The sequence below is a fragment of the Acinetobacter pittii ANC 4050 genome (genome assembly GCF_000399685.1).
Taxonomy (GTDB): Bacteria; Pseudomonadota; Gammaproteobacteria; order Pseudomonadales; family Moraxellaceae; genus Acinetobacter; species Acinetobacter pittii_E.
In genome coordinates, this window is record NZ_KB976987.1 from 3,719,080 (window position 1) to 3,834,422 (window position 115,343).

Genomic DNA, 115,343 nt, shown 5'->3' on the forward strand with positions numbered 1-115,343 from the left:
ATTTTAAAGTATTGTAGTGCAGCGGTAGTTCAGTTGGTTAGAATACCGGCCTGTCACGCCGGGGGTCGCGGGTTCGAGCCCCGTCCGCTGCGCCATTCTCTTGATTCCCTTGTCTAGAGAATGTAGAGTATAGAGATACATTCGTTATCTTTTCTTATTAAGGGCGCTTAGCTCAGTTGGTAGAGCGTCTGCCTTACAAGCAGAATGTCGGCGGTTCGATCCCGTCAGCGCCCACCATTATTTCTTTCAGAAAATTTAATTTCCTAAATTAATTATTTCGTAAATATCTTATGCTTGCATGTAAATTTACTTACTATGTGACTAAGTATCGATTCAACTTTTCTATTTTAAAATTAAAGTCTTTATTTCATTGTTAAGTTATTCTTTTAATGATCGTTAGTTTTTAAGGTTTCACTTGGTACCTCTATATATACTCATACGTTTACGGGGGCTTTATTCTCATTAAATTACGCTATGAGTGATTAAAAATAAGAACCTAATCTGTAATTTATTAGCGTCAACGTATCTCAATTTTATATTTGCACTGATTACTCATTTCTCAAAATAAAAAAACTGCTACTTTTGAATAGCAGTTTTTTTATTACATTATTTTTTAATATTCGTTTAGAAGCCATCCACTCGCGTATGCGAAGTATTCACGTAACCATGCATTGTAGCGAGTAGCCAATGGTGTCTCGGCAGCGACTCCATAAACTTGGGTATAGCCCTGTTTTTTTGCGATTGCTATTGCTCGAGGTATATGAAAATCACTTGTTACGATAGCGATTGGCTGGTCTAAGGTAATCTGATGTTGTTCTAATAAGGGTTTACTATTTTTTAAATTAAGCTCAGTACTAGTACTCTTATCTTCAAGGATCATTTGATCTTTTGCGATATGATACTTTTGTTCAAGATAACGAGACATAACCAATGCTTCGCTTTCTTTTTCTGAAAAATCTAGACCACCTGTTAAAACAACCTGTGCTTGCTGCTGTTTTAGGGCTAAAGGGGCGGCCGTATCTAAACGTTTTGCAAGAATTGTAGATGGTTTACCATTTTCGACACCACTTCCTAAGACTATAATTGCTTTTACTAGAGGTATATTATCTGAAGTATCTTTATTTTCTTTAATAAAGCTAAAGAAATAGCCTAAGCCAATCAACCATATCCAGAAGCATAACCATCCAAAACGCCAAAGTGTGTGTAAGCGATAGTGATAAAAGAAAAAGCGTTCTAAGTGATAATAAAATAAAGAATAAAGGCAGAAAAAAGCACCTAAAATTAAAGGAATAATTGTGCCTACATTAATTTTATTGAGACAAATTAGAACTAATCCATCTAGAAATAAAATCGAACCAATGATTGCTAGGAAAATACGGATCCACTTACTGACTTGCATTGTGCTTAGAGTTGCAATTTAAATTGCAGACAGTGTATGCAAAATCAATCTGAATGCAATAAAAAACCGAGTAAAGCATTTAAGCTATTACTCGGTTTTTGTTTTTATTGATCTTTAATACACATCACGACGGTAACGGCCTTGTTGTCTTAACTCATCTACCTGTTCTTCACCTAGAATTTCAATAAGGGCTTGATCGACTCCACTTGCCATACCATCAATACTACCGCATACATAAAGAACAGCACCGCGTTCTATCCAGCTTACTAAGTCTGCTGCATTCTGACGAATTACATCTTGAACATACACGCGTTGTTCTTGATCTCTTGAAAATGCTAAATCAAGGCGTTTTAACATTCCTGTGGTTTGCCATGCTTCAATAGTTGATGCATAGAAGAAATCACATGCTCTTTGACGTTCACCGAAAATTAACCAATTTTCAGTGTAATCATGACGCGTACGGGTGTGTAATAAGCTCATTAAGCCAGCAATACCTGTTCCGTTACCAATACAAATAATAGGGCGGTTGTCATCAATTAGATGGAATGATTCATTGGTACGAATACGTAAAGCAATTTCATTCTTAACTTGCGTATGTTGAGTGAGCCAACCCGAACCTAAACCTAAATTACCAGACGCATCATATTGTTGACGAACAACTAAACGAAGGACTTGTTGAGAAGGAATACTCGCAATCGAATACTCTCGTGTTGGTAAGTTAGGAAGCTGTTCTAATAAATGGTCCAGATTAGCAAACGGTTCAATTTCTCCCGTTAAGTCTTTGTTCCAAAGTGCTTTTTCAATTGAAATCTGTAATGAATCAACTTTTGAATTTTTAACAATATGGTGGTGCTGCAAAAACTCATTAATACGTTCAGCGCTATTGCCCGGTTGTATTTCTGCAATATCACCTGCTTGCCAAATAGCCTCATGACTTGCTTTAAGTTCAATATTATAAGCAGGTTGGCCTAAGCTATTTGGGTTGAGTAAGTCACGTTGCTGCAATATCCATGTATCAAAGACTTTTTCTAAATTTACAGCATGCAAATCTAATTTAGTTGCTTTCGCGAGAGATTGATTCCAGTTTTGGATATCCGATAGGTTTGCATTATCAACTTCAATTGTATTGAAGAGGGCATGAGCACCATTCGCTTTGAGCCAAGCGTCCACCGCATGACCAAAACTACAATAAGTGTCTGGATATTCTTTAGAACCTAGAGCCAAAACAGCATAGTTGATGTGCTTAAGATCTAAATTTGATTTTAAAAGTTTCTTAGCAAAGCTTGTGGCGAGATCAGGAGCATCACCAGTACCATAAGTACTGATTACAAATAGAACTTGCTCATGCTGCTCTAAATCAGCTTGTGTTAGCTGCTGTACAGGTTTTACCTGAACAGGTTGATGAGCCTCCTGTAAACTTGTTGCCGTACTCCAAGCGAGTTGTTCGGCTACACCAGTCTGAGTTGCATAGGTAATAAGCCAAGATTTTGCATTTGGATCAATGTATTGTCCCGCTAAAGACTGGCGAGCCGCCTGTGTTAATTTTTTCTGTTTACGGCGTTTAAGATAAAGCATCCATCCTGTAACCAAGAACAAAGGCATTGCTAGAGAAGCAAGCATCGCAACAAATTGATAAATTGGTCCAAAGAAGCTACCGCGGTGTACAGGTAACATACTGCTCATAATCTTCTGATTAAGCTTTTTATCTTTGTAAAGCTCCATCTTTTCGATGTTGCCAGTTTGATAATTATAGGTGGCTTGGTTACGTGCACGTTCATGTTGTGGGGTAGCATCAACAAAGCTTAACTCAATTTTTCCATCATCTTTTTTCGGTAAGTTCAATGTTAGTGTCGAATAATCACGTCCGACCTGACTATTGAAACCGCTCCACGTTTGATTGAGTGCTGTAATAAGCTGAGTATTATCTAATTGTGGTTGATCATTATTGCGGCCAGTTTGTTTGCCTTGTTGCATTCCACGATTTTGAGGAGTAGCGCCATGACCTTGTGACTTAGGTTGCTCAACGCCCATCACTTTGAACATGCCACTACGCCACCAATCATAAGACCAATATAGACCTGTACATGCGAAAAGAAGATAAAAAACAATAACCCATGTGCCGACAACAGCATGTAGATCCCAAATAAAATTTCGGCCTTTAAGTTTCGGTTTTACCGCAAGCCATTGACGAGCAGAATGTTTTTTGGGCCAACGTAAATACAATCCACTGAGTACAAAGTAAATTAACATGAGTGCACAAGCACCAGTAATTTGTTTACCAACTTCACCAGCGGTTAAATTACGATGAATTTGTTGTATGAGTAATAACAACTTTCGGCCTTTAACATCTGGAAGAACTTCAGCGTTATAAGGGTTCACCATCATATTGTAGCCACGGCGTTCACCTTCTTTTTCAATATTTACAATAGAAGAAGAGGTGGGGTCCTTGGCAATTGTAATGCTATTAATTTTGATTTCAGGCTGAGTTGTATTGAAATGCTGATAAAGCTGAGCAGGAGTTAGTTTTGGACTATTTTCAGCTTGAACAACATAACTATCAGAATTCACCCATTTTAAAATTTGTTGGTCATAAGAATAAATTGCCCCTGTAACACCCATAATGGATAAGATGAGGCCAGCAGTAATACCCAGAAACCAATGAATTTGAAATAAAATTTTTTTAAACATGGTCGAAAATGTAAATATGATGGAGATCTTGTAACGAAGTATAGCCGAAGATTGGGGAGATAATATGGATTTTGGAGATAATATTAATTTTCATTATCATTTATTTTTAGCTTATTAAAAAACCTCCCTGAGGAGGCTTTTTATGGAATAGAGAATTACAAGGTTTTTGGCTCGCCAACAGATTCTTTTAAGTGCGTGCGAATGGTGTTGAACGAGAAGTTCTTAGAATCCATGCGCTTAGGTAGAATATAAGCACCTTGTTGTTCTTGACCTTTTGGATCTTTTACTTTGAAATTGACCAAAATAAAATCAGGTGTATTGTACCATTCGTAGATATTTTTCCATCCAATAGTACCAACGCCTTCTTGTAGACCCATTTGTTGACGCATCACAATACCGTGAGGCTGCACACCTAAACGAATCCCTTTGATTTCCTGTACCGGAAACTCATTCATTTTGCGTTTAACGTACCATTCTAATCCGTATTTACGACCTAGGTAATAAAGTACTACAGCGACAATAGCAACCCAGCAAAAAACAGTAGAGTAGTTCTTAATAAAAATAAGACCTAATATAGCTAGGGCTAAAACGACACCCATAATTGCCCAAATTTTTGTGCTGATTTTATTGGTGCTGCGCCAGATAAGAAGCTGTGCATTACGTTGTTCAGCTTCTGACACATCATATGGAACAGGCTGAAGCGTATAAGCGTATAAAGTTTTCGCGGTCATAGTGCAAATAACAAATTGTAAACTGTTTTAAGTTTAGCATTAATTGGCATAAGTCAGGAAAGGATATTATGCCAATTTCATACTAATTTCCGACTCAAATTTATAACGATGCGAGCTCACTAGCATCATTATCAAGATCATGACTTAGCCGTTGTTTTAACATACTAAATCGGTTCAATACTCCAAGCATGAGCGAGAGCTGCTGTAAAATAATGAGTGATTTTTGGTCTTCCTCATTATTTTGACTTAAACGTTGGCGTATCGTTTGGAGCATATTTTGTGCTGTAAGATCAGGCATCTCATCTCTTAATAAAGCACCTTCAATGTCATCTAGTGCTTGGTCTAAAAGTTTAAGAACAGCTTGATCTTGGATGTTTTCTCGATGTGCCCCAAGTGCTGCGATATAACTTAAAAATGTATGGTTTAAACATAAAAATTCAAAGATATCAGATTTACGGGTAGGGTCAAAGTCTGGCTCGGTCGCTAAAGTTGAAATAAGCGAAGCAACCTCGGCATCAGTATTATGAGCAGCACGTCTTACAATACGGTAATTCAGCGCATGATTACGGCCTTCATGATATTGTTTAATGACTTCAGCTAAATATTTACATTGAGCTTGTAATGAACGTCTGATGTTACGAGGTAAACGTCGGAATTTCCAGTCAGGCCAAATAAATGTCACGCCAAACCAAGCTAGCGCACATCCGATTAAAGTATCTACAAATCGAGGAATGGCAGCAGCCATCGCTGAACCGTCTAGATTAAAGTTAATTAATGCAAGAATAGTGATAAAGGCTGTTGCCTGTGCATATTGCTTACTACGTAACTCAAAAAATAGGACTCCACTTAATATCAACATGAATAGTTGTCCTTCGGTCGAAGGAATTAAGAAGATAATTGCAAGTCCAACAACAATACCAATTAAAGTTCCGACAATTCGTAAGCGTAAGCGACGTTTGGTTGCGTTGAAGTTGGGTTGGCTTACAAACAGAGCCGTAAGCATAATCCAATAGCCATACTCAATACGAGTCATTTGGATAAAGACATAACCAATGAAAAGTACAATCGAAACACGAATTGCATGGCGGAAGAGTACAGATTCGGGAGTTAAATTCTGTTTTATTCGGATGATAATATCATTCCATCCTTGTAAATCATCATCTTTCAGCTGATTTTCGGCTTGTTTTACTTTATCAGATTGAATGTGTTGTTCAGTTTCCAAGTTGAGCAACTGAGAATCGATAGACTTTAAATTTTGATATAAAGCGAAAAGAGCATTTACCCATAAAAGGTCATAATGCTGATCACGTCTTAGCTTCTCTAAAGATAATCTTAGATTTTCAAAACTCTGTTTAAAGCGTTTATTATGATTGTAAGGTTTACGTTGTAAAATACATTCATTTAGCTCTTGGCAAGCTTTACCTTGAACTGCCAAAATTCGTTGAAATCTAAATAAAATATCGCTGTGCTGAAAAATTTTGGCTAGTTTTTGATAGTCGATATGGGCTGAGTCAGCACGCTCATGAATATCTTGAGCAACAAAATAATAATGTAGGCTTCGGCGTGTATCTTTTTGTCCACGGTCACCTTTTAAACGAGTCAATAACGCTGTTTTTAAATCATTAAAAATCGTAATTAATTTACCATTTTCTAATGACAGCTCAATCATACTTTGCTGATAGCTGGCAGGCGTCATATCAACATCAAACAAATTTGACTTTGCGAATAAAAAGTCGCCTAGAGATGCATAAGACGCTGCGAGTTTGTCTTGCAGTTGGCGAACCGGAAACAGTAAAAAGCTAATAGTGGCAATCAGGCCATACCATGCAGCACCTGCGACTAAAAGGGCCGGTTGAATATACCAATGATCAAAAAGGTGAACACCCAACATGGTATAGACCGAAACAACCAAACAGCCATAAGAAATAGTGGCATAACGACGTCCCAGCGAACCTAATAAAATCCAGCCAATACATGAAGCAATCAACCCTAAGGCAAAAGCCATTGGGTAGGGGAAAAGTAGTTGTACGGATGCTGCGGTAACGAAGAAACCAATATAAGTATAAATCAGGTTCATGATTCGCACGGAAAAGCGATCATCAATATCACTTAAACCTGCTGCGACCACACCTAAAGTAAGGGGAATGGTTGCTAATTGATAGCCCAAAAAATAAGGCACGAAAGCAGTTCCTGAAAAGGCTATCAGCATTCGCACGTTATACATAAATGTTGTGTTATAAGTCGCTCTTTTTAGGCGTTTTAACCAAGATTTCAAAGGAAGTCCTTGCTGATCAACCTGAGTGATAAAGGATTTGCGTATTTCTACACCAATGTTGCACAAATCATACGATAGACAGTGTAAGCTTGTCTGTATGCAAATGATTGAAAAATGAAATATCGTTATGTCTGAACAAACAGCCCAGCGTCAATACTCTATTGGCTGGATTATGTTGCTCGCTTTGCTCACGGCGTTAGGGCCGTTATCCATTGATATGTACTTACCTGCATTGCCACAAATGGCTCATGATTTTGGGGTAAGTACACAAATGGTGGCAAATACACTACCAGCTTATTTTTTTGGTTTAGCCATTGGACAACTGGTATATGGTCCTCTAAGTGATCGTATTGGTAGAAAAAAACCACTTTACTTTGGCCTCGCACTTTATGCAGTCGCAAGCTTATTTTGTGTAATGGCTACTAGTGAATGGAGCTTGATTGCCGCTCGTATTTTGCAAGCATTAGGCGGTTGTGTGGGTGTAGTCATGGCTCGTGCGGCAATACGCGATAAACTGGATGTTCAAGGCTCGGCCCAAGCTTTCTCAAGCATGATGATTGTCATGGGACTTGCACCAATTTTGGCCCCAATGATCGGAGCATGGATTTTAATTTGGTTTCCTTGGCAGGCTATCTTTATCGCGCTTTCAATTGTGGGCGCAATCTGTTGGTTATGCGTACATTTCTTTTTTAAAGAAACTTTGGCAAATGATAAAAGGCTTAAGCTATCGCTCTATCAAGTGGTGACCTTATATGGAGCTATTTTTAAAGATGCAAGTTTCCGCCTAGCTATGTTTGCAGGGTGTTTAACAGGGGCTGCGTTATTTTGTTATATCAGCTCAGCGCCTGCGGTTTTTATGGATCAGTACGGACTTAATCAGCAAGAGTTTGCTTACGTATTTGGACTAAATGCTTTTGGCATTATGTTAATGTCCTCTTTAAATAAGCACCTAACAACACGTGTTGAGATCACTAAACGGTTAAAGGCAGGTTCATTTGTGCAAGTGACTGGAGCCATCATTGTCTTTATTGCTGGTTTAGTTCCTGCGGCACCTTTATGGCTGGTTATGTTAGGGTTATTTTTAGCTATTTCAGGCATTGGTTTAACAGGACCAAATGCGATGGCGTTGGCAATGTCCAAACAAGGTGCTCGTGCAGGAACAGCGAGTGCAATTATGGGAAGTATGCAATTCGCTTGTGGCCTTTTAGGTGGAGTGCTTCTTAACTTTTTGATTTGGTCTGCATCACTCAATATGGGCGTGATGATGGTGTTATTTACACTGAGCGGTTTTATTGTCGTATTAAAAGCGACAAAACAGGTAAAAACTAAGCCATTCTCATAAATTTTTAGAGAATGGCCACTTATATATTATTCGTCTAGAAAAACTGCGAAATTTTCAACAGGCTCTCGAGGTGTAATAAAGGTATTTACAATATGCTGAGGGTCAGCATGACCTAATGCAATTGCACATACTAATTCTTCCTCACCTGATGCACCCAAGATATCTAAAACAATAGGATGAAAATGGTTCCAAGCTGCTTGCGGGCATGTATCTAGACCACGTGCCTTGGCAGCGACCATCACATTTTGGATCATCATTGCAATATCCATTTTAGATCCGATTCCCATGGTTTTATTTACGGTAAAGAAAAGACCGACTGGTGCATCAAACAGTTTAAAATTACGTAACTGCTGTTCAGCCATTTTTTCTTTTTCACCCTTTTGGATTTTGAGTAAACCATAAAGCCCCCAACCATTCTCGCGGCGGCGATCAATAAAAGGGGATATCCATTTTTCAGGATAATAGGCAAAAGTTTCTTTATATTGTTCTGCAAGTTGCGGGTTTTTTGAAACTTCAATTTGTGCAGCACAGACACGTTCAACAATTTCATCACGTTTTTTGCCTGTTACCACATAGACTTTCCACGGTTGAGTATTGGTTCCAGAAGGTGCCCGACTTGCGACTTTTAATATATCTTTAATCACTTCTGGTTCAATGGGAGTATTTAAAAAAGCGCGGACAGAATGTCGAGAAGTGATAGCCTCATCAACGAGACGAACTTGTTCCAAATTCATGAGTACTCCTATATCTTTTCTTAACTACTTCATGCTTTTTTGAAGTCTAATCTAATGCTTTGAAAGTACTTCATTTATAAGAAAAAAGTATTAGAAAGAGATATCCTTACAGATGTGATAATTTAATTAGTTTGGACATAATGTCTGGTTAATTATAATGCGGAAATGCCACTTTAGATTTAAATTAGACAAAAAAGCATCGTCTTATTGGCTATAAAAAGTAAATCCATAACACCAAATGGATTAAAAAATATTCAATTGAAAAAAAGGTATAATATGTTTAAAAACAGAGCGGAATAGATTTCTTTGAATAAAAAACAATCATAAATTACATAAAATTTTAATGAAAAATATACACAAAATTTTAAATTTCTGCATAATACCGACTTTTTTACGCAGGTATGATTTCTCCATACTCAGGTTAGGAAAGAAATGGCTGCATACGAAATCCCTTTACAAAAAGGATTTTGGTGTAGAAATGGAGAAATACACGAGGAATAAGGAGCTTTAAATGAGTCTACCACTCATCAACAAGCAGTTCATGAAACAAGGATTGGCGATTACCATTGCAACCATGAAAATGAACATGACTCACGCAACTACTGGGCTACAAGAAAAACAACAGCTTAGTACAGATCTAAACGCACTCTTCTTCAATCAAAGGGAAAGGGCCGCAGATAGTCACATTATGGCGATGGCTTGCTACAGTCTTTGAAATTTATATCCAGTTTAGACATTCGCTCTCAAGTATATGTAAATATGCTTATTGGCTTAAATCCAGATTTTGTATAACTCGATTAATTGATGGGAATCATTAGACGAGATTATTTAGCGGTGGTCATTTGTTAGTTTCCAAGTTTGTAGCTGAGTCGATCCATACTACTTTTCCGAAAAGGGAAATGTTCAGTAGTGCGATGATATTATTTTTTTTGAAGGTCGCTTTCTCTCATGCAACTTTCAAAGGCTTAGTGTTGGGCATGATGTTGCTTAAACTTGTGACGATAATTGCTATTCAATTGACATTAAAAGTTTTTTCTTAAATGTACTGAAGGAGTCCCAATTTTTAGGGGCTTTTTTGTTTATTGCAGTATTTTGGCTTGTGCTAATAGCACATTAGCAAGAACGTAAGCGGACCGAGTATGAATGAACAACTCAATGCCACACTGATGTCGTGGGTACAATTTTTTAATGATCCTTTATGGGATTTTCTGGTTATTTTCTTGCTGGCTGTCGGTATTTTTTATACGGTCTTAACAGGGGCAGTGCAAATTCGCATGTTCTTGCAAAGTATTCGTGTTATGAAAAGTAGCCGTACAGAAGGCGCAGATGAGCATGGCCTTACGCCTTTCCAGGCGTTTGTAACTGGCCTTGCGAGCCGTGTTGGGGTAGGTAACATTGCCGGTGTGGCAATCGCGATTGCAATTGGTGGTCCTGGTGCGGTGTTCTGGATGTGGGTAACTGCTGTACTCGGTATGAGTTCTGCTTTTATTGAATCTACACTTGCTCAGCTCTTTAAAGTTAGAGATAGCAAGACTAAGCAATTTCGCGGTGGACCAGCTTACTATATTACTCAAGGTTTACGCAGTAAAACCTTTGGTGTGGTTTTCGCACTAGCACTCATCTTTACTTATGGTTTCGTATTCAACTCGGTACAAATTAATGCGATTGCTAATGCTTCTTCACATGCTTGGGGTTGGGACAAAGCCAACCTTATTGCACATTTAGGTAGCGTTGACTTTGAAATCTCTTGGGTTGGTCTTGCTCTTGTAGTTATGGTTGCATTGGCAATTTTTGGTGGTATTAAACGTATTGCTAAATTTGCAGAGATGTTTGTACCTTTAAAAGCAGGTCTTTACCTAGCCGTTGCTCTCTATATCGCATTAAGCAACTATGCAATTTTGCCTGATATTTTAAAGCTGATTGTGACTGAAGCTTTCCATTTCAATGCTGCAGCAGGTGGTTTCTTTGGTGCTGCTGTGTCAATGGCAATGATGCAAGGGATTAAGCGTGGCTTATTCTCTAACGAAGCAGGTATGGGTTCAGCACCAAACGCAGCAGCTGCGTCTGATGTAAAGCATCCTGTAAACCAAGGTTTGGTTCAAATGCTTGGTGTATTCGTAGATACGTTCATTGTGTGTACAAGTACCGCAATCATCATTTTAGTTTCTGGCGTTTATCAAGATGCAGGTTTTGTTGGTGTTGAATTAACTCAACGTGCATTAGAAACTCAAGTTGGACACTGGGGTTCAGACTTCCTTGCTGTTCTATTATTCTTGTTCTGTTATTCAGCTGTACTAGGTAACTATGCCTATGCTGAAAGTAACGTACAGTTTATTAATAACAACCCGAAAGTCATGTTCATCTTCCGTATTTTCGTATTGGTGATGGTGTACTTCGGTGCAATCGGTAGTGTTCCACTTGTTTGGTCAATGGCTGATTTGTTTATGGGTATCATGGCAACCATTAACTTGATTGCAATTTTACTATTAACGCCAATGGCACGTACTTTGTTAAAAGATTACCGCGAGCAATTGAAACGAGGCATTAAAGAGCCAAAGTTTAAAATTGATAAATATCCAGAATTGAAGAAAAAAGTCGATTCAGATATCTGGTAAGTTTCAAAAGGCCTCTTATACATAAGAGGCCTTTTTCATATGGAGGGTAAATAAAATACTTGAGTCTAAATTTTAAACATGACAAATTAAATAAATTCACTACAGCTTTTCACGAAAGTAGTCACTAAAATTGCAATCCGAACTTAAACCTCATAGTGCGAAGATGGGCCATGAAACAGCTTAAATTGTGGGTTCTCGGACTCTCTTTGGTGTTGGCGGGATGCCAGACCACCACACACTTGTCTGCTGCTTTAAAACCACAAACGACAGAAGCTTATGCTCGTCCTGTCGATCAGCCATTTGCACGAATTAAAAAAATGCAAAAACGCCCTGTTGTCGCGCTTGTATTGGGGAGCGGTGGAGCCCGTGGTTACGCTCATATCGGAGTTATTGAAGTTTTAGAACAACACGGTATTCGACCAGATTTTATTGTAGGTACCAGTGCGGGAAGTATCGTTGGAGCAATTTATGCAAGTGGTAAAACACCTGCTGAACTGCGTGATACTGCTTTAAAAATGAAAGCTGGTGATGTCCGTGACATTAGTATTGGTCTAAAAGGTTTTTTTGATGGCAAAAAAGTAGAGAACTACGTTAACGAGCAGGTAAACAATATGCCACTCGAAAAAATGAAAATCCCTATGTATGTGGTTGCAACCGAATTAAAGCATGGTACCAAAACCGTATTTAACTACGGCAACACTGGGCAAGCCGTAAGAGCCTCTGCTTCTATTCCGAGTATGTTTGTGCCGACTAAAATTGGTAAATCTGAATATGTCGATGGTGGGTTGGTGAGTCCTGTGCCGGTTGAAGTTGCACGAGATTTAGGTGCGGATGTTATTATTGCCGTTGATATTCTAGCTCAACCCATTTACACAGAAACATCGAATGTCTGGGGGCTATTTAACCAGAATATTAATATTATGCAAGGACGTCTGGCGGCGGAAGAGTTGCAATATGCGGACGTAGTTATTCAGCCAGATTTAAGAGAAAAAGCACATATTTTTGATGTCAAAGGCCGTGAAGCCACTATGAAATCTGGTATAGACGCAGCCAATGCTAAGCTTTCCGATATTCAGTTTGCTATTGATGAAAAAATAGCTGAACAAAATATGTCTACGGAAGGACTGAGTGCCCAAACCCAATAAATAAACGTTAATATTCTGAAAATTAAATAAAAGCCTAAAAAGGGCTTTTTTTATGGAAGTTTAAAACTTCAATTTTTGGAATAAAATTTTTTGTATATTAGAGACATGTTGGATATGCTGAAAATACTAATGGCCGATATCAAATATTGTTGCCATTTTTAAAAAATAATTGATTTGTAGTGTATTGAGGCTGACTGGATAAATGATACAGCAACAGGTTAAAAATGGGTTTCCAACATTAGATGATGTTCATGCTGCCGCAGAGCGTTTGGAAGGTTTAGTTGTAAAAACTCCCTTTGTTTTCTCAGAAACCATTTCTAAAACCTTAGGGGCTGAGATGTGGCTGAAATTTGAAAACTTACAATTTACAGCCTCGTTTAAAGAGCGGGGTGCTCTCAACAAACTATTATGTTTATCTGAGCAAGAAAAGCAGCATGGTGTTATTGCTGCTTCGGCAGGTAACCATGCACAAGGTGTTGCATATCATGCTCAGCGTACAGGGGTGACGGCAACTATTGTAATGCCGAAATCTACGCCTAATGTAAAAGTACAGCGAGTGCGTGAATATGGCGCACGAGTTATTTTGCATGGTCAAGATTTTTCAGAGGCAGCGGCTGAAATGCATCGTGTTGCACAAGAAGAATCTTTAACAATTATCCACCCATTTGATGATGCTGAAATTATTGCTGGTCAAGGAACCATTGCGCTTGAAATGCTTGCCGCTGTACCTGATCTGGACATTTTAGTTGTGCCAATTGGTGGCGGTGGCTTAATTTCTGGTATTGCAATTGCTGCTAAAGCGATCAACCCGAAAATTAAAATTATTGGGGTGCAATCAGTCGTATACCCAAGTATGGCAAAATTACTGTGCAATTATCAGCATGCAGTTTCAATGGGTTCGACAGTTGCTGAAGGTATTGCGGTAAAAACGCCGGGTGAGCTTACGACCCAAGTTGCTAAAGAATATGTTGATGACATTGTCGTTGTCACTGAAGATATGATTGAAGAAGCGATTGCGCTATTACTCAATATTGAAAAAACCGTGTGTGAAGGGGCAGGCGCGACAGGTATTGCTGCCATTATGTCTCGCCCCGATCTGTTTTTAGGTCATAAATTGGGCGTGGTGTTGTCTGGTGGCAATATTGATACACGCGTTATGGTCTCTGTATTACAACGTCATTTAACTCGTACAGGGCGTATGGTTCGCATACGTGTTGAATTACCAGACAATCCAGGTGCATTAGCGCGTTTAACGGCCATTATTGCTGAGCAGGGCGGTAATATTTATGAGCTGCGTCATGAACGCTTTGCGGCAACAAGTCGTGCTAAAGAAAGTGCCGTGAGCGTCGATGTCGAATTAAAAAGCGCCTCTGACCTAGATTTGCTCATTCAAGCAATGCAATTGGAAGGCTATATTGTTCGTAAAGAAGAGATTTAATCTCTGATATCACTGTGTTATAAAAGCTGTATATGGCTCTATCGAGAGTCATATACAAGGTAATTTAAATGGATTAAATTGCCAAAAAAGGGATTAATTTACAAAAAAACGATCAAATCCTTCAATGAAACAGGAAAAACTGACAATTCTCTAAACTTTACCCTTCACAATTTTAAGGTTTAGGTTTTAGTATTCCTTTCATTGTAAATTTGAAGAAATATAGGGATATCCACGCTCAATGTTCAAATCATTTTTTCCATCACCACGGTATTTTTTCATATCTGCGGTTGTTTGGATCGCACTCAATATGGTGCTTTGGTACTCAGGTGGAAACACGTGGGGAACTTTTGTCGGGTTTGCTCAAGGCTACCATAATACTCAACTACCAGTGGGTGTGAGCCGTTTTTGGTCTCCAACTTTTTTATGGTTTTATATCTGGTTTTTAGTCTCCACTGCGCTTTTTGCTGGCTTCTGGAAAATTATTTCTAATAATCCATGGCAGGGTTGGTCCATCTGGGGTTCGGCTTTTATTTTATTCAATATTTGGTTTGGTGTTCAGGTCAGTGTTGCGATTAATGCATGGTATGTGCCTTTTTGGGATTTAATCCAAAAAATGCTTTCAGATGGTGGTGGAGACCTCTCGGCACTATATAGCGAGACAATGGTCTTTCTTTATATTGCTATGGTCGCTGTGACTCTGGCTGTGATTAATGCCTTTTTCACAAGCCATTATGTATTCCGCTGGCGTACAGCAATGAATGAATATTATACAGAGCATTGGGATAAGCTACGTCATGTAGAAGGTGCTTCACAGCGTGTGCAAGAAGACACTATGCGCTTTGCAACCATTATGGAAGACTTAGGTGTTGAACTGGTAAAAGCTGTGATGATTTTAATTGCCTTTCTACCTATTTTATTTCAACTGTCTAAACATGTTCCTGTTTTACCAATTGTTGGTGAACTAGAACATTCGTTAGTATGGGCAGCAATTGTATGGGCTGCTTTTGGTACCGTTCTTTTAATGGTTGTCGGTATTAAATTGCCTGGACTGCAATTTAATAATCAAAAAGTAGAAGCAGCTTATCGTAAAGAATTAGTTTACGGTGAAGATCATGCAGAGCGTGCAAGACCCGCTACTTTAAAAGAGCTATTTAGCAGAGTTCGTAAAAATTACTTTCGACTGTATTTCCATTATGCTTACTTTAACTTAGTCGCAACTTGGTATAAGCAGTTAGACATTTTATATAGTCTAGTTGTTTTATTTCCTGCAATTGCAAGTGGAAAGATGACATTAGGCTTGATTAACCAAATTGGTGGTGTATTCGATAAGGTTCGTGAATCTTTTCAATATTTAATTAGTTCATGGAAAACAATTATTGAACTGCTTTCAATTTATAAGCGTTTAAAAGCCTTTGAATCGATACTACACAAGTAAAAGAAAACCCGCGAAAGCGGGTTTTTTTATAAGCATTGGATTAATGTGTTGCGTTATAAAAATTAAGAATAGGTCCAACTAAAGACTGCTGCGATTTATCTAAGGTGACTTGAATTTCTTTATAGTTAAAAGTGTCTTCATCATCATATTTTGCAATGCCGTGGGTTTGATTGTTCACTTGCGGAATTTGATAACTAAAAAAAGCGACTTTTTTAGAAGGGTGAACAATATTGATGAGTTTTTTTGAGTCTTTATAACCGCCAAACTCATTTTCAAGACTTTCTTTTAACAGTTCGGGAAAATAAAGCGTTGCATTTGGTAAGCCACACCCAACACAAAATGAAGAGTCATAAAGCTTTATTGCTTGTTTGTGGTCTGGACTCATGACTAGAGCAAAGCCAGTCCCGTTAGCACCTGCATTGGCTTGCACATCTTGCCAGTTTCTGGGAACGAGCACTAAACCTATTTCAGGTAATGCAAGAAGCTTGAGCTGCTTGGCATGTTCAGCATCGAGTTTAAAATTAAAACGGCAGCTTTTAGGCGTACAGGTTTCAAAATCTTTAAGTAAACCATTTTCTGTTGGGCTTTGCGCCGTAACACCATAAAACGGAACTGTAACGCCGTTTAAAAACTTTGCCTCTCCTAGAGTGTAGAACTGATTATCTGTTTTGCGGGTCTCAGCAGAGCTATAAAATTTGGGGAAATGAGGAGTAAAGCTTTTTACTTCTGCATAAGCAGTTGAAGTTAGACTGACCAATGCTGTGCATAATAAAAAATTTAGTTTTTTCATTTTTAGAAAGTAATCAATTTAAATCTTATATAAATCTAACATATTCTTTTAAACTATAAGGCAATTCAAAATTGAAAACTGTTTTTAACTTCATAATAAAAACAGACCAGCAGAGACATGAAAAAATGAAAAAAATCCTTTCAATTTGCTGTTTGGCAGCCCTGAGTTCTTATAGTTTTGCTCAAGACATAAAAGGTATTTCATTTTCACATCAAGAGTGGGAAATCTCTTGTAGTAATACGGGTACATGTAAAGCCGCAGGATATCAAAACGAGGAAAATGGCGATAAACCAGCTTCAATTTTATTAACGCGTAAAGCAGGTCCAAAACAACCCGTACAAATTGAATTTGCTTTATCAGACTACGAACAAAGCTTGCCGGCTAACCAGCTTAAAAATATTCATTTTTATATAAATGGTAAAGATTTAGGCGTTGTGGTTGTAGATGGTGCTGAGTTGCCACTTATGGGTAAATTGAATAGCTCACAAGTCAACACTCTACTACAGCAGTCCAAACAGAAAACTGAAATTGTATTTAAAAATGCGCAGCATAAATGGAAAATTTCCGATGCTGGAATGACTGCTGTGTTATTAAAAATGGATGATTTTCAGAAGCGTATCGGAACTGTTGGTGCTCTAGTTAAAAAGGGCAGCGCCAATGAAACTAAAGTGCTTATGCCTGAGTCAAAACTACTTGTTAAGCGGATTAAGACTTCAAACAAACCTTATTTAACTTTACAGCCTAAAAGTAAACAGTACCAAGTAATACATCGTAGTTTAATGGCAGCTAATCCAAATCCTAAAGAAGACTTTTGTGAAGGAATTTATGGCGGTAATAGTGATGGAACTGAACCACAGAAAATCGAGCTATATAAACTAACCAATAAGAAAGTTTTGGCGACTACATTGTGTTGGAGAGGCGCTTATAACGAAGGGTATGGAGCTTGGGTGTTAGATGAGTCTTTAAATGGTAAGGCAACATTTGTGACTGAGTCCGCTTCAGATTTCGATAGCGGTATTATTAGTAGTGCTCAAAAGGGAAGAGGCATTGGAGACTGTTGGGCAAGTGAAGAATGGGTATGGGATGGCAAGAGTTTTGTACACACTAAAGATATGTGGACAGGTATGTGCAAAGGCTTGGCAGCAGGTGGGGTGTGGGAGCTTGATCGAATAGAGTCTGTGGTCAAATAAGTATTTTGCGGTTACAGAGTCATAACAGGTAACTTTAGTGACTCTATGATAAAAAGAACAGATTGTTTATTGGAGCTAGACCTATGTCACGTCATTTTTACGCTATTGCTCGCCGTAAGTTTTCACATCTGAGCCGTTCAATATGTGTAGCGGTTGCTGTACTGGGTACAGCACAAGTTGCGATGGCGGGTCCAACTGTCGATCAACTCAGCGACTGTCTGGTGAAAGCGACAACAGCATCAGATAAAACAACTGTGCTTCAATGGACATTTACGGCTTTAGCTGCCCATCCCGATTTAAAAGCATTTAGTAATGTCACGCCTGAGCAAAAAGATCAGTTAGACCAAAAACTGGCACAGGTTTTACAACGTGTGATTGTTGAGCAATGTTCTGCTCAGACCAAAGCTGTAATTCAGGCTGAAGGTGTGAAGGCAGTTGGGGAAGCTTTTCAACAGTTAGGCCAAAGTGCGGGTGAAGATATTGTTAAAGACCCAGCCGTTAAACAACAGTTGCAAGGTACATTACGTTATATCGATTTAAATAAATTAGTGACAACGTTTTTAACACCAGAAATTTGGAATAAGTTGGGAATTACGAGATAAAAAATCTAGCTTTCTGTGTTAGTAATAAAGCCTGCTATCTAAGAGCAGGCTTTATTGTATTTGGGATAAAGAAATCTCTTTAGATCGTAATCGTAGCCCCTAAAACTTTCACAAATTGAGCTAACCAAGCTGGATGTGCAGGCCAAGCAGGTGCAGTCACCAAATGTCCATCTGTAACAGCTTCGGTAACAGCAATATCTGCATATTGCCCACCTGCCAGTTTTACTTCGGCAGCACATGCTGGGTAAGCTGAGCAGAGGCGACCTTGTAATACATCTGCTGCAGCGAGTAACTGAGCGCCATGACATACAGCTGCTATCGGTTTTTTCACTCTATCGAACTCACGTACAATTTCGATAACACGATCATTCATGCGTAAATACTCTGGTGCACGACCACCTGGAATAACTAGACCTACATAGTCTTCGGTATTAACAGCATCAAAATCATAGTTAATCGCAAAGTTGTGGCCACGTTTTTCGCTATAAGTTTGCTCACCTTCAAAATCATGAATAGCCGTTGCAATATGCTCACCATTCTTTTTATTTGGACAAACAGCATGCACGGTATAACCTAAACCAGTTAAAAATTGAAAAGGAACCATAGTTTCATAATCTTCAGCATAGTCACCGACTAACATTAAAACCTTTTTAGACATGATTTATCCCTCTTTTTAAAATATAAGTGATTTCAATTTTTAATTTAAATTAGCACAGCCGCTATGTGATTTTTTAGAAAAAAGAATATTCTTTAGTCGAAGGGTTTTTTATCAGTGATATAAAAAAGCCCCGATAAATCGAGGCTTTTTCTTGAGTTGGCTAGTCAAATTAACCAATCAATTTTTTCATTAATTCGTTTACTTGAGCAGGGTTGGCTTTACCCTTAGATGCTTTCATGACTTGACCAACAAGACCGTTAAAAGCTTTTTCTTTACCAGACTTGTATTCTTCAACCATTTTTTCATTGGCTGCAAGCACTTCTTTAATGATTGCTTCAATTGCACCTGTGTCAGTTTCTTGCTTTAAGCCTTTCTCGCTAATGATGTCATCGGCAGATTTACCTTCCGATTCCCACATAAAGCCAAAGACTTGTTTAGCAATCTTACCGCTAATGGTGTTGTCAACAATACGGGCAATCATGCCGCCAAGCTGTTCCGCAGAAACAGGTGAGTCAGCCAAATCTAGGCCTGCTTTGTTTAAAGCACCTGAGAATTCACCCATTACCCAGTTTGCCGATACTTTACCTTGCTTGGCTCCACCAGCAGCAGCCACAACAGCTTCATAGAAGTCAGCCATTTCGCGTGAGAGCGTAAGTACATGAGCATCGTATTCAGTTACACCAAAGTCTGCAATAAAACGTGCACGGCGAGCAGCAGGTAACTCTGGAAGTGCAGCGCGAGCAGCTTCGATTTGCTCATCTGCAATAATCACTGGTAACAAATCTGGATCTGGGAAGTAGCGATAGTCATTTGCTTCTTCTTTAGAACGCATTGAACGCGTTTCCATTTTGTTTGGATCGAACAAACGAGTTTCTTGGTCGATACTTCCGCCGTATTCCAAAATTTCCATTTGGCGTTCAATTTCAACGTTGATCGCTTGCTCAATGAAACGGAATGAGTTGAGGTTTTTAAGCTCACAGCGCGTACCAAAAGGTTGGCCCGGACGGCGTAAAGACACATTACAGTCGGCACGGAATGAACCTTCAGCCATGTTACCGTCAGAGATACCTAACCAGCGTACCAGTGTATGAATCGCTTTAATGTAAGCAACCGCTTCTTCAACCGAACGCATGTCAGGTTCAGAAACGATTTCAAGCAAAGGTGTACCAGCACGGTTTAAGTCAATGCCAGACATACCTTCAAATTGGTCATGAACAGATTTACCCGCATCTTCTTCAAGGTGAGCACGAGTTACGCCAATGCGTTTAGTCGTACCATCTTCAAGTTGAATGTCGATGTGGCCCAAGCCCACAATTGGGTTGTCCATTTGGCTAATTTGATAGCCTTTTGGTGAGTCAGGGTAGAAGTAGTTTTTACGTGCAAACACAGATGCTTGGTCGATGTAAGCATCGATTCCTAAACCAAAGCGAATTGCAAGATCAACCACTTTTTCATTTAAAACAGGCAATACACCCGGCATCGCCAAGTCTACAAGGCTCGCTTGTGTGTTTGGGTCTTGACCAAATTCAGTCGATGAACCAGAGAAAATTTTAGAATTGGTTGCAAGCTGAGTGTGAATCTCGATACCAATAACGACTTCCCAACCGTCAATCAATTTCAACTTTTGAGCTTCAGCCATTATGCATTCTCCTCAGCAATTGCCGCACGTTGAGTATGGAAATCGGTGTTTTGTTGGTATTGATGAATAATCGATAACAATTGCGATTCTGACCAATAGTTACCAATCAACTGTAAGCCGACAGGCAAGCTGTCTTTATCGAAACCAACTGGAGCATTAATTGCTGGTAAGCCTGCTAAGTTCACTGCAAGTGTATAGATATCGCCTAAATACATTTCAGTTGGACTTAAGTTCGCACCAATTTTATAAGCAGTTGTTGGTGCAGAAGGAGCCGCAATCACATCTACATTTTCAAATGCTTTTAAGAAGTCTTGTTGAATTAGACGACGTACTTTTTGAGCTTTTACATAGTAGGCATCGTAATAACCCGCAGAAAGCGCGTATGTACCAATAAGGATACGGCGCTGAACTTCTGGACCAAAACCTTCTGAACGCGAACGTTTGTAAAGATCCATCAAGTCAGCTGGATTTTCACAGCGGTAACCGTAACGAACGCCATCGTAGCGAGACAAATTAGATGATGCTTCCGCAGGTGCGATGAGGTAATAGGTTGGCACATAAGCTTCGGTCATGTTGAGATCGATCTCAACAAGAGTCGCACCCATTTCTTCAAGCTTTTTCAAAGACTCTTCAACAAGTGCTTTAACGTCTGCATCTAAACCTGCAACGTTAAAGTACTGTTTAGGAATACCAATACGTAAGCCTTTTACAGATGTGCCATTTAAGTTCGCAACGTAGTCATCAACTTCTTTTTTAACTGAAGTCGAGTCTTTTGCATCGTGACCTGCAATTACATTCATTAAGTAAGCACAGTCTTCAGCAGAGCGTGCCATTGGCCCCGCTTGGTCTAAAGACGATGCATAAGCAATGATCCCGAAACGAGATACACGACCATAGGTTGGTTTTAAGCCCGTTAAACCACAGAAAGAAGCCGGTTGACGAATTGAGCCACCTGTATCAGTACCTGTAGCAAATGGTGCTAAATCAGCCGCTACAGCCGCAGCAGAACCACCTGATGAGCCACCAGGAACGTGGTCAAGCGCCCATGGGTTGCTTGTTGCGCCAACATATGAGCTTTCAGAAGTTGAACCCATTGCAAACTCGTCCATGTTCACTTTACCTAAAGTGACAAGACCAGCTGCTTTAGTTTTTTCAACAACAGTTGCATCGTAAGGAGAGATGAAGTTGTCTAGTATTTTTGAACCGGCAGTTGTTTTAATGCCTTTGGTACAAAAGATATCTTTATGCGCAAGAGGAATACCCGTTAAAGCTGTTGCATTACCTGCTTTTAATGCTGCATCGGCAGCGTCGGCTTCAGCAAGCGCTTGTTCAGGCGTAATCGTCACGTAGCTTTTTACCAGTGGGTCAATTTTAGCAATACGTTGCAAATAATGTTCAGTCAGTTCGCGAGATGAAAACTTCGCTTGGCTTAAGCCCTCAGCAAGTTCACGAATTGATAAGCGATGTAAATCAGTCATGAGTAAAATTTCTTTACATTCAAAATAGGGAAGATGGGTTAATTGAGTAAAAGTTATTCAATCACGCGAGGAACAAGATACAAACCATCTTGAGTTGCAGGCGCAACTGCTTGGTATTCATCTCGATGATTGCTTTCAGTTACCACATCAGCACGTAAAGGTTGAGGATTGTCAAAAGGACTTTTCAAAGGTTCTACGCCTTCCGTATCAATGCCTTTTAAGGTTTCCATCATGCCTAAAATTTTATTTAGACTTTGAGCATATTCAGCAGATTGCGTATCATTGAGCGACAATCGAGCAAGATTGGCGATTGCTGAAACTGTTTGTGCATTTAAATCTGCTGAATGCTGTGCATCCGATGTAGACATAACATCACCTAATCAGTATTAAAAATTTTCAAAATATCGTGCGTTATAATAAGCGATTGACTTGTTCAAATCATCACATTTAGTTTAAAGTTGCCACCTTGCATCCACATGAAAGTTTAACTGAGAACGAACCGTGATTCTAAAACGACTAATTGGCTTGTTTTCGCCGGATCTAGCCATTGATTTAGGTACAGCAAATACACTTATTTATGCACCAGGCCGCGGCATTATATTAAATGAACCAACAGTTGTGGCAATTCGTCACAGTGGTTCACAAAAAATTGTTGCTGCTGTAGGTCTAGATGCTAAGCAAATGCTGGGCCGTACGCCTGCGAATATTTCTGCAATTCGTCCAATGAAAGACGGTGTAATTGCGGATTTTGAAGTGACTGAAACCATGTTGAATCAGTTTATTGGTAAAGTTCACGAAAAACGTTTGTTCCCACCTGCACCTCGTGTAGTTGTATGTGTACCATGTAAATCAACTTTGGTCGAGCGTCGTGCGATTCGCGAAGCAGTATTTAATGCTGGTGCCCGTGATGTTCGTTTGATTGAAGAGCCTATGGCTGCTGCAATTGGCGCAGGTATGCCAGTTGAACAAGCGTGTGGTTCTATGGTTGTGGATGTTGGTGGCGGTACGACTGAAATTGCAATTATTTCATTGCAAGGTTGTGTTTATGCTGACTCTTTACGCATCGGCGGCGATGTTTTTGATGAGCAAATCATCAATTATGTTCGTAAAGCTCACGGTTGTGTAATTGGTGAAACTACTGCTGAAATTATTAAAAAAGAAGTCGGTATGGCCGTTTCTGATGGCACAACATTAGAAATTGAAGTTCGTGGTCGTAACCTTGCAGAAGGTGTACCTCGTGCAATTACTGTAACTTCTGACGAAATTACTCAAGCAATCTCTGATCCATTACAAAGTATTGTAAGCGCTGTTAAATCGGCACTTGAGCAAACTCCTCCTGAACTTTCTTCTGATATTGCTGAGCGCGGTATTGTGTTGACAGGTGGTGGTGCGTTACTTCGTAACCTTGATAAATTATTAGCTCAAGAAACTGGTTTACCGGTTGTTGTTGCTGAAGATCCTCTTACTTGTGTAACCCGTGGTGGTGGTAAAGTATTGGAATTCTTCGACAATCCGAACCATGATATGCTTTTCGTCGGTTAAGTTTAAGGATTAGGCGGTGCAACCGAATATTTTTTCAAGACAGCCGCCATCTTTCCGCTCGTTCATTATTGCGGTCATTACATGCTTGGTTGTGCTGTTCTTTGATTGGCGCATGCCTTATGTAATTCAGCCAGCAAGGGATGTCTTGTACGCTGCATATAACCCAATTTATGCATTGGCCAGTTATCCAGTACTGTCGAGAGAATGGCTGAATCAACAAACAAAATCTGAAGCACAACTGCGTCGTGAAAATACCGCGATGCAGGCTGAGCTTTTACAAGCTCAAGTCCGCTTACAGAAGCTTTCTGAATTATCTGCTGAAAATACCCGTTTACGCGGACTTCTTGATACACCGTTAATTATTGATGGCCGTATGGAAATTGCCGAAGTGATTGGGACTGATGCAGATCCATTGCGTCATATCATCATTATTAACCGAGGCTCTATGGACCATATCAAGGTCGGACAAACGGTTTTGGATGATAAGGGGATTATGGGGCAGATCATCAATGTGTATCCTCATAGCTCACGTGTAATGTTGTTATCTGATAAAGAGCATTCATTGTCGGTACGACTTGAGCGTACAGGAATGCGAGCGATTGTTTCTGGTACAGGTGATTTAGGCCGTTTAAAAATGGAATATGTTCCGACCAGCGCTAATATTCTGGTGGGTGATAAAGTGTTTAGCTCAGGCTTGGGTGAACATTTCCCGGCAGGTTATGCTGTGGGTACAGTTGCCAAAATAAGACGTCATAATTCAGGTGAGTTTGCTGAAATTGATGTCACACCAGCAGCGCAATTAGCCACAGGGCACCATGTAGTTGTACTTTTCTCTGAGTCCTTAGCGAAGGAGCAGCCTTATGCCGATCGCTAAACTCAAACGAGAAAAGCGTAAAGACCCATTATGGGGAATTATTCTCTCCGTTATTGTGGGCTCTGTACTCATGGTTTACCCGTTATCCTATGATATTTCAGGCTGGCGACCATTATTCATGTTAATGATTATGCTATTTTGGGTAGTATGTCAGCCAACATGGTGTGGGGTCTGGTTTGCATTCGGGATGGGGATTTTTACAGACTTATTGCTTGATGCGCCTTTAGGCCTCAATGCCTTAAGCTTTGTAATTGTGACTTTTCTTACCCGTTTTTTAATTCGGGAACGCCGTATTTTAACTTTTGTTAATTTATGGACGATAGCAACGCTGGTCATTATTGCCCACTTAGCTTTTATGTGGGTAACACAGACCATGGGCGGAATTCATTTTTCGATTGCTAGACATTGGCAACCTTTGATGACAAGTATCATCACGTGGCCAGTCGTCTATTATTGTTTGGCAAAATGGCGCATATAGTTTTAGCATCTAGCTCTCCTCGTCGGAAGGAGCTGTTACAACAATTGGGCTGGGATTTTGAAATCTATAGTCCTGATATTGATGAGTCGGTACATGAAAATGAGCTGGTTCATCATTATGTTGAACGTTTAGCTAGAGAAAAGGCACAAACCGTATTGAAGCTTTTTCCAGATGCAATTGTTATTGCTGCTGATACAAGTCTAGGACTTGATGGTCAAATTATTGGTAAGCCTGAATCGAAAAAGCATGCCTTTGAAATTTGGAAAAAATTGTCTGGACGTTGGCACGATGTTTTTTCTGGACTATGCGTTGCGACTCAACAACAAATGTTAAGTCAGGTAGTGCAAACACAAGTTGAGTTCCAGCACCTGACTACACAAGATATGGAAGATTATTGGACCACAGGTGAGCCTGTTGGAAAGGCGGGTGGGTACGCACTTCAAGGAATTGCCTCGCAATATATTCCCCAAATTCAAGGAAGTTATAGTAATGTGGTAGGACTTCCTTTATACGAATTTGCACAGTTATTAAAAAGAGTAAAGAAATAAGGGGTTGTTATCATTCTTAAGTGAATAGCATTGTCGACGAACACTAGACAAAGTTAAAGTTAACAGCTTCTCTGACTCTTTAATAAAAATTTTATAATGCTTTGAGTTTATGTATGTCAGAAGAACTACTTATTAATGTCACGCCTATGGAGTGTCGGGTGGCATTAATCGAAAATGGAACTGTTAATGAGCTGTATGTCGAGCGTACAGTCAAGCGCGGTCTAGTCGGCAATATTTACAAAGGTAAAGTAGTACGAGTGCTTCCGGGCATGCAAGCTGCTTTTGTGGATATTGGTTTGTCTCGAACAGCCTTTTTACATATCAATGATATGGTTTGGCCTCGTTCACAGCCTACCCCAAATGTCTTTGAATTATTACATCCTGGGCAAACCCTTACTGTCCAAGTTATGAAAGATATGTTGGGTACAAAAGGTGCACGTCTAAGTACAGATCTTTCAATTCCTTCTCGTTATCTGGTTCTCATGCCATATGGAAATCATATTGGTGTTTCGCAGCGTATTGAATCAGAAGAAGAGCGAGAGCGACTACGTAATATTATTGAAAGTATTCAAGCAGAACATAATTTACCCGGTAGTGTGATTGTCCGTACAGCTGCCGAAGGTGTGGATGAGGCAGAAATCGCACAAGACATGTGCTATTTGAGTAAGTTATGGGAATACATTCAGCGTAAGCAGACTGATGTTGCTGTGCCTTCATTAATTTTTGAAGAACTTCCGTTACCTCAACGTATTATTCGCGACTTAGCGAGCGAAGAAACGGCAAAGATTTATGTCGATTCGCGAGAGATTCATGCAAAGTTGCTTGAATTTGTAGAAGAATTTGTTCCGAATATGAAGAGTCGTCTCATCCATTATCCGGGTGAGCGACCGCTATTTGATCTTTATAATGTTGAAGAAGATATTCAAAAAGCCTTGCAAACCCGCGTAGCTTTGAAGTCGGGCGGCTATCTGATGATTGACCAGACTGAAGCCATGACAACAATTGACGTTAACACGGGTTCATATGTCGGTGGTCGTAGTCTTGAAGACACGGTTTTTAAAACCAATATGGAAGCGACTCAAGTTATCGCGCGTCAACTTAGACTGCGTAATTTGGGTGGTATTCTCATTATTGATTTTATTGACATGCAAGAAGCAACTCACCGTGAAGAGGTGATGCGTCAGTTTGAAAAAATGCTTGAGCGAGATCACGCTAAGACCAAAATTACTCAAGTGTCAGAACTTGGACTGGTCGAAATGACTCGTAAACGAACTCGTGAATCGTTAGAACATTTGTTATGTGAATCATGTCCAACGTGTCAGGGACGTGGTTTTGTCAAAACAGCAGAGACAGTGTGTTACGAAATATTTCGTGAGATATTACGTTATACCCGCGCATTCGAGTCAACGAGTGGCTTTACTGTTGTTGCGCATCCTTCTGTGATTGACCGATTATTAACAGCAGAAGCACCAGCAGTAGCCGATTTAGAGCATTTTATTAACCGTGTTATTAAATTTCAGGTCGAAAATTTATATACGCAAGAGCAATACGATATCATTTTAAGTTAAAGTTGTAACAAGATATCGCTTAATCCTTGTTACAACTGAAATTTTACTTTCATTCATGAATTTTAAATACTACTTACATACAGTAGCCGTAGACGTTCTCCCTATTAAACGTCTTAGCAAACAATAAGAGGTATAACCCATGAATGTAAGTGAAAACTTAATTAGCAACGGTCTTAAACATGTTTTAGAAAGCACGCCAGTAAATAGCTGCTATATGTTGAATGACCAAGGTAAAGAAGTACCGATCACAACTGCAATGATTCGTTCAGTATGTCATCAGTTACTTAACCAGTGCCGCACAATCAAAAAATAAGGGGCCAATTTAAAGCCCCTTAATTTTTCTAACTTGCTGAATGATGTTTCAGTTGTTTCTCTGCAATAATTTCTTCAAAACGTTGAATCTCATCTTCTAAATGAGTCAAAAGGTTTTGCATTTTCGGTAAAGCATTTCGACAAGCTGTTAATCCAACTTCAAGCTTATCTAAATAACTGGTCATGGTAATGTTTAGAGCTTGTCCATCCATGACAATCGAAGCAGGATAGAGAGCGTCTAGTTTCGCGCCATTCCAATAAAGCGGCTCACGTGGTCCTGGTACATTAGAAATCACTAAATTGAACGCCTGACGCTTAGGAAGCATTCCTGACATGATGTTTAATCCTGCTGGTCCATAAACAACAGCACTATAGTTTAAAATTTCATTTGCAGTCATTCGACTAAAGCGCTGCTTTGAGTTTTGCATGCTACGGCGAATGATTTCTAGACGTTCTAACGGTTGATCTTTATGGGTCCCTAAATTTGCCAAAATCATGGTAATTCGGTTGCTCATGTCAGAATCATCTGTACGTAATGAAGCGGGAACCATGGCAATCAGTGGCTTTTTAGGTAAGCTGTTTTGGCTAATCAAATATTCACGTAAAGCACCTGAACATACAGCCAGCACAACATCATTAATCGTCACGCCTAATGCTTTTGAAATTTTTCTAAGGCGGCTCAGTTCAAATGATTGGGCCGCAAAACGACGTGAAGCACTGACTCTTTGGTTTAAAATAGAAACTGGTGCCTGAAAGGTAGAAACATAATCAGGATTTTTGCCCATTTCTTTGAAGATTGTCTGAGATAGCTCTTGCATGACTTTCGGAGCGATATCGAGTTGGGACTTAATTCCACCTAAAATACTTTTAATTTTACTTGTACTTGGCGTCGGTACTTTTAGGCGTTTAGTTCTTTTGCTCTCAACACACCATAAAGGAACAACATGTTTTTCTTCTGGTGTTTTTGATAGCGATTTCTCGATCAAACGCATACCAGCAACACCGTCGACCATTGCATGATGGATTTTAAAATACATGGCAAAGCGGTTGCCTTCGATTCCTTCAATAATGTCACAAGTCCAAAGAGGCTTAGCACGGTCAATTAGTGAGCTATGCTGCTGTGAAATATAAACCAGAAGTTCGCGAATACGGCCAGGATGAGGCAGAGCAATGTGGCGAAAGTGATGATCGATATCGAACTCTTCATCTTCATCCCAAAATAAGCCATTTAAACGGTTATTGAAGGGAGGAATAGGAATACTTTTTGAGCGTCTAATATCTTCTACTAAATCATGTACAAAGGTTTCTGGTGCATTTTCAGGAATTTCAAATAAAAATAATCCACCGACATGCATGGGTTGCTGTCTTTTTTCAAGTGACAGAAAAATGAAATCAATTGGGTGTAATGGACGCATAAATCATTGTGCCTCATGCATTTTTCTAAGAAGCCCTTATATGAGCTCTTATTAGAATTATAGAACCGTAAAATTAAGTATATAGCGTTTAGAGTAGAGAAAATATGACTTTGTGTACGCAACATGACACAAAAAAAACCACTGATTTACCAGTGGTTTTTTGATAATAAATTACTTTTTCATATTACCTGCATGTAATCCACATTCTTTTTGAGTGGCTTCTTCCCACCACCAGCGACCTTCACGCTCATGTTGGTTTGGTAATACAGGACGAGTACATGGTTCACATCCAATAGAAACAAAACCGCGCTCATGAAGAGGGTTATATGGAATTTCCATCATACGGATGTAGCTCCATACCTCAGCACTTGTCCAATTCGCTAGAGGATTATATTTAATGAGTTGCTTACCTGGACCAGAGAAGCCCGGATCAGCTTGTACGACCGGAATTTCTGTACGCGTACCAGGGCTTTGATCTTTACGTTGACCGGTAATCCAGCCATCTAAAGTCGCAAGTTTTTTACGTAAAGGCTGAACTTTTCGGATACCGCAACATTCTTGGTGCCCATCTGTAAAAAAGCTAAATAAACCTTTTTCGTTGACCATGTTTTGGACAGCTTCAGATTCAGGGAAACAAATTTCGATATTGATATTGTAGTGTTTACGGACAGTTTCAATAAATTGATAGGTTTCAGCGTGGAGTCGGCCAGTATCAAGACTAAACACACGGAAAGGCTTACCTAAACGTGAAGCAATATCAATTAAAACAACATCTTCTGCTCCCGAAAACGAAATCGCAATTTCACCTTGTTGGCTTAAGGCAAGTTCTAAAATTTCTCGAGGGCTTTTGGTTGCATACTCAGCAGCAAGAGCATCTACGATATCAATAGTCGGAATAACGGTCATGTGTGTTCCTGGCAAAAGGCTTGGGCGCATTGATTTATGAAAAATATTCTAAAGGATAGTTGATAAAGTGCTTAGCACTTTAATTTCGAAACTTATGAATAAAATTGATTTGATCAATAACAACGCAAAACTGAAAATCTTAATGGTATGATACAGCAATTTTTAACCAACGTTGGAAGCATTCATGGAAATCGTATGCCTAGATCTGGAAGGGGTTTTAGTTCCTGAAATCTGGATCAATTTCGCAAAAAAAACAGGGATTAAAGAACTAGAAGCAACAACTCGTGATATTCCGGATTATGATGTTTTAATGACTCAGCGCCTTAATATCTTAAAACAACACGGTTTAGGCTTAAATGACATTCAAGAAGTCATTGCCGAGATGGGACCATTACCAGGTGCAAAAGAGTTTGTTGAATGGGTTAGCACTCATTTCCAACTCGTGATCTTGTCAGATACTTTCTATGAGTTTGCTCATCCTTTGATGAAGCAATTGGGTTGGCCAACCATTTTCTGTCATAAATTAGAGACAGATGAAGAAGGAATGATTACGGCTTATAAGCTACGTCAACCAGATCAAAAACGCGAATCGGTTAAAGCACTACATGGTTTAAATTTCCGAGTAATCGCAGCTGGCGATTCGTATAACGATACAACCATGCTTGGTGAAGCGGACCATGGTTTCTTATTTGATGCGCCAGAAAACGTGATTGCTGAGTTTCCACAGTTTCCTGCTATCCGCGGATATGATGCATTAAAAGAGGCAATCCGTTCGGTTTCACAGCGTACAATCCCTGCTTAAGAATAAATCATAAAAAAGGCGCTTTAAGCGCCTTTTTTATATGAATGAGTTTTGAAACTTAGAATTTATAACCAAGTTTTAAACCATAAGCGATTGCATTGTTGTCAGAGAAGTCTGCAACATATTGATCGCTACCAGCTTGTGCGCCTGTTTGAGCTTTAGCATCACCCAACCAGAAATATTTTACACCGCCAGCAAGGAAGGTTTGTGGAGTAGGGCTATATTGAAGACCTAAACCTACGTTCCAATAACCTTCAGTTGGGCCTAAGGTTGTTACAGGGTTACCCGCGCCAGAGTCCCAACCCACAGAAACGTTACCCGCCCACTTGTCGCTAAGTTTACGGCCAACACCGGCGTTAACAGACCATTGGTCATCAGAATATTCAACTAAGTTAAAACCATTTGGACGTCCAACAAGTCCACCTACAGCTTCTGAAACTTTACCAAATTTATATGGCTGGATAGAGAAGTCTTTCCAGTTTACCCAACGCACGTTCGCGAATGCCACTGTATTTGCCATGATACCCGTTTGGAAATCAAGGTTTACAGATTGAGGTGTTGTAATTGTAGTTTTGCCTTCTGAATTAATAGCTTGAAGCTTAGATGCAGGTACGTCTAAACCAGCGAGCACAGAAGTAAGCCCTGGGAAATTTAATAAAGATAAGTCTTCATTAATATTGGTTTTGTGGTCAATTTCAGAACGATAAGTTAAAGATGCTTTAAGCGCAATTTCTGGAATTTGATAAGCTGCACCTGCTAACCAACCTACACCAGTAGTTTCTTTAATATTCGCATCATAACCATTGTAAAGGCTATAAGCTTGACCTCGTAGACTTACATTACCTTTAACGGTTTGTAATACAGGACCCGCATAGAAATTAAAGTTTTGATTCGGTTGGAAGCCAAAAACAAAAGATAAGTTTTGAGTATCTACCTCAACTTTAGTTCCGCCAGTACCTAAATAATTATTTGCTACAGCAAGAGCACCAGCAAGTTTTTGAAATTGAGGACTTGCTAAAACTTGGCCTTTTGCTATTGCTAAGGTTTGATCATTTACAGGTAAACCTTGTGCTTCTAAAGCTTCTTTTGCTTTTTTAGTAACAATCCCGTCAATTGCACCAGCTGATAAAACTGAGTCAGAACCTGGATTTGAAACGAATGCATTATTACCTGAGTATTCAGCATCAGAACCAAACGGTTGGTCATAAAGTAAACCAAAAGAGAATTTATCGTTAAGTTGTAGTTTTAAGGCTGCACTTGGGAAAAAATAATCATCGGCCATATCACCAATATTACGATTTGTTGTGCTTGATCCTGCTTCTTTACCCGCTACATCTGGGTCTAGAATAGAAATACCCGCTTCAAAGTAGTTTCCAGGCTGCAAAAATGCAGACATTGATTGTCCAGAGCGATCCAATGCTGCTGCAAAAACCCCAGTTGCAGGCAGCGTTGCTAAAATCATTGCAGTGCTCAGATGTTTTAATTTCATTTTAATCTTTCCTTGAACTTCAAGACATTTTTTTAAAAGTAACAGAGTTAAACCGTTTAAACTGTGTTGCCTTCAAAGCTCCTAATTACAAGTAATAGAAGCTTTGATAACTCCATGTAACAAAAATAGCATAATTACAATAAGAGTAAATCTGTTATATGAACTGAGGAGTACTCACTTTTTATACAAATAGTACCGATAATGAATGAAATATGAAGGAATATTTTCATTGTTAAATTAATTTAATTAATTGATATTTATATTTTTTATCTATTAGTGATGAGCTTTGTTTTTATGACATTTTTGTCACAAATCTAAGAAAAATGGTCAAAGATTTTTTTGTAAAAATATGAATTAAATGATTATGAAATGAGTATTAGTCATCATTTTTAGTTGATAAGTCTAGTTTCTCTACATCTGTATATTATTGATTCACTTTTATATTCTTAATTTTATAAAAAAGTTTAGCTTAATTTTTTTTACCATTTGATCTATTTTTTGAGCGAAATTGGAGTCTCTATTTAAAAGCGATCATTAGAAAATAACCGAAAATAATCATCTAGATTCGGCTATTTAATTTTTAGAGCTCAAACACAGCATTAAAGTGGATATAGTTTTTCATCAAATTGTTCTAGCTTAGGAAATTTTAGTGGTTCAAGCTGGTCCAAGTGAGTGAGATAAATCTCATAGTCTTCGAGAAGGGTTTCTCGTGCTTCTTGGCTAATGTACGGTATGTGGTAAGCAATGAATGGAGGTAGGACTTCAAAACCAGCATATGCCAAAGTACCACGCTGAATTGGCGATAGATAATTTTCGATTGAACCATGAATAGAGTTCTCTCCAAACATGTGTGTTCTACCGCCGAGCGTTAAACACAACATCGCTTTTTTACCTGCCATGCCGCCGTGGTTATAAAACCGCTTACCACCATAAAACAAGCCAGAGACGAAAACACGATCAATCCAGCCCTTTAAAATTGCTGGAACAGATGTCCAATAAAGTGGGAAATTAAAAATAACTAAATCAGCTTTTTTTACTTTTTCAATTTCTGCTTGAATATCTGGAGCTAGAAGTTGATTTTTGCTGGCATTCCTTTGCTCTAGAGCATAGTTAAAATAATCAGGTTGATTGAGCTCTAGAAAATCCTCTTTGGACGCAACGGGGTTAAATTTCATCGCATATAAATCTGAAACCTCTACTGTGTGCCCCAATTTTTCTAAGGTTTGCTTGGCTGTACTTTTTAGAGCAGTAGTAAAAGACTGTGGTTCTGGATGAGCATGGACAATCAGAATATTCATAAGGTGACCTGTATTCTTTTTCAGGAATTGTGCTGTCTAATGCAATTCGACGGATTTTGTTTTGAATAACTATGCATCAATTTAAAAGCATGACATAGTTCATGAACTGACAGTTTTTACCATTTCACGCCATTTTATTTTGCTCAGTGGGTTGCTTATGAATCCAGAATTACCAGGAACTTATATTAATTTAATTGTAGAAACTATTAAGCGGTGGGGTGTCTCTGGTGAGCAGCTTTTAGAGGAAAGTGGAATAACCCTAGACCAATTGAAAAAGCCCTATTGGTATGTTGAGTTCAACCTCTTAAATCAACTTATTGAACGGGCTATCGAGTTATGCAAAGAGCCAGCACTGGCAGGATATTTAGCTTTAAACATGACAGCTTCATGTTATGGTTCAGTCGGAATGGCTGCTATCGTTTCTTCAAATTTAGGAGAAGCGCTGAAAATTCTTGAACACTTCATTGGTTCACGTTGCAAGGTCTTTAAACCAGAATTAAAACAAGAAAATAATGATGCATATTGGTCAATTCATCAGCCAGTTGATGCATTTCAGTTGAACTCAAATGCCAACATTTTTTTGTTAGTCGGTTTTGTTCAAATCGCGAGAAAACTAACAGGGCTTTCTCATTTGGGAAAAGTTGAATTACAAATGCCAGAACCTATAGGTTTTGCCGAAATAAGTCATCAACTGGCTGTGACTTGTTTATTTAACCAAAAGCGTAATTGTTGGATATTTCCAAAAGAGTATTTAGCACAACCTGTATTAACGGCAGACCCAATGCTAGCGCCATTGTTAAATGCGCAATGTAAGCGGGATATAGAGAAGTTAAAGTTAAAAAGTGGTTGGAAAGGGCGCGTTAAACAAGTTGCTGAAAAATTGCTTTTGGATGGGGAGGGGGAGACATTAAAAGTTGGGCAAGTGGCTCAAATCATGAATATGTCAGAGCGAACCTTACAACGCTATTTAGCCCTTGATCATACTAGTTTTACAATCTTGGTAGACTCTCTCAAAAAGGAACATGCCCAGAAACTTTTAGCTCAAAATAACATGTCGATTGAAAAAGTGGCTTTAATGCTGGGTTATGCCGAAACTTCTCACTTCACTCGTGCATTTAAGCGCTGGATGGGCGTCACGCCTAAATACTTCCAAACTAAACATAAGATGGATGATTTAAGTTAAAAGGCTATAAATTTAATTTCATGGCCTTTCATTGATCATTTGAATTATTAAGTAGATTATTCTGGCTTAGATAAGAGTGATTCAATCACTTCCAAATAACTAGGTGGTGCCGGAACATGACCGCGGTCTCTTAATAGTCGATGCATGCGTGGCAATTTGAAGTAGGGCACCGAAGCCATTAGGTGATGTTCCATATGGTAATTGACATGAATAGGTGCCACAAAGCTTCTAGCAATCCAACCTGCGCGTGTCGTGCGTGTATTGGTTAAGGCTGTATTACTCGTTTGCATGCCTGCATGTTCGGCCATTGAGCGGATTCTTAAAAATAATGGAAATGGTGTTAAATACGCTAAAGGCCATAACCAATAAAAACGTTGCTGCCCAAACGCCTTTAAAACACCATAAAGAGCAACATTTGTTACAATGGCGCCGCTACTGTTTTTTATAAGACTTTTAGTATAGTCAACGAAATCTTTATTGCTTCGATCTAACCAGACTTGATCATTTGCAACGGTCCATTTCATTAAATCGAGATCCATTAACACCCGACCAAAGCTAAACTTTAATCCTGTCATACCCGTTAAGTCGCGTAAAAATTTACGAGTAAGAGATTTTTTACTTACTGGAAAACCAGAAACTAAAGAAAGGTCAGGGTCATCTGGCGTAGAGGTTTTTGCATGATGACGGACATGGTGTACGCGGTATTTTTGTAGATCATTCCAGATTGGACGGGCGCATAGCCATTCACCTACGAAGTCATTTATTTTTTTATTTTTGAATAGGCTTTTATGCGATGCATCATGCATCAAAATTGCTAGACATAACTGGCGGCCCGCCAATATGGCCAAAGCTAGCATACAAGCAAGTAATTTGCCCCAGCTCGGTAAGTAATCCCACATCAAAATTAAGCTCGCAAATGTTCCGCCAATAACAGCCCATGTGCTTGCAACCGCCCAAGCGCCGTATGCATCTGAGGGTTGTGTGAGTTCCTGTATTTCTTCTCTGCTAAATAGATCGGTCACACTCACTTGTGCATTCATTTTTATTCTCCCAAATCAGATTTTGGCATTCATCTTTTATATTACAAATATAATCATAAAATTTTAAAAAGTGAAATATTTGTTTGTAAAAAAATAAATCATTTCATTAATATTCTAATTCTTGTTCATATACTTTTTTCCAAAGCTTCTGACCAATAGAGTCAAGTTGTTGTACATTTTGAGCAAATTGATTCCGAGCTTTTTCATTTACAAATGGGGCAGGCAATAAAGGGTCATTTATGAGTAAAGTAATCGTTTCTCGCCCTAATAACAAAGCTTGGGTAGCAGCCTCATTCAAGGATAAATTTTTATAATTCAAAAGCCACTGTTGGATATCTTGACTATACATTTCATAGTTTTTTTCAAGCTGTTTGGTATCCCATAAAGAGGGAATTAACGAAACTGTTTTTGAGTCAAATTTTTGAATAATAGAAATTTTAGCTTCGTTTTCAAGACCCGCTAAAACGAGCTCTTCACATGTTTTTTCAAAGCTATACGCTAAATTATCTGGACGTATATAAATACTAGTTTCAAGTTCTTTAAAACCAAATTGATGTAATGCTCGTTCTCTCTTTTTTAAAGCGGTCCGATCTATACGCCCCAAAGTTCCAGTAAATACGGCAAGATACTGCTGTTGCCATTCTTTGGTTTGTTTAATGCCATTTTTACGATTCAAAATGACTTTTGCCCATTCTTTGGTCGATGGCGAAAGTTGATAAATGCCGCGCTCAACACTTTCTATCATGCCCTCATTTAACAACCGAGTCGTAGCCACACGAATACCATTGTCACTCATATTAAAAAGTTTAGCGGCAATCAATATTTGTTTAATGGTGAGTTGAGGGTAAGCCGAGGAAAGAAATAAATCGATAATGAGATGGCGTGCATTAATTTTGGTATTTTTCATTCAGATAGAATTTTTGATATGAGTTGCATTTGAACAGAATAATATCATGTTTCTTTAAGGACATTTTAAGATCATTTTGTAGAGTAAGTAAGGGCGAAAAGCTTTATCTATAACAAGAAAAATTTTGGGAGTTCTTAACCAAGTTTTATCTTTTTACGATAGTTAACCCAAGTTTGTCATCATGTTGTGATACATTATCGCACTTTAAATAAACTGCCTTTAACTAGGGGCAATAACCACAAACGTTAGAAATGGTCTGATATTGAACATGTGTTAAGTCTAATTTGGGACTTACCAATTGCGATAAAACTAATTTTAGATCGTTCTAATGATTAACTTTCTTTGAGCAAGTTATGGAAAATTTTGAAGTTATAAAAGCACTGTTTTTAGGCTTTGTCGAAGGCTTAACTGAATTTTTACCTATCTCGAGTACAGGCCATTTAATTTTATTTGGTCATATTATCGATTTCCATTCAGACGGCGGACGTGTATTTGAGGTCGTAATCCAGTTAGGTGCTATTTTGGCAGTGTGCTGGTTATACCGACAAAAAATTATTAACTTGATTAAGGGATTCTTTAGTGGCGATGTAGAATCACGTCATTTTGCGATTAGCGTGCTTATTGCATTCTTCCCAGCAGTCATTATTGGTGTTTTAGCTGTCGACTTCATTAAGAGTGTTCTATTCAGCCCAATCGTCGTTGCGATTGCTTTGATTGTCGGTGCTCTTATCATTTTCTGGGTTGAATCTAGACAGTTTGAGCATAAGACACTGGATGCAACTAAAATTACTTTTAAACAAGCGCTTTTAGTAGGCCTTGCTCAGTGTGTGGCCATGATTCCGGGAACTTCACGTTCAGGCGCAACAATTGTGGGTGGAATGTTTGCGGGCTTATCACGTAAAGCTGCTACAGAATTCTCTTTCTTCCTTGCAATGCCGACCATGTTGGGTGCTGCAACTTTTGACTTGATTAAAAATGCTGACGTACTCACCTCAGACAATATGATTAATATTGGGGTAGGTTTTGTTGCTGCTTTTATTGCTGCGCTGTTTGTTGTAAAGGCATTGGTATTATTTGTAGAGCGTCATACATTACGTGTATTTGCTTGGTACCGAATTGTACTTGGTGTAATTATTTTAATTGCAGCCATGTTCTTTAATTTATCGGCTTAAATCATCTGATAAAGTGAAAAAACCTAGAATGCTCTAGGTTTTTTTATGCCTAAAAATTGATTTGTATTGCCTATTTATACAAAGTAAACGCAAGACAGATGTTTTCATTTTAGGTTCATTGTTATATTGATTATTAGATTGCTTCTCACAATAAAACTATGCCGCGAAATCATCTTACAGAACATTTGGTCGATGCATTTTTGCACTTGGCTCCAGTAGAAGGTCTCTATCCTACTTTTATTTCTAATATCACTTTAATGCGGGTAGACCATTCCACGAAACCTATTGCAGTGCTACAAGAGCCTTCAATTGTTTTAGTGATACAGGGATTAAAGCGAGGGTATATTGGTAAAGAAATCTTTCAGTTTCAACAAGGCCAGTGCTTATTCATCTCAATTGCAATACCGTTTGATTGCGATACTATTGTCGAAAATAATGAACCGATGTTGGCGATCGCAATAAAGTTTGAACCACAAATGATGGGTGATCTCATAACTAAAATGGATAAACAGCAACAAGTGGTTACTGAAGATGCTCATTCAGAAGATTTAAAATTAAGCTGTGGGCTTAGAGTGATTGACATGAATGCCACTATTTCAGAGGTTGCTCTCAGATTGCTCAATTTACTTCGCTCTAAACAAGATACTTTTATATTGGGTGAGCAAGTTAAAAGAGAATTGGTTTATCGTGTGGTACAGGCCTCAGGTGGCAATCTAGTCGAGAGCTTATCGGCTATGGCAAGTCGAAATGGTGTGATTTATACCATTTGTGAAATTATTCAGCGTGATTATTATCATAACTTAACGGTTCAAGAGTTGGCGAAACAAGCGGGCATGAGCATCTCGCTTTTTCATCAGACTTTTAAAAAGGTGACGAATTATTCGCCCTTACAGTACATCAAAATTACTCGGTTACATAAGGCACGCGAACTTATCATGAACAATAAAATGGGGGTAGCAGAAGCAGCCTATGAAGTTGGATATGTGAGTGCCTCACAATTTAGCCGAGAATTTAAGCGACTGTTTGGCGTTCCACCCAAGTCCTCAATTATTTAAAGTAAATTAAGTATTTTGGAATATAAATCAAACATGGAGCATTTTATGACCCTTCCAACAACCATGAAAATTATTGAAATTACGGCTCCTGGTGGACCTGAGGTTCTAAAAGTTCAAGATGCAAATATTCCAGCACCTCAAGCAGATGAAGTCTTAATTGAAGTAAAGGCTGCTGGAATTAACCGCCCTGATGTCTTACAGCGTATGGGGTTATATCCGATGCCTAAAGGTGTTACTCAAATACCTGGACTTGAAGTCGCTGGGGTTGTGGTTGCCGTGGGTGACCAAGTAAATCAATTCAAGGTTGGAGATAAAGTTTGTGCTCTAACAAATGGCGGTGGTTATGCAGAATACTGTGCGGTAACTGCAACTCAAGTATTGCCAATACCTGAAAATTTAACGTTTACGCAAGCTGCTGCGATTCCAGAAACATTTTTTACGGTTTGGGCAAACTTATTTGATATCGGCCGTTTAAAGAAAGATGAAACCGCACTAATTCATGGCGGTGCAAGTGGTATTGGAACCACAGCTTTAGCGATTTGCCAAGCTTTAGGAATTAAAACTTTTGCTACGGTTGGTAGTGAAGATAAAGTTGAAGCACTCTCTAGTTTCACCACAGCAATTAACTATAAAACCCAAGATTTTGAGCAAGAAGTTTTGAAACATACTCAAGATCAAGGTATTGATGTTATTTTGGATATTGTGGGTGGTTCTTATTTTCAGAAAAACTTAAATCTATTAAAACGTGATGGCCGACTTGTCATTATTGGCTTTATGGGAGGTCGAATTGCAAAAGAATTTGATTTACAAAAACTGATTTTAAAACGCGCAACGATTACAGGCTCAACGATGCGAGCGCGTAATAGCCAAGAAAAAGCACAGATTGCTCAATCTTTACATGAACATGTATGGCCGTTATTGGAGCAAGGTAAATGTTTACCGCAAATCTATAAAACGTATGCTTTTTCAGATGTGCAAAGTGCCCATGCATGTATGGAGCAAGGTGATCACATTGGAAAGATCGTTTTAGAAATGAATGCGTAATGCTGTAATCTCCTAATTAAAGTTTAGGTGAACGAGAGGTTTGCCTAAACTAAATTTTATAATTCTAGACCCTGCCTATTTCTCTATAAAAATTACCAAATTCTATTGGCAGATTGCACCAGTTCCATAACTTCACCTATAAATTGATTAAGAAATAACAATTGGTTCTTACCTTATTATTTCTTTCCATACTGATGAAAAAGGATAGTAACAATGAATACCGCAAATATTGATGATAAAAATCCTACTCCAGATTTGGCTGAAGATAATGCCTTTTTCCCATCACCATACTCACTGAGTCAATATACTGCTCCTAAAACCGATTACGATGGCACGACTTATTCAACGCCGTATACGGGCAATAAAAAAGTTTTAATGATTGCGACTGATGAACGTTACATCCAGATGCAAAACGGTAAGTTCTTTTCAACAGGTAACCATCCTGTAGAAATGCTTTTACCGATGTTTCATTTAGATAATGCGGGTTTTGAAATTGATGTTGTGACACTTTCAGGGAACCCTGCCAAACTTGAAATGTGGGCGATGCCAAAGCAAGAACAAGTGGTATTAGACACGTTTCAGAAATATGCAGACAAATTAAAAAATCCTGTAAAGCTGGCTGATATTTTAGAAAACGCAGTGGGGGAAAACTCACCTTATGCTGCTGTATTTATTCCAGGTGGGCATGGCGTTTTAGCAAAAATTCCACATAGCCTTGAAGTCAAAAAAGTCCTGAAATGGGCAGTTGAACAAGATAAATTTATTATTACTTTATGTCATGGTCCAGCTTCATTACTGGCTGCGGCAGTAGATGAACAGCCAGAAAACTATATTTTTAAAGGCTATCAAATTTGTGTATTCCCTGATTCATTAGATAAAGGAGCAAATATTGATATTGGTTATATGCCGGGGGCTTTACCTTGGCTAGTAGGTGAAAACCTTGAAAAACTCGGTGTCGAAATTTTAAATAAAGGCATTACAGGTCAATGTCATAGAGACCGTAAATTACTAACTGGTGATAGTCCGCTTGCTTCTAATAATTTAGGAAAACTTGCAGCTGAAACATTGTTGGCTGAAGTGAAGGATTAAGTTATGAAATATGTGCGCCCTGCGGGACTCGAACCCACGTCGGTCGCTTAGGAGGCAACTGCTCTATCCAGTTAAGCTAAGGGCGCATAATTTTCTGATTATAAACAAAAAAGCCATTGTCTAGACAATGGCTTTTTAGATTTATTTATTCTTCAGGATTCTCAATGGAATCTAGTTTTTTAGGATTTAAATAGTCAAAAAGTACGAGCATTGCCGTAATCCAAATAGGGATCATCATTACTGACTCTTTGAAGCCTTGAGTCCACATAATATAGAGAACCACAGCAATAAACGCTAAAACTAAATAATTACTAAATGGCGACCATAACGCTGGAAAAGATGTCTTAATATTCGCGTGCTTAACAAAGCGTCTATACTTCAAATGTGTAATTGATATCATTGCCCAGTTTAGAACAAGTGCACCAACCACAACGTACATAAGATGTCCAAGAGCATCTTCAGGTACAAAGTAGTTTAAAAGAACACAACCAAAGATTAATAAAGCAGAAAGTAGAACAGCGGGAATAGGAACCCCCTGTTTATTAGTTTTTGCAAAAACTTTTGGTGCATTCCCTTGTTGAGCGAGACTGTAGAGCATACGGCTATTTGCAAACATCCCACTGTTATAAACAGAGAGGGCAGCAGTTAAGATAATAAAGTTCAGTAAGTGTGCAGCCCAACCAATACCCATTTGGCTAAAAATCATAACAAATGGACTTTTGTCGAGACCGCCAAGATCTAACTGGTTCCATGGCACTAATGAAAGTAAGATCGCTAGTGAACCGATATAGAAAATCAAGATACGGAAAACGACTTGGTTAATTGCTTTTGGAATGGTTTTTTTCGGATCTTTTGCTTCCGCTGCGGCCATACCAATCAGTTCAATACCACCAAAGGCGAACATCAAGAAAGCCAACATATAGAACAGGCCGCTAAAGCCATTTGGAAAAAATCCACCATGAGACCAAAGGTTACTAAATGAAATACTTGAACCTACATCTGCTGTAAATAGCAAATAAAGCCCAAACACAATCATAGAAATAACCGCAGCAACTTTAATAATAGCGAGCCAGAATTCGGACTCACCATAGAATTTGACGTTAGTTAAGTTAATTGCCGTAATCACGACAAAGAAAAATAAGACAGAAGTCCACGCTGGAATATGAGGCCACCAATAATTAATATATTTGGCTACCGCGGTGAGCTCACTCATCGCCACCAGAACGTAGAGTATCCAATAGTTCCATCCGGTTAAAAATCCGGGAAATTTCCCCCAATATTTATACGCAAAATGGCTGAACGATCCTGCAACAGGTTCTTCAACAATCATTTCTCCCAAGTGACGCATAATCAAAAACGCGATTAAGCCGCCAATGGCATATCCTAAAATAATGGATGGTCCCGCAGATTGAATCACTTGCGCCGAGCCTAAAAATAATCCGGTACCAATTGCTCCACCCATAGCAATTAATTGGATGTGTCGATTTTTTAGTCCTCGTTGCAGTGTAGAAGATTCGTTGGTCAAAGGTCTTCACTCACAATGAATAAGTAAATTATTCTAATAGATGGAGTTATTTTAGCCTAGACTACAAATTAATAAGCTGTGACTGAAAAGTAATTATAAAAAATATTTAAAATCATTGGTTTACTTTTAATATTTCAATATAAAGTAAAAAGTCCTCTAAAAAATATAATTTCATATAGACTTTTTTTCTTAGATTTTGCTTAGATTAAGTCATTGCCAGCATATTGCTTAATTCTCAAAATATGCTCGCGTCAATACGATTGATGTATAAAGCAGATCGCTATCTCTTGGCCTTAAAACAATTTAAGATGAAGAGAAGGGTAAACAAGAATGCTTGTTTTGATATAGAAGAACATAATAGTAAGGATAACAGTTGATATGAGCTCAGTACCGCAAATTAAAATTCCAGCAACTTATATGCGTGGTGGAACCAGTAAAGGTGTTTTTTTTAAGCTTGATGATTTGCCTGAAAAAGCCCAAGTTGCAGGACAAGCCCAAGATCAGCTGTTACTACGTGTCATTGGTAGCCCAGATCCTTATGGAAAACAAATTGATGGGATGGGCGGAGCTACTTCGAGTACCAGCAAAACAGTTATTCTCGCTAAAAGTACGCAACCAGATCATGATGTCGATTATTTATTTGGTCAGGTTTCAATAGATCAACCTTTCGTAGATTGGAGCGGTAACTGCGGTAATTTGACTGCTGCTGTTGGTTCTTTTGCGATTTCAAATGGTTTAGTTGATGCAAATCGTATTCCAGAAAATGGCCTATGTACGGTTCGAATTTGGCAAAAAAATATTCAAAAAACCATTATTGCACATGTGCCTATCACCAATGGTCAAGTTCAAGAAACAGGTGATTTTGAACTGGATGGGGTGACTTTCCCTGCAGCTGAAGTTCAAATTGAGTTTTTAGATCCAGCTGATGATGGTGAAGAAGGCGGCGATATGTTCCCTACAGGAAATGTCGTTGATGAATTAGAAGTCCCTGACATTGGTCGTTTCCAAGCGACATTTATTAATGCAGGTATTCCAACCATTTTCTTAAATGCAGAAGATTTGGGTTACCAAGGTACAGAGCTGCAAGATCATATTAATAGTGATGCAACTGCATTGGCACGTTTTGAGAAAATTCGTGCGTATGGTGCGGTACAGATGGGCTTAATTAAAGATATTTCTGAAGCACCTGCGCGTCAGCACACACCAAAAATTGCTTTTGTTTCGAAACCAAAAAACTATACGGCTTCGAGTGGTAAACAAGTTGCAGAGAGTGATGTCGATTTACTGGTTCGTGCTTTGTCGATGGGTAAATTACACCATGCGATGATGGGAACAGCAGCAGTGGCGATTGGCACGGCAGCCGCTATTCCGGGTACTTTAGTAAATTTAGCTGCGGGTGGTGGTGAGCGTGAAGCGGTACGTTTCGGTCATCCATCTGGAACATTACGTGTTGGCGCTCAAGCCGAACTTGTTAATGATCAATGGGTCGTTAAAAAGGCGATTATGAGCCGGAGTGCACGTGTGTTAATGGAAGGTTGGGTACGCGTTCCAGGTGACAGTTTCTAAAACACTTAAGAATGAAAAAGCCTCTCAATTTTGTAGAGGCTTTTTTACATATACCTTCGAAAACTCATCACGCACTTTTCACAGTGAATCGTGTATGATGTAGCGCATGAATGCTTCATTACATTCAATAAAATTTCTCTACTGATTTTATCGAGGCGACTGTGTCATCACTCTCTCAAGTTAATGCGGATGTTTTAAAACAAGCTCAACAACGTATTCAACAAGATTTATTGACGACACTGGCCGCGTTCTCAATTCCAGAGCCTTTAAAAAGTGCAGTACACCATGCAGTCATGCTTGGTGGAAAACGTGTGCGTCCGGCTTTGTGTTATGCCACAGCTTCTTTACAACCTAATCCAAATTTTGCTGCGGCTCGCCGTGCGGCGGTTGCTGTAGAGTTAATTCATTGTTATTCGCTAGCGCACGATGATTTGCCTTGTATGGACAATGATTTGCTTCGTCGTGGTCAACCGACTTGTCATGTTGCTTTTGGTGAAGATACTGCTTTGCTTGCAGGTGACATATTACAATCAATGGCTTTTGAGGTTTTAGGTAGCCGTTTGTTTGATGAACAAGGGCAGGGTACTGATGCCGCGATTGTGTTAAAACAAATGCAGATTTTAGCAACTGCCAGCTCTAAAATGGTTTCTGGACAGGTTTTAGATTTACAATCTGAAGGCAAGCGAATTACTCAAGACGAACTTGAAAATATCCATCGCAATAAAACTGGTGCGCTCATTCAAGCGGCTATTATGATGGGTGCAGTGACCATTTTCTCTGGAACAGATCAAGCAATTCCAAAGTTACGTCAATATGGCCAGACAATTGGACTGGCTTTTCAGGTTTTAGACGATATTCTTGATATTACTTCGAGTACTGAAACCTTGGGTAAAACTGCGGGTAAGGATGAGCAAGTACAAAAATCGACGTACCCAGCCTTAATGGGTCTTGAGCAAGCAAAAAACTATGCTAAAGAGTTGCATGACCAAGCTTTTGAAGCCTTAGCTCATTTTGGTGACGATGCAAAAGAATTAGTAGATATCTCACAATTCCTTTTAGCTCGTACCAATTAATAAGATTAAATCAATATTCATGCTTCTATTCATATTCAATGAATAAAGGAGAAAAGAATGAATGGTGCTCAGCTTCATCAAAATGCAATTGAAATCGCGCGCAATCTTCCTTTTAGTGAGCAAACTCATCCATTTGGACCTGAATATGAAGTTTTTAAAATATTAGAAAAAATATTCATGCTGACTACAGTAGTCGCGGGCGTCAAAATGGTTAATGTCAAATGTGATCCGTATAAAAGTCAGGAATATCAAGAACTCTATTCATTTATTATTCCGGGCTATCATATGAATAAAAAGCACTGGATTTCGATTACACCGCATAAGAACTTAACAAGTGATTTACTTCAAGATTTGATTCATGATTCTTATGATTTAGTCGTGAAGAAACTTCCTTTGAAAGATCAGAAAAAATTAAAAAACCAATAATATAAAAGATAAAAAAACGGTGGCATGATGGCCACCGTTTTGCTTTCAATTACTTATTTAAAGTAACTAAATTAATTATGTTTTCCCATAATGCCGCGAATTGTATTTAAAACATCGGCAGGTAAAACCACAGTTTTAGCATTGCTTGATTTCGCCATATCTTGCATTGCTTTGACATACTGCTCACCTAACAGGTAAGCAACAGGTGTTTCTTTATCACCCACTGCACTTGTGACCATCTCAATTGCTTTTTGTGAAGCTTCAGCCAAAACAACTTGTGCTTCTGCATCACGGCGAGAGGCTTCTAAGCGTCCGTCAGCCTCTAAAATAGCAGCTTGTTTTTCACCATCAGCTCTAGTTACTGTCGCACGGCGTTGACGTTCTGCCGCAGCTTGAGCTTCCATGGCAGCTTGCATGGTTGAAGAGGGTTGAATATCTTGAATTTCAACAGTTTTTAATGTGATACCCCAATCTGAAATATCATCAGAAATAGCTGCTTTTAACTTAGCTTTAATATGGTCTCGTGAAGACAAAGCATCATCTAGATCCATTTCACCGACAATAGAACGTAATGAAGTTTGTACAAGGTTTTGAATTGCCCATGTATAGTTTTCAATACCATAAACTGCTTTTTCTGGTGTGGTTAAATTAATATATGCCACAGCATTCATGAGCAATACCGCATTGTCACGTGTAATCACTTCTTGAGATGGGATATCTAACACAATATCTTTAGTGGTAACTTTATAAGCCACATCATCGACATAGGGAATCACAAAATTAAGCCCTGGATTTAGGGTAGAGTGATATTTACCTAAGCGTTGAACAATCCACTTATAACCCTGAGGAACAATGCGAACCCCTTTAAAAATAGTGATAGCCACAAAAGCCAAAAAGGCTAAAACAATAATAGTACCAACTGGCATGAAAATACCCTCTCTTTATCTTTAATGTTTATGAAGTACCGTGGGACTGGACAATTAAGTCATTACCCGAAATATCAATAACTCTAACGCGGTCACCGACTTTGACTGGAGTAGTACTTCGACAGTTCCATTCATCGGCTCCTAAAATAGGCATTGGAAAGCGAACAATAATTTGATCATGGTCAAGACCGGTTTGAATCACCATACCGATTTGACCAATAGTCGCTTCACGGGGTAATCCCGCTTTAGTTTTATCAATTGATAATGGTTTAATAAATTTGAACCAAAGAATGGTGCATAGCACTGAAAGAACTATCCACAATACAATTTGCGTTGTAAGGCTAATATCTGGAAATAACCAGTAGAGAAAGCACACCATAATGGCGGCAATACCAAACCAAAGCGCAGCAAAGGCGGGTAGAATCAGTTCAGAAAGAATAAGTAAGATACCCAATACAAACCAGTGCCAAGGTTGTATAACAAACTCCATAGATCTGCTCTTTTATATATCTTTATGATGGGTAAAAGTGACTCAATATCACTTTTACCACTGTAGCAGATGATGGGGAGTGTGGATAGAAAAAAACCACCTCAATTAAAATTTAGGGCGTGGTGCAGGTTTAAATGCAGCTGGAGATTTTTTGAAGTTTGCAATTGCGGTTTCGACTTGGCGTATTTGCGCTTGAGCAGCTTTTTCACCTTCCAAAATTGCTTGGTTACTTGACTTGAGGTCAAGCGTACCTAAGTGGCCCACTTTAGGTTGAATCACTACATTGGCTTGCTTGAGCTCTTCATTAATACTTTGTTGACCCATAATATTAATGGTTTGATCCAGTAATCCCCACATATTGGCTGGGCGGTTCCCTGCTGGACGCGCAGAAATATCAACCGCAATCACAATATCAGCACCCATGTCACGAGCGGTCTTAACAGGAATTGGGCTAACCAACCCACCATCTACATATTTCTGCTTGCCAATAGTTGCTGGTACAAACACATTTGGAATACTACAAGATGCACGTACGGCTTGGCCTGCATTACCTTTAATAAAGTCAGCTTTTTGACCATTATCAAGGCGCGTTGCGACCGCTGCAAAACGAATTGGAAATTTCTCAATTGGTTTGTTGCCTACGTTACGGTTAACGTAGTCCTGTAACTTTTGTCCAAGAATAATACCCTGACGGTTGAGTGTTAAATCGCGGATATCCGATTCTTGTAACTTCAGCGCTAGACTTTGCAATTGATAAGGCGTTTGTCCACTTGCGTAGATACTTCCCACAAAGCTACCGGCACTCGTACCTGTCACAATTTTAGGTTTAATTCCGTGAGATTCTAAAACCTTGATTACACCAATATGTGAAAATCCTTTTGCTCCACCGCCACCTAAAGCAAGTGCAATCACAGGTTCACGGGCTTTCATTGAGGTTGTCGGTGTTGGTGTTTTGCTAAATTTATCACAGCCAAATAGTGCTAGAGAGATAAATCCAATACTGGCAAATTGAGCAATTTTCATCTTTAAAAATAATCTACGTCGAGATAAATTAAGAAGGGCCATAAGACCAGATTTGCTCAATTTTTGCTAGGTTTTTTTCACTAGATTTTGTAAAGGTTCAGCGAGCCAATTGCGATTTTTGGGTGATATTTTTCCTTCATAACGCTCAAAAATCTTAGCGAGATCTTCATCATAGTTACCACTAGGATTTAAGTGCCCTAAGCAGTGAATCGTCTTATGATCATAATCGAAAGAAAACATCACAATGGGAATATTGGCTTTTGCAGCAATATGGTAAAAACCACTTTTCATTTTTTTTGCTTTTTTACGTGTGCCTTCGGGTGCCATTCCAATCCAGATCTTGTCATGTTTTTGAATGGTAGCAACGACTTGTTCTGTCAGTCCATTGGCCGTGTCACGTTTAACAGGAATGACTCCAGCCCAATCTAAAGCTCGTTTAAAAGGTGGTTTAAAAAGAGCGTCTTTACCTAATACTGTAATTTGGATACCTAATCCGAAAATCGCAAGAAAGCCATACCATCCATCAATATTAGAAGTATGGGGTGAGATAATCGCGACTGCTTTTGGAAAATTGGGAACTTCACCTTCGATTGTCCAACCTTGTGCTAAAAAAAGTTTCTTAAATAGCGCCCGACTTAAAGCAGTGCCACGTTGGGGTACCAAATCAGGTAAATTAGGGAAATGTTGATCCATATTTTTTTAAATTTTAACTTGTCCTCGTTTTATCTTAATCTTTTGAAATATATGCTTCATTGGCAAAATGTAAGAACAACATGACATTTGATGTTATTCCTCATTAAACAAATAAAAAGTAGGTTTCTATGTTGCGGCAGCAAAATCTTTATCTTCTGCTATTTTCTTTATATTGGGCACAAGGACTGCCTGTTGGGTTTATGACCCATGCTTTACCCGTGATCTTAAGAGCAGAAGGAGTTTCACTCGCCCATATTGGTGGTTTTGGCTTATTAATGCTGCCTTGGTCAATCAAGATTTTTTGGGCGCCGTGGGTCGATCGACACGCACTTTCCCGTTTAGGGCACTATCGTAGTTGGATATTACCTACGCAGTTTTTGACGGTAGGTGTACTTTTTATTTTGTCTTTTTTCCCCGTTCAAGCTTTAGATCAGCCCATTTATTTATTCGCCTTTTTCATTTCACTTCTTTTTATGAATTTAACAGGAGCAACCCAAGATATTGCGACTGATGCTTTAGCAGTCAATTTATTGAAACATGATCAACAACATTGGGGTAATACATTTCAGGTCATTGGTTCGCGGTTAGGTTTTATTGTCGGTGGAGGCGCCGTACTTTGGTGTTTAGACTGGCTGACATGGCAACCTACTTTTTTGCTATTAGCAACCATAGTATTTTTAAATACTTTACCCGTTTTATTATTTAAAGAGCCTCAACACACTTCTCATCTAAATGAAGAACCCAAACTTGGCCAACAAAATTTAATTCTAAAAATTAAAGCCTATTTGGGTTATTTCTCCCAAAGTAAAGAGCTCCGTTCTTGGTTAATAGTACTCATCACTTTTAAAGTAGCAGACGGCTTAGCTGGGCCATTACTCAAACCTTTAATGGTGGATATGGGGTTAAGTTTTACTCAAATTGGTGTTTATATCACGATGCTCGGTGCAGTAGCGGCGCTGATAGGGGCAGCAATAGCAGGATGGGGGCTGAAGTACTTTTCAAGGTCAACAGCTTTAATTGTTTTTTCAGTCTTTAAAATTATAAGTCTAGGAGCCTATGCTTATTTAGCCTATACCTATGAACAAAAAATTCAGATCAATGTCTGGGCTATCTATATAGTAAATGCTTTAGAAGACGCCTTCTCGGCAATGTTGTTGGTGGTTATGTTGACTCTAGTCATGCATTACAGTCGCAAAGAATATGCGGGAACAGATTTTACCTTTCAAGTATCAGTCATGGCGACTGTGAGTGGTCTTCTTTATAGTTGCAGTGGGGTGATTGGTGATGTACTTGGTTATTTCCATTATTTGATAGCTATTGTCATTATTGGAGTAATCACTTTACTGCCTATTTATCTCTGGAAACATGAAAAACTACAGGAAAATTAATGTTAACTAAATGAAATAAAGAAACTTAATATTGCTTAAGCCATGATCAAGCCTAGATCTACTACCTTGGTCTATGTTTTTAAAAATGTATATTTTTAGCTATTTAAATGCGCTATTAATTGTGCCATCTTGTGTGGGTAGCAAATGGAAGCTAACTGGAGAAAAAATGGATTTCGATAACAAGAAAAATCATGTGAATCAATCAAAATCGGCAGAAAAATGTTCAATTAGATTGGATATTAGCCTAAAGTCTAAAAAAGAATAATGAAATAACGATTTAATCATTCTATAAGATAAGAGAGTTGTGTAGGATTCGTTACAACATGAAGTTAAGGTAAAAATCTGTAAAACAAAGTATGTCTTTGGTTATAGGCTTTAGTCTTGCACAGCGTTGAAATTGGTTTTGGTTGCGGTAATAAAATTAATGTAACCAAAGTGGAGGAGAGTTGATTTTTTAGCCCCTTAATTTAATGGCGTAAATCAACTTGGCATGGATAGGCAACATAAAATATATTTTTAGGAGTTCTTGATGGATCTATTCCTTAATCGTAAATCTTTCGTTATTAAAAGTTTAGCTCTTACAGTAACAGCTTTAATGATGAGTGGGGCACATGCTGCAACTTCCGACAAAGCGGAAATTCAACAGCTTCGTAAAGAAGTGGAAGCGCTTAAAGCTTTAATTCAACAGCAACAACAAGTACAGCAACAACAACAGCAAGTACAGCAACAACAGCAAGTACAACTCGCTGAAGTTAAAGCACAACCTGCTGCTGCACCAGTTTCACCTTTAGCATCATTAAAATCTAAAACTGGCGCTGATGTGAACCTATATGGTTTTGTTCGTGGTGACGCTAACTATATTATTGAAGGTGCTGATAACGACTTTGGTAAAGTAGCTGAATCAAAAGGCGAAGCAAAAGACAAAATTCGTGCAACTGCTAAAACGACTCGTCTAGGCCTTGATTTCACAGCTCCAGTAAATGATGCCAAAGTCGGTGGTAAACTTGAAGTTGACTTTGCTGGTTCAACAACAGATTCAAATGGCTCATTGCGTGTTCGTCATGCTTATGTAACATATAATAACTGGTTATTTGGTCAAACAACTTCAAACTTCTTAGCTAATCATGCACCAGAAATGATCGACTTCTCGACAAACATTGGTGGTGGTACTACTCGTGTTCCACAAGTACGCTATAACTACAAACTAGGACCAACAACACAATTGTTTGTAGCGGCTGAAAAAGGTGATAGCGCTGGTCTTACTGGTACAAAAGATACAGATGGTAGCTGGGTAAATGACAGTATTAAATATAGTTTGCCAGTATTAACTGCTAAAATCACTCAAGGCTATGCAGATGGTAAAGGTTCTGCTTCAGCTCGTGCATTAGTTGAAAACTATAAATCAAAAGCTGGCGGTGATAACCAAACCGGTTGGGGTGTAGCTGTTGGTACAGACTTTAAAGTATCTGATCCTTTAAAACTATTTGCTGATGCATCTTATGTTGTAGGTAACAGTAACTACTTATATGGTAGTAATAAGGCCTATACAATCGTAAATGGTGATATTGAGCAAAATGAATTTGTAGCCGTACAAGTGGGTGGAACTTATAAAATTTTACCTAACTTACGTTCGACTTTAGCTTACGGCGCTCAATTCTCTGATGACGGCACTGACTATGCTAAAGCATATGCAGCTGGTAATGAAAAAGTTCAACAAGCATGGATTAACTTCATTTATACACCAGTTAAACCAATTGATTTAGGTGTTGAATACGTTAACGGTAAGCGTGATACCTTTGATGGTAAGTCTTACAAAGATAACCGTGTTGGTTTAATGGCTAAATATAGTTTCTAAGAACAATATTTAGTTAAAAATTAAAAAAGGCGAGGTTAATTAATCTTGCCTTTTTGTTATTTAAAATTTAAAAAATAAATATGCAGTAAGGTCGGTGGATTAGATCATTTTTTATTTAAGTCATTTTTAAGTTTCAATTTCTACATTAGAGCATCATAAAAAGATTGTAGTCGTCCGAGATGCTGAATTTTTTTTCTACATTAAAAAATAAACAGGTTTCACTGTTTATGTTTAATTTAATTTTAGCTATTTGGTTGGGGGCCATTCTCAATATTGGTTTCTTCCATAGCATTGATATTTTAACTCCATATTTTGGAGTAAAGGCTATTCTATTTTTAGCTGCTACAGTAGTTATTGTGGTTGCTGCTTATTATGCGGTTTTACAGATTTTAAACTGGACATGGACCGCTAAAATTTTTGCAATTTTACTGCTTATGATTGGTGGTTTTAGCTCTTATTTCGTCAATACCTTAGGGATAATCATCTCGCCCGATCAGATTCAAAATATGATACAAACAGATGTATCTGAAGTTTCTGATTTAATTTCATTACGTTTTGGACTCTGGACAATTTTCTTTGTTGTTTTACCTATTATTTTAATTACGCAGGTAAAACTTAAAAAAGAAAAAGTATCTTATTTATTAATGAAAAAACTTGGTTCGATTGTGGGTTCATGTGCAATCGTGGGTATTTTACTATTTGTTTATTATGTTGATTTTGCATCTATTTTTCGTGAGCATCGTGATTTGAAAGGGATGATCTCACCACAAAATAGCATTTCTTCTTTGATGTCTTATTATCACAAAATGGCACCTAAGAAGAACCTGCCACTCATACATTATGGTGAGGATGCTCATCAAGTTCAGCAAGTACAAAACAACTTGCCTAAATTAATGGTTTTGGTTGTAGGCGAGACTGCCCGTGCGGAAAGTTTTGCATTAAATGGTTATTCAAAAAATACGAATCCAGAGCTTTCTAAACAAGATATTTTGAATTTTTCTCAAGTCAGCTCATGCGGTACAGCAACTGCTGTGTCAGTTCCATGCATGTTCTCTGGAATGCCTCGCGTTGATTATGATGAACAACTTGCAAGTCATCGTGAAGGTCTATTGGACATTGCCAAACGTGCGGGTTACCAAGTGACTTGGATTGATAATAATTCTGGTTGTAAGGGCGCGTGTGATCGTGTTGAGCAGTACCCGATATCAGAAAAGTTAAAGCAAAAATGGTGTAAAGATGGCGAATGCTATGATGATATTTTGATTGATAGCTTAAATGAGTATTTAGCAACTATTCCTAAAGAAGACACCCGTCCACGGCTCATTGTTTTACATCAAGTCGGAAGTCATGGCCCAGCTTATTACAAGCGTGCGCCTGCTCAATATCAACCGTTTAAACCGACTTGTGATACTAATGCGATACAGGGCTGTTCTCAAACAGAGTTATTGAATAGTTATGATGATACGATTGTGTATACAGACCATGTGTTAAGTCAGTTGATTGATAATTTAAAAGAAGTATCGAAATATCAAACAGGTTTATGGTATTTATCTGATCATGGTGAATCAACTGGCGAACATGGTTTATATTTACATGGTTCACCGTATGCAATCGCACCGAGTCAACAAACACATGTACCAATGATTATGTGGTTCTCTGATAAATGGAAACAACACAATTTTGCACAAGTAAGTTGTCTAAGCCAACAAACAAAAGAAACGTTAAGTCAGGATAATTTATTCCCAAGCTTATTAAGCTTGTTAGGTGTAAAAACTCAGGTCATCAACCCTCAACTGGATATGCTGCACTCGTGTGCCCATGTGAATTAAAGCGAGCTTAAAACATGACAAAAATCTTGATGATTGAAGATGATTTTATGATTGCAGAATCAACAATAACGTTGCTGCAATATCATCAATTTGAGGTGGAATGGGTCAATAATGGCTTAGATGGTCTGGCTCAGTTAGCTAAAAATAAATTCGATTTAATTCTTTTAGACTTAGGGCTACCGATGATGGATGGCATGCAAGTCTTAAAGCAAATTCGCCAAAGAGCAGCGACACCAGTCTTAATTATTTCAGCACGAGATCAGTTACAAAACCGCGTGGATGGCTTAAACCATGGCGCAGATGATTACTTAATTAAACCCTATGAGTTTGATGAGTTACTTGCTCGTATTCACGCGCTATTACGCCGTAGTGGGGTAGAGGCTCAGCTTGCCAATCATGAGCAGCTATTACAAAGTGGTGATCTGGTTTTAAATGTTGAACAGCACATTGCTACTTTTAAAGGTCAACGTATTGATTTGTCCAATCGTGAATGGGCAATTCTTATTCCTTTGATGAGCCACCCAAATAAAATCTTTTCTAAAGCAAATCTTGAAGATAAGTTATATGATTTCGATAGTGATGTTACCAGTAATACGATTGAAGTATATGTGCATCACTTGAGAGCTAAACTCGGGAAAGACTTTATTCGAACGATTCGAGGGCTGGGTTATCGTTTAGGGCAATCGTAACTTAAATTTTGGAACTTCATAACAGTGCATTATTCATTAAAAAAACGACTGATTTGGGGCACCTCAGTTTTCAGTGTCATTTTAGGTTGTATATTAATTTTTAGTGCTTATAAAGTTGCACTTCAAGAAGTCGATGAAATTTTAGATACGCAAATGCGCTATTTAGCTGAACGAACAGCTGAATATCCATTGAAAACGGTAAGCAGTGAGTTTGATTTTCATAAAACTTATCATGAAGAAGACCTATTTGTAGATATTTGGGCTTATAAAGACCAAGCCCATTTATCTCATCACCTCCATTTATTGGTTCCACCCGTTACACAAGCAGGCTTTTATTCGCATAAAACCAGTCAAGGTTTAATCCGTACCTATGTTCTGCCATTAAAGGATTATCAAATCCAGATTAGCCAACAAGAAAAAGTCCGTGAAGCTTTTGCTTGGGAGCTTGCGGGCAGTATGTTTATTCCATATTTGATTATTTTACCTTTTGCGATTTTTGCTTTAGCTGCAATTATTCGTCGAGGTTTAAAGCCGATCGATGACTTTAAAAATGAACTGTCTCACCGTGACTCAGAAGAGCTGACACCTATTGAAGTTGTGGATTATCCTCAAGAACTGTTACCCACAATTGATGAAATGAACCGTCTTTTTGAGCGTATTTCTAAAGCACAAAATGAACAGAAGCAGTTTATTGCAGATGCTGCCCATGAACTTCGAACTCCTGTGACTGCTTTAAATTTACAGACCAAGATTTTAATTAGTCAGTTTCCTGAGCATGAATCACTGCAAAATTTGAGTAAAGGATTAGCACGTATTCAGCATTTAGTGACGCAGCTTTTAGCTCTGGCTAAGCAGGATGTCTCTTTAAGTGTGATTGAACCGACAAAAGCTTTTCAACTCAATGATGTCGCTTTAAATTGCGTTGAGCAGCTTGTTAATCTGGCTATGCAAAAAGAAATCGACTTGGGGTTTGTTCGTAACGAACCAATTGAAATGCATAGTGTCGAGCCAACAGTTCATTCAATTATTTTTAACTTAATTGATAACGCTATCAAATATACGCCTCATGAAGGAATGATTAATATTTCAGTCTTTACTGCTACAGATGGCGATGCGTGTATACAAATTGAAGATAGCGGTGCAGGGATTGACCCAGAGCATTATGATAAAGTACTAAAACGTTTTTATCGTGTACATCATCACCTTGAGGTTGGCAGTGGTTTGGGGCTATCGATTGTAGATCGAGCGACTCAGCGCTTAGGTGGGACTCTGACACTAGACAGAAGCTTAGAGCTTGGTGGACTTTCTGTTTTGGTCAAACTTCCTAAAGTTCTCCATATTCACGAAACAAGAACTTGAGTTAGGTAAGTTCTTGTTTGATTCGTTTCTCAAATTCAAAGCGGTGAATACAAATTGCATAGAATAAGATATTCACTGCCCAAACCACCCAACCTGTCCATAAATTATGACTCAGGAAATGTGCTCCACGCATCATTTGTCCCCAACCCATCATAAAGCCCAAAATAATGCCTGCAATGAGATAAAAATAGGCACGTTTAGGTTGTTCAAGACGATAAACAAAATAACCTGTCATTAAAATAAAACCAGCGCTTGCATGGCCGCCTGGAAAGCAATGCCCATGTTTCGCAGTGAAGTCCCATACATAACTTAAAGCAGTAGGATGAATCATATTCCAAGGGCACGCATGAGCCGATTGTGATTTTAAGAGGCCAACTATACCGCTACTAACCATACTCACAAAAAACATATAGCCATATTGCCAGCGATAAGGCTTTAATTTTTCAACTTTAAATGATGCGAGCCACAGACCGAAAAAGATAACGTAAATGGTAGTAATGATTTGTTTAACAATTTCATGATTCAGTCTTTCAAGATACCAATTGTCTCGATTGAAAAAATGACCTGTTGAATCAATCCAAGGATGGATGAAATACATGTCAATTTTTCCACCCACAGGAAAAACGATCAAAAGCAGGAAAAAACTGAAAAAAAGAAGAATGATATTAAGCTGAAAAAATTGTTTTTGTTGATTCATGCCATGCAACATCAATTAAATTGTGAGTAAAGGCATTACATAAAATTAAGCTTAAATTGCTCTTAAACTATACGAAGAAAGAAGTTCAATTTTCTTTAAAAAATAAAAAAAGCGACGAGAAGTATCGTCGCTTAGAGCACTTTAACAAGTATTAAAACATACCTTCTTCAGAGTTTGCTGAAATCTTATGAATAGATAAATCTGCACCACGGAACTCGTCTTCTTGAGATAAACGAATGCCGATAGTTGCTTTAAGCAAGCCGTAAACAATAAAGCCGCCAGTGAGCGCAATAGCAATCGCAAGTACTGTACCAATGAGCTGTGAAGCAAAAGATACACCGCCTAAACCACCAAGCCATTTTTGACCAAATAAACCCACTGCAATACCACCAAATGCGCCGCATACGCCGTGCAAAGGCCATACACCGAGTACATCGTCCACTTTGAGTTTGTTTTGAGTATAGGTGAATAGATATACAAACATTGCGCCAGCTGCACCACCAATCACAAGCGCACTGACTGGATGAACAATGTCAGAACCCGCACAGATTGCAACTAAGCCTGCAAGTGGGCCGTTGTGTAAGAAACCAGGGTCATTTTTCCCAATCGCATTTGCTGTAATGGTGCCGCCGACCATTGCCATGAGCGAGTTAATGGCAACTAGACCAGAAATTGCATCAACACGCTGCGCGCTCATCACATTAAAACCAAACCAGCCAACAATTAAAATCCATGAACCGAGCGCTAAAAATGGAATAGAAGATGGCGGATGAGCACTTACACGACCATCCTTTTTATAACGACCAGAACGGGCACCCAATAAAATGACCGCTGCAAGTGCAATCCAACCACCCATCGCATGCACTACGACTGAACCAGCAAAGTCATGAAAAGCTGCACCAAAAGTTGCTTCTAACCATTTTTGTAGACCGTAGTTACCATTCCAGACCATGCCTTCAAAAAATGGATAAACCAGCGCGACTAGAGCGAGTGTCGCAATTGCTTGTGAACGCATTTTGGCGCGTTCAGCAATACCACCCGAAATAATGGCAGGAATTGCCGCGGCAAAGGTGAGTAAAAAGAAACAACGCATGAGGTTGTAGCCATGATCACTCGCAAGGCTTGTACCATTATGGAAGAAATGTTGACCATAGGAAATGTAGTAGCCAACAAAGAAATAAGCGATTGCAGAGAGGGCAAAGTCAGTCAGAATTTTACTAAGTGCGTTCACCTGATTTTTGTGGCGAACCGTACCAAGTTCCAAGAATGCAAAACCTGCGTGCATGGCAAGAACCAAAACTGCACCAAGTAATAAGAAAAATAGATCTACATTTTGCATAGCATGCTCGAAAAAAGTGCTAAATTCCATTTTGGAACAAATCTGGGACTGTAAATTGCACCAAAATAGATTTAAGGAATCTAAAAACCTAAGTTTGTCGAAACAAACTTAATTGCATAAAAGTGAATATGCAATAAGTGCACCAATTTGAATTAGTAAAGTGGTTTTTGGCGATAAATGGTGCGCCGATTTGGTTAAGATAGGGCAGTTATGGCGCTTTTTACGTTACAAGTCATCTAATGTGCTGATAAATTGATCTGAAAGAGTTCGTTATTAAAGTTTAAAAAGAATCGTTCATATTCTTAATGATCTGACCAAACTGATTGTGCGACTTCAATAAATGCCTTTACGGCTGGACTGATATGTTTTTTGTTTTTTACTGCAAGACCAATAGAACGTTTAAGGTTCGGTTTAAAAGGGCGCTTAACTACATTTGGATAAAGTGAGAGTAACTCTTTGGTGATGACCATATCAGACACAATGGACACCCCTAATTGATTGTGAACCATGCTGACGATACTTAAAATTTGTGAAACATAAAATTTGATGTCTGGTTTCACATTAAAGTTTTTTAAAATTAATTCGACCTGATGTCGACTACCCGCCATTGTCATGATGAAAGGGCAGTTTTCTAGCTGTGCTGGATCAATGTAAAGCTGCTCTGCGAGTGGGTAACCATTTGGGATTAGGGCAACAAAACGGTCTTCAATTAAGGGGAATGTATCGAAGCGCTCATCGGGCATAATTAAAAAACCGACCTCGATGCGCCGTTCCAATAACCACTGTGCAACTTCTTTATCTTCACCTTCATCGATATAAATTTCGATTTTAGGGTAGTGCTGCCGAAAGCTTTCTAAAATTTCAGGCAAGAGATAAATAGAGGATGAAGCCCCAAAAGATCCGATACGTAATGTGCCTTCATTTAAACCATGGATGGCAGCCACTTCTTTTTCTAAGGTATCAGAAATACTCAATAACTCTTTCACATGTGTAAGAAGCTGCTGACCTGTCGTGGTGAGCTCAATATCACTCTGGGATCTTGAAATCAGGTTGATGCCCCATTGTTGTTCTAATGATTTAAGCGCATGAGAAACTGCCGACTGTGAAATTCCCAGCTTTTCTGCTGTAGCAGTAAAGCTTTTTAGTTCAGCAATGAGTGCAAAAATTTCAAGCTGAGTAAATGTCATGTTGTACTTATTATGAGTAAAAACTCATTTTATCATGAGTTTTCATTATCTTTAATATATGAGGAAGCCAAGCTAATTGCCAAAACAGCAAGCCCTAATAAAACTGGAGTAAAGAAATGAATAGCATTGTTTTATCTCTTTTTCCCTTAGTTGCATTAATTGCATCGGGATACCTGTTTAAAAAATATCGTTTTTTCAGCGATGAGTTTTGGGCTGGGGTAGAGAAGCTGAATTACTATATTTTATTTCCTGCTCTGCTTTTTAGCACTTTATCGACCGCAAAAATTGACTTACAAAGCTTGAGTACAGCCATTATTGCCATGTCGATTGTGGTTTTGGTAGTCACCGCCTTTTTATACATACTCCGAATGTTTTGGCACATACCGCCTGCACGTTTTGGTGTGCACGTACAAAGTATGGTTCGTTTTAATACCTATATTGGTTTGGCTTTAGTGACTTCGCTTTTTAAAAGTGAAGGAATGGCAATTCTGGCAATTTTATTGGCGCTTTGCATTCCACTTGTGAACGTTATTTCGGTGCTTGCTTTAACTTCTAAAGAACACATGGCAATTAAACCTATTTTAATTGCACTTCTTAAAAACCCTTTAATTGCATCATGTGTAGTGGGGGCAACAGTCAATGCACTTCACATCCCGATTTGGGAAGGCTTTACTCAGTTTATTAAGCTTTTTTCAGTGTCGAGTTTGCCACTAGGTTTGTTATGTGTTGGCGCAGCTTTGCAGTTTATGCAAATTAAAAAAGACATTGTGGTATTGGCAACAGACACATTCGCACGACTTTTAGCAGTACCTGCCTTGGCTTACACGGTTTGCACGTGGTTTGATTTACCAATTTTTCAAACACAAATTTTAGTCATTTTCTTTGCGCTACCGACTGCTTCTGCTTCATACATTTTAACCAAAGTTTTAGGTGGCGATAGTCAGCTCATGGCAGCCGTGATTAGCTTTCAAACCTTATGTGCTGCCGTGACTTTACCACTGGTGATTTGGTGGATTTCTTAAGATATAAATCTTTAGCCTAACTCGTATGTAAAGAATGCTTGGCTACCTTCCTCATCTGATTATTGCTACACTTTTTTCTTTTTTGGGTAGATGAATATGTCCTTTGATCTCAAAGTGAGCTTGCAGCAAAGGTCTGAACCGTCTGCACAGCAGAAAAAACTGAATCGCCTGATTGATAAAATAGAACAGCAAAAAATTAGCCTGAGCACATGGCAAAATGCACAAGCCGAGATTCAACAGCATATTCGGCAAAAACTGATGCCTGTGTATGGAAATTTGCATGAGGTCTTATTTCAGCAGCTAGAGCAACTTTGGAATATGTTGCATAGCCATGAGTTTTCTAAAGTAGACATGCAACAAATTGATGAGAAAATTGCCCGGCTTGCACAAATGTTGAAGCGCTCTAAAATGCTATCTGCTCAACAGTTGGACTTGGTGAAGCAGATCGATACCTTTTATCAGCAACATACTCAAAAGTTAGTAAAAAAGAATAAAAAAGCTCAGTCAATACAATTTGAATATGAAGAAAGTGCTGAGCAAAGTGCAGAGTTAGAGGAAGACTTTGAACAGTATGCGGCTGAGCAACAACAAGCGCGAGAAGAAGCCAAACAGCAAAGACAGCAACAGAAACGTGAACAAGCTGAGCAAATGGCAGCGCAGTCACTCAAAACAGTTTATTTAAAAATTGCCGCGATGATTCACCCAGACCGTGAGCAAGATGAAACCAAAAAAGAAGAAAAAACTGAGTTGTTTCAACAAGCCAGTCAGGCCTACGAAAAGCAGGATTTGTTTTATTTACTTAAACTCCAGTTACAGCTTGAACAGAATAAAGGGCTAGGCGCTAAAGAGTTATCTGCCGAGCAGTTACGGTTTTATAAACTTGCTTTGGATGCACAAAGTCAGCAGCTTGAAAGCCAAATTGCTGAGATTTTGGACTCTTTTCAGTTAGCTAAGAATGTGAAAGCGGAGCATGTGCATATCAGCGATGTTTATAAAGCTATAGATGCTGACTACACTGAGTTAAAGCAGCAGGTAAAATGGGAAAAGGAACGTTTAAAGCATATGAAAAAAGTGAGTGGGGTAGAGATGTTGTTGGGGCATGGGGTTTTATAGGTTAAAAATACTTATAATTTTAAATTTTTGTTAGAGATTCTGTTATAAAATAATTACAGCTGTATGGGGTAAGTATTTTGTTATAAAATAAAAAAATCTGTTTTTTATGGTTTAAGTTATTTAAAATAAATGTACATAAAAATAGAATTATTAATTTTAGATGTAGAAAATCATGATATGAAAGAGGGACTATGGATAAGTTGACTAGAAAAGCTTGTGAAAGCGTTCTTCACTTAGCATTTAAATATCCATGGTTAAAACCTAAAACAGATGCTTTAATGACTCTATTGTTTGAAGATTGTGAAACAGATGATCAAGCTCAACTAATAATTGATATTCTGGATCAATTGAAATATATAACAATGCATGAATATAATTCTTATTTAAGTGATTTAGCATTAGATATAGCTACTTGTGGAATTGAACCTGAAAGTTCTTTTATAGTAGCAATGTCTGCTGACTCTAAGGCAGATAGTGGACAAAGTGTGCTTTATGATTTGAAGAATGAATTATCTAAAATTGAATGGAAAGGCTATAGATCTGTAAATAGATATGACCAAACACCCAAGGCTTATAAAGAATTTAAAACAAGTAAAGGTGCACAAACAATAAATATAGTCTTAGTGGATAATTTTGTGGGAAGTGGATCAACAGTTATTAATCGTGTTAAAAGAATTGAAGAATTATTCAATCAATCTGGATTTCCTAAACCAAATATTTATGTCAAAGTGCTAATTTCAACTATTAGTGGGAAGGATAATATCAATAGTGAAGATATTAATTTTTCTTTCTTTAGTTTGGTAAATGATAAACTACTAGAAAGAATTTATGAACCAGATCAAGTTGAAGTAAAAAAAGATTTAATGCGAAGTTTGGAATCTAAGTTAGCTCCTTCATATAATGAAAGAGTTCTCCCTAGCCTTGGCTATGGGGAATCACAAGTTGCTATATCAATAGAAAATAAAAATACACCGAATAATGTCTTTCCTATTTTATGGTGGAAATATTATTCAGATCAGAGAGTTAGAAATGTTTTGCTGCATAGAGCTATGGATGATGCATAATGAAGAAGAATATTTTTTTAAAAAATGAGTTACTAAGAATTTTATTTTCTTCATCAAATTATACTTTGCAAGCATTTACTTTGAATAAAAGATTAAGTGTTGCGCCTAATATATTTTTTGATCTAATTTTTCAATTAGAAAAAGAAGAATTACTAGTTGTTGATGGGGTGTTTATTAAATTATCTAATTTAGGGGAGAAAAAAGTTTTATTGGATCTTAATGCCTCAAAAAATAGTAAAAATAATATTCCTAAAAAGTTTCTATCAGAGAGTAAATTGAAAGTAAATGATTTATATATACCTAAAAGAAGTTTGCTTTAATTTAAAAATTATATATAATTTTAATTGCCTGTAAGGATTAGTATTTTGAAGCGAGTCGCTTCTGACGTTAACGGGTCTTTGACCTTAACTCTCTATTAAATCAAAGATTTAATAGAGAGGGGCGAACAGCTGCTGCTGATTCGCAGTAAGAAAAGAAGATTTCTTTTGATTGCTATCAAAATAAATTTCTTTTCTTACAAAGCAAGTAATTTGAGTAATCCTTACAGGTTTATTATGGATAAAAAAGAGATTAAAAAATGGACCAATTATTTTTTGGATGTTGGTTTAAAAGATGAATATATCATAGAGTATCAAGATTTAATTACAAATCTTATAAAAAATGATGTTCCTGTAATATTTGAAATAGATCATTTATCTAAATTAGTAGGAATAAATGTATCTACTCTTTATGCAATGATTTTTTCAACTGAAAAATTTTATAGAACATTTGAAATTCCTAAAAAAAATGGTGGAATGCGTACTATAACAACACCACATAAGTCTTTAAAATTAGTACAGAAATGGATACATCACAATATTTTAAAACATAAATATGTACATAAATCTGCACATGGGTTCGTTAAAAATCGATCTATTATAACTAATGCTTTAATACATAAAGAATCTAAAGTCTTTCTTCAATTAGATATAAAGAATTTTTTTCCTTCTATACCCTTAAATTGGATTATTAATTATTTTTATAAATTAGGATACTCTAAAAAGATTTCTTTTTATTTAGCAAAACTTTGTTGCTATGAAGATTCCCTATGCCAAGGTGCTCCAACAAGTCCTATTCTATCTAATCTAGTTTTTTTTGCACTTGATAAAAAATTGAATCATTACGCTGATAAAAATAATATTATTTATACACGTTATGCAGATGATATTGTTTTTTCAGGTGATAATATACCTTTAAGTTTTAAAAATTTTTGTATTTTCTTAATAAAAGATTTTGGTTTTAAAATTAATAGTAAGAAAACTAAATTAAAGATAGAAGTGGGTCAGAATATAATTACGGGTATTCAAATTAAGGATAGTGATATATGGGTACCTAAAAAATATAAAAAAAATTTAACACAGGAATTATATTATATTCAAAAGTATGGGTTAATTTCTCATATTTCAAAAAGAAGAATAAAAGACCCTAATTATGTATATTCTTTGCTGGGTAAAGTTAATTTTATTTTAAGTGTTGAACCTGGTAATACAAAATTTTTAGAGTATAAAAATCTTCTAAATAGTATTATTAAATAATTCCTTCTCAATTAAGAAAGAGTTAACTTAATATAATGAAAGCACAGCAATTTACTCCATATTTGCTTTAACTTTATTAACTGAGCAGCAAACTCAGCAAGCTTCGCTTTTTCACCTTCAACAATCACCGCTGGTGTTTAGATATAAAGCCTTCGTTTGCAAATTTGCCTGCGATTTGGTCGGTAGCTTCTGAAATAAGAAATTATTGAGATTGGAGTTTTTATAAAATATAGTGTGGAAATTATAAAAATTAAAAGATCGGTTTTATGAATGAAAAATTTGTTCAATTATCAAGAGAACTTAAACATAGACCTATTTTAGAGAAGGCTTTAGGTCATTTTCCTAACTTACCTTTAGTTGCTATCGATTGTGGCTGTGGCGCTGGCAATGAATCTGCTTATCTACTCTCAAAGGGATTTTATGTTCATGCTTTTGATATTTCAATTGATGCGCAAAAAGTCTGTACTGAGCGATTCAAAGATGACTCTAAATTTATTTTCTATCATGAATCTTTTGAAGACTTTAATTTCCCGTCTGCAAGTTTAATTATTGCTTCATCAAGTCTATTCTTTTGCGATCCAAGTTATTTTTATAACGTAATTAAACGAATGATAAATGCTCTTTCTGAAGGTGGAATTCTTGTAGTTGATTTATTGGGAATTCATGATGAGTGGGTTATTAGAGAACCTACAAAATTTATAGGATTTACTTATCAAGATATAGCTGATTTATTCTTATGTGATTTTAATCTACTGTTTCATAAAGAAATTAATGAAAATTTACCTTTATTGGAAGGTTATATGAAAACATGGCATCTTCATATGCTGATTCTACAGAAAAGTAATTTTTAAATATATAAAACCCAGAACCTGCTTGCACAGATTCTGGGTTCGTTTAACTAATTAAATTAAAGCGCAGCAATTTGCTCCATATTCGCTTTAACTTTCTCTAACTGAGCAGCAAACTCAGCAAGCTTCGCTTTTTCACCTTCAACTACTGCTGCCGGTGCTTTAGACACAAAGCCTTCATTTGCAAGTTTGCCCGCGATTTGGTCATGTTGCTTTTGGATTTTATCTAAATCTTTTTGCAAACGACCAAGCTCAGCTTTAGGGTCAATTAAACCTTTCATTGGTACAAATACCGATGCATGACCTACAACACTTGAAGAAGAAAGTGGTGGTTCTTGGTCTTTACCTAAGAACTCAATACTTTCAACTTTAGCCAATGCTTTGAACAACGCTTCAATACGAGTAATTTGCTCACGTTCAGCGTCAGAAGTGTTTTGAAGTAATACTGGTAATAAACGCGCATTACCTAAGCCCATTTCACCGCGAATGTTACGTACTGCACCAATCAAGCCTTGAAGCCATTGCATATCTGCTTCGGCTTGTTCATTGATTTTTGCTTGCTCAGGAATAGGGTATTGAGCAGTCATAATTGTTGGGCCGCCTTGACCAAGCATTGGTGCAAGTGTTTGCCAGATTTCTTCTGTCAAATATGGCATTAATGGATGAGCCAAACGTAATGAAGCCTCCATCACTGCAAGCAATACTCGGCGTACTTCAGCTTTACGCTCTTCTGAAACTTCTGCATCGTTTAGAACCGGTTTCGTTAACTCAACGTACCAGTCACAGTATTCATTCCAGATAAAGTCGTAAATCGCTTGAGCAGCAAGGTCTAAACGATACGTTGCAAACGCTTGATGTACAGCAGCTTCAGCTTTTTGCAGACGGCTGATAATCCATTGTTCTGGCAGTTCCCAAAGATCAGGGCGTGCTTGTTGGCCAACTGTTTGACCTTCAACATTCATCAGAACGAAACGAGTTGCGTTCCAGATTTTGTTACAGAAGTTACGGTAGCCTTCAACACGCTTTAAGTCGAACTTGATGTCACGACCGGTGTTTGCAAGCGCACAGAATGTGAAACGAACTGCGTCAGTACCGTAAGCATTAATACCTTCTGGGAATTCTTTGCGTGTTGATTTTTCAATCTTCGCAGCATCTTTCGGATTCATCAGGCCAGTCGTACGTTTTGCAACTAAGCTTTCTAAATCAATACCGTCAATCAAGTCTAATGGGTCAAGTACGTTACCTTTAGACTTCGACATTTTTTGACCTTCACCATCACGTACCAAGCCATGAACATAAACAGTCTTAAATGGAACTTGAGATGAACCATCTTCATTTTTCATGAAGTGTAGGGTCATCATGATCATACGGGCAACCCAGAAGAAAATGATGTCAAAACCAGTCACCAATACATCAGTTGGGTGGAAGGTTTTAAGGAAATCATTCGCTGCGTCTTTTTGTGCGTCGCCAGTCCAACCTAAAGTTGAGAATGTCCAAAGTGCAGATGAGAACCAGGTATCAAGAACGTCTTCGTCTTGTTTAAGTTCAACGTCAGCCGCGATGTTGTTTTTCGCGCGAACTTCTTCTTCGTTACGGCCAACATAGATGTTGCCATTTGCATCGTACCAAGCTGGAATACGGTGACCCCACCAAAGCTGACGTGAAATACACCAGTCTTGAATGTCACGCATCCATGCCATGTACATGTTGCTGTACTGTTCTGGAACAAACTTAATACGACCATCTTGAACTGCTTCAATTGCAGGTTCAGCAAGAGGCGCAATTTTTACATACCATTGGTCAGTCAGTAATGGCTCAATGATCACACCTGAACGGTCACCGCGTGGAGCTTTTAAGTCATATGGTTGGATTTGGTCTAACCAGCCTTCCGCTTCAGCTTGAGCAACTAATTTTTTACGTGCTTCAAAACGCTCTAAACCAGCATAGTCCGCAGGTGCAGTAATCGTTTTAGAAATTTGTTCGCCAGCTTTTGCAATATATTCAAACTCACCTAAAACTTCGGCGTTTTTGTTGAAGATATTAATGATTGGCAAGCTATTACGTTTACCTAGGTCATAGTCATTGAAGTCATGAGCAGGGGTAATTTTTACACAGCCAGTACCGAAGTCTTTTTCAACGTAGTCGTCAGCAACGATCGGAATTAAACGACCTGTGATTGGCAATACAATATTTTTACCAACAAGGTGTGCATAACGCTCATCTTCAGGGTGAACAGCAACCGCAGTATCACCAAGTAAAGTTTCAGGACGAGTTGTTGCAACGACTAAATAGTCTTTGCCGTCTTGAGTTTTAACTGATTTGTCTTCAAAGAAATATTTAAAGTGCCAAAGTGAGCCTTTTTCTTCTTTGCTTTCTACTTCAAGGTCAGAAAGAGCAGTTTGAAGTTTAGGGTCCCAGTTTACAAGACGTTTACCACGGTAAATTAAACCGTCTTCGTGCAAACGAACGAATACTTCTTTAACTGCGTTTGATAAACCTTCGTCCATCGTGAAGCGTTCACGTGACCAGTCTACCGAAGAACCTAAGCGACGAATTTGTTTAGTGATTGTGCCGCCAGATTGTTCTTTCCATTCCCAAACTTTGTCGATGAACTTTTCACGGCCTAAGTCGTGACGAGTTACACCTTGTAAGCCAAGTTGACGCTCAACAACCATTTGAGTTGCAATACCAGCGTGGTCAGTACCTGGTTGCCACAACGTGTTTTTGCCCATCATACGGTTATAACGGGTAAGGGCATCCATAATGGCATTGTTAAAACCATGGCCCATGTGCAAACTACCAGTGACGTTTGGTGGCGGAATCATGATACAGAATGATTCACCGTGACCAGAAGGTTTGAAGTAACCTTGTTCTTCCCACGTTTTGTACCACTTCTTTTCGATCTCGGTTGGATCGTATGTGGTGGCAATATTTTGAGCGGTTTGAGCGTCAGTCATAGTAGCTTAGATCGAATATGCATAAAAAATTGCACCTATTGTAGCAAAAAAATGCCTCGAAATTAATGTGCTGAAAACAGATAAACGGTTTTGTATTTTTTTCAAAAAACGGTAGATTTATGAAAGATGGATCACAATTTAATCGTGTAGCAACACGGCACAAAAATTACAAAAGAATTGAAAAAGGATGCTGCTGATGAGTTATGAAGTTTTTTTGAAAATTTCCGATTCGACTTATACCCAATTCGAGGCTATTCGGCAAAAACTGCATGATGGGGTAAGCCAAAGTCAGGCAAAAGTTTTGGGGGATGTATTGTCTGAACTTTCTTGCGAAATTATTGAGCAGGTTTTTTCTGTACTTTTACAGTCAGGGAATACAACTATGTCTCCAAAACAACAAGCTGAGTCTGAAAAAGTTATTCAGCAAGTTTTAGAGACTTTTCGAAAATACATGCCTTGGTCGGTTTCATTTTTTGGAAATGAACGTCTTTTACCTTTAGTTGATTATATGACTTCTCTGATGAAAGAGCAGGGGCAGCAAGTTTATATTACCTATCCGGTCACACTTCAACTTGTACAACAAGCCGAAACCCTTACGCAGCAAATTCGCGACGGTAATATGCAAAGTATTACGGCAGCATTTGAGACGCTTATAGAAATTGTGGATTTAGGCGTAACAAGCCTAGTACGTGAACCTAAAAAGCGTTTAAAATTTAATTTAGTTGTCGATAAAACTCTTAACGGAGTCATCAACATGACGACGCATTTGGGCTATAAACGTTTGGAAAAGTTAGGGACACAGGTCGATCAGACCACAGCAACTCATTATATCAACCACTTTTTGGCCTTCATGCATCAAGCAGCATAATTTAAAAAAGATAATAGGAACATCACATGGCCAAACTTGATACTTTGCAAAATAAAGTGGTATGGATTACGGGCGCATCTTCTGGTTTGGGTAAGGCCTTAGCAGGAGAGCTCGCTTTACAAGGGGCAAAGTTGATTTTGACCTCGCGCCGTTTTGAAGAGCTAGAAGAAGTTCGGGTTGGCTTATTAAACCCCGATCATCATTTGTCTGTGGTTGCAGATATTACTGATGAAAAGCAGGTTCAAGAAGCTTACAAAGAGATTTTAAAGGCTAAAGGTCGTATTGATTGGCTCATCAATAATGCTGGTTTGAGTCAACGTGCTTTAATTAAAGACACGACCATGGCAACTGAACGCGCCATTATGGAAGTCGATTATTTCTCGCAAGTTGCGTTAACTAAAACTGTATTACCAACGATGCTCAAACAAAAGTCTGGCCGAGTTGTATTTGTGTCTAGTGTGGCGGGTTTATTGGGTACACAGTACCGTGCAAGCTACTCGGCTGCTAAAGCCGCAATTCACATGTGGGCAAATAGTTTGCGTGCTGAGGTCTCAGATCAAGGTGTCGAAGTTTCAGTTATTTTCCCTGGTTTTGTAAAAACTAATGTTTCATTCAATGCACTTAATGGTGCAGGGGAACCTCAAGGTCATCAAGATGAAGCAATTGAAAATGGTTTAGAAGCGGATGTTTTTGCAGAGCAAGCTGTGAAAGCTTTAATGCAGGGTCAAGAATATATCGTTGTGGGGGGGGCTAAAGAAAAACTAGGTGTAATGGTTTCTCGGATGTCACCAAAACTTCTTTATAAAATGATTCGGAAAACAAAAGTAAAATAAAAAAGTGATTTCGCCGTGCTAAATTGGTGAAAAACCCGTATAGAAGGTTCGCCATGGATCAGGATTATCACCGTATTTTAGAAGTCATCACGCGTTTTCAATTGGTCTTTGATCAGAAAAATTGGGACGCTTTTGATGAGTTGTTGGCAGAACAACTTGAGGTGGATTATTTTCAGTTTAGGGGCGAGCCTTTATGTGTCGTGTCTTGTCATGAATATAAAGGTTCTCGGCAGCAAGCTTTATCGCATTTGCGACTACAGCACAATTTGAGTAATCCAATTATTCGTATTGAACAAGACCAAGCATGGCTAGAGTGTAATTATCAGATTTATCGTTTTTCAGAAAATGACTATTTTCATTCTTTTGGTCGTTATTACTTCACTTTGGCTAAACAACAGGACCGTTGGAAAATTACGGGGATTTGCCAACATTTAACTAAAAATATTGGTAATCCACGCATTCACTTTTCTGCTGTAGGGCAGTATTAATCTTTTACTGCTGTACCATATGCAAATACTTCAACCATTCCACCTTGCATACCAAGTTCGGTTGTACTCAGCCGAACTCCCATAATATGGTTAGCTCCTGCGGTATGTGCTTGTTGTTTTAAGCGTACAATAGCTTCTCGGCGAGCACGCTCAACAATACTTTCATAACTGGTCAGTCTTCCACCCAAAACATTCTTTATAGATGCCAGTACATATTTAAAATAGTCATGAGAAATGACCACATTACTGCTAATAAAATGGCCCAGTTGATCACTTGTTGCAAAACGATTGGTATCAATTCTGATATGGGCAAATTGTTGCTCTTTTTCTAAAAGTTCATTCAAATGTTTTCTTTCAATATGACGTCCAAAAGCCCAGCCAATACTGAAAAGAATGAGAAAAATAACAAGCTGAAAAATAAGATTGTCCATTTTCTACCTATGCATTAAATGGATCGGGTAGATGGGGCGCTTGAGGTTGCACAACTACTGCTGTGCCATATACGAATAACTCAGAAGCACCTTGGGCAATATTTGAAGTTGAAAAGCGTATACCGACAATTGCATTCGCACCAAGCTGCTGGGCTTTTACAATCATACGTTGCATGGCTTCTTGGCGAGATTCTTCTAATAATTCGGTATAACCCGTAAGTTCACCACCTACAATATTTTTTAAACTTGCCATCAAGTCACGGCCAACATGCTTACTACGAACCGTACTTCCATAAACAACATCAAGCTGTTTCAAAATCTGGTGGCCTGGAACACTTTCTAAATTACTCAGTAACATTGTTTTTTATCAATCTAAATTCTTAAGGTTTCAAGATAAAAAATATTCAGTTGAGTTGCAATAAAAAAGCCCACCGAAGTGAGCTTTTATGAATAAGTTATTTAAAACTTATTGCTTTTTAAGTTCAGCACTAGATGGTTGATTAACCACTGTATCTGAAGTATTTGCTTTTAAACCACCACCTAGAGTTTTGTATAACTCGATTTGGTTGTTTAAGTTTGCTTGTTGAAGCAATAACAAACCTTGTTCTGCTGAATAAGATGAACGCTGTGCATCAAGAACCGTTAAGTAACTATCAATACCAGCACGGAAGCGGGCATTTGAAAGTGTGTAGTTGCGGTTAGTTGCTTCTACTAAACGTTGTTGAGCTGTTAAACGCTCACCAATGTTGGCACGAGTTGCAAGTGCGTCATTCACTTCACGGAACGCAGACTGAACTGATTTTTCATAATCAGACAGTGCAATTTTCTGATCAGTTTCAGAAATTTTTACATTGGCACGACGAGTGCCCCAGTCAAAGATTGGTAAATCTAAGCTTGGACCAATTGACCATACAAAACCACCAGACTTAAATAGATCACTTAAGTCAGTTGATGCGTAACCTGCAGAACCCGTTAAGCTAATCGTTGGGAATAAACGTGCTTTTGCAGCACCGATATTCGCACCAGCAGCGCTTAAGTTATATTCGGCAGCTTTTACATCTGGACGGTTGTTAAGCAAGTCACTTGGTAAACCAGCGGTAAACACATTTTGTTGAGTAATGCGTTTTACAGGTTGGGTTGGCAACAAGTTTTGTGGAACTGATTGGCCTACTAACAAGTTCAACAAGTTTTGTGCTTGAGCAATCTGTGTTTTGTAGTTCGCTACATCATTACGCGCAGTTTCTACAGAAATCTGTGCCTGACGTAGTGGTACTTCACTATCGATACCCACATCAAAACGTTTTTTGTTGAGATTGTAAGAGTCTTGCTGTGCTTTAAGTGTTTGCTCTGCAAGTCTTAAATTCGCTGTTGCGAAAGAATAGTTTAACCACGCTTGAGCAACTTGACTGATTAGACTGATTTGAGTCGAATCACGTGCACTTTGTGTTGAAAGGTAACTATCTAACGCAGCATCTTTTAAGCTACGTACACGGCCCCAAAAATCAAGCTCATAGGCAGTTACACCCAAACCTACTTGATAAGTAGAGTAGGGGTTATTCGGATCACGGCTTTGTGAAACCTGACGAATTGCACTACCACTTGCTCCGATTGTTGGAAGCTGGTTGTTCTGCGTAATTCGATATTGCTGTTGAGCACGTTCGATATTGAGCGTTGCTGTACGTAAGTCGCGGTTGTTGGCAAGTGCCAAATCAATCACTCCGAGCAAACGAGGGTCAGCAAAGAACTGTTTGTAACCCTGTTCAGCAATAGACGTACCAGAAGCGCTATATGCATAGCTTTGTGGAATATCGGTTTTCACGACTGGTTCTGGGCCGCGCATGCTTTGACAAGCTGACAAAGCAAGCGCAAGTGCAGATACCGCAATGCTACGACCTGAAATAGACCATACGTTTTGCATCACGATTTATGCTCCTGAGTGTTTATGGTTTTTGGTTTGTACTTAAAGATACTACGAATCCACACATAGAATACAGGGATAAAGAAGATACCTAAGAACGTTGCACTGAGTACGCCACCGAGTACACCGTAACCGACAGAGTGCTGACTTCCTGCACCAGCACCTGTTGAAAGGGCAAGCGGAAGTACACCAAAACCGAAGGCAAGGGTAGTCATGATAATTGGACGTAAACGCATTTTTGCGGCATGTAAAGTTGCCTCAATCAGATCTTCACCTTTTTCCTGCAGCTCTTTTGCGAACTCAACAATCAAGATCGCATTTTTTGCAGAAAGACCGATTACCGCGATCATCGCTACCTGGAAGTAAATGTTATTTGAGAGATTTGGATCTCCTTTAATAATCATGCCCAAGTAAGTTAATACGATTGCACCAATAATACCGAGTGGTACTACAAGTAAAACCGAGAACGGAATCGACCAGCTTTCATACAATGCAGCCAAGCAAAGGAAAACGATTAACAAGGAAAGTGCATATAAGAATGGAGCTTGAGCACCAGACTCACGTTCTTCAAGTGATAAACCTGTCCATTCATAGTCGAAACCTTGTAAGCCCATAGATGGTAACTTAGCAATAATTTCTTCCATCGCTTTCATTGAGTCACCAGAGCTTACGCCAGGTGCAGGTGTGCCTTGAATGTTAACCGATGACACGCCGTTATAACGTTCAAGACGTGGAGAACCATATGTCCATTCGCCAGTAGCAAATGCAGAGAACGGAACCATCTCGCCTTTGTTATTACGTACATACCACTTGTTTAAGTCTTCAGGCATCATACGGCTACCCGCATCACCTTGAACATAAACTTTTTTCACACGTCCACGATCAACGAAATCGTTAATGTATGAGCCACCCCATGCAATACGCATCGTATTGTTAATGTCGGCAATACTCACGCCCATGGCACCAGCTTGAGCCTGATCTACATTAATTTGATACTGAGGTGTATCTTCTTGACCATTAGGGCGAACACCCACAAGACGTTTATCTTGTGCAGCCAAACCTAAGATCGTATTACGTGCAGCAATAAGTTTCTCATGGCCTTGGCCACTTGAATCTTTAAGTTGCAAGTTGAATCCGGCTGTTACACCTAATTCAGGCATTGCTGGAAGCTGTAATGGCATAACGTAAGATGCGTCTTTAACGATCATGTTCAATGCCATACCACGCTGAATCAATGCGCCAATTTGAGACTCAGGTGAAGTACGTTCACTCCAGTCTTTCAATTTAACGAAGCCAATACCAGCATTTTGACCAACACCTGTGAATGAGAAGCCCGAAACGGTGAAAATAGATTCCACAGTGTCTTTTTCATTCATGAAGAAGTTTGTCATGGTGTCAATCACTTTACCTGTACGGTCAAGCGTTGCATTTGGTGGTAATTGAACAAGTGTCATTACCACACCCTGATCTTCTTCTGGTAAGAATGAAGATGGGAGTTTTTGGAACAAGAACACTAATAAAGCAATAACCACAGCGTAAAGTACGCCAGAGAAGATTTTGCCTTTAAGCATGCGATTAACACCATTTTGGTAGCTATGCGACATGCGGTCAAAACCATTGTTAAAGCCTCTAAAGAAACGAGCAAAAATATTATTACTTGGTTCTTTGTTAGGATCATGCTGTTTTAAAATGGTTGCACAAAGTGCCGGTGTGAATGTTAACGCCACAATTAACGATAAAACCATTGCTGTTACAAGGGTAATCGAGAACTGACGGTAAATTACACCAGTTGTACCACCAAAGAATGCCATTGGTACGAATACAGCTGTTAATACACTCGTAATACCAACTAACGCGCCAGAAATCTGTTGCATTGATCGTGAAGTCGCCGTAACCGGATCGGTATGCTCTTCACTCATAACACGTTCGACGTTCTCGACGACGACGATGGCATCATCGACCAGAAGACCAATTGCCAATACCATGGCGAACATGGTTAAGGTGTTAATTGAGAAGCCAAAGATATTAATAACAGCGAATGTACCTAATACAACAACTGGTACAGCAAGTGTTGGAATAATCGTTGCACGCCAATTCTGTAAGAACAAGAACATGACAATGAATACCAAAATTACCGCTTCAATTAATGTGTGTACAACACTTTCAATTGAAAGACGAATAAATGGAGTTGTGTCATAAGCCAGTTTGTCTTCAAGACCCGCTGGATAGTTCTTACGTAATTCAGATAAACGATGTTCAACTGCTTCGGCAGTATCAAGTGCGTTCGCACCAGTTGCAATCTTAATTGCAAGACCAGCTGCTGGTTTACCGTTAAACTTCGAGTCGAATTGATAGTTATCAGAACCTAATTCTACGCGAGCAACATCTTTTAATCGAACCTCAGCACCAGATGCTGTGTTCTTTAAGAAGATATTTTTAAACTGTTCAGGAGTTTGCAGCAAACTTTGTGCATTTACTGTTGCGTTAAGCACTTGACCTTGTACAGCCGGTGCACCACCTAATTGACCTACAGCTACTTGTGAGTTTTGCGCTTGTAAAGCTGTCGCAATATCACTAGGTGTAAGCTGATAACTGGTTAACTTAGCTGGATCAAGCCAGATACGCATTGCGTATGAACCACCAAAGACCGTTACCTCACCAACACCAGCCACACGGCTAAGCGGTTCTTTAATAGACGAGTTTACATAGTCTTTAATGTCAGAGTCAGACAAGTTGTTATCTGGTGAATAAAATGCAATAACTTGCAAGAAGCTTGCACCAGATTTAGTAACAGTTACACCTTGACGTTGTACATCTTCAGGTAAAAGTGCAGTTGCAGATTGCAGCTTGTTTTGAACCTGAACCTGTGCAATATCTGGATCAATACCTTGTTCAAAGTTTAATTGAATAGAGGCTTGACCGTTACCAGCACTGTTAGATGAAATATAACGTAAACCATCTAGACCATTCATTTGTTGTTCAATGATCTGGGTTACGGTGTTTTCAACAGTCTCAGCCGATGCACCAGGATAAGTTGCAGCAATCGTAACTGTCGGCGGTGCAATCGTCGGATACTGTGCAATAGGCATTTTTGTTAGCGTGAGAATACCCGCCAACATAATGACTAATGCAATCACCCACGCAAAAATGGGGCGATGAATAAAAAATTGTGCCATTCAATCTACCCCTTATGCATTTGAAGATGCTTTCTGTTCTGCTTGAGGTTTACCTGATTGAGCCGGTTTTGTCGCATTTGGAGCTGCGCCTTGTGGATTTGCTGGTTGAGCTTGGTAAGGTTTTGCTGAAACTTCTTGCCCTTCTTTAACCTTGGCAACACCATCAACAATCACTTTATCACCAACTTTAAGACCGTTAGTCACAATCCAGTTTTGTCCTTGAACACCAGAGGTTTCAACAGGACGACTCTCAACAGTACCTTTGGCATTAACAAGCATTGCTACAGCTTGACCTGTAGGTAAACGCGTAATTGCAGCTTGAGGAATCAGGTAAGCATTAGGCACTACACCTTGAACAATCTGTGCAGTGGTATACATGCCTGGAAGTAACAGGTGATTCGGGTTTGAGAATACGGCACGTAAAGTAATCGTTCCTGTATCCTGATTAACCGAAGCATCAGAGAAAGCAAGTTGTCCTTCGATTGGATAGGTTGAACCATCTTCGAGCTTCAATTTCACTTTCGTGTTGTTACTATTGTTTAAACTGCCTTTGCTGAGTTGTTGACGTAAACGCAATAACTCGGCACTAGACTGGTTAATATCAACGTAAATCGGGTCTAACTGCTGAATCGTCACTAAAGGATCAGTTTGATTTGCAGTAACTAAAGCACCTGCTGTAACAGAAGAACGTCCAGACTGACCAGAAATTGGTGAACGAATTGTAGAGTAACCAAGATCAACATTTGCATTCGTTACTTGAGCTTTTGCTGCAGAAACTTGTGCTTCGGCAACATTAACCTGACCAAGTAAGTCGTCATATTCCTGTCTAGATACAGCATTACTTGAAACAAGTTGCTTATAACGGTTTAGCTTGGTACGTAGTGAAGCTAGATTTGCCTGTTGTTGTAAAAGAGCAGCTTTTGCATTCTCAAGCGTTGCACGGTTCGTTCTAGAGTCGAGCTCATAAAGCGCCTGACCTTCACGAACATAGCTTCCTTCAGCAAACAAGCGTTTTAAAATCACACCGCTTGTTTGAGGGCGAACTTCAGAAATTTGATATGCTGAAGTACGGCCAGAAAGCTCAACGCTTTGTTCAACACTTTGTGGTTGAGCAACAATAACACCTACTTCTGCAGGCGGCATTTTCTGAGCAGCAGCAGCTTGCTGTTTCTCATCGGAGCCTTTGCTACAACCAACAAGTGCGATACTTGTTGCTAATGCGCAAGCAGTAAGGGCAGGAGCCCAAAGCTTAGCCGACATCATTGTTCCACCTCGTTTAGATAAAATCTAAAAATATATTTGTTTTCTACTTAACCTACTTTGTGTTTGTAATAACCAGAGCCAAAGCAGTGCAATCCAAATAAAACCTATGCCCCAACCGGCGAGTACATCTGTTGGAAAATGAACTCCAGCATATATTCTTGAAAGCCCCATGCAAATAAACCAAAAACAGGAGATCAAAATGATATAAGGAGAGTTAATGTTGGGCCTATGGCATAACATTAACATTGCCAGACAAGCTAGTGTTGATGCATAAACACTATGTGCACTTGGGAACGATGCACCATAACTTTCGACAATATGATATGCCTGTGAAGGTCTAGGACGGTCAACACACCACTTGAGCAGCCAACCCATGGTGATACTGCCAAGAACCCCCACGCTAATGAAAATAACAGTAATATATTTTTTATACCATGCTTGATATACACATACCAGAAAGGATAAAAAACATACAAAAGGCATACCGCCTATACGTGCTAAAAAGATCGTAATAGAGTTAAGATAATCTGAACGATTTTCACTCAATATTTGAACGGTGAGAAGATCCAAAGATTGAAGTCTCGGTACAAAAAGACCAAGAACACCTAATCCTAAAAAAATACAACCAATAAAAAGCAATATATAGGGCATGTATATACCTTTGCTTATTCAAGCAGTGTCCACTACTGAAAGCCGTTAAAAGTGTACTTGCCAGTACACTTTTTTTCAAGCCTGATAGATCATCGTAAATTCATTTTGAAATTTTTTTAACATTTGGAAAAACAATCACAACAAAATTGACGAAAGTCACATTCTGTGTACAAAGCAAAACTTTTAGTGTTCTGTTTTTTTTCCGCTATTTGTTGACGTATTTTCTTCAAGTTCTAATGGTTGTTTTGGTGGCCAGAAAAAATCGCTTGGGCGAGTCAGAAAATGGGTCATGACTAACTTGGCTAAAGGTTTCCATTGTTCAAAGCGAACTCGACGCGCTCGTAATGCCACAATAATAGTCAGGGTGAAACTCACGAATAAGTTAGTAAGACCAATACATAGCACACCGAGAAAGGACACTATAATCAAGCCAATATCCGGGCTGCCATTAATGGTCATCAAACCTTGAATAAAGTTAGCAGATGCAAAGGCAATATGACGAATATCTAAAGGTAAGCCTAAAATAAAGCCTATGGTCCCCATACTTCCTAACATGATCCCGAATAAGAAGTTACCGGCTAAAGCACCTAAATTACGTTCAATATATTCAGCAAAACGATTAAGTCGATCTTGCCCAAACCAGTTAGCTAAACGACGATGCGCTCTTAAGCGTGGACCAACTTTTCGATAAACAGCCATGTTGTCAAAATATCCAGCAATTAGACCGGACAAAAATAGACATACTCCCGCAATTGCGGCATGAGGCACTGCTAATGACGTAAAGGGGTTTAAGCTGTGTAGTAAATAGGTCGCCTTGGTATGGGTTAATAACGGTTCATCGAGGTAAAACTGCCAAGCAAAAGTAATCAGTGCTGCAGTAGGGATTGCAATTGAAATGTTACCTAAAATAGCAATGAACTGCGTTCGGATAATATTAATAATGAGGGCCGCTAACTCTGCAATCTGAGCTGTTTTAGAACCTTTACGCTGTTGTACCGTTGCAGCGAGGGCCGCAGCAGTCATAGCGGGTTGTTTGGTTGCAACAGTAAAGTGCAGAACATGAATCAGAATGAAACCCAGAGAATAATTCATACTGAACGTAAAGGCTTGCATGAGCGGAGCCATGGTCATTCTTGATGCAAGAATTTTTAAAGATGCCATAAAGGCAATAATGACACCGGCACCTGCGGCTGCTTTATACATTCCCCAAAAGCCTTTGGTATCTGTACTTACATAATGCTCACCTGTACGGCTGGCATTTTCGGTAACTTGAAAGGCAATGAGCTCACTAGTTGTGCTGAGTAAAGAGCGCACACTTTTTTCACTGTAGTGCGCCTTGGTTAAATCAGAAATAAGATGTCCTAAGGAAACATATTTTCCATGAGTGTTGTCTACGACCAGATAAAGTAATAATTCAATACGATCAAGACATTGTTCAAGTAATGACAGTAAATAAGTCAAACTTAAACTAACACCAATTCTTTTCGTAGCACGGCGAATCTTTAATACAACATCCCGACATTGTTCCAACATAACGAATGCTTGTGACGCATCGGGAGGAGCAATAACTGCAATTTCATGATCAGAAAGTTCTTGTTTCTTATATTTTTCTATAAACTCAATAATTTCACGATTTTGAACTAAAAATGGAGATTCATATTCCGTTAATTCTGGTTGAGCATTAATAAATTCGGGATAAAGTCCAATTCCACTAATTCGATAAGATAAGACAGTGATGGCTTTAATCATTTCACTTTGAATGACAAGCTTTTCATCGACATTACTTTGGCTTTGCCCAATAAGACTAAATAAATTTGACCAATCTTCATCAGCAATATTATTGAGCCAGATTTTGTCACTTTCTAAATAGAAAATTTTTCCAATTAAAATTTTGAGTTGGCTTGAGTCTTCGATTAGCGGTAAAAAATGTGCTCCAAGTCTTTGTCCGAGCTGGTTCCAGAAACCATCTAAAGACAAAATCCCGCTGTCCGCATATAAGCTGACTTGTTTATAGCGATTAATCAAACGTAATAAGAAAGTTTGTAATAAAAAGGGTGCTGTAGGTGTGCGTAAAAGACTTTCAATTAAAGCCTGTATTTTGTTCTTAATTTCATCCGTATCCTCTGGGTCGGATGGGCGGACGACATTGACGAGTTCAATCAGTGGATTTTCATCAATGACAGCTTGAGGATCCTCAAGCTGCTTCTCCATTTTTAAAAAATGTTCTGAAAAATTTACATGCATAGGCAAAATAATATCTATTGTATTCGATGTAACGCAAGCTGAGTTAAGTTAATCAATGCCTGACGATACGGTGTATCGGGTAGGTTTGATAAAGCTTGCAGTGCTGCTTCTGTTTCTTCTTGAGCACGTTGGTTGCAATAATCTAAAGCACCAGACTTCTGTACAATTTCGATGACCTGAGGTAATTGGTCTACTCCACCAGTGGCGATACTGCGACGAATAATCGCATGCTCTTCACCTGTTGAGTGTGCTAATGCAGAAATTAACGGTAAAGTTGGCTTACCTTCCATTAAATCATCACCAATATTTTTACCTAATGTTTCAGCATCTGATGTGTAGTCTAAAATATCATCAATGATTTGGAACGCATTACCAAAATGACCAGCAAACAATCTTAATGGTTCACGGTAAGCTTCTTGCCCTGCCAAAATAGCAGCACCTTCTGTAGCCAACTCAAACAGGCGAGACGTTTTACCATGAATAATTTTTAAATAAGTTTCTTCAGTTGTATCTGGTTGATGCTGGGATTGCAGTTGTAATACTTCACCTTCAGCAATTTCACATGTACCCGTTGAAAAGTCTTTCAATAAAGTCATGTTATTTAAATCAACCAATAAATCGAAAGCACGGGCAATAAGAAAGTCACCGACTAAAACGGCTGTTTGATTGTTCCATGTCGCATTTGCTGTAGGACGACCACGACGAAGCCCAGATTCATCTACTACATCATCATGGACTAATGTCGCAGTATGCAACATTTCAATGATTGCAGCTAAACGCTGTGCGTTTACCATGTTATCTAAACCACAAGCACGGGCTGCAAGTAAACACATGATTGGGCGCATACGCTTTCCGCCAGCTTCAACGACATGCTTGCTGACAGACATGACTAAACCGACTTTTGAGCTAATTCCTTCATTAATCAAGTGATCCATCGCAGCAAAGTCTGAGGCAACAGGCGCAAGAATGTCTTGCTTGAAATCGATGACCATATGAAGAAAAACCCCGTATTGGTAGATAAGTGGCGTTAGTGTATCAATTAAAGATGAGTTGCACAGGTTAACAAGTGGCTGATATTAATCATTTCTATTGTCTTTAAGCGTTCTTTGTTCTTTATTTAAGCAAAACATGATGTTTCCGGCAAAACAATAAATTTAATGACATCAGCATTAATACAACTTGTTCTTGACGCAATTTGTGTCTGGAACTGTATTTTAATTTTCATTCAGAATCAATGAAAACTGCTAAATTCCAATCCAAGCTGTTCGATTTTGTAAGAATAGGGGATCATGCTTTACTGATAGATAGAAAATACTTGTCGTTTGATCAAATTTCACTTAAAATCTGTCGCCTTGTATAACCCCAGTGGCGATCGTTTTAAGATCGATATATCCCTTTATCGACACGACGACACGGGCTGATTGGAGTACATTATGTACGCAGTAATCCAAAGCGGTGGTAAACAGCACCGTGTAGTTGAGGGTGAAACCCTTAAAGTTGAATTATTGAAAGCTGAATCTGGTGCGACTATTACATTTGATGATGTATTAATGGTTGTAAACGGTGACAACATTCAAATCGGTGCTCCAGTTGTAGCTGGCGCTAAAGTAACTGCAGAAGTGATTGGTCATGGTCGTCACGACAAAATCCGCATCATCAAAATGCGTCGTCGTAAACACTACCGTAAACAACAAGGTCACCGTCAATGGTTCACTGAGTTGAAAATTACTGGTATTTCAGGCTAATCACGAGGAGTAAGAGACATGGCAACTAAAAAAGCCGGTGGATCGACGAAGAACGGTCGTGATTCAAACCCAAAAATGTTAGGTGTTAAAGTTTACGGCGGTCAAGCTGTAACTGCTGGTAACATCATCGTTCGTCAACGTGGTACAGAGTTCCACGCTGGTGCAAATGTTGGTATGGGCCGTGACCATACTTTATTTGCTACTGCTGACGGCGTAGTAAAATTCGAAGTGAAAGGTCAATTTGGCCGTCGCTACGTAAAAGTTGAAACTGTATAAGTTTTAGCTTCAAAAAAGCCCACATTTTGTGGGCTTTTTTTATGGTTTTAATTTTTATTTATCTTCATCATGATGAATGAAATTCTACAAACAACATGAACAACATAACAAAATATCTTATTTTCTCAATGATTAGCACAGAGTTTGTCGGTTAATATGAGTCTTGAATTAAGAGCTTGCCAAGTTTCATAACTTTGAAAGAAGGCAAGTTGTCTTACAGCAACTAAAAAGGTGATGACATGAATATGCTTCGTAAAACTATGTGTGCTATTACACTTAGCGCGTCAGTGCTTGCTCCTGTAATGAGCACTACAGTGTTTGCTGCGCCTGTAGCAGCACCGGAGCAACAGGCAATTGGGAACCTGGTTAATCAGTTATCAGGTTTACAACGTTTGACTGCCGACTTTGAACAAACAACAAAAGCCAATACAAAAACTGTGGCACAGAAAAAGAGTTTAAGTGCACAGCATATGAACCAGACATTTAAAGGCTCAATGAAAGTTGAACGTCCTGGGAAATTTTATTGGGAAACAGTAAGTCCTGCTAAACAAACAATTGTAACGAGCGGGAAAACAGTTTGGATCTATGACCCAGATTTACAGCAAGCAGTCCGTCAAAGCTTAGATGAGCAGGTTGCAGATACGCCAGCGTTATTACTCTCTGGTAATACCAACCAAATCATGAAGTCTTATCGTGTAACGCAACCCGATAAATCTAAACTCTATTTCACATTATTCCCTAAAAAAGAAGATGGTGCATTCCAAAGCTTAACCATTAGTTTTGGAGCAAATAAAGCCCCTACACTTATGGTATTGCAAGACTCATTAGGTCAAACCACCTATGTGCGCTTTAAGAATGTTAAGGTAAATGCCTCAATTCCTGCATCTGTCTTTAACTTTACGCCGCCAAAAGGTACAGATGTTATTGACCAATAATGAATACCTCTCAAAAAAGCTACCTTCACGGTAGCTTTTTTTATGCAAGAGAGATAGATACATTTTTTAACCCCGTCTTATTCTTACGCTTTGTATAGTGATAGGGGTAAATTCATGGGGATTATTATGCGACTTTACGATAAAAAAATTATTTGTATTCTTCCATTAATGGCTGCAATGGCAATTGTGGGTGGTTGCCAACCAAAGTCAGCAGCTAAAGAGGAGCAGGCCACTTCAACTGCAAAAGTTAAAGAGACTAAAGAGGCTGATGTTCCTGTGATTCAAGCAAAAGTAATCCCAGTAAAATTGCCAAAATCAAAAGTTTGTTTAGAAGACGGGTGTACGGAGTATGATTTTCAAACCGTACAGACCAATCAAAAATGGATTAATGATTACTTCACCAATCGTATAAAGAAAGCAGATCCGAATGCTTTTGCAAATTTAGCCGATCAACCTGTCGAAGTACCTGAAGGTGAACCGAGTTCGAGCCAAAGTGCAATTTATGTTCGCTATTTAGGACAAAATTATAATCTTGCGACTTTTGCATTACAGACTTGTTCGTACTCAGCTGGTGCGGCTCATGGTATGTCTCATCAAGAGTTTGTAAATTTTGATTTATTAAATAAAAAGCACATTACTGTTGCTGAACTTATTCAACCAGACGTTGAAAAACAGTTGATTGATGCCCTCTATGATGCAAATACAAATTGGCTTCAAGAGCACAATATCAATCGTGAAAAACTTCAGCTAAGCGATAATTTTTACTATGGAGCGAATGGCATTGTATTTGTCTATCCAATCTATGAGTTGGCGTCTTATGCAGAGGGAATGTCTGAATTAACACTGCCGTATTTTGAAGCGAGTAAATTCATTAAACCTGAGTATTTGCCGAGTGTGCCAAACTATAAGTTCTAAAATAGGTGATCTATTCTAAGAATTGTGTGAAAGCTATTCGTTATGAAGATGATCACTATATTTTTTAGTGTTAAGGCCTTACACTATAGCCAGTTTTTTACCCATATTATGATTGATTATGATCGACCCTAAGTTACTCAGAAATAATATTGAAGCCGTTAATGCAGCTTTGGCAAAACGTGGTGTTCAATTAGATGTTCAAGAATGGGCTTCTTTAGAAACTCGCCGTAAAGACTTGCAATCGAAAACTGAAAAATTGCAGGCAGAACGTAATGCCGGTGCAAAACAAGTGGGTCAGATTAAAAAATCCGGTGGCGACGCTTCTGAAATCATGGCGCGTATGCAAGCCATTGGTGATGAAATCAAAGCTGCTGAAGTTGCTTTATCAGAGCTACAAAACGAGATTGAACAAAAAGCGCTGAGTATTCCTAACTTACCAGATGAATCTGTTCCTGCTGGTAAGGATGAAGATGATAACGTTGAAATCTCAAAATGGGGCACGCCTCGTCAGTTTGATTTTGAAATCAAAGATCATACTGATTTAGGTGAGTGGATGGGCGGTTTAGAGTTTGAGACTGCGACTAAATTGACTGGCTCACGTTTTAGCGTATTGAAAGGCCCTTTAGCACGCTTACAACGTGCATTAACGCAATTCATGCTCGATACCCATACTTTAAAAAATGGCTATACAGAAGCTTATGTGCCTTATTTGGTAAATGCTGATTCACTGCGCGGTACTGGTCAATTACCAAAATTTGAAGAAGATTTATTCAAACTTCAAGGCGAAAAAGAATATTACCTCATCCCTACAGCAGAAGTTCCTGTTACTAACTTTGTTCGTGATGAGATTATTGATGCCGAACGTTTACCTTTAAAATATGCAGCGCATACGCCATGTTTCCGTAGCGAAGCAGGCTCTTATGGTCGCGATACACGTGGTTTAATTCGTCAGCATCAGTTTGATAAAGTTGAGATGGTGCAAATCGTTAAACCTGAAACTTCTATGCAGGCACTTGAAGAACTTACTGCTCATGCTGAGGGCATTTTGCAGGCACTTGGCTTGCCATATCGCAAAATTTTGCTCTGTGGTGGGGATATGGGCTTCGGTGCGACTAAAACTTACGACTTAGAAGTTTGGGTGCCAAGCCAAAATACTTATCGTGAAATCTCAAGCTGCTCTAATATGGGTGATTTTCAGGCACGCCGCATGAAAGCACGCTACAGAATGGATCAAAAGAAGACCGAATTGGTGCACACCTTAAATGGTTCAGGTCTTGCAGTTGGACGTACTTTGCTTGCTGTAATGGAAAATTACCAACGTGAAGACGGTTCTATCGAGATTCCAGAAGTATTACGCCCATATATGGGTGGTGTAACGTTTATTGACTAAGCTTTGCATCTAAATTGTGCACGGTTTTTGCTTAACCTAAATCAGATGATTCATGTAGAGGTTTAAGGTGGATATTTTTCCAATCTCTTTAAAGTTGCAAAAGCAACGTTGTCTGATTGTGGGTGGTGGGCATATTGCGCTACGTAAAGCAAACCTTCTAGCCAAAGCAGGAGCGGTAATTGATATTATTGCTCCTGCAATTGAAGAGCAGCTTTTACAGTTGGTCAAAACGACTGGTGGAGAGTATTTTGCTGAGTCTTTTGCCGAAAAAGTATTAAATACGTCTTATCGATTAGTCATTGCCGCAACTAATGATGCGCAGGTGAACAAAGCTGTTTTTGAGCAATGTGAAGCGCGTAATTTACTAGTAAATAGTGTCGATGATATTCCGCACTGCCGTTTTATGGTTCCAGCGATTATTGATCGTTCTCCATTGATTATTTCTGTTGCCTCAAATGGTGCATCGCCAGTTTTATCTAGACAACTTCGTACTCAAATCGAAACGATTGTTCCACATGGCATGGGTAAATTGGCTGAGTTTTCTGGTCAATGGCGTAAGCAAGTAAAAGAAAAGATTATTAACCCAGATGAGCGTCGAATCTTTTGGGAAAACCTCTATGCTAGCCCATTAAAAGAACAAGTTTTTAATGACAATTTAGACGTTGCAAATGATTTGATTCAGCAAGCCTTAACAGAATGGACTGCACCTAAAGGTGAGGTTTATTTGGTAGGGGCTGGACCCGGCGATCCAGAGTTGCTGACACTAAAAGCATTACGTCTTATGCAACAAGCAGATGTCGTGATTTATGATCGTCTTGTTTCTGCACCCATTTTAGAACTTTGCCGCCGTGATGCGACTAAAATTTATGTGGGTAAAGCTCGTTCGAATCACTCTGTTCCCCAAGATGGCATCAATGCTTTACTGGTTGAGTATGCTCAAAAAGGAAAGCGTGTTTGTCGTCTAAAAGGTGGTGATCCGTTTATCTTTGGGCGTGGTGGTGAAGAAATTCAAGAGCTGGTTGAAGCGAATGTCACTTTCCAAGTTGTGCCGGGTATAACTGCAGCATCAGGCTGTTCAGCTTATGCAGGTATTCCTTTAACACATCGTGATTATGCACAAAGTGTTCGTTTCTTGACTGGGCATTTAAAGGAAGGTTCACCTGAACTTCCTTGGAATGAGCTGGTTTATGAAAATCAAACTTTGGTTTTATATATGGGGCTAGTTGGCTTGGAGCGTATTTGTGAGCAACTTATTGCTCATGGTCAGCGTGCCAATATGCCGGTGGCTTTAATTTCTAAAGGAACCACACCAGAACAGAAAGTTGTTGTTGGAACATTAGCTGATATCGCAACTAAAGTATCTGAACATCATATCGTGGCGCCAACTTTAACTATTATTGGTGAAGTGGTAAGTTTACGTGAACAGTTGAAATGGCAATAAGCTCATTTGAGTTTATTGCTGGTTATTTAAGTCGAGAAAATTTGTGATTCATGTTGTCCTATACGAGCCTGAAATTCCTGCCAATACAGGCAATATCATTCGTTTATGTGCTAATACGGGCGCACAGTTGCATTTAGTCAAACCTCTAGGTTTTGAATTAGATGATAAAAAGCTCAAACGAGCAGGCCTTGATTATCATGAATGGGCACGTATGCAGATTTGGGACAATATAGAGCTTTGCCTTGCAGATTTAAAAGCTAAAGGTGTCGAGCATGTTTTTCCCCTCACAACTAAAGGTTCTGCAACTCCACATACGGTTGATTTGAACCGGCCTGTGGCTTTACTGATGGGGCCAGAAACACGTGGTTTGCCTGAGCATGTTCGCTTAATATTTCCACAAGAACAGTGGATTCGTTTGCCGATGGCTGAAAACTCAAGAAGTTTAAATTTATCTAATGCAACCGCCGTAATTGTTTATGAAGCATGGCGTCAGCAGGGTTTTAAAAACTTAGGATAAGTTAATAGTTTTTAAATAAAAATAAGGTCACAGTTGTGGCCTTATTTTTTTCTAAATTATTTAAGCCTGTTCTAATGCTTTTTCGTCATAAGTCATTTGGGCTGCTAAAACCTGTTCAATATTGGTTTCAGCCCATTCCTTTAATTGGAAGGCCATTGCAGCTACATTTTGCCCTAAAGAAGTCAGTGAGTAATCAACACGAATAGGAGAGGTATTCTGGATTTTACGTTCGATAAAACCATCTCTTTCTAGCATTTTTAGTTTTTGTGATAAGACTTTAGGAGAAATGCCTTGTATATTCTTTTTGAGCAAATTGAAGTGCTGAGTTTCCTCTTCAAGCACATTTAAAATCAATAAAACCCACTTATCTGCAATTTTTTCAAAAAATAAACGAGCAGGGCAATGTTGTTGAAAAATATTATATTTTAGACATTCATTCATATTATTTACCTACTAATTTCTTAAAAAATTACCATAGTTACCAGTTAGTAACTAATTGACACCTAGTTTCTAAAATATATCATAAAGTGGAATTTAATAAAACAAAGGTTTGCTCCCATGTCTAATTCTAATATCGCGGTTGTATATTTCTCTGGTTATGGCCATACCAAAGTAGTGGCTGAAACGTTTGCAAATGAAATTAATGCTCAGCTCATTCAAATTGATCAGGAAGGTAATATTACTGATCAAGATTGGCAGACATTAAATGATGCAAAGGGGATTGTTTTTGGTGCTCCGACTTATATGGGCACAGCACCATGGCAGTTTAAAAAGTTTGCTGATGCAACTTCGAAAGTGTGGTTTACACGTGGTTGGCAAGATAAAGTCTTTGCAGGTTTTACAAACAGCGCGAGCTTAAATGGCGATAAGCAGGTTACTCTTATTCAATTACAAACTTTAGCTTCGCAGCATGGTGGAATCTGGGTGAGCCTTGGTTTATTACCAGCAAATACAAAAGATGCAACACGTGAGGATGTAAATAACTTAGGCGGTTCAGTTGGGCTTTTGGTTCAATCACCTTCAGATGCAAGTGTAGAGGAAGTTCCTACTGGAGATCTTGAAACAGCGAAGCTTTATGCTCAACGTGTACAAAAGATTGTGAACAAAATTTTTGGTTAATTTGACCATAAAAAAGGCGCTTTAAGCGCCTTTTTTATTATTCATGTTCATTATGCTGCGGAGCATTATATTTGAAGCCTTTGGTTTTGTAGGCCAAATAACCTACACCAATAACCGCCCAAGCTAAGCCAATTTGTAAGGCAAGCTTATCAATCTCAAGCCACATCATAAACACACTGGCAAAACCAAGTGTTGGTATAACAATATAATTGACGATGTCTTTAAACGTTTTATTCTTGCCATCTCTTAATGCATAGCGAGAAATAACAGAGAAGTTAACAAAACTAAAAGCGGTTAAAGCACCAAAACTAATCAAGTTGACAATATGCTCAAGATCTAAGAAACCAGCAGATAAAGCAACTACACCTACAATAAGAATGTTGTAAGTTGGAGTGTGTAGTTTTGGACTAATATGACCAAATAATTTCTTGTTGATTACGCCGTCGCGTCCCATCACATACATTAAACGAGATACGCCTGCATGAGCAGAAATACCCGATGCCATAACAGCGACTACAGCAAAATATAAAACCAAAGTTTTAAATGCAATACTACCAATCGCAGCGACCATCACTGGCTGTGACTCATCGAGGGGATTAAAGTAAGCATTTGGGTTACTTGGGAAATATAATTGGATGAAGTAAGTACTTACAATAAAAATAATACCTGCAAGTAATGCCGTAGTGAAAATAGCTTTCGGAAGTGTTTTCTCGGCGTCTTTTGTTTCTTCGGCGAGAGAAGATAAAGCATCAAACCCAGTGAAAGAGAAGCAGAGTACAGTAGCACCAGCAATTAAGGCACTTACAGATGTCATGTCGTTCCAAAAAGGAGTCAATGACCACAACGCAGCTTTATCCGGATTTAAAGTTCCGTCTGCATATACACCTTGAGTAAGTAAAATATATACCTGATAAACGAAATAAAAAATTACGCCAAGCTGAATAACAACGATCGTACTGTTAAAACGCGCGACAAATCGTGCACCAAATAAGTTAATAACGGTCATTAGGGTGGTTAAACCAATCACCCATAGCCAGTTATTTACCTCTGGAAAAAGAGCTCTTAGATAAATATCTGCCAAAATAATATTAACAAGCGGTGACAGTAAATAGTCTAACCAAGAAGACCAACCCACCATAAAACCAACATTAGGATGAATTGATTTTTGGGCATAAGTATAGGCTGACCCAGAAGAAGGGTAGCGCTTAATCATATGTCCATAACTGATCGATGTTAATAAAATTGCGACTAATGCAAAGATGTAGGAAGTTGGTACATGACCGCCACTTCGCTCTGATACTAAACCAAAAGTATCGAATAACGTTAATGGCTGAATGTAAGCTAAACCAATAATAATAATGTGCCAAAGCACAAGATTCTTTTGAAGTTTAGCTGTTGGTTTAGTCCCAGATAAATTTGTCAACGGCGTTATCCTCATAATCGTTGATCAAGGATCAGCTTGGTGTTAAGGATCGTTTGAGACGAACGATCCCCCCTACAGAAAAAGATAAAGTGCGCCAATCTATCCTAAATTGATGCAAATTGTCAGTACTTTCATCGATTTTTTAGCAAATTTTTTGCCATATTTCCAAATAAAATGATGAACAAAAATTCATGACTATAAAAAAGGTCTGATTTTGTTTAAAAATCAGACCTTTAGAATTGAGGTTCAAATTTAACTTATCGAATTACCATGCTTTTTGTAAGATATATCGAATATCTTTTAAGCTAGCTTCTTTAGGATTGTAAATAATTGAGCCATCATTTAGTGCTTTTTCTGCAATTTCATCGAGCTGAGCTTCATTTACTTTACCTGTTTCGCGTAAAGTGCGTGGTAACTTGGTTAAAGTAAATAGACGGTCACGCATTGCCAAAATCGTAGCAATTGCTCTATCTGCTCGTTGAGTTGCTGGAGTTTGGGCATAGATATCAGCACCAGCTAACGGTAATAGTAACTCACCAACTTTCTGCCCATTTACCTGCTTATTATATTCAAGCACATAAGGTAAGAATAAATTCATGCATAACCCATGGGGCAGGTGAGCAACAGCACCTAAAGCATGTCCTAAAGAGTGTACAAGTCCTACCATTGAATTAGAAAATGCAATTCCCGCCATTGTTGAGGCTTGTGCTAGTTCTAAACGACCTTGCTGGTCATTTGGATTTTCTAAGACATTAAATAAGTTTTCACTAATTTTCTTAATCCCCGCACTTGCATATGCATCACTTAATGGATTAGCAGCCAAACATGTATAGGCTTCAACACAATGCGTTAAAGCATCCATACCTGTCATTGCGGTTAAATGAGGTGGTAGTGTAAGGGTCATGCGTGGATCTAAAATCGCTGCATGTGGCATGAGGTAGGCAGATGTGAATGCTAATTTAATATTCTTTTGTGTATCTGAAACCACAGCAACCATAGTCACTTCAGATCCAGTACCTGAAGTTGTGGGAATTACAAAAAATGGTTTTAATGGTTTTGGTAAGTTATGTGCGCCAACATATTGCAGAAGGTCATCTCCACCTTCAGATACTAAAATGTTAGTGGCTTTAGAGGTGTCAATAACTGAACCACCACCTACTGCAATAATCGCATCACATTTATTGGTACGATAAGCTTCTGCTGCCAAACGAACCACTTCTAAACTTGAATCAGGTGGTACATCATCAAAGACATGAGCAATAACAGTATCTGTAGTACTAAATGCAGCTTCAATCGGGGACAACAAACCATTCGCACGTACACCTTTATCTGTAATGATAAGAGGACGTTTTGCACCTAAAGTTGCAAGTTCAAATGGAATATGTTCTAACGCAGCGTTACCAGCAATGACTTTTACAGGACAAAAGAATTCGTAATATGGTTTAGCCATGTTATGCGCTCCGCTTGAAATAGGATTTGGCTACTTTTAAGTAAATATTTGCAGCCTCGTTGAATTTTTCTTTTAGGGTGAGTTCTGTTGGGTATTCTTTGACTGCAAGTGACGCAACCAATTTAGGTAAAATAAGAGATTCCATTCTATTTAAACAACGAACAAAGCGGATTCCAGCAGACACATCACCATCGGCGATCATTCGGTCATTAGCAAATGCTTGAGCAGTACTTTCTTGAAAAGAAAACACTAAAAAGGCATGAGTTACATGTTTGAATGTGATGGTTAAGTCCGGCTTTCTTTCAGCTCTTTTGAGTAGCTCTAACTGTTTGTCTTCTGTGACCCGAGCAAAAAATGCTGGTCCATTTGGGAAAACATTCATTGAAAGTACAAAGTGAACAGGAAATTTAGATACTTCCTCTTGTATTTCAGTGTCCACTTGACTCGCCATGACTAAGCCACGACCAATAACATCCATCATGAGCTTAACATAGGCAAGTTGCAGAGTAGGCTTTACAGCTTTTGTCGAAATCACTCGTGTATCCCTTGTTAAAATTATGCAAAAGCAAATTTAGAGTAATTACTCTAATCCATTTTTATTTCATCGCAAAGCGATTTATTCAGATTTGACTTCTGGGTCATTAAAGTACCCAGTATTCTTAATATACTCAATAAAGTCTTGGCAAAGTTGAGTGAATGATGGATAGGGAGTCACTAAATCTTGTATACGGACCATTTCTAAACCTGCGTAACCGCAAGGATTGATAGTTTGGAACCCATCTAACGCACAGTCCAAGTTTAATGCTAATCCATGATAGCTACGGCCACGACGAATTTTAAAACCTAAAGAACCAATTTTACGACCATCTACATATACTCCAGGAGCATCGGGCTTGGCATATGCTTCAATTCCGTATTTTTTCAAAATATCTATCATGAATTGTTCAGCAAAACTGACCAATGTACGTACGTTCCATTTTAGACGATTAAGATCAAACATGAAGTAGGCAACAAGCTGACCTGGTCCATGCCAAGTTACTTGCCCACCACGGTCAGTTTGTACTACGGGAATATTTGATGAAATTAGGATGTGTTCAGGTTTACCAGCTTGACCTTGGGTTAAGACATTATGATGTTGAAGTAACCATAACTCATCAGGTGTATCTTGATCACGCTCATTTGTTAAGAGTTTCATGGTTTCAAACTTGCTTTGATAATCTTGTAAATCGTTCCATTGCCGAATGATCAAGTCGGGTTTATCAAGGCTCATCACAATATCTTCCTATAAGTTAGTTTATGCGGCATCCAGTTAACATCTATGAGATAAAAGCCGAAAACTTTGTAATTTTAAAGGATTTTATAAAAGGAATTCTAAATATTTGTAGGGCTTTTCATGATTCGTTAACTTTAAAATTTCCAAAAAAAATACCACAGTAAGAATGTCTAACTGTGGTATTCATTGAAGAACTTAAAATTAAAGCGCAGTTCTAATCTGCGGACAAGCAGCCAAGTCAGCATAAAGTGCATGAACTTGTTCTAATTCTTCAAAGCGCAATTGTGCTGTTAAAGAATGATACTTGCCGGTGCGAGATTCTTGAACTTTTAATGTTGAGTCATCGAAGTCTGGGAAATGTTTCACCAAAATATCGACTACAGCAACACGTAATTCTTCACCCGCATCGCCAATAAGTTTAATTGGATAATCCATCGGAAATACCCAAAGATGTTCTTGTAGTTCGCGAGATGGAGTGCGGTCTAACATAAGTTACCTCATGATTTGAAACGCCTGCATTATCGCAGGCGTTTATAGCTCTTTCTATTAAATGGGGCTTGGTTTTGAAATTTCAAGCTTTCAAAAATTAGTCATTTTCCAAGAAAGAACGTAAGTGTTCAGAACGAGAAGGGTGGCGTAATTTACGCAATGCTTTCGCTTCAATCTGACGAATACGTTCACGTGTTACGTCAAATTGTTTACCTACTTCTTCAAGTGTGTGATCGGTTGGCATATCAATACCAAAACGCATCTTCAATACTTTCGCTTCACGTTCAGTTAAGTTTTCCAATACTTCACGAGTTGCTTCTTTTAAGCCTTCTGAAGTCGCAGCATCAATTGGAGAAGTGATGTTTTGATCTTCAATGAAATCGCCAAGATGCGAATCTTCATCATCACCAATAGGTGTTTCCATCGAGATCGGTTCTTTCGCAATTTTAAGTACTTTACGAACCTTAACTTCATCCATTTCTAAACGTTCACCTAATTCTTCAGGTGTTGGTTCACGGCCCATTTCTTGTAACAATTGACGAGATACACGGTTGATCTTGTTAATCGTTTCAATCATATGTACTGGAATACGAATTGTACGAGCCTGATCGGCGATCGAACGGGTAATTGCCTGACGAATCCACCAAGTTGCATAAGTCGAGAATTTATAACCACGACGGTATTCAAACTTGTCTACAGCTTTCATCAAACCAATGTTCCCTTCTTGAATCAAGTCAAGGAACTGTAAACCACGGTTGGTATATTTCTTCGCAATCGAAATTACCAAACGAAGGTTGGCTTCTACCATTTCTTTCTTGGCACGACGTGCTTTCGCTTCGCCAATTGCCATACGTTTAGAGATATCTTTAATTTCAGCAACGCTTAAACTAAGCTCTTTCTCAATATCTGCAATCTTTTGCTGGAATGCTAAAACATCAGGACGAACTTTTTCTAAATGTGCCTTGATTTCAGCAGGAGCTTTAGCAATTTGTTCGTCTAACCAAGCTGGATTAGATTCTTGTTTAGGGAAAGATGTACGGAATTGAGTACGGTCCATACGGCCACGACGTACTGCATAACGCATGATTTCACGTTCATTGGCACGAATTTGCTCATGTGTGCCACGAATCATTTCAGAAATGATATCGAATAAACGAGGTGTAAATTTAAACATCATGAATACAGTAGCTAAAGCTTCTAAAGCTTCTTCAGCCTCTGGGCTATTACGACCATGTTTTTCAACTGCAGCTTTTGTTTTAGCCCAAGCAGCTTCTAGTTCAGTAAAACGAACTTTCGCTACTTCAGGGTCTGGACCTGAATCACCTTCAGAGTCATCATCACCTTCAGACTCTTCTTCTTCATCGTCATCATCAAGCTTAACTTCTTTGGTTGATTTTGAAGATGATTCGTCTTCTTCTTCAAGCTCTTCAACTTCTTCTAAAACTTCTGGAATATCTTCATCAGTTTCAGGATCGAGATAACCAGATAAAATATCGGCAAGACGACGTTCGCCAGTTAAGAAATCATTATATTCTTTTAATACAACTTCAACAGCATTTGGCCAGTAAGCGATTGAATTAAGGACATCACGGATACCTTCTTCAATACGTTTGGCAATGCTGATTTCACCTTCACGGGTTAACAGCTCAACTGTACCCATTTCACGCATGTACATACGTACAGGGTCTGTCGTACGTCCAGGCTCATTTTCAACCGATGCAAGTACGGCAGCAGCTTCTTCTTCAGCAACCTCATCAGTTGCTTCAGCCGACTCACCGAACATGGTATCGTCAGATTCAGGTGCACGCTCGTGTACAGGAATACCAACGTCTTGAAGCATTTGAATAATGTCTTCAATCTGTTCGCTTTCAGTAATCGAGTCCGGCAGATGATCGTTAACCTCAGCGTAAGTTAAGTAACCTTGTTCTTTGCCTCGGCTAATCAGAGCCGCTACTTGAGAAGTAGGGGAATGCATATCGCTCATCTTTGCTTACTCTTTGTTGAATCTGTGGCAGTGAAAAACCGTGCATGATAGCACAATTTGCTTGAAATGTTTTGGCTTTGATCAGTAACCGTTAAATAAAAAATATCTTTGAATTCACGTCTGTTTTTTGAATATTGGGCTAAAATCATTTTTTTCAAGCTTAAATCATCGAAAAGATCATAGAATTTTTTTTTGATCAAAAAAATAGTTCAGGTTTATAAATACACAATTTTTTGGGTGAAAAAAAGTACAAATATGCAGTTTAATGAAAAAAATATAAATAAAACTTGACACGGGTAAATAAGCAAGATAAATAGCGGCTAGACCCATTCACATTTTTTCATTAGAGGTAGTTTTAGTGTCTTCTACAGATTTTGAATTAGATGATAACTACGGTGATGATGATGATGTCGGTTTTGATGAGTCATCAGGCAAAATCACTGCGAAAGAATCATTAGAAAAACGTAGATTAATTGATGATCTATTGGCTCAACGTCGTTTAGAGCGTGAGTTAAAAGATTTTGATTACGATTTAGACGATGATGATCTTGATGATGAAGACTAATCAAATCTGAATAGGGCATCGTCAGCTTAGATGCTATGCTATCGTAGATTTCTTTTTTATAGTCAGGTAACACAATGAGTGCGTTAGATTTAGACCAATTAAGTGAATATCTAGATGGAGACCACAATGAGTATGGTCTAGATTTCGCTGCAACTCATGGTTTTCTGTGTGCAATTGCAGTAGGCCCTCAGTTTGATCGTTGGTTGGATGAATTATTTGATAATAACCATAAAAAGGTTCCTGCCGAAATTATTCAGCAGATCAAAGAATGGTTAGAGTCAATTCGACAAGACTTAGCAAATGAAAATGGGATTGAATTTCCGTTTGAAATTGAAGAAGCCGATGTTGAGTCTAGCTTAGGTGACTGGAGTGTTGGATTTGTTGATGCAATGTTCTTAAATGAAGATGCATGGTTTGCACCTGAATACGAAGAACAACTAATTGATTTAACTTTACCAATGATGGTATTTAGTGGAATTGATGAAGAAGATCCTCAGATGGAATCTTTCCGTCGTAATGGACAGTTAATGGATGAACTGGCAGAAGAAATCCCAGATAATTTGAATGAATTATACTTGATGTATCATACGCCAAATTAATTTATTAGAAGAAATAATAAATAACGTCCTTTCTAGGGCGTTTTTTATTACGAAAAATTAAGTGATATAAAATAAAAAAGGGCATTTAGAAATCTAAATGCCCTTTGAAAACTATTTTATAGTTTTATAAACGTTTACGCTTTGCAGCAGCAATTTGTGACTGGCGCATACGGAAACCAGCTTTTTGCTTTTCAGTGGTCTTGTCGATGCAATAAACGCAAGAAACACCGTGTTCATAACTAGGTAGAGCCGACTCTTCAGGAGTTAAAGGCCAACCACAAGCATGACATTTAATGTTAACGCCTTCTTCGACGCCATGAGTTACAGCAGTACGACCATCAAATACGAAACATTCACCTTCCCATAAGCTTTCATCTGCGGGGGTTTCTTCTAAATACTTAAGAATACCGCCTTTAAGGTGGTAAACCTCTTTAAATCCTTCTTGAAGAAGTAAAGAAGTTGATTTTTCGCAGCGAATACCGCCAGTACAGAACATCGCAATTTTTTTATCTTTATGTTGCTCTAATTCTTTCTTAACGTATTCTGGGAACTCACGGAATGTTTCTGTTTTAGGGTCAATTGCACCCTTGAACGTACCTGCTTTATATTCATAGTCGTTGCGTGTGTCGATTAAAATTACGTCATCACGTGCAATTAAATCATTCCATTCTTTAGGATCAAGGTAGTGACCGACTAAGTCGCGTGGTTTAACTTCAACGCCTAAAGTTACAATTTCTTCTTTAAGCTTAATTTTCATTTTGCGGAAAGGTTTGTCAGAGCTATGGGATTCTTTGTATTCCATAGAGGCAAAGCCTTCATTGAGCAAAAATTGATGTAACGTATCAATTGCTACGCGATCGCCAGCAACAGTACCATTAATTCCTTCACCTGCTACAATCAGAGTTCCACAGAGGTTAATTGTTTTCACTAAGTCTAATAAGCGTTGTTGAAGATCGGCAGGATCTTGAACTTCTTTAAATTGATATAGTGCGGCAACAACCCAACCTGCGGTCGCTTGCTGTTCTACAGGTGCAAGCTGTTCTACAGTAGCGTTCATGGAAAACTCCAAATGTATTAAGATAGAAATTTAAGGCGCATATTTTAGCGCGAAAATTTGTAATAAGCGAGAAAACCATAAAAAGTATATGGTTTATTTAAGGAGTTTGTTTTGAGTAATGATCATCGAACGCTCTCTCTCACCCCATGTGCAGGGCGTTGTTCAACAGTTTTTGGTGATCAGGTTTGCCGTGGTTGTCGTCGTTTTAACCACGAGGTGATTCAATGGAATACTTATACAGCAGAGCAGCGTTTGGCTGTATGGAAGCGTTTAGACGATCAGTTGAATCAAATCTTAGTACCGATGCTGCCTCATGCAGACTTACAGCATGTTGAGGGCTTCATTTTAAGTAAGCGTGTTCGGTTAATGGAAGGGGCGAGCCAAGGTCGTAAGCTTTATCACGCTTTAAAAATATGTGAAAAGAATAAACATCTTGCACACGAGAGTGGTTTGGGTATTTCGGAGTCTCAAGTCAAAACCATATGGGTAGAATTTGAAAGACGTGTTTTAGCTTTGGCTAAAGCGAGCTATGAATTGGCTTGGTTACGTGCTGATGGAATTAGCCATCACTTGTTAACTATGTATGAAGAAGAATAAGTTTAGAGTAGAAAAAAGACTTAAATAAAAAAGCTGCCAGAAGGCAGCTTTTTTTCATTAATTTTCTTTCGAATATTAACGTTTGATGTCGCGTTGAGTCTCACCAGTATAAAGCTGACGAGGACGACCGATTTTGTAAGGACCGCTATGCATTTCTAACCAGTGGCTGATCCAACCAACTGTACGTGCAAGAGCGAAGATTACAGTAAACATTTCTGTTGGGATACCAATCGCTTTAAGGATGATACCTGAGTAGAAGTCTACGTTAGGGTAAAGTTTACGCTCAACGAAGTACGGGTCGTTCAATGCAATACGCTCAAGTTCCATAGCAAGTGCTAATTGAGGATCGTTGATACCCAAAGCTTCAAGAACTTCGTCACAAGTTTGCTTCATCACTTTAGCGCGTGGATCGAAGTTTTTGTAAACGCGGTGACCGAAGCCCATAAGTTTAACTTCTTTGCGTTTAACTTTTTCCATGAACTCTGCAACGTTTTCAACGCTACCGATTTCATCAAGCATCTTAAGAACTGCCTCGTTTGCACCACCGTGAGCAGGTCCCCAAAGTGCAGAGATACCAGCAGAGATACATGCATACGGGTTTGCACCAGTAGAACCAGCAAGACGTACTGTAGATGTAGAAGCATTTTGCTCATGGTCAGCATGAAGCGTGAAAATACGATCCATTGCGCGAGCAAGAACAGGATTTACTTTGTAATCACGGTCAGCAGGAGTTGCAAACATCATGTGCAAGAAGTTTTCCGCATAACTTAAATCGTTACGTGGATAGATGAATGGTTGACCTACTGTGTATTTGTAACTCCAAGCAGCAAGTGTTGGAATTTTTGCAATTAAACGAATTGCAGTAATTTCGCGGTGGTTGATATCTTCAATATCTAGGTTGTTGTGATAGAACGCAGATAATGCACCTACAACACCTACCATGATCGCCATTGGGTGAGCGTCACGACGGAAACCATTGAAGAAACGGCTAACTTGATCATGAACCATAGTATGAGCACGAACTTTCGTATCAAACTCAACTTTTTGCTCAGCAGTTGGGAGCTCGCCATTTAATAATAAATAACAAGTTTCAAGATAGTCTGCTTGAGTTGCTAACTGGTCAATTGGGTAACCGCGGTGTAATAAAATACCTTTGTCACCATCAATGAAAGTAATTTTAGATTCGCATGCGGCTGTCGCCATAAAACCAGGATCAAAAGTAAAATGACCTTCTTTCAGTATGCTGCTGACATCAATTACATCTGGACCTAAAGTGCCACTGTAGATTGGTAAACCAATTTCTTTGCCATCAAGATGTAATACGGCTTTTTTGCCATTTGCTTCAGACATTCAATAGATCTCCTGTCCTGGTGAATGTTGATCTGACTCGAAATCCTAATGTTCTCATGTGCGAATCAGACGGTGTCAAAATTTGCTATAAGATTAGTGAGTACTGAAATTTTGTCAATTATACTTATGGATAAAAAATGACGTTCCCACAGAGAGTTAGTCATCAAGACCCGAGCAAAAAAGTCAGTAAAATCACTGCATCGGGATGGTATAATAAGTCAATTCAACAGGAACGTGCAGAAAAAAAATGAAGGGTGAGTACAATTGTAAGCAAATTTTTAAATTGAAATTCAAAATAATAAGACGGTAGAAAATGCCAATCTAATTAAAAAAATCATAAAACTCATGATGTAAGTTAAAATTACTAATCAAAAAACAATGTATTTTTATTTAGTTGTAACAAAGAATATTGTTCTTTTTTTAAGTTTAATTGTATAAAAAATAGCTTATCAGACATGATTGAAATAATAAGAAATTTTTTTAAATAGATTTAACTTTTTAAAAGTAGTGTAGATTATCTAATATGTATTTGAATATAAGTAGTTTCACTTATTTGGATTGTGGCCTGATTACAAAATATGAGGTATTGCCATCATTTTTCTATTTATATGAGGAATTTATAACTTTATCTTTAGTCTAAAATAGACTTATTTAAAAGAAATTTCAGAAAAAATGAAATTAAATAAAAAGTTATTTTAAACAATGACATGATGTGTAGGGACTTCTTCTTTTTATAGGGGTAGTGAAGGAATATTGTTATGAATGATTCTTATTTAATGATTTTTTGCTGAAAAGGCAAAGTGGATCGTTTGTATTTTGATACTTCGCGTTTTATAATTCAGTGTCGTTTATAGGTTAGGCATGAGCTGTGCTTGCCTAACAATGCCAGCTTTCCTTGGAATTAATTCAACAAACTCCGGTCGGAGTTTCTACCTACAGGATGCCCGCTGTGAAAAGCAACAGACCTGTCAATTTGTCCATGGGTCAGGTGTTAGCGGTAAATTTACGCTCACCCGTGGCTATTGCATCAATTTTACACCGTTTATCAGGTGTCATCGTTTTCTTATTAGTACCAGTTCTCTTATGGATTCTAGATAAATCATTATCTTCACCAGAAGGATTTGACTACGTTAAAAATGTCGTTTTTGGAAATATCCTTGTACGTTTTGTTGTTTGGGTATTTGCAGCCGGCTTGATATTCCACTTTATTGCTGGAGTTAAGCACTTACTTGCAGATTTAGGTTTTGCTGAAGAACTGCAAAGTGGTCGTATTGCAGCGACAATTTCATTGATCTTATCTGTGGTAGCCATTATCGCAGCCTTTATATGGATTATGTTCTAATGAAAAGTGCTACAGGTTTAACTGGTTCAGGTTCTCGTGATTGGTTTATCCAGCGTGTAAGTGCGGTTGTATTAGCGGCTTATACTGTTGTTCTTTTTGGTTGGATTCTCTGCAAAGGCGGATTTGACTATCAACAGTGGGCTGGCTTCATGATGACATTACCAATGAAGATTTTTTCTTTATTGGCAATTTTATCGCTTATCGCACACGCATGGATTGGTATGTGGCAAGTTTTCACTGACTATGTCACTACACGTCAAATGGGTCCTTCAGCGAAAGGTTTACGCCTTGTACTGACGACGGCTGTCATTATTGCAGTGTTTGTGTACGCAATCTGGGGTATCCAGATTTTCTGGGCGAATTGATAGGAAGATATCATGGGCGCGATAACCCCTAAAGAAGATTATTCAAATATTCAAAACCTCACTTTCGATGCAGTTATCGTTGGTGGTGGTGGTTCTGGTATGCGTGCATCTTACCAACTCGCTCAAGCGGGTTTGAAGGTTGCAGTGCTCACTAAAGTTTTCCCGACACGTTCGCACACAGTAGCCGCTCAAGGTGGTATCGGTGCGTCGTTAGGTAACATGCAAGAAGATAACTGGCATTTCCACTTTTACGATACAGTAAAAGGTTCTGACTGGTTAGGTGACCAAGACGCAATTGAATTTATGTGTCGTGAAGCACCAAAAGTTGTGTATGAACTTGAACACATGGGTATGCCTTTTGACCGTAACGCTGATGGTACAATTTACCAACGTCCGTTCGGTGGTCACTCTGCTAACTATGGTGATAAACCAGTTCCACGTGCTTGTGCTGCAGCAGACCGTACAGGTCATGCGTTATTGCATACGCTTTATCAAAGCAACGTGAAAATGGGCACTCAGTTCTTCGTTGAATGGATCGCGCTTGATTTGATCCGTAACGAAGCAGGTGATGTTCTTGGTGTAACAGCGATTGACCAAGAAACTGGTAACATCGCAGTATTCCAAGCAAAAGCGACATTATTTGCGACTGGTGGTGCTGGTCGTGTTTACCGTGCATCAACAAATGCTTATATCAATACTGGTGACGGTCTTGGTATGGCTGCTCGTGCAGGTATTCCATTACAAGATATGGAATTCTGGCAATTCCACCCAACAGGTGTTGCGGGCGCTGGTGTATTGTTGACTGAAGGTTGTCGTGGTGAAGGTGCGATCCTTCGTAATAAAGACGGCGAACCGTTCATGGAGCGTTATGCACCGACTTTAAAAGACTTGGCTCCACGTGACTTCGTATCACGCTCTATGGACCAAGAAATTAAAGAAGGTCGTGGTTGCGGTCCAAAAGGTGATTATATCTTACTTGATATGACTCACTTGGGTGCTGATACAATCATGAAGCGTTTACCATCTGTATTTGAGATTGGTAAAAAATTCGCGAACGTTGACATTACTAAAGAACCAATTCCTGTGGTACCAACAATCCATTATCAAATGGGTGGTATTCCTACGAATATGCATGGTCAAGTGTGCTTACCTGAAGCAGGTACAGACAACTACACTAAACCTGTAAAAGGTTTCTATGCAATTGGTGAATGTTCTTGTGTATCAGTACATGGTGCAAACCGTTTAGGTACTAACTCACTTCTTGACTTGGTTGTATTTGGTAAAGCTGCTGGTGAGCACATTATCGACTACGTAACTAAGCATCATGGCGATGAATATGCACCGCTTCCAACAAACGTATTAGAGCAAACATTAGATCGCGTACGTAAGTTGGATGAGTCAACTTCTGGTGAAAATGCTCAAGAAGTTGCTGATGCAATTCGTGATATCGTTCAAGACCATGCTGGTGTATTCCGTACTCAAGCTTTGCTTGATAAAGGTGTAAAAGAGATCCTTGCTCTTGAGCCACGTGTACGTAATATTCACTTGAAAGATAAGTCTAAAGTATTTAACACTGCACGTGTTGAAGCGCTTGAAGTTGAAAACTTATATGAAGTTGCAAAAGCGACATTAATTTCAGCTGCTGCGCGTAAAGAATGTCGTGGTGCGCATACGGTAGTTGATTATGAATTACCAGCTGATCACCCAACTTATTCATACGGTCGCCGTGATGATGAGTGGATGAAGCATACTTTATGGTATTCATCAGACAACCGTTTGGAATATAAGCCAGTGCGCTTCAAACCGTTGACTGTTGATGCAATTCCACCAGCACCACGTACATTCTAATCGGGAGTATAAAGATGAGTAGAGGTACTCGTACATTCGAAATCTACCGCTATGATCCTGATAAGGATAAAGCGCCGTACATGCAAACTTTCAAGCTTGAATTGACTGATAAGCACCGTATGTTGCTTGATGCATTACTTGCATTGAAAGTTCAAGACGAAACATTAACATTCCGTCGTTCTTGCCGTGAAGGTATTTGTGGTTCGGATGGTGTGAATATTAATGGTAAAAATGGTTTGGCTTGTTTATGGAATTTAAACGACTTACCTGAAAAAATTGTAATTCGTCCATTACCAGGTTTGCCAGTTATTAAAGATTTGGTTGTTGATATGAACCAATTCTATGATCAATATGACAAAATTCAGCCATTCTTGATCAATAACCAGCCAGCTCCACCTAAAGAGCGTTTACAGTCTCCTGAAGAGCGTGAACACTTAAATGGTCTGTATGAGTGTATTCTTTGTGCATGTTGTTCAACTTCATGCCCATCATTCTGGTGGAACCCTGATAAATTCTTGGGTCCTTCAGCATTGTTGAATGCATACCGTTTTATTATCGACTCTCGTGATACTGCTACTGCAGACCGTTTGGCTCGTCTTGACGATCCGTTCAGTTTGTTCCGTTGTAAAGGTATTATGAACTGTGTGTCAGTATGTCCTAAAGGTCTAAACCCTACAAAAGCAATCGGTCACATCCGTAATATGCTATTAGATCAAGCGGGTTAATTCTGCACAAATGGAAAACGCGCATCCTTGATGTGCGTTTTTTTTTAATTTTATAATGTAAACTTTAGACTTTGGTCGAAAAGAGCGAGGTTTTTATATATTGCACCATATATTAAAAGATAAAATCGTTTATGTATTTCGCCAATTTATAGGTGGTATGTGTCAAAAAAATCAATCGTTGTTTAAGAACATGATACGATTTGCCACAAAGTTATAGGTGAAAAAAGCGTATACTAGTAGAATTAATTTAAGTAGCACGATCTTAGATCTGTGCTTAATTTTTATGGTTAAAGTCATTTTAGAAAAGTTAATTTTAAAGTTAATTTTTCTAAAAAGATTTGCAAAAAATTGCTCGGTTTTAATCGAGTATAAGGTGAGTGATGATGCCATTGAGGGCGTTGTGATTCATTAATTACCTATGGAGTTTTCTCTCTAGGTAGTATGACGCCCCATGGTCTTAAAGACCTGTTGGGTAAGTAATGCCTTTTTTACCAATTTGGCATTATGCATCATGGGTATGCTTAAAAGGCAGCCTGTAATATTTTTTGCAATAGGAAATGGGTCCACAAATGCAAGAAGTTGCTGACGCATTGCGTCTTGACACTGAACTTTCCGCTGATAGTGCAGCGTATATTGAAGAACTTTACGAGCAGTACCTGACTTCCCCAACCTCTGTAGCTGAGGACTGGCGCCAATATTTCGATAAATATCCAAAGGGTGACCAACCACACAGCGCTGTGCGTGAGCAATTCCTATTACTAGGACGTAATGCTAATCGTGTTCAACCTGTTGTACAAAGTACGGTAAGTACTGAGCATGAGCGTCGTCAAATTGGCGTTTTACAACTTATTGCTGCTTATCGTAATCGCGGACATCAAAAAGCTAAATTAGATCCATTAGGTCTTGCTAAGCGTGAAGAGATTCCAGATTTAGATCTTTCAGCTCACGGTTTAACCAAATCAGATTTAGACACTGTATTCAATACCGGCAATCTTGAAATCGGCAAAAGTGAAGCAACGCTTGCTGAAATGATTGAAGCAATGGAGGCAATCTATTGTGGTTCAATCGGTGTTGAATACATGCATATCGTGGACACAAAAGAAAAGCGTTGGATTCAACAGCGTCTTGAAAGTGCTCGTGGTAAATTCAATTACACAAATGATCAAAAGAAAGGCTTCTTAGAGCGTTTAACTGCTGCAGAAGGTCTTGAAAAATATCTTGGTAATAAATACGTCGGTGCTAAACGCTTTGGTGTTGAAGGCGGCGAATCTTTTATTCCTATGGTAAACGAGATTATCCAGCGTGCTGGTGCTGTAGGTTGTAAAGAAGTTGTTATTGGTATGCCACACCGTGGCCGCTTAAACCTTCTTGTGAATATTATGGGTAAAAACCCTGCGGACTTATTTGGTGAGTTCGAAGGTAAATCAATTCATAAAAAAGGTTCTGGCGACGTTAAATACCACCAAGGTTTCTCAAGTAATGTAATGACTCCAGGTGGCGAAGTTCACTTGGCATTGGCATTTAACCCATCTCACTTGGAAATTGTTGGGCCTGTAGTTGAAGGTTCTGTACGTGCGCGTCAAGTACGTCGTAGAGACATTGGCGGTGATGACGTTTTACCAGTGATTGTTCATGGTGATGCGGCATTTGCAGGTCAAGGCGTGAACATGGAAACCTTCCAAATGTCACAAACTCGTGGCTATACAGTTGGTGGTACAGTTCATATTATTGTGAACAACCAAGTAGGTTTCACAACTTCTGATCCTCGTGATGCACGTTCTACAGAATACTGTACAGACGTTGCTAAAATGATTCAGGCACCAATTTTCCATGTAAATGGTGATGATCCTGAAGCTGTTATCTTTGCTACTCAATTAGCACATGATTTCCGTCACGAATTCCGTAAAGATGTTGTTATCGATTTGTTCTGTTATCGCCGTCGTGGCCATAACGAAGCAGATGAGCCATCTGGTACACAACCATTGATGTATCAAGTAATTGCTAAGAAGGCAACTACTCGTACACTTTATGCTGATCAACTTGTTCAACAAAAAGTAATTGATCGTGCTGAAGCAGACCAAATGGTTGAAGATTATCGTTCTGATTTAGAAGCGGGTAATCATGTAGCAAATGCATTAATTCTTGAACCAAATACCAAAATGTTTGTAGATTGGACTCCATATTTGGGTCATGACTACACAGACGATTGGGATACTTCATTTGACTTAAATCGCTTAAAAGAATTAGGCGAGGGCATGAGCAAACTTCCTGAAGGGTTTGTAATGCAGCGTCAGGTTCAAAAAGTAATTGAAGATCGCGTAAAAATGCAAACTGGTGAAACTCCTTTAAACTGGGGTGCAGCAGAAACTTTAGCTTATGCAACTTTATTAGATGAAGACTATCTAGTTCGTATTACTGGTGAAGACGTGGGTCGTGGTACCTTCTCACACCGTCATGCGAAATTGCATAACCAAGCTGACGGTTCAACTTACATTCCTCTTTGTCATGTTAAAGAGAACCAACCACGTTTTGCAATTTACGATTCTTTATTGTCTGAAGAAGCTGTTCTTGCTTTCGAATATGGTTATGCAACTACAATTCCTAAGAGCTTAATTATTTGGGAAGCACAATTTGGTGACTTCGTAAACTGTGCTCAGGTTGTAATTGACCAGTTCATTGCTTCTGGTGAGACTAAGTGGGAGCGTGTTTGTGGTTTAACAATGTTGTTACCACACGGTTTCGAAGGTCAAGGTCCAGAACACTCATCAGCTCGTTTAGAACGTTTCTTACAGTTATGTGCTGAAGATAATATGCAAGTGATCACTCCAACGACACCTGCACAGATTTTCCACGCATTACGTCGTCAAGCTGTACGCCCAATTCGTAAGCCATTGATTGTAATGTCACCAAAATCTTTACTTCGTCATAAACTTGCGACTTCTACTTTAGAAGAGCTTGCAAATGGTTCATTCCAAACTGTAATTGACGAAATCGATCAAATTAATAAGTCAGATGTAACTCGTCTTGTACTTTGTGGCGGTAAAGTTTATTACGACTTACTCGAAAAACGTCGTGAACAAAACTTAACTAATGTCGCAATTGTACGTATTGAACAGTTGTATCCATATCCAGAGCAACGTCTTGCAGAAATCTTGGCTGCATATCCAAACGTGAAAGAACTTGTTTGGGCACAAGAAGAGCCGAAGAACCAAGGCGCATGGTTATTTATTGCACCACGTTTATATGACGATATCTTAAAGTCTGGCAAACAAATCCGTATCAGTTTTGCAGGTCGTGAAGCTTCTGCTGCACCAGCTTGTGGCTCACCGTACTTGCATGCAAAACAACAAGCTCAGCTAATTAATGATGCATTGGCAATCGAAGCTGAACAATCAGGAGATTCTCAATAATGGCAACCGAAATTAAAGCACCGGTATTCCCAGAGTCTGTTGCAGATGGAACCATCGCAACTTGGCATAAAAAGGTGGGTGAACCTGTATCACGTGACGAAGTGATCTGTGATATTGAAACCGACAAAGTTGTTTTAGAAGTTGTTGCTCCTGCTGATGGTAGCTTAGTTGCGATCATTAAAGATGAAGGCGATACAGTTCTTTCTGACGAAGTGATTGCTCAGTTTGAAGCTGGTGCTGGTGCAGCAGCGGCTGCTCCTGCAGTAGAGCAAGCGGCTGCTCAGACTCAAGCTGGTGCGGCTCCTGTTGTTGAGCGTACAGAAACTGTATCTGACCAAGCTCCTGCAGTTCGTAAAGCGTTAACTGAATCTGGTATTGCTGCTGCTGACGTACAAGGTACTGGCCGTGGTGGTCGTATCACTAAAGAAGATGTGGCAAACCATCAAGCTAAACCAGCTGCTAACGTTACTCCGTTAAGCGTAGCTGTTGGTGAGCGTATCGAAAAACGTGTTCCAATGACTCGTTTACGTAAGCGTGTAGCTGAGCGTCTTCTAGCTGCTACTCAAGAAACAGCAATGTTAACTACATTCAACGAAGTTAACATGAAGCCAATCATGGAATTACGTAAGCAATATAAAGATGCGTTTGAAAAACGCCATGGTGCTCGTTTAGGCTTCATGTCATTCTTTGTTAAAGCTGCTACTGAAGCACTTAAACGCTACCCAGCGGTAAATGCTTCAATTGATGGCGATGATATTGTTTATCACGGTTACTATGACATCGGTGTTGCAGTATCTTCTGATCGTGGTCTTGTTGTTCCAGTATTACGTGATACTGACCGTATGAGCTATGCAGAAGTTGAAGCAGGTATTGCTGCTTATGCTGGTAAAGCACGTGATGGTAAATTATCTATCGAAGAAATGACTGGTGGTACTTTCACAATCACTAACGGTGGTACTTTCGGTTCATTACTTTCAACTCCAATTTTGAATCAGCCACAAACTGGTATCTTGGGTATGCACAAAATCCAAGAGCGTCCTATGGCTGTAAATGGTCAAGTTGAAATCTTGCCAATGATGTATTTAGCGCTTTCTTATGACCACCGTATGATTGATGGTAAAGAAGCTGTAGGTTTCTTGGTAGCAATCAAAGAATTGTTAGAAGAACCAGCTAAACTCATCCTTGATCTTTAATTTCTTCGAATAATATTACCGAGGTAGAGTGATCCTCTATCTCGGACCATGGAGATAAACAATGTCTCAACAATTTGATCTTGTTGTTATTGGCGGTGGTCCTGGTGGTTATGAAGCTGCGATTCGTGCTGCTCAACTAGGTTTTAAAGTCGCTTGTATCGAAAAACGTATTCACAACGGTAAGCCATCTTTAGGTGGTACATGCTTAAACGTGGGTTGTATTCCTTCTAAAGCATTACTTGATTCTTCTCACCGTTATGAAGATACAGTACATCACTTGGCTGATCACGGTATCACTACAGGTGAAGTGAATTTTGATCTTGCTAAGCTTCTTGCTCGCAAAGACAAAATTGTTGACCAATTAACTGGTGGTATCGATCAATTGCTTAAAGGCAATGGTATTGAGTGGTTAAAAGGTACTGGTAAATTACTTGCTGGTAAAAAAGTTGAGTTTGTTTCTCATGAAGGTGAAACTCAAGTTTTAGAGCCTAAATACGTTATTCTTGCGTCTGGTTCTGTACCTGTAAATATTCCAGTAGCTCCTGTAGATCAAGATATTATTGTTGATTCAACTGGTGCATTGAACTTTCCAGAAGTACCTAAGCGTTTAGGTGTTATTGGTGCTGGTGTAATCGGTTTAGAGCTTGGTTCTGTTTGGCGTCGTCTTGGTGCTGAAGTTGTTGTTTTTGAAGCAATGGATGCATTCTTACCAATGGCTGATAAAGCTTTGGCAAAAGACTATCAAAAACTTTTAACTAAGCAAGGCCTTGATATTCGTATTGGTGCTAAAGTTTCTGGTACTGAAATTAATGGTCGTGAAGTGACTGTTAAATACACTCAAGGTGGCGAAGAAAAAACTCAGACTTTTGACAAATTAATCGTTTGTGTAGGCCGTAAAGCTTATGCAGAAGGTTTATTGGCAGATGATTCAGGCATTAAATTGACTGAACGTGGTCTAGTAGAAGTAAACGATCACTGTGCAACTTCTGTAGAAGGTGTATACGCGATTGGTGACTTGGTTCGCGGTCCAATGCTTGCTCATAAAGCAATGGAAGAAGGTGTAATGGCTGTTGAACGTATTCACGGTCATGCTGCTCAAGTGAACTATGACACAATCATTTCTGTTATCTATACACATCCGGAAGCGGCTTGGGTTGGTTTAACTGAAGAACAAGCTAAAGAAAAAGGTCATGAAGTTAAAACTGGTCAATTTGGTTTTGCTGTAAATGGTCGTGCTTTAGCGGCGGGTGAAGGTGCTGGTTTTGTTAAGTTTGTTGCTGATGCAAAAACTGACCGTTTATTAGGTATGCATGTTATTGGACCTGCGGCATCTGATATCGTACACCAAGGTATGATCGCTCTTGAATTTGTATCTTCTGTTGAAGATCTTCAGTTAATGACATTTGGTCACCCAACATTCTCTGAAGTTGTTCATGAAGCTGCACTTGCTGTAGATGGTCGTGCAATTCACGCGATTCAACGTAAGCGTAAATAAAATAAAGAGCGGTTCTCCGCTCTTTTTCACATTCGATGGTGTGATTAAAAAAGCATCAAGGTGAAAGACGTAGACAGCAATTTGCATATGCAACATGAGAATGTTGCGCAAATTGAAGACAACAAACAAAGTTAAGTAGGTAACTAAATGAACTTACATGAGTATCAAGCTAAAGCGTTATTGAAAGAATATGGTATGCCAGTACAAGAAGGTATCTTGGCTACCAATGCAGACGAAGCAGTTGCTGCATTTGAACAGCTTGGTGGTAAATTCGCGGTAATGAAAGCGCAAGTTCATGCTGGTGGTCGTGGTAAGGCTGGTGGCGTTAAAGTTGCAAAATCTAAAGAAGACGTTATCGAATTTGCAAACAATATCATTGGTACTCGTCTTGTAACGTATCAAACAGATGCAAATGGTCAACCAGTAAACAGCATTATTGTTGCTGAAGACGTATACCCAGTTGAGCGTGAGCTTTACTTGGGCGCGGTTGTAGACCGTTCTAGCCGTCGTATTACTTTCATGGCTTCTACAGAAGGTGGTGTAGAAATCGAGAAAGTTGCAGAAGAAACTCCAGAAAAAATTATCAAAGTTGAAGTTGATCCATTAGTTGGTTTACAACCATTCCAAGCGCGTGAAGTTGCGTTTGCTTTAGGTTTGAAAGACAAACAAATCGGTCAATTTGTAAAAATCATGACAGCTGCTTACCAAGCATTTGTTGAAAATGATTTTGCATTATTTGAAATTAACCCACTTTCAGTTCGTGAAAATGGTGAAATTTTATGTGTAGACGCGAAAGTAGGTATCGACTCTAACGCGCTTTACCGTTTACCTAAAGTTGCTGCTTTACGTGACAAATCTCAAGAGAATGAGCGTGAATTAAAAGCATCTGAATTTGATCTTAACTATGTTGCTTTAGAAGGTAACATTGGTTGTATGGTTAACGGTGCTGGTCTTGCAATGGCAACTATGGACATCATTAAACTTTATGGTGGTCAGCCTGCAAACTTCCTTGACGTTGGTGGCGGTGCAACTAAAGAGCGCGTAATTGAAGCGTTCAAAATCATCCTTGCTGATACGTCTGTACAAGGTGTTTTAATCAACATCTTTGGTGGTATCGTACGTTGTGACATGATTGCTGAAGCAATTATTGCAGCGGTTCAAGAAGTAAATGTAACTGTTCCAGTTGTTGTTCGTTTAGAAGGTAACAACGCTGAGTTAGGTGCTAAATTACTTGATGAATCTGGTTTGAAATTAATTTCTGCGAACGGCTTGTCTGATGCCGCAGAAAAAGTTGTAGCTGCAGTTAAAGCGTAAGGGGAGTATCAATCATGAGCGTATTAATTAATAAAGACACTAAAGTATTGGTACAAGGTTTTACTGGTAAAAACGGTACTTTCCACTCTGCACAAGCTTTAGACTACGGTACAAAAGTTGTTGGTGGTGTTACTCCAGGTAAAGGTGGTACTACTCACCTTGACCTACCAGTATTCAACACAATGAAAGAAGCTGTACGTGAAACAAATGCAGATGCATCTGTAATCTATGTACCAGCTCCATTCGTTTTAGACTCAATCGTTGAAGCGGTTGATTCAGGTGTTGGCCTAATCGTTGTGATCACTGAAGGTGTTCCAACAATCGACATGCTTAAAGCAAAACGTTATTTAGAAACTAACGGTAACGGTACTCGTTTAGTTGGTCCTAACTGCCCAGGCGTGATCACTCCGGGTGAATGTAAGATTGGTATTATGCCTGGTCATATTCACCAACCAGGTCGTATTGGTATCATCTCACGTTCAGGTACATTGACTTATGAAGCTGTTGCTCAAACAACTAAGCTTGGTTTAGGTCAGTCTACTTGTATCGGTATCGGTGGTGACCCAATCCCAGGTATGAACCAAATCGAAGCTCTTCAATTGTTCCAAGACGATCCAGATACTGATGCAATCATCATGATCGGTGAGATCGGTGGTACAGCGGAAGAAGAAGCTGCTGAATTCATCAAATCTAACGTGACTAAACCTGTAGTAGGTTACATTGCTGGTGTAACTGCACCTAAAGGTAAACGTATGGGTCACGCTGGTGCGATCATTTCTGGTGGTCAAGGTACTGCTGAAGAGAAATTCGCTGCGTTTGAAAAAGCAGGTATGGCTTACACTCGTAGCCCAGCTGAGCTTGGTTCAACAATGTTGCAAGTTTTAAAAGAGAAAGGCTTAGCTTAATCGCTTTATCCTGAATCTTAAAAAGCACCGCATCTGAAAATGATGTGGTGCTTTTTTATTTATTAAAAATAAATAAGCAAAATTTTATAAGTAAAGTTAAATCAAAAATAAAATATTTAGGCAAAAAAATACGCAATGATTGGGGTGATCATTGCGTAGAACAACGAATCTGTAAAAACAGTTTCGGTTTAAGGAGAAATGTCGTGAGGCTCATATGATGTGACCTACACAGTGAATAATAGATACAGTTAAGATTCTCTTCATTGCTATTAGCGTTAATAAGTGTTACTTCACGTTAATAGGGTAAAAGCATGTGAATAGTCGTCAATACGTTAGTAATTCTAAAAAATGAATATTATAAAAATTAAACAAATACAAAAAAAGCCCCGTAGGGCTTTTAGTTTCAAAGAGAATTAAAATCTAAATAAACCTAAACCATCTTTAACTTCGTCTAAAGTCTGCTGAGTAATAAGTCGACACTTATCTGTACCTTGGCGTAAAACATCCATAATGTAGTCAGGATCTTTAGCAAGTTCTTCGCGACGTTCACGAATAGGCGTAATTAACTCTTTTAACACACCTTCAAGACGTTTTTTAACTGTACCATCACCAAGACCACCACGACGATAGTGAGCTTTTAACTCTTCAACTTCTTCTTTATTTGGATCAAATGCATCTAAATAGGTAAATACAATATTGCCTTCAACTTGACCTGGATCTTCGATACGAAGGTGGTTTGGGTCTGTATACATCGCATTTACAGCTTTCTTGATGTCTTTATCAGAAGCATTTAAAACGATGGTATTGCCTAATGATTTAGACATTTTCGCTTTACCATCAAAGCCAGGTAAACGTGCCATGTTAGAAAGCAAAGCTTTACATTCAGGCAAAAGATCTTGACCAATTTGACGGTTTACACGGCGTACCACTTCGTTCGTTTGTTCAATCATTGGAATCTGATCTTCACCTACCGGAACGACAGTCGCTTTGAAAGCAGTAATGTCAGCCGCTTGTGCAACAGGGTAGCAGAGGAAACCGGCTGGAATATCACGCTCGAAACCACGCATTTGAATTTCAGACTTAATGGTTGGGTTACGTTCTAAACGTGCAACAGTTACGAAGTTAAGATAGAGCATGGTGAGCTCATTCAGTGCTGGCAAGCAAGATTGAACACAAATGGTAGTTTTTGTTGGATCAATGCCGACAGCTAGATAATCTAGAGCTACTTCCAAAATATTGCGACGGACTTTATCTGGGTTATCTGCATTGTCTGTTAATGCTTGTGCATCTGCTAATAAGAGATGTTGATGATGGCTATCCTGTAAACCTACACGAGAACGCAAAGAACCGACAAAATGCCCAAGATGAAGTTGTCCGGTTGGGCGGTCGCCTGTCAAAATAATTGGACGCTGATCAACATTACTCATTATTTATTCCACTGTCTTATTGGCTTAATCAGGGGGTAGTAAGCCCTGCAATATAAAAGATTGGCATTATTGTACGGGAAATAAAAAAAATTCGTCAGCGATTGGATAAACTTTTCTTAAAATAATATTGTGAATTTATTCAGTAAAATTACAGAAATTCAAAAAAATCATCTTACAATAGCTTAATAAATACAAACTTGGATAAGAAATGGCAAGTGGCTTACTTTTATTACTAGATGATATTGCAACAATTTTAGATGATGTTGCTTTAATGAGTAAAATGGCAGCGAAGAAAACTGCCGGAGTTTTAGGTGATGATTTAGCCCTGAACGCCCAGCAAGTAACAGGTGTTCGTGCAGATCGTGAGCTTCCTATTGTTTGGAAAGTCGCTAAAGGCTCATTTGTTAATAAGCTCATTTTGGTTCCTTTAGCTTTATTAATTAGCGTGATTGCGCCTTGGCTCATTAACCCTTTATTAATGCTCGGAGGTTTATTTTTATGTTATGAGGGAGTCGAGAAAGTTCTCCATACCATTATGCATAAAAAAGCTTCTACACAAGAAGAAGCAAAAGCAGAGCTTGATAGTGAAGAATTAGATTTAGCAAATTTTGAGAAAGAAAAAATAAAAGGAGCAGTAAGGACAGACTTTATTTTATCAGCTGAAATCGTCGTTATTTCTTTAGGTACTGTGGCTACAGCTACTTTAATGACTAAGGTAAGTGTTCTCAGCATTATTGCCGTTGTCATGACAATCGGTGTGTATGGTCTGGTTGGCATGATTGTTAAAATTGATGACTTAGGATTATATTTAACTAAGCAAACTGCTTCATTTAAACAAACTATAGGTCGAGGTCTATTGGCTTTTGCTCCTATTTTGATGAAATTACTTTCAATCGTGGGCACTATTGCAATGTTTTTAGTGGGTGGCGGGATTATTAATCATACAATTCCGTTACTTCATCATTTAACTGAAGACACAGTAGATCACGTAGAAACAATACCAGCGGTAGGTAATATCATTGGTGCTTTAACACCGACACTGATTAACTTTGGAATAGGACTAGTTGCGGGTGCAATTGTTTTATTAATTGTAAGCTTAATACAAAAAATGTGGCCTAAAAAAGCATCGGGTTCATGATGCCATTCTAAAAAGAAGAGGGAAATTATGCGCTGGAAAGGTCGTCGAATTAGTAGCAATGTGGAAGACCGCCGAGGTGGTGGCGGTGTTAGAGCGGGCGGTATCAGTATTATTGGTTTAGTTGTTGCGTTTGTTGCGTGGAAGTTTTTTGGGGTCGATCCACAACAAGCTTATCAAGCAACGCAACAGGTTACTGCTTCCCAGCAATCAAATGCAACTGCGCCAGAAAGTTTAACAGCCGAACAAAAAGAAGCCTCGGATTTTGTTGGAACGGTTTTAGCTGATACAGAGGATACTTGGACTCCTATATTTAAACAGGTGGGTAAAACTTATACGCCACCAAGACTAGTATTATTTAGTGGAATGATTCAGTCAGGATGTGGTACTGCTCAATCTGCTATGGGTCCATTTTATTGTCCGGCAGATCAAAAGGTTTATATTGATACAGAATTCTTTAAAGATATGCGTCAGCAAATGGGAATTTCTGGTGAACAAAACCAAACTGAACTTTCCAGGGAAGATCAGGCTGGCGATTTTGCACAAGCTTATGTTGTTGCACATGAGGTAGGGCACCATGTTCAAACTCTGCTCGGTATTTCATCACAAGTCCAGCAAGCTCGTGCACAAGTGAGTCAAAGAGAAGGTAATCAATTATCTGTTCGCCAAGAATTACAAGCTGACTGTTTAGCAGGTATTTGGGCTAACCATAATCAACAGCGAACTCAGTTTTTAGAGCAAGGTGACATTGAAGAAGCGATGGATGCTGCTCAAAAAATTGGAGATGATTATTTACAGAAGCGTTCTACTGGTCAGATCGTTCCTGATAGCTTTACTCATGGTAGCAGTGAACAGCGAATGCATTGGTTCCAAGTCGGTTTAAAAACCGGTGACATTAACCAGTGTGACACCTTCAATAATTCAATCTAAATATAGAAGGATGAGACTTATTAATAGTATTTAAGAAGCTCATCCATCTTCCTTTAAATGTTAACTATAAATAATGTTAAGAAATTTAACAGATTGATAGATTGTTCAATCAATTCGTTAAACTTGCATCCGAATTTTCATTTTTTATGATCATGGCATTATTAATGCCTACATTTTGTTTAGTTTGGTCGACCTAGCAAAATTTTCTTATTTGGTCGTTGACCCAGAAGAAGGGTGTTCATGGGTAATTTTTTTCTACTACAAGCATTTACAGTGGTTTTTGCGCTATCAATTGCAACCACGATTTTTAATAAACGTATTTTGGGTTTTCCCCAAGCTATTGGTGTTCCTCTTGTTTCTGCGATTTTTGTCTTTATTCTACAGTGGGGTGCTAGCCTACTAAACGGTAACCAGTTTATCACCATCAATATTCATAATATTGAAGAAGCAGTACGCCATATCGATTTTTATGATTTTTTAATTAATGGTGTTATTTGTTTTATTCTGACTTCTTCGGCACTCAAATTTAAAATTTCAGATCTAAAAAGTTATTGGAAACAAATTAGTATTTTGGCAACGATTGCCTTAGTGCTGTGCGCCGTATTGTTTGGCAGTTTACTGTACGGATTCCAATTACTAGTTGGATATCACGTGCCAATTTTGGTGTTGTTACTTTTAGGTGCAGCTTTAGGGGCAACAGACCCTATTGGTATTAAAGGTGTGCTTAGTTCGA

General features: G+C 38.7%; 107 protein-coding genes, 3 tRNA genes and 1 pseudogene (1 of these 111 running past the window's edge). 65 read left to right on the forward strand and 46 right to left on the reverse strand.

The genetic code is table 11. The features are described 5' to 3' along the window. Positions 1-18 precede the first annotated feature (18 nt). Both F931_RS21275 and F931_RS21280 read left to right on the forward strand, forming a co-directional pair. A tRNA-Asp gene (locus F931_RS21275) sits at positions 19-95 on the forward strand. Positions 96-161: 66 nt separating this feature from the next. Continuing rightward, positions 162-237, forward strand: a tRNA-Val gene (locus tag F931_RS21280). Positions 238-613: 376 nt separating this feature from the next. Here the strand turns inward: F931_RS21280 and sanA are convergent. The 4 genes from sanA to yccS all read right to left on the reverse strand — a co-directional run bounded on the left by sanA (position 614) and on the right by yccS (position 7,093). Next, on the reverse strand, positions 614-1,399 hold the full coding sequence (gene sanA, locus F931_RS21285) for a YdcF family protein (protein ID WP_016143138.1): 786 nt from the start codon (positions 1,397-1,399) through the stop codon (positions 614-616). Positions 1,400-1,513: 114 nt separating this feature from the next. Continuing rightward, positions 1,514-4,087, reverse strand: coding sequence for a PepSY domain-containing protein (cysJ, locus tag F931_RS21290; protein WP_016143139.1), 2,574 nt, complete (start codon positions 4,085-4,087; stop codon positions 1,514-1,516). Between the two features lie 155 nt (positions 4,088-4,242). Next, positions 4,243-4,818: an SdpI family protein gene (locus F931_RS21295; protein ID WP_002116136.1), complete on the reverse strand. Its 576-nt coding sequence runs from the start codon at positions 4,816-4,818 to the stop codon at positions 4,243-4,245. Between the two features lie 100 nt (positions 4,819-4,918). Continuing rightward, complete coding sequence (gene yccS / locus F931_RS21300) at positions 4,919-7,093, reverse strand: YccS family putative transporter (protein ID WP_025470459.1); 2,175 nt, start codon at positions 7,091-7,093, stop codon at positions 4,919-4,921. 127 nt (positions 7,094-7,220) lie between these two features. Here yccS and F931_RS21305 point away from each other — a divergent pair, with 127 nt between their 5' ends. Beyond that, positions 7,221-8,435: a multidrug effflux MFS transporter gene (locus F931_RS21305; RefSeq protein ID WP_016143141.1), complete on the forward strand. Its 1,215-nt coding sequence runs from the start codon at positions 7,221-7,223 to the stop codon at positions 8,433-8,435. Between the two features lie 26 nt (positions 8,436-8,461). Here F931_RS21305 and F931_RS21310 read toward each other — a convergent pair whose 3' ends face one another. Continuing rightward, positions 8,462-9,169, reverse strand: a complete 708-nt coding sequence (locus F931_RS21310; protein ID WP_016143142.1) for a nitroreductase — start codon at positions 9,167-9,169, stop codon at positions 8,462-8,464. Between the two features lie 511 nt (positions 9,170-9,680). Here F931_RS21310 and F931_RS21315 point away from each other — a divergent pair. The 6 genes from F931_RS21315 (at position 9,681) to sbmA (ending at position 15,802) form a co-directional block, all read left to right on the forward strand. Beyond that, on the forward strand, positions 9,681-9,884 hold the full coding sequence (locus F931_RS21315; protein ID WP_016143143.1) for a hypothetical protein: 204 nt from the start codon (positions 9,681-9,683) through the stop codon (positions 9,882-9,884). Between the two features lie 184 nt (positions 9,885-10,068). Beyond that, a complete protein-coding gene (locus tag F931_RS22330) occupies positions 10,069-10,209 on the forward strand; it encodes a hypothetical protein (RefSeq protein WP_080649560.1) in 141 nt (46 codons plus the stop codon). A gap of 99 nt (positions 10,210-10,308) precedes the next feature. Further along, positions 10,309-11,784 (forward strand): alanine/glycine:cation symporter family protein, encoded by a 1,476-nt coding sequence (locus tag F931_RS21320; RefSeq protein ID WP_016143144.1) that lies wholly within the window; start codon positions 10,309-10,311, stop codon positions 11,782-11,784. 170 nt (positions 11,785-11,954) lie between these two features. Continuing rightward, on the forward strand, positions 11,955-12,929 hold the full coding sequence (locus F931_RS21325) for a patatin-like phospholipase family protein (protein ID WP_016143145.1): 975 nt from the start codon (positions 11,955-11,957) through the stop codon (positions 12,927-12,929). A 202-nt stretch (positions 12,930-13,131) separates the two neighbouring features. Beyond that, the gene (tdcB, locus tag F931_RS21330) at positions 13,132-14,367 is read left to right on the forward strand and encodes a threonine ammonia-lyase (protein ID WP_005064397.1); all 1,236 of its coding nucleotides are present in this window, start codon (positions 13,132-13,134) and stop codon (positions 14,365-14,367) included. Between the two features lie 238 nt (positions 14,368-14,605). Then, positions 14,606-15,802 (forward strand): peptide antibiotic transporter SbmA, encoded by a 1,197-nt coding sequence (gene sbmA, locus F931_RS21335; protein WP_025470460.1) that lies wholly within the window; start codon positions 14,606-14,608, stop codon positions 15,800-15,802. 40 nt (positions 15,803-15,842) lie between these two features. Here the strand turns inward: sbmA and F931_RS21340 are convergent, their stop codons facing one another. After that, positions 15,843-16,592 carry a DUF4850 domain-containing protein gene (locus F931_RS21340; protein ID WP_016143147.1) on the reverse strand — a complete coding sequence of 250 codons (750 nt, stop codon included), beginning with the start codon at positions 16,590-16,592 and terminating at the stop codon, positions 15,843-15,845. A 125-nt stretch (positions 16,593-16,717) separates the two neighbouring features. On the opposite strand from F931_RS21340, the gene F931_RS21345 reads away from it, so the two are divergent. Then, a complete protein-coding gene (locus F931_RS21345; protein WP_016143148.1) occupies positions 16,718-17,782 on the forward strand; it encodes a DUF1176 domain-containing protein in 1,065 nt (354 codons plus the stop codon). 83 nt (positions 17,783-17,865) lie between these two features. Then, positions 17,866-18,384 carry a hypothetical protein gene (locus F931_RS21350; RefSeq protein WP_016143149.1) on the forward strand — a complete coding sequence of 173 codons (519 nt, stop codon included), beginning with the start codon at positions 17,866-17,868 and terminating at the stop codon, positions 18,382-18,384. 79 nt (positions 18,385-18,463) lie between these two features. On the opposite strand, the gene pfpI is transcribed toward F931_RS21350, so the two are convergent. The 4 genes from pfpI to gatC all read right to left on the reverse strand — a co-directional run bounded on the left by pfpI (position 18,464) and on the right by gatC (position 22,527). Then, complete coding sequence (pfpI, locus tag F931_RS21355) at positions 18,464-19,042, reverse strand: DJ-1/PfpI family protein (protein ID WP_016143150.1); 579 nt, start codon at positions 19,040-19,042, stop codon at positions 18,464-18,466. Between the two features lie 169 nt (positions 19,043-19,211). Continuing rightward, the gene (gene gatB / locus F931_RS21360; RefSeq protein WP_016143151.1) at positions 19,212-20,681 is read right to left on the reverse strand and encodes an Asp-tRNA(Asn)/Glu-tRNA(Gln) amidotransferase subunit GatB; all 1,470 of its coding nucleotides are present in this window, start codon (positions 20,679-20,681) and stop codon (positions 19,212-19,214) included. Next, the gene (gene gatA / locus F931_RS21365; RefSeq protein ID WP_016143152.1) at positions 20,681-22,159 is read right to left on the reverse strand and encodes an Asp-tRNA(Asn)/Glu-tRNA(Gln) amidotransferase subunit GatA; all 1,479 of its coding nucleotides are present in this window, start codon (positions 22,157-22,159) and stop codon (positions 20,681-20,683) included. The genes gatB and gatA overlap by 1 nt, the downstream gene beginning before the upstream one ends. A 53-nt stretch (positions 22,160-22,212) precedes the next feature. Next, the gene (gatC, locus tag F931_RS21370; protein WP_000107699.1) at positions 22,213-22,527 is read right to left on the reverse strand and encodes an Asp-tRNA(Asn)/Glu-tRNA(Gln) amidotransferase subunit GatC; all 315 of its coding nucleotides are present in this window, start codon (positions 22,525-22,527) and stop codon (positions 22,213-22,215) included. Positions 22,528-22,660: 133 nt separating this feature from the next. On the opposite strand from gatC, the gene F931_RS21375 reads away from it, so the two are divergent. From F931_RS21375 to F931_RS21400, 6 genes are all read left to right on the forward strand, one after another. Continuing rightward, on the forward strand, positions 22,661-23,701 hold the full coding sequence (locus F931_RS21375; protein WP_000601379.1) for a rod shape-determining protein: 1,041 nt from the start codon (positions 22,661-22,663) through the stop codon (positions 23,699-23,701). A 16-nt stretch (positions 23,702-23,717) separates the two neighbouring features. Further along, positions 23,718-24,575 (forward strand): rod shape-determining protein MreC, encoded by an 858-nt coding sequence (mreC, locus tag F931_RS21380; RefSeq protein WP_016143153.1) that lies wholly within the window; start codon positions 23,718-23,720, stop codon positions 24,573-24,575. After that, positions 24,562-25,053 (forward strand): rod shape-determining protein MreD, encoded by a 492-nt coding sequence (mreD, locus tag F931_RS21385; protein ID WP_002116279.1) that lies wholly within the window; start codon positions 24,562-24,564, stop codon positions 25,051-25,053. The genes mreC and mreD overlap by 14 nt, the downstream gene beginning before the upstream one ends. Beyond that, positions 25,041-25,601 carry a Maf-like protein gene (locus F931_RS21390; RefSeq protein ID WP_016143154.1) on the forward strand — a complete coding sequence of 187 codons (561 nt, stop codon included), beginning with the start codon at positions 25,041-25,043 and terminating at the stop codon, positions 25,599-25,601. Before mreD ends, F931_RS21390 begins: the two co-directional genes overlap by 13 nt. Positions 25,602-25,714: 113 nt before the next feature. Beyond that, positions 25,715-27,169, forward strand: a complete 1,455-nt coding sequence (gene rng, locus F931_RS21395) for a ribonuclease G (protein WP_016143155.1) — start codon at positions 25,715-25,717, stop codon at positions 27,167-27,169. A gap of 139 nt (positions 27,170-27,308) precedes the next feature. Next, the gene (locus F931_RS21400; protein WP_002116397.1) at positions 27,309-27,482 is read left to right on the forward strand and encodes a PA1571 family protein; all 174 of its coding nucleotides are present in this window, start codon (positions 27,309-27,311) and stop codon (positions 27,480-27,482) included. Positions 27,483-27,510: 28 nt separating this feature from the next. Here the strand turns inward: F931_RS21400 and F931_RS21405 are convergent, their stop codons facing one another. Together F931_RS21405 and cysH are read right to left on the reverse strand one after the other, a co-directional pair. Further along, a complete protein-coding gene (locus F931_RS21405; protein ID WP_016143156.1) occupies positions 27,511-28,896 on the reverse strand; it encodes a WS/DGAT/MGAT family O-acyltransferase in 1,386 nt (461 codons plus the stop codon). A 171-nt stretch (positions 28,897-29,067) separates the two neighbouring features. Then, positions 29,068-29,802 (reverse strand): phosphoadenylyl-sulfate reductase, encoded by a 735-nt coding sequence (gene cysH, locus F931_RS21410; protein ID WP_016143157.1) that lies wholly within the window; start codon positions 29,800-29,802, stop codon positions 29,068-29,070. A 184-nt stretch (positions 29,803-29,986) separates the two neighbouring features. Between cysH and thrH the strand changes: the two genes are divergently transcribed. Further along, complete coding sequence (thrH, locus tag F931_RS21415) at positions 29,987-30,604, forward strand: bifunctional phosphoserine phosphatase/homoserine phosphotransferase ThrH (RefSeq protein WP_016143158.1); 618 nt, start codon at positions 29,987-29,989, stop codon at positions 30,602-30,604. A 58-nt stretch (positions 30,605-30,662) separates the two neighbouring features. On the opposite strand, the gene F931_RS21420 is transcribed toward thrH, so the two are convergent. Both F931_RS21420 and F931_RS21425 read right to left on the reverse strand, forming a co-directional pair. Continuing rightward, the gene (locus F931_RS21420; RefSeq protein WP_016143159.1) at positions 30,663-32,093 is read right to left on the reverse strand and encodes an OmpP1/FadL family transporter; all 1,431 of its coding nucleotides are present in this window, start codon (positions 32,091-32,093) and stop codon (positions 30,663-30,665) included. A gap of 599 nt (positions 32,094-32,692) precedes the next feature. Next, positions 32,693-33,391 (reverse strand): NAD(P)H-dependent oxidoreductase, encoded by a 699-nt coding sequence (locus F931_RS21425; protein WP_016143160.1) that lies wholly within the window; start codon positions 33,389-33,391, stop codon positions 32,693-32,695. Positions 33,392-33,548: 157 nt separating this feature from the next. Here F931_RS21425 and F931_RS21430 point away from each other — a divergent pair, with 157 nt between their 5' ends. Continuing rightward, the gene (locus F931_RS21430; protein ID WP_016143161.1) at positions 33,549-34,574 is read left to right on the forward strand and encodes an AraC family transcriptional regulator; all 1,026 of its coding nucleotides are present in this window, start codon (positions 33,549-33,551) and stop codon (positions 34,572-34,574) included. Positions 34,575-34,630: 56 nt separating this feature from the next. On the opposite strand, the gene F931_RS21435 is transcribed toward F931_RS21430, so the two are convergent. Together F931_RS21435 and F931_RS21440 are read right to left on the reverse strand one after the other, a co-directional pair. Then, positions 34,631-35,614, reverse strand: a complete 984-nt coding sequence (locus tag F931_RS21435; protein ID WP_016143162.1) for a fatty acid desaturase family protein — start codon at positions 35,612-35,614, stop codon at positions 34,631-34,633. 106 nt (positions 35,615-35,720) lie between these two features. Then, the gene (locus F931_RS21440; RefSeq protein ID WP_016143163.1) at positions 35,721-36,521 is read right to left on the reverse strand and encodes a PaaX family transcriptional regulator C-terminal domain-containing protein; all 801 of its coding nucleotides are present in this window, start codon (positions 36,519-36,521) and stop codon (positions 35,721-35,723) included. 353 nt (positions 36,522-36,874) lie between these two features. Here F931_RS21440 and F931_RS21445 point away from each other — a divergent pair, with 353 nt between their 5' ends. The 4 genes from F931_RS21445 to hchA all read left to right on the forward strand — a co-directional run bounded on the left by F931_RS21445 (position 36,875) and on the right by hchA (position 40,881). Then, complete coding sequence (locus F931_RS21445; protein ID WP_016143164.1) at positions 36,875-37,693, forward strand: undecaprenyl-diphosphate phosphatase; 819 nt, start codon at positions 36,875-36,877, stop codon at positions 37,691-37,693. 158 nt (positions 37,694-37,851) lie between these two features. After that, entirely contained in the window at positions 37,852-38,748 is an 897-nt protein-coding gene (yqhC, locus tag F931_RS21450; RefSeq protein ID WP_016143165.1) for an AraC family transcriptional regulator, read from the forward strand. A gap of 33 nt (positions 38,749-38,781) precedes the next feature. Beyond that, positions 38,782-39,792, forward strand: a complete 1,011-nt coding sequence (locus F931_RS21455; RefSeq protein WP_080649562.1) for an NAD(P)H-quinone oxidoreductase — start codon at positions 38,782-38,784, stop codon at positions 39,790-39,792. 213 nt (positions 39,793-40,005) lie between these two features. After that, positions 40,006-40,881, forward strand: coding sequence for a glyoxalase III HchA (gene hchA / locus F931_RS21460; protein ID WP_016143167.1), 876 nt, complete (start codon positions 40,006-40,008; stop codon positions 40,879-40,881). A 13-nt stretch (positions 40,882-40,894) separates the two neighbouring features. Here hchA and F931_RS21465 read toward each other — a convergent pair. Then, positions 40,895-40,967, reverse strand: a tRNA-Arg gene (locus F931_RS21465). Between the two features lie 59 nt (positions 40,968-41,026). Next, entirely contained in the window at positions 41,027-42,406 is a 1,380-nt protein-coding gene (locus F931_RS21470; protein WP_004789335.1) for an amino acid permease, read from the reverse strand. 378 nt (positions 42,407-42,784) lie between these two features. On the opposite strand from F931_RS21470, the gene prpF reads away from it, so the two are divergent. The 3 genes from prpF to F931_RS21485 all read left to right on the forward strand — a co-directional run bounded on the left by prpF (position 42,785) and on the right by F931_RS21485 (position 45,471). After that, on the forward strand, positions 42,785-43,972 hold the full coding sequence (gene prpF / locus F931_RS21475) for a 2-methylaconitate cis-trans isomerase PrpF (RefSeq protein WP_016143168.1): 1,188 nt from the start codon (positions 42,785-42,787) through the stop codon (positions 43,970-43,972). 161 nt (positions 43,973-44,133) lie between these two features. After that, the gene (gene ispA / locus F931_RS21480; RefSeq protein ID WP_016143169.1) at positions 44,134-45,045 is read left to right on the forward strand and encodes a polyprenyl synthetase family protein; all 912 of its coding nucleotides are present in this window, start codon (positions 44,134-44,136) and stop codon (positions 45,043-45,045) included. Positions 45,046-45,102: 57 nt separating this feature from the next. Continuing rightward, positions 45,103-45,471 carry an MmcQ/YjbR family DNA-binding protein gene (locus tag F931_RS21485; RefSeq protein WP_016143170.1) on the forward strand — a complete coding sequence of 123 codons (369 nt, stop codon included), beginning with the start codon at positions 45,103-45,105 and terminating at the stop codon, positions 45,469-45,471. A 71-nt stretch (positions 45,472-45,542) separates the two neighbouring features. Here the strand turns inward: F931_RS21485 and qmcA are convergent, their stop codons facing one another. The 4 genes from qmcA to F931_RS21505 form a co-directional block, all read right to left on the reverse strand. After that, positions 45,543-46,397 (reverse strand): SPFH domain-containing protein, encoded by an 855-nt coding sequence (gene qmcA, locus F931_RS21490; RefSeq protein WP_016143171.1) that lies wholly within the window; start codon positions 46,395-46,397, stop codon positions 45,543-45,545. A 28-nt stretch (positions 46,398-46,425) separates the two neighbouring features. Then, positions 46,426-46,887, reverse strand: coding sequence for an NfeD family protein (locus F931_RS21495; protein WP_016143172.1), 462 nt, complete (start codon positions 46,885-46,887; stop codon positions 46,426-46,428). A gap of 105 nt (positions 46,888-46,992) precedes the next feature. Next, positions 46,993-47,910, reverse strand: coding sequence for a patatin-like phospholipase family protein (locus F931_RS21500; protein ID WP_014207516.1), 918 nt, complete (start codon positions 47,908-47,910; stop codon positions 46,993-46,995). A 66-nt stretch (positions 47,911-47,976) separates the two neighbouring features. Further along, positions 47,977-48,603 carry a lysophospholipid acyltransferase family protein gene (locus F931_RS21505; RefSeq protein ID WP_016143174.1) on the reverse strand — a complete coding sequence of 209 codons (627 nt, stop codon included), beginning with the start codon at positions 48,601-48,603 and terminating at the stop codon, positions 47,977-47,979. Between the two features lie 128 nt (positions 48,604-48,731). On the opposite strand from F931_RS21505, the gene F931_RS21510 reads away from it, so the two are divergent. The 6 genes from F931_RS21510 (at position 48,732) to F931_RS21535 (ending at position 55,723) form a co-directional block, all read left to right on the forward strand. After that, entirely contained in the window at positions 48,732-49,991 is a 1,260-nt protein-coding gene (locus F931_RS21510) for an MFS transporter (protein WP_016143175.1), read from the forward strand. 73 nt (positions 49,992-50,064) lie between these two features. After that, positions 50,065-50,256: a hypothetical protein gene (locus tag F931_RS21515; protein WP_025470461.1), complete on the forward strand. Its 192-nt coding sequence runs from the start codon at positions 50,065-50,067 to the stop codon at positions 50,254-50,256. A gap of 264 nt (positions 50,257-50,520) precedes the next feature. Beyond that, the gene (locus F931_RS21520) at positions 50,521-51,846 is read left to right on the forward strand and encodes a DcaP family trimeric outer membrane transporter (RefSeq protein ID WP_016143176.1); all 1,326 of its coding nucleotides are present in this window, start codon (positions 50,521-50,523) and stop codon (positions 51,844-51,846) included. A gap of 179 nt (positions 51,847-52,025) precedes the next feature. Next, a complete protein-coding gene (gene yjdB, locus F931_RS21525) occupies positions 52,026-53,675 on the forward strand; it encodes a phosphoethanolamine transferase (RefSeq protein WP_031945571.1) in 1,650 nt (549 codons plus the stop codon). Between the two features lie 14 nt (positions 53,676-53,689). Further along, on the forward strand, positions 53,690-54,364 hold the full coding sequence (locus F931_RS21530; protein WP_002116411.1) for a DNA-binding response regulator PmrA: 675 nt from the start codon (positions 53,690-53,692) through the stop codon (positions 54,362-54,364). A gap of 24 nt (positions 54,365-54,388) precedes the next feature. After that, positions 54,389-55,723: a two-component system sensor histidine kinase PmrB gene (locus F931_RS21535; RefSeq protein ID WP_016143178.1), complete on the forward strand. Its 1,335-nt coding sequence runs from the start codon at positions 54,389-54,391 to the stop codon at positions 55,721-55,723. A gap of 1 nt (position 55,724) precedes the next feature. On the opposite strand, the gene F931_RS21540 is transcribed toward F931_RS21535, so the two are convergent. From F931_RS21540 to F931_RS21550, 3 genes are all read right to left on the reverse strand, one after another. Then, positions 55,725-56,432 (reverse strand): phosphatase PAP2 family protein, encoded by a 708-nt coding sequence (locus F931_RS21540; protein ID WP_080649563.1) that lies wholly within the window; start codon positions 56,430-56,432, stop codon positions 55,725-55,727. Between the two features lie 139 nt (positions 56,433-56,571). Next, positions 56,572-57,759 carry an ammonium transporter gene (locus F931_RS21545; RefSeq protein WP_016143180.1) on the reverse strand — a complete coding sequence of 396 codons (1,188 nt, stop codon included), beginning with the start codon at positions 57,757-57,759 and terminating at the stop codon, positions 56,572-56,574. Positions 57,760-58,061: 302 nt separating this feature from the next. Then, complete coding sequence (locus F931_RS21550; protein WP_016143181.1) at positions 58,062-58,946, reverse strand: LysR family transcriptional regulator; 885 nt, start codon at positions 58,944-58,946, stop codon at positions 58,062-58,064. 116 nt (positions 58,947-59,062) lie between these two features. Here F931_RS21550 and F931_RS21555 point away from each other — a divergent pair, with 116 nt between their 5' ends. The 5 genes from F931_RS21555 (at position 59,063) to F931_RS21575 (ending at position 63,719) form a co-directional block, all read left to right on the forward strand. Next, positions 59,063-59,968: an AEC family transporter gene (locus F931_RS21555; protein WP_016143182.1), complete on the forward strand. Its 906-nt coding sequence runs from the start codon at positions 59,063-59,065 to the stop codon at positions 59,966-59,968. Between the two features lie 96 nt (positions 59,969-60,064). Beyond that, the gene (locus F931_RS21560) at positions 60,065-61,081 is read left to right on the forward strand and encodes a hypothetical protein (RefSeq protein ID WP_016143183.1); all 1,017 of its coding nucleotides are present in this window, start codon (positions 60,065-60,067) and stop codon (positions 61,079-61,081) included. Positions 61,082-61,272: 191 nt separating this feature from the next. Beyond that, on the forward strand, positions 61,273-62,145 hold the full coding sequence (locus F931_RS21565) for a phosphoribosyltransferase-like protein (RefSeq protein WP_016143184.1): 873 nt from the start codon (positions 61,273-61,275) through the stop codon (positions 62,143-62,145). Beyond that, positions 62,145-62,465, forward strand: a complete 321-nt coding sequence (locus F931_RS21570) for a hypothetical protein (RefSeq protein ID WP_016143185.1) — start codon at positions 62,145-62,147, stop codon at positions 62,463-62,465. Before F931_RS21565 ends, F931_RS21570 begins: the two co-directional genes overlap by 1 nt. Positions 62,466-62,630: 165 nt before the next feature. After that, positions 62,631-63,719, forward strand: a complete 1,089-nt coding sequence (locus F931_RS21575) for a retron St85 family RNA-directed DNA polymerase (RefSeq protein ID WP_228681264.1) — start codon at positions 62,631-62,633, stop codon at positions 63,717-63,719. 51 nt (positions 63,720-63,770) lie between these two features. Here the strand turns inward: F931_RS21575 and F931_RS22700 are convergent. Then, a pseudogene (locus F931_RS22700) lies at positions 63,771-63,915 on the reverse strand (hypothetical protein); the annotation flags it as partial. Between the two features lie 70 nt (positions 63,916-63,985). Between F931_RS22700 and F931_RS21580 the strand changes: the two are divergent. Beyond that, positions 63,986-64,570: a class I SAM-dependent methyltransferase gene (locus F931_RS21580; RefSeq protein ID WP_016143187.1), complete on the forward strand. Its 585-nt coding sequence runs from the start codon at positions 63,986-63,988 to the stop codon at positions 64,568-64,570. A 56-nt stretch (positions 64,571-64,626) separates the two neighbouring features. Here the strand turns inward: F931_RS21580 and F931_RS21585 are convergent, their stop codons facing one another. Next, positions 64,627-67,524: a valine--tRNA ligase gene (locus F931_RS21585; protein ID WP_016143188.1), complete on the reverse strand. Its 2,898-nt coding sequence runs from the start codon at positions 67,522-67,524 to the stop codon at positions 64,627-64,629. A gap of 196 nt (positions 67,525-67,720) precedes the next feature. Between F931_RS21585 and F931_RS21590 the strand changes: the two genes are divergently transcribed. The 3 genes from F931_RS21590 to F931_RS21600 are packed head-to-tail and all read left to right on the forward strand — an operon-like array spanning position 67,721 to position 69,713. Next, positions 67,721-68,392 carry a hypothetical protein gene (locus F931_RS21590; protein ID WP_016143189.1) on the forward strand — a complete coding sequence of 224 codons (672 nt, stop codon included), beginning with the start codon at positions 67,721-67,723 and terminating at the stop codon, positions 68,390-68,392. A gap of 26 nt (positions 68,393-68,418) precedes the next feature. Beyond that, positions 68,419-69,225: an SDR family NAD(P)-dependent oxidoreductase gene (locus tag F931_RS21595; RefSeq protein WP_016143190.1), complete on the forward strand. Its 807-nt coding sequence runs from the start codon at positions 68,419-68,421 to the stop codon at positions 69,223-69,225. Positions 69,226-69,278: 53 nt separating this feature from the next. Next, positions 69,279-69,713, forward strand: coding sequence for a nuclear transport factor 2 family protein (locus F931_RS21600; protein WP_016143191.1), 435 nt, complete (start codon positions 69,279-69,281; stop codon positions 69,711-69,713). Here the strand turns inward: F931_RS21600 and F931_RS21605 are convergent. The 8 genes from F931_RS21605 to sdsA all read right to left on the reverse strand — a co-directional run bounded on the left by F931_RS21605 (position 69,710) and on the right by sdsA (position 80,388). Next, positions 69,710-70,144, reverse strand: a complete 435-nt coding sequence (locus F931_RS21605; protein WP_016143192.1) for a YbjQ family protein — start codon at positions 70,142-70,144, stop codon at positions 69,710-69,712. The two genes, F931_RS21600 and F931_RS21605, sit on opposite strands and share 4 nt — an antisense overlap. Before the next feature lie 7 nt (positions 70,145-70,151). Then, positions 70,152-70,502, reverse strand: coding sequence for a YbjQ family protein (locus F931_RS21610; protein WP_000927245.1), 351 nt, complete (start codon positions 70,500-70,502; stop codon positions 70,152-70,154). Positions 70,503-70,610: 108 nt separating this feature from the next. Next, the gene (adeK, locus tag F931_RS21615; RefSeq protein ID WP_016143193.1) at positions 70,611-72,062 is read right to left on the reverse strand and encodes a multidrug efflux RND transporter outer membrane channel subunit AdeK; all 1,452 of its coding nucleotides are present in this window, start codon (positions 72,060-72,062) and stop codon (positions 70,611-70,613) included. Next, positions 72,062-75,238, reverse strand: coding sequence for a multidrug efflux RND transporter permease subunit AdeJ (gene adeJ / locus F931_RS21620; RefSeq protein WP_016143194.1), 3,177 nt, complete (start codon positions 75,236-75,238; stop codon positions 72,062-72,064). Before adeJ ends, adeK begins: the two co-directional genes overlap by 1 nt. A 12-nt stretch (positions 75,239-75,250) precedes the next feature. Then, positions 75,251-76,501, reverse strand: a complete 1,251-nt coding sequence (adeI, locus tag F931_RS21625; protein ID WP_016143195.1) for a multidrug efflux RND transporter periplasmic adaptor subunit AdeI — start codon at positions 76,499-76,501, stop codon at positions 75,251-75,253. Positions 76,502-76,525: 24 nt separating this feature from the next. Next, positions 76,526-77,152, reverse strand: a complete 627-nt coding sequence (locus F931_RS21630; protein WP_016143196.1) for a phosphatase PAP2 family protein — start codon at positions 77,150-77,152, stop codon at positions 76,526-76,528. A gap of 183 nt (positions 77,153-77,335) precedes the next feature. After that, the gene (locus F931_RS21635; protein ID WP_016143197.1) at positions 77,336-79,396 is read right to left on the reverse strand and encodes a site-specific recombinase; all 2,061 of its coding nucleotides are present in this window, start codon (positions 79,394-79,396) and stop codon (positions 77,336-77,338) included. Between the two features lie 14 nt (positions 79,397-79,410). Further along, a complete protein-coding gene (gene sdsA, locus F931_RS21640; protein WP_016143198.1) occupies positions 79,411-80,388 on the reverse strand; it encodes an All-trans-nonaprenyl-diphosphate synthase in 978 nt (325 codons plus the stop codon). Between the two features lie 441 nt (positions 80,389-80,829). Here sdsA and rplU point away from each other — a divergent pair, with 441 nt between their 5' ends. From rplU to F931_RS21675, 7 genes are all read left to right on the forward strand, one after another. Then, positions 80,830-81,141: a 50S ribosomal protein L21 gene (gene rplU, locus F931_RS21645; protein WP_000271409.1), complete on the forward strand. Its 312-nt coding sequence runs from the start codon at positions 80,830-80,832 to the stop codon at positions 81,139-81,141. Between the two features lie 18 nt (positions 81,142-81,159). Continuing rightward, entirely contained in the window at positions 81,160-81,417 is a 258-nt protein-coding gene (gene rpmA / locus F931_RS21650) for a 50S ribosomal protein L27 (protein ID WP_002116037.1), read from the forward strand. Positions 81,418-81,656: 239 nt separating this feature from the next. Continuing rightward, a complete protein-coding gene (lolA, locus tag F931_RS21655; RefSeq protein ID WP_016143199.1) occupies positions 81,657-82,352 on the forward strand; it encodes an outer membrane lipoprotein periplasmic chaperone LolA in 696 nt (231 codons plus the stop codon). A gap of 114 nt (positions 82,353-82,466) precedes the next feature. After that, positions 82,467-83,267, forward strand: a complete 801-nt coding sequence (locus F931_RS21660; RefSeq protein WP_016143200.1) for an RsiV family protein — start codon at positions 82,467-82,469, stop codon at positions 83,265-83,267. Positions 83,268-83,385: 118 nt separating this feature from the next. After that, on the forward strand, positions 83,386-84,657 hold the full coding sequence (serS, locus tag F931_RS21665; RefSeq protein ID WP_016143201.1) for a serine--tRNA ligase: 1,272 nt from the start codon (positions 83,386-83,388) through the stop codon (positions 84,655-84,657). A gap of 67 nt (positions 84,658-84,724) precedes the next feature. Beyond that, the gene (cysG, locus tag F931_RS21670) at positions 84,725-86,098 is read left to right on the forward strand and encodes a siroheme synthase CysG (protein WP_016143202.1); all 1,374 of its coding nucleotides are present in this window, start codon (positions 84,725-84,727) and stop codon (positions 86,096-86,098) included. Positions 86,099-86,141: 43 nt separating this feature from the next. Beyond that, a complete protein-coding gene (locus F931_RS21675) occupies positions 86,142-86,615 on the forward strand; it encodes a tRNA (cytidine(34)-2'-O)-methyltransferase (RefSeq protein WP_016143203.1) in 474 nt (157 codons plus the stop codon). A 60-nt stretch (positions 86,616-86,675) separates the two neighbouring features. Here the strand turns inward: F931_RS21675 and F931_RS21680 are convergent, their stop codons facing one another. Next, positions 86,676-87,056 carry a winged helix-turn-helix transcriptional regulator gene (locus tag F931_RS21680; protein WP_016143204.1) on the reverse strand — a complete coding sequence of 127 codons (381 nt, stop codon included), beginning with the start codon at positions 87,054-87,056 and terminating at the stop codon, positions 86,676-86,678. A 117-nt stretch (positions 87,057-87,173) separates the two neighbouring features. Between F931_RS21680 and F931_RS21685 the strand changes: the two genes are divergently transcribed. Next, entirely contained in the window at positions 87,174-87,734 is a 561-nt protein-coding gene (locus F931_RS21685; RefSeq protein WP_016143205.1) for a flavodoxin family protein, read from the forward strand. A gap of 37 nt (positions 87,735-87,771) precedes the next feature. Here F931_RS21685 and yeeF read toward each other — a convergent pair whose 3' ends face one another. From yeeF to rpoD, 6 genes are all read right to left on the reverse strand, one after another. Further along, entirely contained in the window at positions 87,772-89,157 is a 1,386-nt protein-coding gene (yeeF, locus tag F931_RS21690) for an APC family permease (RefSeq protein WP_025470464.1), read from the reverse strand. 265 nt (positions 89,158-89,422) lie between these two features. After that, positions 89,423-90,607: an iron-containing alcohol dehydrogenase gene (gene dhaT / locus F931_RS21695; RefSeq protein WP_016143207.1), complete on the reverse strand. Its 1,185-nt coding sequence runs from the start codon at positions 90,605-90,607 to the stop codon at positions 89,423-89,425. Between the two features lies 1 nt (position 90,608). After that, the gene (locus F931_RS21700) at positions 90,609-91,142 is read right to left on the reverse strand and encodes a hypothetical protein (protein ID WP_016143208.1); all 534 of its coding nucleotides are present in this window, start codon (positions 91,140-91,142) and stop codon (positions 90,609-90,611) included. Positions 91,143-91,223: 81 nt separating this feature from the next. Continuing rightward, on the reverse strand, positions 91,224-91,877 hold the full coding sequence (lipB, locus tag F931_RS21705) for a lipoyl(octanoyl) transferase LipB (protein ID WP_016143209.1): 654 nt from the start codon (positions 91,875-91,877) through the stop codon (positions 91,224-91,226). A 204-nt stretch (positions 91,878-92,081) separates the two neighbouring features. Beyond that, on the reverse strand, positions 92,082-92,369 hold the full coding sequence (locus F931_RS21710) for a YbeD family protein (protein ID WP_016143210.1): 288 nt from the start codon (positions 92,367-92,369) through the stop codon (positions 92,082-92,084). 97 nt (positions 92,370-92,466) lie between these two features. Further along, entirely contained in the window at positions 92,467-94,353 is a 1,887-nt protein-coding gene (gene rpoD, locus F931_RS21715; protein WP_016143211.1) for an RNA polymerase sigma factor RpoD, read from the reverse strand. A gap of 358 nt (positions 94,354-94,711) precedes the next feature. Here rpoD and F931_RS21725 point away from each other — a divergent pair, with 358 nt between their 5' ends. Beyond that, positions 94,712-94,918, forward strand: coding sequence for a PA3496 family putative envelope integrity protein (locus F931_RS21725; RefSeq protein WP_002116495.1), 207 nt, complete (start codon positions 94,712-94,714; stop codon positions 94,916-94,918). Positions 94,919-94,992: 74 nt separating this feature from the next. Continuing rightward, a complete protein-coding gene (locus tag F931_RS21730; protein WP_016143212.1) occupies positions 94,993-95,517 on the forward strand; it encodes a YecA/YgfB family protein in 525 nt (174 codons plus the stop codon). A 124-nt stretch (positions 95,518-95,641) separates the two neighbouring features. Here the strand turns inward: F931_RS21730 and F931_RS21735 are convergent, their stop codons facing one another. Further along, positions 95,642-96,574, reverse strand: a complete 933-nt coding sequence (locus F931_RS21735; protein ID WP_016143213.1) for an oxygen-dependent tRNA uridine(34) hydroxylase TrhO — start codon at positions 96,572-96,574, stop codon at positions 95,642-95,644. A gap of 111 nt (positions 96,575-96,685) precedes the next feature. Here F931_RS21735 and F931_RS21740 point away from each other — a divergent pair, with 111 nt between their 5' ends. Continuing rightward, positions 96,686-97,171 (forward strand): DUF1289 domain-containing protein, encoded by a 486-nt coding sequence (locus F931_RS21740; protein WP_005064555.1) that lies wholly within the window; start codon positions 96,686-96,688, stop codon positions 97,169-97,171. Positions 97,172-97,246: 75 nt separating this feature from the next. Here the strand turns inward: F931_RS21740 and gltA are convergent, their stop codons facing one another. Both gltA and F931_RS22335 read right to left on the reverse strand, forming a co-directional pair. Beyond that, entirely contained in the window at positions 97,247-98,521 is a 1,275-nt protein-coding gene (gltA, locus tag F931_RS21745) for a citrate synthase (protein ID WP_002116327.1), read from the reverse strand. Positions 98,522-98,885: 364 nt separating this feature from the next. Beyond that, complete coding sequence (locus tag F931_RS22335) at positions 98,886-98,990, reverse strand: hypothetical protein (protein ID WP_080649564.1); 105 nt, start codon at positions 98,988-98,990, stop codon at positions 98,886-98,888. Between the two features lie 471 nt (positions 98,991-99,461). On the opposite strand from F931_RS22335, the gene sdhC reads away from it, so the two are divergent. From sdhC to sucD, 10 genes are all read left to right on the forward strand, one after another. Continuing rightward, positions 99,462-99,863 (forward strand): succinate dehydrogenase, cytochrome b556 subunit, encoded by a 402-nt coding sequence (gene sdhC, locus F931_RS21750; protein ID WP_080649565.1) that lies wholly within the window; start codon positions 99,462-99,464, stop codon positions 99,861-99,863. Further along, a complete protein-coding gene (sdhD, locus tag F931_RS21755) occupies positions 99,863-100,228 on the forward strand; it encodes a succinate dehydrogenase, hydrophobic membrane anchor protein (RefSeq protein WP_000833672.1) in 366 nt (121 codons plus the stop codon). Before sdhC ends, sdhD begins: the two co-directional genes overlap by 1 nt. 12 nt (positions 100,229-100,240) lie before the next feature. After that, positions 100,241-102,076 (forward strand): succinate dehydrogenase flavoprotein subunit, encoded by a 1,836-nt coding sequence (gene sdhA / locus F931_RS21760; RefSeq protein ID WP_002116225.1) that lies wholly within the window; start codon positions 100,241-100,243, stop codon positions 102,074-102,076. A 14-nt stretch (positions 102,077-102,090) separates the two neighbouring features. Continuing rightward, complete coding sequence (gene sdhB, locus F931_RS21765) at positions 102,091-102,801, forward strand: succinate dehydrogenase iron-sulfur subunit (RefSeq protein ID WP_004705893.1); 711 nt, start codon at positions 102,091-102,093, stop codon at positions 102,799-102,801. A 283-nt stretch (positions 102,802-103,084) separates the two neighbouring features. After that, positions 103,085-103,213: a hypothetical protein gene (locus tag F931_RS22340; RefSeq protein WP_002116082.1), complete on the forward strand. Its 129-nt coding sequence runs from the start codon at positions 103,085-103,087 to the stop codon at positions 103,211-103,213. A gap of 157 nt (positions 103,214-103,370) precedes the next feature. Then, positions 103,371-106,211, forward strand: coding sequence for a 2-oxoglutarate dehydrogenase E1 component (gene sucA / locus F931_RS21770; RefSeq protein ID WP_016143215.1), 2,841 nt, complete (start codon positions 103,371-103,373; stop codon positions 106,209-106,211). After that, positions 106,211-107,404 carry a 2-oxoglutarate dehydrogenase complex dihydrolipoyllysine-residue succinyltransferase gene (gene odhB, locus F931_RS21775; protein ID WP_016143216.1) on the forward strand — a complete coding sequence of 398 codons (1,194 nt, stop codon included), beginning with the start codon at positions 106,211-106,213 and terminating at the stop codon, positions 107,402-107,404. The genes sucA and odhB overlap by 1 nt, the downstream gene beginning before the upstream one ends. A gap of 61 nt (positions 107,405-107,465) precedes the next feature. Further along, a complete protein-coding gene (gene lpdA, locus F931_RS21780; protein WP_002116053.1) occupies positions 107,466-108,899 on the forward strand; it encodes a dihydrolipoyl dehydrogenase in 1,434 nt (477 codons plus the stop codon). Positions 108,900-109,046: 147 nt separating this feature from the next. Continuing rightward, on the forward strand, positions 109,047-110,213 hold the full coding sequence (sucC, locus tag F931_RS21785; protein ID WP_001048573.1) for an ADP-forming succinate--CoA ligase subunit beta: 1,167 nt from the start codon (positions 109,047-109,049) through the stop codon (positions 110,211-110,213). A 14-nt stretch (positions 110,214-110,227) separates the two neighbouring features. Next, positions 110,228-111,118: a succinate--CoA ligase subunit alpha gene (sucD, locus tag F931_RS21790; RefSeq protein WP_000114637.1), complete on the forward strand. Its 891-nt coding sequence runs from the start codon at positions 110,228-110,230 to the stop codon at positions 111,116-111,118. Positions 111,119-111,531: 413 nt separating this feature from the next. Here sucD and trpS read toward each other — a convergent pair whose 3' ends face one another. Beyond that, the gene (gene trpS / locus F931_RS21795) at positions 111,532-112,545 is read right to left on the reverse strand and encodes a tryptophan--tRNA ligase (RefSeq protein ID WP_016143217.1); all 1,014 of its coding nucleotides are present in this window, start codon (positions 112,543-112,545) and stop codon (positions 111,532-111,534) included. A gap of 208 nt (positions 112,546-112,753) precedes the next feature. On the opposite strand from trpS, the gene F931_RS21800 reads away from it, so the two are divergent. From F931_RS21800 to F931_RS21810, 3 genes are all read left to right on the forward strand, one after another. Continuing rightward, positions 112,754-113,683 (forward strand): DUF808 domain-containing protein, encoded by a 930-nt coding sequence (locus F931_RS21800; protein ID WP_016143218.1) that lies wholly within the window; start codon positions 112,754-112,756, stop codon positions 113,681-113,683. Positions 113,684-113,710: 27 nt separating this feature from the next. Next, positions 113,711-114,610, forward strand: coding sequence for a KPN_02809 family neutral zinc metallopeptidase (locus tag F931_RS21805; protein WP_016143219.1), 900 nt, complete (start codon positions 113,711-113,713; stop codon positions 114,608-114,610). A 240-nt stretch (positions 114,611-114,850) separates the two neighbouring features. After that, positions 114,851-115,343: the beginning of a cation:proton antiporter gene (locus tag F931_RS21810; RefSeq protein WP_016143220.1), read on the forward strand. The gene runs 1,010 nt beyond the window's last position; 493 of the gene's 1,503 nt are visible here — the first part of the coding sequence; it begins with the start codon at positions 114,851-114,853; the stop codon falls past the right edge of the window.

What these genes read in the sequence shown, in the direction of transcription:
- sanA (WP_016143138.1), bottom strand. Translation starts at nt 1,399, where the DNA reads ATGCAAGTCAGTAAGTGGATCCGTATTTTCCTAGCAATCATTGGTTCG.
- cysJ (WP_016143139.1), bottom strand. Translation starts at nt 4,087, where the DNA reads ATGTTTAAAAAAATTTTATTTCAAATTCATTGGTTTCTGGGTATTACT.
- F931_RS21295 (WP_002116136.1), bottom strand. Translation starts at nt 4,818, where the DNA reads ATGACCGCGAAAACTTTATACGCTTATACGCTTCAGCCTGTTCCATAT.
- F931_RS21305 (WP_016143141.1), top strand. Translation starts at nt 7,221, where the DNA reads ATGTCTGAACAAACAGCCCAGCGTCAATACTCTATTGGCTGGATTATG.
- F931_RS21310 (WP_016143142.1), bottom strand. Translation starts at nt 9,169, where the DNA reads ATGAATTTGGAACAAGTTCGTCTCGTTGATGAGGCTATCACTTCTCGA.
- F931_RS21315 (WP_016143143.1), top strand. Translation starts at nt 9,681, where the DNA reads ATGAGTCTACCACTCATCAACAAGCAGTTCATGAAACAAGGATTGGCG.
- F931_RS22330 (WP_080649560.1), top strand. Translation starts at nt 10,069, where the DNA reads ATGTTCAGTAGTGCGATGATATTATTTTTTTTGAAGGTCGCTTTCTCT.
- F931_RS21320 (WP_016143144.1), top strand. Translation starts at nt 10,309, where the DNA reads ATGAATGAACAACTCAATGCCACACTGATGTCGTGGGTACAATTTTTT.
- F931_RS21325 (WP_016143145.1), top strand. Translation starts at nt 11,955, where the DNA reads ATGAAACAGCTTAAATTGTGGGTTCTCGGACTCTCTTTGGTGTTGGCG.
- tdcB (WP_005064397.1), top strand. Translation starts at nt 13,132, where the DNA reads ATGATACAGCAACAGGTTAAAAATGGGTTTCCAACATTAGATGATGTT.
- sbmA (WP_025470460.1), top strand. Translation starts at nt 14,606, where the DNA reads ATGTTCAAATCATTTTTTCCATCACCACGGTATTTTTTCATATCTGCG.
- F931_RS21340 (WP_016143147.1), bottom strand. Translation starts at nt 16,592, where the DNA reads ATGAAAAAACTAAATTTTTTATTATGCACAGCATTGGTCAGTCTAACT.
- F931_RS21345 (WP_016143148.1), top strand. Translation starts at nt 16,718, where the DNA reads ATGAAAAAAATCCTTTCAATTTGCTGTTTGGCAGCCCTGAGTTCTTAT.
- F931_RS21350 (WP_016143149.1), top strand. Translation starts at nt 17,866, where the DNA reads ATGTCACGTCATTTTTACGCTATTGCTCGCCGTAAGTTTTCACATCTG.
- pfpI (WP_016143150.1), bottom strand. Translation starts at nt 19,042, where the DNA reads ATGTCTAAAAAGGTTTTAATGTTAGTCGGTGACTATGCTGAAGATTAT.
- gatB (WP_016143151.1), bottom strand. Translation starts at nt 20,681, where the DNA reads ATGGCTGAAGCTCAAAAGTTGAAATTGATTGACGGTTGGGAAGTCGTT.
- gatA (WP_016143152.1), bottom strand. Translation starts at nt 22,159, where the DNA reads ATGACTGATTTACATCGCTTATCAATTCGTGAACTTGCTGAGGGCTTA.
- gatC (WP_000107699.1), bottom strand. Translation starts at nt 22,527, where the DNA reads ATGTCTACATCGGATGCACAGCATTCAGCAGATTTAAATGCACAAACA.
- mreD (WP_002116279.1), top strand. Translation starts at nt 24,562, where the DNA reads ATGCCGATCGCTAAACTCAAACGAGAAAAGCGTAAAGACCCATTATGG.
- F931_RS21390 (WP_016143154.1), top strand. Translation starts at nt 25,041, where the DNA reads ATGGCGCATATAGTTTTAGCATCTAGCTCTCCTCGTCGGAAGGAGCTG.
- rng (WP_016143155.1), top strand. Translation starts at nt 25,715, where the DNA reads ATGTCAGAAGAACTACTTATTAATGTCACGCCTATGGAGTGTCGGGTG.
- F931_RS21400 (WP_002116397.1), top strand. Translation starts at nt 27,309, where the DNA reads ATGAATGTAAGTGAAAACTTAATTAGCAACGGTCTTAAACATGTTTTA.
- F931_RS21405 (WP_016143156.1), bottom strand. Translation starts at nt 28,896, where the DNA reads ATGCGTCCATTACACCCAATTGATTTCATTTTTCTGTCACTTGAAAAA.
- cysH (WP_016143157.1), bottom strand. Translation starts at nt 29,802, where the DNA reads ATGACCGTTATTCCGACTATTGATATCGTAGATGCTCTTGCTGCTGAG.
- thrH (WP_016143158.1), top strand. Translation starts at nt 29,987, where the DNA reads ATGGAAATCGTATGCCTAGATCTGGAAGGGGTTTTAGTTCCTGAAATC.
- F931_RS21420 (WP_016143159.1), bottom strand. Translation starts at nt 32,093, where the DNA reads ATGAAATTAAAACATCTGAGCACTGCAATGATTTTAGCAACGCTGCCT.
- F931_RS21425 (WP_016143160.1), bottom strand. Translation starts at nt 33,391, where the DNA reads ATGAATATTCTGATTGTCCATGCTCATCCAGAACCACAGTCTTTTACT.
- F931_RS21430 (WP_016143161.1), top strand. Translation starts at nt 33,549, where the DNA reads ATGAATCCAGAATTACCAGGAACTTATATTAATTTAATTGTAGAAACT.
- F931_RS21435 (WP_016143162.1), bottom strand. Translation starts at nt 35,614, where the DNA reads ATGAATGCACAAGTGAGTGTGACCGATCTATTTAGCAGAGAAGAAATA.
- F931_RS21440 (WP_016143163.1), bottom strand. Translation starts at nt 36,521, where the DNA reads ATGAAAAATACCAAAATTAATGCACGCCATCTCATTATCGATTTATTT.
- F931_RS21445 (WP_016143164.1), top strand. Translation starts at nt 36,875, where the DNA reads ATGGAAAATTTTGAAGTTATAAAAGCACTGTTTTTAGGCTTTGTCGAA.
- yqhC (WP_016143165.1), top strand. Translation starts at nt 37,852, where the DNA reads ATGCCGCGAAATCATCTTACAGAACATTTGGTCGATGCATTTTTGCAC.
- F931_RS21455 (WP_080649562.1), top strand. Translation starts at nt 38,782, where the DNA reads ATGGAGCATTTTATGACCCTTCCAACAACCATGAAAATTATTGAAATT.
- hchA (WP_016143167.1), top strand. Translation starts at nt 40,006, where the DNA reads ATGAATACCGCAAATATTGATGATAAAAATCCTACTCCAGATTTGGCT.
- prpF (WP_016143168.1), top strand. Translation starts at nt 42,785, where the DNA reads ATGAGCTCAGTACCGCAAATTAAAATTCCAGCAACTTATATGCGTGGT.
- F931_RS21485 (WP_016143170.1), top strand. Translation starts at nt 45,103, where the DNA reads ATGAATGGTGCTCAGCTTCATCAAAATGCAATTGAAATCGCGCGCAAT.
- qmcA (WP_016143171.1), bottom strand. Translation starts at nt 46,397, where the DNA reads ATGCCAGTTGGTACTATTATTGTTTTAGCCTTTTTGGCTTTTGTGGCT.
- F931_RS21495 (WP_016143172.1), bottom strand. Translation starts at nt 46,887, where the DNA reads ATGGAGTTTGTTATACAACCTTGGCACTGGTTTGTATTGGGTATCTTA.
- F931_RS21500 (WP_014207516.1), bottom strand. Translation starts at nt 47,910, where the DNA reads ATGAAAATTGCTCAATTTGCCAGTATTGGATTTATCTCTCTAGCACTA.
- F931_RS21505 (WP_016143174.1), bottom strand. Translation starts at nt 48,603, where the DNA reads ATGGATCAACATTTCCCTAATTTACCTGATTTGGTACCCCAACGTGGC.
- F931_RS21510 (WP_016143175.1), top strand. Translation starts at nt 48,732, where the DNA reads ATGTTGCGGCAGCAAAATCTTTATCTTCTGCTATTTTCTTTATATTGG.
- F931_RS21515 (WP_025470461.1), top strand. Translation starts at nt 50,065, where the DNA reads ATGTTTTTAAAAATGTATATTTTTAGCTATTTAAATGCGCTATTAATT.
- F931_RS21520 (WP_016143176.1), top strand. Translation starts at nt 50,521, where the DNA reads ATGGATCTATTCCTTAATCGTAAATCTTTCGTTATTAAAAGTTTAGCT.
- yjdB (WP_031945571.1), top strand. Translation starts at nt 52,026, where the DNA reads ATGCTGAATTTTTTTTCTACATTAAAAAATAAACAGGTTTCACTGTTT.
- F931_RS21530 (WP_002116411.1), top strand. Translation starts at nt 53,690, where the DNA reads ATGACAAAAATCTTGATGATTGAAGATGATTTTATGATTGCAGAATCA.
- F931_RS21540 (WP_080649563.1), bottom strand. Translation starts at nt 56,432, where the DNA reads ATGTTGCATGGCATGAATCAACAAAAACAATTTTTTCAGCTTAATATC.
- F931_RS21545 (WP_016143180.1), bottom strand. Translation starts at nt 57,759, where the DNA reads ATGCAAAATGTAGATCTATTTTTCTTATTACTTGGTGCAGTTTTGGTT.
- F931_RS21550 (WP_016143181.1), bottom strand. Translation starts at nt 58,946, where the DNA reads ATGACATTTACTCAGCTTGAAATTTTTGCACTCATTGCTGAACTAAAA.
- F931_RS21555 (WP_016143182.1), top strand. Translation starts at nt 59,063, where the DNA reads ATGAATAGCATTGTTTTATCTCTTTTTCCCTTAGTTGCATTAATTGCA.
- F931_RS21560 (WP_016143183.1), top strand. Translation starts at nt 60,065, where the DNA reads ATGTCCTTTGATCTCAAAGTGAGCTTGCAGCAAAGGTCTGAACCGTCT.
- F931_RS21565 (WP_016143184.1), top strand. Translation starts at nt 61,273, where the DNA reads ATGGATAAGTTGACTAGAAAAGCTTGTGAAAGCGTTCTTCACTTAGCA.
- F931_RS21570 (WP_016143185.1), top strand. Translation starts at nt 62,145, where the DNA reads ATGAAGAAGAATATTTTTTTAAAAAATGAGTTACTAAGAATTTTATTT.
- F931_RS21580 (WP_016143187.1), top strand. Translation starts at nt 63,986, where the DNA reads ATGAATGAAAAATTTGTTCAATTATCAAGAGAACTTAAACATAGACCT.
- F931_RS21585 (WP_016143188.1), bottom strand. Translation starts at nt 67,524, where the DNA reads ATGACTGACGCTCAAACCGCTCAAAATATTGCCACCACATACGATCCA.
- F931_RS21590 (WP_016143189.1), top strand. Translation starts at nt 67,721, where the DNA reads ATGAGTTATGAAGTTTTTTTGAAAATTTCCGATTCGACTTATACCCAA.
- F931_RS21595 (WP_016143190.1), top strand. Translation starts at nt 68,419, where the DNA reads ATGGCCAAACTTGATACTTTGCAAAATAAAGTGGTATGGATTACGGGC.
- F931_RS21600 (WP_016143191.1), top strand. Translation starts at nt 69,279, where the DNA reads ATGGATCAGGATTATCACCGTATTTTAGAAGTCATCACGCGTTTTCAA.
- F931_RS21605 (WP_016143192.1), bottom strand. Translation starts at nt 70,144, where the DNA reads ATGGACAATCTTATTTTTCAGCTTGTTATTTTTCTCATTCTTTTCAGT.
- F931_RS21610 (WP_000927245.1), bottom strand. Translation starts at nt 70,502, where the DNA reads ATGTTACTGAGTAATTTAGAAAGTGTTCCAGGCCACCAGATTTTGAAA.
- adeK (WP_016143193.1), bottom strand. Translation starts at nt 72,062, where the DNA reads ATGCAAAACGTATGGTCTATTTCAGGTCGTAGCATTGCGGTATCTGCA.
- adeJ (WP_016143194.1), bottom strand. Translation starts at nt 75,238, where the DNA reads ATGGCACAATTTTTTATTCATCGCCCCATTTTTGCGTGGGTGATTGCA.
- adeI (WP_016143195.1), bottom strand. Translation starts at nt 76,501, where the DNA reads ATGATGTCGGCTAAGCTTTGGGCTCCTGCCCTTACTGCTTGCGCATTA.
- F931_RS21630 (WP_016143196.1), bottom strand. Translation starts at nt 77,152, where the DNA reads ATGCCCTATATATTGCTTTTTATTGGTTGTATTTTTTTAGGATTAGGT.
- F931_RS21635 (WP_016143197.1), bottom strand. Translation starts at nt 79,396, where the DNA reads ATGCATGTAAATTTTTCAGAACATTTTTTAAAAATGGAGAAGCAGCTT.
- sdsA (WP_016143198.1), bottom strand. Translation starts at nt 80,388, where the DNA reads ATGGTCATCGATTTCAAGCAAGACATTCTTGCGCCTGTTGCCTCAGAC.
- rplU (WP_000271409.1), top strand. Translation starts at nt 80,830, where the DNA reads ATGTACGCAGTAATCCAAAGCGGTGGTAAACAGCACCGTGTAGTTGAG.
- rpmA (WP_002116037.1), top strand. Translation starts at nt 81,160, where the DNA reads ATGGCAACTAAAAAAGCCGGTGGATCGACGAAGAACGGTCGTGATTCA.
- lolA (WP_016143199.1), top strand. Translation starts at nt 81,657, where the DNA reads ATGAATATGCTTCGTAAAACTATGTGTGCTATTACACTTAGCGCGTCA.
- F931_RS21660 (WP_016143200.1), top strand. Translation starts at nt 82,467, where the DNA reads ATGGGGATTATTATGCGACTTTACGATAAAAAAATTATTTGTATTCTT.
- serS (WP_016143201.1), top strand. Translation starts at nt 83,386, where the DNA reads ATGATCGACCCTAAGTTACTCAGAAATAATATTGAAGCCGTTAATGCA.
- F931_RS21680 (WP_016143204.1), bottom strand. Translation starts at nt 87,056, where the DNA reads ATGAATGAATGTCTAAAATATAATATTTTTCAACAACATTGCCCTGCT.
- F931_RS21685 (WP_016143205.1), top strand. Translation starts at nt 87,174, where the DNA reads ATGTCTAATTCTAATATCGCGGTTGTATATTTCTCTGGTTATGGCCAT.
- dhaT (WP_016143207.1), bottom strand. Translation starts at nt 90,607, where the DNA reads ATGGCTAAACCATATTACGAATTCTTTTGTCCTGTAAAAGTCATTGCT.
- lipB (WP_016143209.1), bottom strand. Translation starts at nt 91,877, where the DNA reads ATGAGCCTTGATAAACCCGACTTGATCATTCGGCAATGGAACGATTTA.
- F931_RS21710 (WP_016143210.1), bottom strand. Translation starts at nt 92,369, where the DNA reads ATGTTAGACCGCACTCCATCTCGCGAACTACAAGAACATCTTTGGGTA.
- rpoD (WP_016143211.1), bottom strand. Translation starts at nt 94,353, where the DNA reads ATGAGCGATATGCATTCCCCTACTTCTCAAGTAGCGGCTCTGATTAGC.
- F931_RS21730 (WP_016143212.1), top strand. Translation starts at nt 94,993, where the DNA reads ATGAGTGCGTTAGATTTAGACCAATTAAGTGAATATCTAGATGGAGAC.
- F931_RS21735 (WP_016143213.1), bottom strand. Translation starts at nt 96,574, where the DNA reads ATGAACGCTACTGTAGAACAGCTTGCACCTGTAGAACAGCAAGCGACC.
- gltA (WP_002116327.1), bottom strand. Translation starts at nt 98,521, where the DNA reads ATGTCTGAAGCAAATGGCAAAAAAGCCGTATTACATCTTGATGGCAAA.
- sdhC (WP_080649565.1), top strand. Translation starts at nt 99,462, where the DNA reads ATGCCCGCTGTGAAAAGCAACAGACCTGTCAATTTGTCCATGGGTCAG.
- sdhD (WP_000833672.1), top strand. Translation starts at nt 99,863, where the DNA reads ATGAAAAGTGCTACAGGTTTAACTGGTTCAGGTTCTCGTGATTGGTTT.
- sdhA (WP_002116225.1), top strand. Translation starts at nt 100,241, where the DNA reads ATGGGCGCGATAACCCCTAAAGAAGATTATTCAAATATTCAAAACCTC.
- sdhB (WP_004705893.1), top strand. Translation starts at nt 102,091, where the DNA reads ATGAGTAGAGGTACTCGTACATTCGAAATCTACCGCTATGATCCTGAT.
- F931_RS22340 (WP_002116082.1), top strand. Translation starts at nt 103,085, where the DNA reads ATGGTTAAAGTCATTTTAGAAAAGTTAATTTTAAAGTTAATTTTTCTA.
- sucA (WP_016143215.1), top strand. Translation starts at nt 103,371, where the DNA reads ATGCAAGAAGTTGCTGACGCATTGCGTCTTGACACTGAACTTTCCGCT.
- odhB (WP_016143216.1), top strand. Translation starts at nt 106,211, where the DNA reads ATGGCAACCGAAATTAAAGCACCGGTATTCCCAGAGTCTGTTGCAGAT.
- lpdA (WP_002116053.1), top strand. Translation starts at nt 107,466, where the DNA reads ATGTCTCAACAATTTGATCTTGTTGTTATTGGCGGTGGTCCTGGTGGT.
- sucC (WP_001048573.1), top strand. Translation starts at nt 109,047, where the DNA reads ATGAACTTACATGAGTATCAAGCTAAAGCGTTATTGAAAGAATATGGT.
- sucD (WP_000114637.1), top strand. Translation starts at nt 110,228, where the DNA reads ATGAGCGTATTAATTAATAAAGACACTAAAGTATTGGTACAAGGTTTT.
- trpS (WP_016143217.1), bottom strand. Translation starts at nt 112,545, where the DNA reads ATGAGTAATGTTGATCAGCGTCCAATTATTTTGACAGGCGACCGCCCA.
- F931_RS21800 (WP_016143218.1), top strand. Translation starts at nt 112,754, where the DNA reads ATGGCAAGTGGCTTACTTTTATTACTAGATGATATTGCAACAATTTTA.
- F931_RS21805 (WP_016143219.1), top strand. Translation starts at nt 113,711, where the DNA reads ATGCGCTGGAAAGGTCGTCGAATTAGTAGCAATGTGGAAGACCGCCGA.